This is a genomic window from Micromonospora lupini str. Lupac 08 (assembly GCF_000297395.2).
Lineage (GTDB): Bacteria > Actinomycetota > Actinomycetes > Mycobacteriales > Micromonosporaceae > Micromonospora > Micromonospora lupini.
Map to the genome: position 1 here is coordinate 3213079 of NZ_HF570108.1, position 112074 is coordinate 3325152.

The 112074-nt window shown below is 72.9% G+C and carries 114 protein-coding genes, 2 pseudogenes and 1 riboswitch (1 of these 117 only partly in view); of the genes and pseudogenes, 57 read left to right on the forward strand and 59 right to left on the reverse strand.

The window, feature by feature from the left end; all coding sequences use genetic code 11:
• Together MILUP08_RS15775 and MILUP08_RS15780 are read right to left on the reverse strand one after the other, a co-directional pair.
• A partial coding sequence (locus MILUP08_RS15775; protein ID WP_083915852.1) for a sensor histidine kinase occupies positions 1–1458 on the reverse strand: 1458 nt, incomplete at its 3' end.
• A 13-nt stretch (positions 1459–1471) separates the two neighbouring features.
• Complete coding sequence (locus MILUP08_RS15780; RefSeq protein ID WP_039906078.1) at positions 1472–2152, reverse strand: response regulator transcription factor; 681 nt, start codon at positions 2150–2152, stop codon at positions 1472–1474.
• A 231-nt stretch (positions 2153–2383) separates the two neighbouring features.
• Between MILUP08_RS15780 and MILUP08_RS15785 the strand changes: the two genes are divergently transcribed.
• On the forward strand, positions 2384–2740 hold the full coding sequence (locus MILUP08_RS15785) for an L-rhamnose mutarotase (protein WP_007459350.1): 357 nt from the start codon (positions 2384–2386) through the stop codon (positions 2738–2740).
• A gap of 30 nt (positions 2741–2770) precedes the next feature.
• On the opposite strand, the gene MILUP08_RS15790 is transcribed toward MILUP08_RS15785, so the two are convergent.
• A complete protein-coding gene (locus tag MILUP08_RS15790; protein ID WP_007459353.1) occupies positions 2771–3721 on the reverse strand; it encodes an NADP-dependent oxidoreductase in 951 nt (316 codons plus the stop codon).
• A 97-nt stretch (positions 3722–3818) separates the two neighbouring features.
• Positions 3819–4457, reverse strand: a complete 639-nt coding sequence (locus tag MILUP08_RS15795; RefSeq protein WP_007459355.1) for an HD domain-containing protein — start codon at positions 4455–4457, stop codon at positions 3819–3821.
• A 192-nt stretch (positions 4458–4649) separates the two neighbouring features.
• Between MILUP08_RS15795 and MILUP08_RS15800 the strand changes: the two genes are divergently transcribed.
• Positions 4650–5618: a GlxA family transcriptional regulator gene (locus tag MILUP08_RS15800; RefSeq protein ID WP_144057140.1), complete on the forward strand. Its 969-nt coding sequence runs from the start codon at positions 4650–4652 to the stop codon at positions 5616–5618.
• Positions 5619–5631: 13 nt separating this feature from the next.
• Here MILUP08_RS15800 and MILUP08_RS15805 read toward each other — a convergent pair whose 3' ends face one another.
• Positions 5632–6195: an AMIN-like domain-containing (lipo)protein gene (locus MILUP08_RS15805; RefSeq protein ID WP_007459358.1), complete on the reverse strand. Its 564-nt coding sequence runs from the start codon at positions 6193–6195 to the stop codon at positions 5632–5634.
• Between the two features lie 256 nt (positions 6196–6451).
• Here MILUP08_RS15805 and MILUP08_RS15810 point away from each other — a divergent pair, with 256 nt between their 5' ends.
• On the forward strand, positions 6452–7105 hold the full coding sequence (locus MILUP08_RS15810) for a hypothetical protein (protein ID WP_007459362.1): 654 nt from the start codon (positions 6452–6454) through the stop codon (positions 7103–7105).
• Positions 7106–7129: 24 nt separating this feature from the next.
• Here MILUP08_RS15810 and MILUP08_RS15815 read toward each other — a convergent pair whose 3' ends face one another.
• On the reverse strand, positions 7130–7975 hold the full coding sequence (locus tag MILUP08_RS15815; protein WP_007459364.1) for a DUF3152 domain-containing protein: 846 nt from the start codon (positions 7973–7975) through the stop codon (positions 7130–7132).
• A 140-nt stretch (positions 7976–8115) separates the two neighbouring features.
• On the opposite strand from MILUP08_RS15815, the gene MILUP08_RS15820 reads away from it, so the two are divergent.
• The gene (locus MILUP08_RS15820; RefSeq protein ID WP_007459366.1) at positions 8116–8616 is read left to right on the forward strand and encodes a SigE family RNA polymerase sigma factor; all 501 of its coding nucleotides are present in this window, start codon (positions 8116–8118) and stop codon (positions 8614–8616) included.
• Complete coding sequence (locus MILUP08_RS15825) at positions 8613–9377, forward strand: hypothetical protein (protein ID WP_007459368.1); 765 nt, start codon at positions 8613–8615, stop codon at positions 9375–9377. The genes MILUP08_RS15820 and MILUP08_RS15825 overlap by 4 nt, the downstream gene beginning before the upstream one ends.
• A 9-nt stretch (positions 9378–9386) precedes the next feature.
• On the opposite strand, the gene MILUP08_RS15830 is transcribed toward MILUP08_RS15825, so the two are convergent.
• Entirely contained in the window at positions 9387–12392 is a 3006-nt protein-coding gene (locus MILUP08_RS15830) for an ATP-binding protein (protein ID WP_007459370.1), read from the reverse strand.
• 205 nt (positions 12393–12597) lie between these two features.
• On the opposite strand from MILUP08_RS15830, the gene MILUP08_RS15835 reads away from it, so the two are divergent.
• Together MILUP08_RS15835 and MILUP08_RS15840 are read left to right on the forward strand one after the other, a co-directional pair.
• Entirely contained in the window at positions 12598–14355 is a 1758-nt protein-coding gene (locus MILUP08_RS15835) for a M28 family peptidase (protein ID WP_007459372.1), read from the forward strand.
• 125 nt (positions 14356–14480) lie between these two features.
• The gene (locus MILUP08_RS15840) at positions 14481–14987 is read left to right on the forward strand and encodes a hypothetical protein (protein WP_007459374.1); all 507 of its coding nucleotides are present in this window, start codon (positions 14481–14483) and stop codon (positions 14985–14987) included.
• 107 nt (positions 14988–15094) lie between these two features.
• Here the strand turns inward: MILUP08_RS15840 and MILUP08_RS15845 are convergent, their stop codons facing one another.
• Positions 15095–15793 (reverse strand): SDR family oxidoreductase, encoded by a 699-nt coding sequence (locus tag MILUP08_RS15845; RefSeq protein ID WP_007459376.1) that lies wholly within the window; start codon positions 15791–15793, stop codon positions 15095–15097.
• 207 nt (positions 15794–16000) lie between these two features.
• On the opposite strand from MILUP08_RS15845, the gene htpG reads away from it, so the two are divergent.
• Positions 16001–17917: a molecular chaperone HtpG gene (gene htpG, locus MILUP08_RS15850; RefSeq protein WP_007459377.1), complete on the forward strand. Its 1917-nt coding sequence runs from the start codon at positions 16001–16003 to the stop codon at positions 17915–17917.
• Positions 17918–17974: 57 nt separating this feature from the next.
• Here the strand turns inward: htpG and MILUP08_RS15855 are convergent, their stop codons facing one another.
• Positions 17975–18628 carry a response regulator gene (locus tag MILUP08_RS15855; RefSeq protein ID WP_039908131.1) on the reverse strand — a complete coding sequence of 218 codons (654 nt, stop codon included), beginning with the start codon at positions 18626–18628 and terminating at the stop codon, positions 17975–17977.
• Between the two features lie 55 nt (positions 18629–18683).
• On the reverse strand, positions 18684–19811 hold the full coding sequence (locus MILUP08_RS15860; RefSeq protein ID WP_039906082.1) for a sensor histidine kinase: 1128 nt from the start codon (positions 19809–19811) through the stop codon (positions 18684–18686).
• 109 nt (positions 19812–19920) lie between these two features.
• On the opposite strand from MILUP08_RS15860, the gene MILUP08_RS36695 reads away from it, so the two are divergent.
• Complete coding sequence (locus MILUP08_RS36695; RefSeq protein ID WP_007459382.1) at positions 19921–21531, forward strand: nitrilase-related carbon-nitrogen hydrolase; 1611 nt, start codon at positions 19921–19923, stop codon at positions 21529–21531.
• 1249 nt (positions 21532–22780) lie between these two features.
• Here MILUP08_RS36695 and MILUP08_RS36700 read toward each other — a convergent pair.
• Positions 22781–24232, reverse strand: a pseudogene (locus MILUP08_RS36700) (AfsR/SARP family transcriptional regulator); the annotation flags it as partial.
• 86 nt (positions 24233–24318) lie between these two features.
• Here MILUP08_RS36700 and MILUP08_RS15875 point away from each other — a divergent pair.
• A complete protein-coding gene (locus tag MILUP08_RS15875) occupies positions 24319–24720 on the forward strand; it encodes a peptidase inhibitor family I36 protein (protein WP_007459387.1) in 402 nt (133 codons plus the stop codon).
• Between the two features lie 83 nt (positions 24721–24803).
• On the opposite strand, the gene MILUP08_RS15880 is transcribed toward MILUP08_RS15875, so the two are convergent.
• Complete coding sequence (locus MILUP08_RS15880) at positions 24804–25292, reverse strand: peptidoglycan-binding domain-containing protein (protein WP_007459389.1); 489 nt, start codon at positions 25290–25292, stop codon at positions 24804–24806.
• Between the two features lie 293 nt (positions 25293–25585).
• Positions 25586–25739: riboswitch (cyclic di-AMP (ydaO/yuaA leader) on the forward strand.
• Between the two features lie 6 nt (positions 25740–25745).
• Between MILUP08_RS15880 and MILUP08_RS15885 the strand changes: the two genes are divergently transcribed.
• Complete coding sequence (locus MILUP08_RS15885) at positions 25746–26423, forward strand: LysM peptidoglycan-binding domain-containing protein (RefSeq protein ID WP_007459391.1); 678 nt, start codon at positions 25746–25748, stop codon at positions 26421–26423.
• 86 nt (positions 26424–26509) lie between these two features.
• Here MILUP08_RS15885 and MILUP08_RS33830 read toward each other — a convergent pair whose 3' ends face one another.
• From MILUP08_RS33830 to MILUP08_RS15900, 3 genes are all read right to left on the reverse strand, one after another.
• Positions 26510–26872, reverse strand: a complete 363-nt coding sequence (locus MILUP08_RS33830) for a hypothetical protein (protein WP_007459392.1) — start codon at positions 26870–26872, stop codon at positions 26510–26512.
• A 115-nt stretch (positions 26873–26987) separates the two neighbouring features.
• Positions 26988–28175, reverse strand: a complete 1188-nt coding sequence (dinB, locus tag MILUP08_RS15895; protein WP_083916007.1) for a DNA polymerase IV — start codon at positions 28173–28175, stop codon at positions 26988–26990.
• A 57-nt stretch (positions 28176–28232) separates the two neighbouring features.
• Positions 28233–28670 carry a VOC family protein gene (locus MILUP08_RS15900; RefSeq protein WP_039908140.1) on the reverse strand — a complete coding sequence of 146 codons (438 nt, stop codon included), beginning with the start codon at positions 28668–28670 and terminating at the stop codon, positions 28233–28235.
• Between the two features lie 94 nt (positions 28671–28764).
• On the opposite strand from MILUP08_RS15900, the gene MILUP08_RS15905 reads away from it, so the two are divergent.
• Positions 28765–29739, forward strand: coding sequence for a helix-turn-helix transcriptional regulator (locus tag MILUP08_RS15905; protein ID WP_007459398.1), 975 nt, complete (start codon positions 28765–28767; stop codon positions 29737–29739).
• Here MILUP08_RS15905 and MILUP08_RS34620 read toward each other — a convergent pair.
• The 4 genes from MILUP08_RS34620 to MILUP08_RS15920 form a co-directional block, all read right to left on the reverse strand.
• The gene (locus tag MILUP08_RS34620) at positions 29634–30215 is read right to left on the reverse strand and encodes a GNAT family N-acetyltransferase (protein ID WP_007459399.1); all 582 of its coding nucleotides are present in this window, start codon (positions 30213–30215) and stop codon (positions 29634–29636) included. The genes MILUP08_RS15905 and MILUP08_RS34620 overlap by 106 nt on opposite strands.
• Complete coding sequence (locus tag MILUP08_RS15910) at positions 30212–30796, reverse strand: GNAT family N-acetyltransferase (RefSeq protein ID WP_007459401.1); 585 nt, start codon at positions 30794–30796, stop codon at positions 30212–30214. The genes MILUP08_RS34620 and MILUP08_RS15910 overlap by 4 nt, the downstream gene beginning before the upstream one ends.
• Before the next feature lie 325 nt (positions 30797–31121).
• Positions 31122–32696, reverse strand: coding sequence for an FMN-binding glutamate synthase family protein (locus MILUP08_RS15915; RefSeq protein WP_007459403.1), 1575 nt, complete (start codon positions 32694–32696; stop codon positions 31122–31124).
• 152 nt (positions 32697–32848) lie between these two features.
• Complete coding sequence (locus MILUP08_RS15920; RefSeq protein WP_237747084.1) at positions 32849–33958, reverse strand: peptidoglycan recognition protein family protein; 1110 nt, start codon at positions 33956–33958, stop codon at positions 32849–32851.
• Between the two features lie 207 nt (positions 33959–34165).
• Between MILUP08_RS15920 and MILUP08_RS15925 the strand changes: the two genes are divergently transcribed.
• From MILUP08_RS15925 to MILUP08_RS36710, 4 genes and pseudogenes are all read left to right on the forward strand, one after another.
• Entirely contained in the window at positions 34166–34636 is a 471-nt protein-coding gene (locus MILUP08_RS15925; RefSeq protein WP_007459407.1) for a DIP1984 family protein, read from the forward strand.
• A 359-nt stretch (positions 34637–34995) separates the two neighbouring features.
• Positions 34996–35641, forward strand: a pseudogene (locus MILUP08_RS36705) (membrane protein); the annotation flags it as partial.
• A gap of 838 nt (positions 35642–36479) precedes the next feature.
• Positions 36480–37823, forward strand: a complete 1344-nt coding sequence (locus MILUP08_RS15935) for an MFS transporter (RefSeq protein WP_007459412.1) — start codon at positions 36480–36482, stop codon at positions 37821–37823.
• A gap of 74 nt (positions 37824–37897) precedes the next feature.
• A complete protein-coding gene (locus MILUP08_RS36710) occupies positions 37898–38626 on the forward strand; it encodes a metalloregulator ArsR/SmtB family transcription factor (RefSeq protein WP_007459413.1) in 729 nt (242 codons plus the stop codon).
• A gap of 48 nt (positions 38627–38674) precedes the next feature.
• Here MILUP08_RS36710 and MILUP08_RS15950 read toward each other — a convergent pair whose 3' ends face one another.
• The 7 genes from MILUP08_RS15950 to MILUP08_RS15970 all read right to left on the reverse strand — a co-directional run bounded on the left by MILUP08_RS15950 (position 38675) and on the right by MILUP08_RS15970 (position 42313).
• Positions 38675–39061, reverse strand: coding sequence for a VOC family protein (locus MILUP08_RS15950; RefSeq protein WP_007459415.1), 387 nt, complete (start codon positions 39059–39061; stop codon positions 38675–38677).
• Complete coding sequence (locus MILUP08_RS35940; protein ID WP_007459417.1) at positions 39058–39225, reverse strand: hypothetical protein; 168 nt, start codon at positions 39223–39225, stop codon at positions 39058–39060. Before MILUP08_RS35940 ends, MILUP08_RS15950 begins: the two co-directional genes overlap by 4 nt.
• A gap of 20 nt (positions 39226–39245) precedes the next feature.
• Positions 39246–39665: a YchJ family protein gene (locus tag MILUP08_RS15955; protein ID WP_007459419.1), complete on the reverse strand. Its 420-nt coding sequence runs from the start codon at positions 39663–39665 to the stop codon at positions 39246–39248.
• A gap of 44 nt (positions 39666–39709) precedes the next feature.
• On the reverse strand, positions 39710–40480 hold the full coding sequence (locus MILUP08_RS15960; RefSeq protein ID WP_039906088.1) for an SGNH/GDSL hydrolase family protein: 771 nt from the start codon (positions 40478–40480) through the stop codon (positions 39710–39712).
• Positions 40481–40561: 81 nt separating this feature from the next.
• On the reverse strand, positions 40562–41716 hold the full coding sequence (locus MILUP08_RS15965) for a magnesium and cobalt transport protein CorA (protein WP_051065732.1): 1155 nt from the start codon (positions 41714–41716) through the stop codon (positions 40562–40564).
• Between the two features lie 101 nt (positions 41717–41817).
• The gene (locus tag MILUP08_RS34625) at positions 41818–42060 is read right to left on the reverse strand and encodes a hypothetical protein (protein ID WP_007459422.1); all 243 of its coding nucleotides are present in this window, start codon (positions 42058–42060) and stop codon (positions 41818–41820) included.
• Positions 42053–42313, reverse strand: a complete 261-nt coding sequence (locus tag MILUP08_RS15970) for a hypothetical protein (protein ID WP_039906090.1) — start codon at positions 42311–42313, stop codon at positions 42053–42055. The genes MILUP08_RS34625 and MILUP08_RS15970 overlap by 8 nt, the downstream gene beginning before the upstream one ends.
• Before the next feature lie 494 nt (positions 42314–42807).
• Here MILUP08_RS15970 and MILUP08_RS15975 point away from each other — a divergent pair, with 494 nt between their 5' ends.
• The 3 genes from MILUP08_RS15975 to MILUP08_RS33835 all read left to right on the forward strand — a co-directional run bounded on the left by MILUP08_RS15975 (position 42808) and on the right by MILUP08_RS33835 (position 45016).
• Entirely contained in the window at positions 42808–43572 is a 765-nt protein-coding gene (locus MILUP08_RS15975) for a GntR family transcriptional regulator (RefSeq protein WP_007459425.1), read from the forward strand.
• Between the two features lie 6 nt (positions 43573–43578).
• Positions 43579–44241: a YdcF family protein gene (locus MILUP08_RS15980; protein ID WP_007459427.1), complete on the forward strand. Its 663-nt coding sequence runs from the start codon at positions 43579–43581 to the stop codon at positions 44239–44241.
• A 169-nt stretch (positions 44242–44410) separates the two neighbouring features.
• Positions 44411–45016 (forward strand): SMI1/KNR4 family protein, encoded by a 606-nt coding sequence (locus tag MILUP08_RS33835; protein ID WP_007459430.1) that lies wholly within the window; start codon positions 44411–44413, stop codon positions 45014–45016.
• A gap of 46 nt (positions 45017–45062) precedes the next feature.
• Here the strand turns inward: MILUP08_RS33835 and MILUP08_RS15990 are convergent, their stop codons facing one another.
• Both MILUP08_RS15990 and MILUP08_RS15995 read right to left on the reverse strand, forming a co-directional pair.
• A complete protein-coding gene (locus MILUP08_RS15990) occupies positions 45063–45674 on the reverse strand; it encodes a class F sortase (RefSeq protein WP_007459432.1) in 612 nt (203 codons plus the stop codon).
• 86 nt (positions 45675–45760) lie between these two features.
• On the reverse strand, positions 45761–46255 hold the full coding sequence (locus MILUP08_RS15995; protein ID WP_007459435.1) for a hypothetical protein: 495 nt from the start codon (positions 46253–46255) through the stop codon (positions 45761–45763).
• 354 nt (positions 46256–46609) lie between these two features.
• Here MILUP08_RS15995 and MILUP08_RS16000 point away from each other — a divergent pair, with 354 nt between their 5' ends.
• Together MILUP08_RS16000 and MILUP08_RS16005 are read left to right on the forward strand one after the other, a co-directional pair.
• A complete protein-coding gene (locus MILUP08_RS16000; protein WP_237747085.1) occupies positions 46610–47881 on the forward strand; it encodes an MFS transporter in 1272 nt (423 codons plus the stop codon).
• Positions 47882–47909: 28 nt separating this feature from the next.
• Positions 47910–49181, forward strand: a complete 1272-nt coding sequence (locus tag MILUP08_RS16005) for a lycopene cyclase family protein (RefSeq protein ID WP_007459440.1) — start codon at positions 47910–47912, stop codon at positions 49179–49181.
• Between the two features lie 66 nt (positions 49182–49247).
• On the opposite strand, the gene MILUP08_RS16010 is transcribed toward MILUP08_RS16005, so the two are convergent.
• Together MILUP08_RS16010 and MILUP08_RS16015 are read right to left on the reverse strand one after the other, a co-directional pair.
• On the reverse strand, positions 49248–50354 hold the full coding sequence (locus MILUP08_RS16010; protein ID WP_007459442.1) for an EstA family serine hydrolase: 1107 nt from the start codon (positions 50352–50354) through the stop codon (positions 49248–49250).
• Between the two features lie 73 nt (positions 50355–50427).
• Positions 50428–51156: a tyrosine-protein phosphatase gene (locus MILUP08_RS16015; protein ID WP_007459444.1), complete on the reverse strand. Its 729-nt coding sequence runs from the start codon at positions 51154–51156 to the stop codon at positions 50428–50430.
• Between the two features lie 82 nt (positions 51157–51238).
• Here MILUP08_RS16015 and rnhA point away from each other — a divergent pair, with 82 nt between their 5' ends.
• Positions 51239–51712, forward strand: coding sequence for a ribonuclease HI (gene rnhA / locus MILUP08_RS16020; RefSeq protein ID WP_007459445.1), 474 nt, complete (start codon positions 51239–51241; stop codon positions 51710–51712).
• Between the two features lie 18 nt (positions 51713–51730).
• Here the strand turns inward: rnhA and MILUP08_RS16025 are convergent, their stop codons facing one another.
• The 3 genes from MILUP08_RS16025 to MILUP08_RS16035 all read right to left on the reverse strand — a co-directional run bounded on the left by MILUP08_RS16025 (position 51731) and on the right by MILUP08_RS16035 (position 54245).
• Positions 51731–51967, reverse strand: a complete 237-nt coding sequence (locus MILUP08_RS16025) for a hypothetical protein (RefSeq protein ID WP_007459447.1) — start codon at positions 51965–51967, stop codon at positions 51731–51733.
• 208 nt (positions 51968–52175) lie between these two features.
• Positions 52176–53063, reverse strand: coding sequence for a pentapeptide repeat-containing protein (locus MILUP08_RS16030; RefSeq protein WP_007459449.1), 888 nt, complete (start codon positions 53061–53063; stop codon positions 52176–52178).
• A gap of 75 nt (positions 53064–53138) precedes the next feature.
• Positions 53139–54245 (reverse strand): DUF5919 domain-containing protein, encoded by a 1107-nt coding sequence (locus MILUP08_RS16035; RefSeq protein WP_007459451.1) that lies wholly within the window; start codon positions 54243–54245, stop codon positions 53139–53141.
• A 166-nt stretch (positions 54246–54411) separates the two neighbouring features.
• Between MILUP08_RS16035 and MILUP08_RS16040 the strand changes: the two genes are divergently transcribed.
• Positions 54412–55020 (forward strand): hypothetical protein, encoded by a 609-nt coding sequence (locus tag MILUP08_RS16040; RefSeq protein ID WP_007459453.1) that lies wholly within the window; start codon positions 54412–54414, stop codon positions 55018–55020.
• Positions 55021–55027: 7 nt separating this feature from the next.
• Here the strand turns inward: MILUP08_RS16040 and MILUP08_RS16045 are convergent, their stop codons facing one another.
• Positions 55028–55834, reverse strand: coding sequence for an SDR family oxidoreductase (locus tag MILUP08_RS16045; protein WP_007459455.1), 807 nt, complete (start codon positions 55832–55834; stop codon positions 55028–55030).
• A 43-nt stretch (positions 55835–55877) separates the two neighbouring features.
• On the opposite strand from MILUP08_RS16045, the gene MILUP08_RS16050 reads away from it, so the two are divergent.
• Positions 55878–56480 (forward strand): MBL fold metallo-hydrolase, encoded by a 603-nt coding sequence (locus tag MILUP08_RS16050; protein WP_007459457.1) that lies wholly within the window; start codon positions 55878–55880, stop codon positions 56478–56480.
• Between the two features lie 36 nt (positions 56481–56516).
• Here MILUP08_RS16050 and MILUP08_RS16055 read toward each other — a convergent pair whose 3' ends face one another.
• Positions 56517–57128 (reverse strand): LysE family translocator, encoded by a 612-nt coding sequence (locus tag MILUP08_RS16055; protein WP_007459464.1) that lies wholly within the window; start codon positions 57126–57128, stop codon positions 56517–56519.
• Between the two features lie 63 nt (positions 57129–57191).
• Here MILUP08_RS16055 and pdxR point away from each other — a divergent pair, with 63 nt between their 5' ends.
• The gene (gene pdxR / locus MILUP08_RS16060; RefSeq protein ID WP_007459465.1) at positions 57192–58745 is read left to right on the forward strand and encodes a MocR-like pyridoxine biosynthesis transcription factor PdxR; all 1554 of its coding nucleotides are present in this window, start codon (positions 57192–57194) and stop codon (positions 58743–58745) included.
• On the opposite strand, the gene MILUP08_RS16065 is transcribed toward pdxR, so the two are convergent.
• The 7 genes from MILUP08_RS16065 to MILUP08_RS16095 all read right to left on the reverse strand — a co-directional run bounded on the left by MILUP08_RS16065 (position 58689) and on the right by MILUP08_RS16095 (position 67963).
• A complete protein-coding gene (locus tag MILUP08_RS16065; RefSeq protein ID WP_007459466.1) occupies positions 58689–60119 on the reverse strand; it encodes a DUF6297 family protein in 1431 nt (476 codons plus the stop codon). The genes pdxR and MILUP08_RS16065 overlap by 57 nt on opposite strands.
• A complete protein-coding gene (locus MILUP08_RS16070; protein WP_007459467.1) occupies positions 60116–60739 on the reverse strand; it encodes an ABC transporter ATP-binding protein in 624 nt (207 codons plus the stop codon). Before MILUP08_RS16070 ends, MILUP08_RS16065 begins: the two co-directional genes overlap by 4 nt.
• A gap of 72 nt (positions 60740–60811) precedes the next feature.
• Complete coding sequence (locus tag MILUP08_RS16075; protein WP_007459468.1) at positions 60812–63190, reverse strand: tetratricopeptide repeat protein; 2379 nt, start codon at positions 63188–63190, stop codon at positions 60812–60814.
• Positions 63187–64953 (reverse strand): ABC transporter permease, encoded by a 1767-nt coding sequence (locus MILUP08_RS16080; RefSeq protein WP_007459469.1) that lies wholly within the window; start codon positions 64951–64953, stop codon positions 63187–63189. Before MILUP08_RS16080 ends, MILUP08_RS16075 begins: the two co-directional genes overlap by 4 nt.
• Positions 64950–66227 (reverse strand): type 2 periplasmic-binding domain-containing protein, encoded by a 1278-nt coding sequence (locus tag MILUP08_RS16085; protein ID WP_007459470.1) that lies wholly within the window; start codon positions 66225–66227, stop codon positions 64950–64952. Before MILUP08_RS16085 ends, MILUP08_RS16080 begins: the two co-directional genes overlap by 4 nt.
• Positions 66224–66856, reverse strand: a complete 633-nt coding sequence (locus tag MILUP08_RS16090; protein WP_007459471.1) for an ATP-binding cassette domain-containing protein — start codon at positions 66854–66856, stop codon at positions 66224–66226. The genes MILUP08_RS16085 and MILUP08_RS16090 overlap by 4 nt, the downstream gene beginning before the upstream one ends.
• An 87-nt stretch (positions 66857–66943) precedes the next feature.
• Positions 66944–67963, reverse strand: coding sequence for a helix-turn-helix transcriptional regulator (locus tag MILUP08_RS16095; RefSeq protein WP_039906094.1), 1020 nt, complete (start codon positions 67961–67963; stop codon positions 66944–66946).
• Between the two features lie 44 nt (positions 67964–68007).
• Here MILUP08_RS16095 and MILUP08_RS16100 point away from each other — a divergent pair, with 44 nt between their 5' ends.
• Genes MILUP08_RS16100 through MILUP08_RS16120 form a run of 5 tightly spaced genes read left to right on the forward strand, consistent with a single transcriptional unit; the run spans position 68008 to position 71934 of the window.
• Positions 68008–68487: a hypothetical protein gene (locus MILUP08_RS16100; RefSeq protein ID WP_007459473.1), complete on the forward strand. Its 480-nt coding sequence runs from the start codon at positions 68008–68010 to the stop codon at positions 68485–68487.
• Complete coding sequence (locus MILUP08_RS16105; protein WP_007459474.1) at positions 68487–68948, forward strand: hypothetical protein; 462 nt, start codon at positions 68487–68489, stop codon at positions 68946–68948. Before MILUP08_RS16100 ends, MILUP08_RS16105 begins: the two co-directional genes overlap by 1 nt.
• Positions 68949–68958: 10 nt before the next feature.
• Positions 68959–69495, forward strand: coding sequence for a PH domain-containing protein (locus MILUP08_RS16110; RefSeq protein WP_007459475.1), 537 nt, complete (start codon positions 68959–68961; stop codon positions 69493–69495).
• A 59-nt stretch (positions 69496–69554) separates the two neighbouring features.
• Positions 69555–71072 carry a flavin-containing monooxygenase gene (locus MILUP08_RS16115; protein ID WP_007459476.1) on the forward strand — a complete coding sequence of 506 codons (1518 nt, stop codon included), beginning with the start codon at positions 69555–69557 and terminating at the stop codon, positions 71070–71072.
• Positions 71059–71934 (forward strand): SDR family NAD(P)-dependent oxidoreductase, encoded by an 876-nt coding sequence (locus MILUP08_RS16120; protein WP_007459477.1) that lies wholly within the window; start codon positions 71059–71061, stop codon positions 71932–71934. Before MILUP08_RS16115 ends, MILUP08_RS16120 begins: the two co-directional genes overlap by 14 nt.
• On the opposite strand, the gene MILUP08_RS16125 is transcribed toward MILUP08_RS16120, so the two are convergent.
• The 3 genes from MILUP08_RS16125 to MILUP08_RS16135 all read right to left on the reverse strand — a co-directional run bounded on the left by MILUP08_RS16125 (position 71935) and on the right by MILUP08_RS16135 (position 75145).
• Positions 71935–73404, reverse strand: coding sequence for a cryptochrome/photolyase family protein (locus MILUP08_RS16125; protein ID WP_007459478.1), 1470 nt, complete (start codon positions 73402–73404; stop codon positions 71935–71937).
• A 76-nt stretch (positions 73405–73480) separates the two neighbouring features.
• Positions 73481–74656, reverse strand: coding sequence for a low temperature requirement protein A (locus tag MILUP08_RS16130; protein ID WP_007459480.1), 1176 nt, complete (start codon positions 74654–74656; stop codon positions 73481–73483).
• Positions 74657–74725: 69 nt separating this feature from the next.
• Positions 74726–75145 carry a hypothetical protein gene (locus tag MILUP08_RS16135; protein ID WP_007459482.1) on the reverse strand — a complete coding sequence of 140 codons (420 nt, stop codon included), beginning with the start codon at positions 75143–75145 and terminating at the stop codon, positions 74726–74728.
• A gap of 187 nt (positions 75146–75332) precedes the next feature.
• On the opposite strand from MILUP08_RS16135, the gene MILUP08_RS16140 reads away from it, so the two are divergent.
• Entirely contained in the window at positions 75333–76418 is a 1086-nt protein-coding gene (locus MILUP08_RS16140; protein ID WP_007459489.1) for an S-(hydroxymethyl)mycothiol dehydrogenase, read from the forward strand.
• The gene (locus MILUP08_RS16145) at positions 76418–77047 is read left to right on the forward strand and encodes an MBL fold metallo-hydrolase (RefSeq protein WP_007459491.1); all 630 of its coding nucleotides are present in this window, start codon (positions 76418–76420) and stop codon (positions 77045–77047) included. Before MILUP08_RS16140 ends, MILUP08_RS16145 begins: the two co-directional genes overlap by 1 nt.
• A 2-nt stretch (positions 77048–77049) precedes the next feature.
• Here the strand turns inward: MILUP08_RS16145 and tsaA are convergent, their stop codons facing one another.
• Positions 77050–77478, reverse strand: a complete 429-nt coding sequence (gene tsaA, locus MILUP08_RS16150; protein WP_007459493.1) for a tRNA (N6-threonylcarbamoyladenosine(37)-N6)-methyltransferase TrmO — start codon at positions 77476–77478, stop codon at positions 77050–77052.
• A gap of 54 nt (positions 77479–77532) precedes the next feature.
• Here tsaA and MILUP08_RS16155 point away from each other — a divergent pair, with 54 nt between their 5' ends.
• The 3 genes from MILUP08_RS16155 to MILUP08_RS16165 all read left to right on the forward strand — a co-directional run bounded on the left by MILUP08_RS16155 (position 77533) and on the right by MILUP08_RS16165 (position 80271).
• Entirely contained in the window at positions 77533–77985 is a 453-nt protein-coding gene (locus MILUP08_RS16155) for a VOC family protein (RefSeq protein ID WP_007459495.1), read from the forward strand.
• Complete coding sequence (locus tag MILUP08_RS16160; protein ID WP_007459497.1) at positions 77969–79081, forward strand: DUF3626 domain-containing protein; 1113 nt, start codon at positions 77969–77971, stop codon at positions 79079–79081. Before MILUP08_RS16155 ends, MILUP08_RS16160 begins: the two co-directional genes overlap by 17 nt.
• Positions 79082–79542: 461 nt before the next feature.
• Positions 79543–80271: a hypothetical protein gene (locus tag MILUP08_RS16165; protein WP_007459499.1), complete on the forward strand. Its 729-nt coding sequence runs from the start codon at positions 79543–79545 to the stop codon at positions 80269–80271.
• 75 nt (positions 80272–80346) lie between these two features.
• On the opposite strand, the gene MILUP08_RS16170 is transcribed toward MILUP08_RS16165, so the two are convergent.
• Positions 80347–81774 carry an alpha/beta hydrolase gene (locus tag MILUP08_RS16170; RefSeq protein WP_007459501.1) on the reverse strand — a complete coding sequence of 476 codons (1428 nt, stop codon included), beginning with the start codon at positions 81772–81774 and terminating at the stop codon, positions 80347–80349.
• 361 nt (positions 81775–82135) lie between these two features.
• Between MILUP08_RS16170 and MILUP08_RS16175 the strand changes: the two genes are divergently transcribed.
• The 5 genes from MILUP08_RS16175 (at position 82136) to MILUP08_RS16195 (ending at position 86847) form a co-directional block, all read left to right on the forward strand.
• Positions 82136–82447 carry a MazG-like family protein gene (locus tag MILUP08_RS16175; protein WP_007459503.1) on the forward strand — a complete coding sequence of 104 codons (312 nt, stop codon included), beginning with the start codon at positions 82136–82138 and terminating at the stop codon, positions 82445–82447.
• A 679-nt stretch (positions 82448–83126) separates the two neighbouring features.
• On the forward strand, positions 83127–83687 hold the full coding sequence (locus MILUP08_RS16180) for a hypothetical protein (RefSeq protein ID WP_007456619.1): 561 nt from the start codon (positions 83127–83129) through the stop codon (positions 83685–83687).
• A 348-nt stretch (positions 83688–84035) separates the two neighbouring features.
• Positions 84036–84938, forward strand: a complete 903-nt coding sequence (locus MILUP08_RS16185) for a hypothetical protein (protein ID WP_039906100.1) — start codon at positions 84036–84038, stop codon at positions 84936–84938.
• A 105-nt stretch (positions 84939–85043) separates the two neighbouring features.
• Positions 85044–86015 carry a pirin family protein gene (locus MILUP08_RS16190; RefSeq protein WP_007459510.1) on the forward strand — a complete coding sequence of 324 codons (972 nt, stop codon included), beginning with the start codon at positions 85044–85046 and terminating at the stop codon, positions 86013–86015.
• Positions 86016–86178: 163 nt separating this feature from the next.
• Entirely contained in the window at positions 86179–86847 is a 669-nt protein-coding gene (locus tag MILUP08_RS16195) for a hypothetical protein (RefSeq protein WP_007459511.1), read from the forward strand.
• A 274-nt stretch (positions 86848–87121) separates the two neighbouring features.
• On the opposite strand, the gene MILUP08_RS16200 is transcribed toward MILUP08_RS16195, so the two are convergent.
• Positions 87122–87790 (reverse strand): DUF1345 domain-containing protein, encoded by a 669-nt coding sequence (locus MILUP08_RS16200; RefSeq protein ID WP_007459512.1) that lies wholly within the window; start codon positions 87788–87790, stop codon positions 87122–87124.
• Between the two features lie 33 nt (positions 87791–87823).
• Positions 87824–88096, reverse strand: a complete 273-nt coding sequence (locus tag MILUP08_RS16205; protein WP_007459513.1) for a DUF2795 domain-containing protein — start codon at positions 88094–88096, stop codon at positions 87824–87826.
• 180 nt (positions 88097–88276) lie between these two features.
• On the opposite strand from MILUP08_RS16205, the gene MILUP08_RS16210 reads away from it, so the two are divergent.
• The 9 genes from MILUP08_RS16210 to MILUP08_RS16250 all read left to right on the forward strand — a co-directional run bounded on the left by MILUP08_RS16210 (position 88277) and on the right by MILUP08_RS16250 (position 95589).
• Positions 88277–88687, forward strand: coding sequence for a DUF2267 domain-containing protein (locus MILUP08_RS16210; protein ID WP_007459514.1), 411 nt, complete (start codon positions 88277–88279; stop codon positions 88685–88687).
• 208 nt (positions 88688–88895) lie between these two features.
• Positions 88896–89918 carry a TerC/Alx family metal homeostasis membrane protein gene (locus MILUP08_RS16215; protein WP_007459515.1) on the forward strand — a complete coding sequence of 341 codons (1023 nt, stop codon included), beginning with the start codon at positions 88896–88898 and terminating at the stop codon, positions 89916–89918.
• Positions 89919–89994: 76 nt separating this feature from the next.
• Positions 89995–90594 carry a sulfite oxidase-like oxidoreductase gene (locus MILUP08_RS16220; protein ID WP_007459516.1) on the forward strand — a complete coding sequence of 200 codons (600 nt, stop codon included), beginning with the start codon at positions 89995–89997 and terminating at the stop codon, positions 90592–90594.
• A 7-nt stretch (positions 90595–90601) separates the two neighbouring features.
• On the forward strand, positions 90602–91366 hold the full coding sequence (locus MILUP08_RS16225; protein ID WP_007459517.1) for a ferredoxin reductase: 765 nt from the start codon (positions 90602–90604) through the stop codon (positions 91364–91366).
• Positions 91367–91426: 60 nt separating this feature from the next.
• Positions 91427–91720, forward strand: a complete 294-nt coding sequence (locus MILUP08_RS16230; protein WP_007459518.1) for a DUF6510 family protein — start codon at positions 91427–91429, stop codon at positions 91718–91720.
• A 41-nt stretch (positions 91721–91761) separates the two neighbouring features.
• A complete protein-coding gene (locus tag MILUP08_RS16235) occupies positions 91762–92181 on the forward strand; it encodes a hypothetical protein (RefSeq protein WP_007459519.1) in 420 nt (139 codons plus the stop codon).
• 180 nt (positions 92182–92361) lie between these two features.
• Positions 92362–93309 carry an alpha/beta fold hydrolase gene (locus tag MILUP08_RS16240; protein ID WP_007459520.1) on the forward strand — a complete coding sequence of 316 codons (948 nt, stop codon included), beginning with the start codon at positions 92362–92364 and terminating at the stop codon, positions 93307–93309.
• A 292-nt stretch (positions 93310–93601) separates the two neighbouring features.
• Positions 93602–94957 carry a sensor histidine kinase gene (locus MILUP08_RS16245; RefSeq protein ID WP_007459521.1) on the forward strand — a complete coding sequence of 452 codons (1356 nt, stop codon included), beginning with the start codon at positions 93602–93604 and terminating at the stop codon, positions 94955–94957.
• Positions 94945–95589: a response regulator gene (locus tag MILUP08_RS16250; protein WP_007459523.1), complete on the forward strand. Its 645-nt coding sequence runs from the start codon at positions 94945–94947 to the stop codon at positions 95587–95589. The genes MILUP08_RS16245 and MILUP08_RS16250 overlap by 13 nt, the downstream gene beginning before the upstream one ends.
• Positions 95590–95719: 130 nt before the next feature.
• On the opposite strand, the gene MILUP08_RS36720 is transcribed toward MILUP08_RS16250, so the two are convergent.
• Both MILUP08_RS36720 and MILUP08_RS36725 read right to left on the reverse strand, forming a co-directional pair.
• Entirely contained in the window at positions 95720–96112 is a 393-nt protein-coding gene (locus tag MILUP08_RS36720; protein ID WP_007459525.1) for an LLM class flavin-dependent oxidoreductase, read from the reverse strand.
• The gene (locus MILUP08_RS36725) at positions 96106–96555 is read right to left on the reverse strand and encodes an LLM class flavin-dependent oxidoreductase (protein ID WP_007459527.1); all 450 of its coding nucleotides are present in this window, start codon (positions 96553–96555) and stop codon (positions 96106–96108) included. Before MILUP08_RS36725 ends, MILUP08_RS36720 begins: the two co-directional genes overlap by 7 nt.
• A 343-nt stretch (positions 96556–96898) precedes the next feature.
• On the opposite strand from MILUP08_RS36725, the gene MILUP08_RS16260 reads away from it, so the two are divergent.
• Positions 96899–97615, forward strand: coding sequence for a VOC family protein (locus MILUP08_RS16260; protein WP_007459529.1), 717 nt, complete (start codon positions 96899–96901; stop codon positions 97613–97615).
• A gap of 118 nt (positions 97616–97733) precedes the next feature.
• On the forward strand, positions 97734–98594 hold the full coding sequence (locus MILUP08_RS16265) for a class I SAM-dependent methyltransferase (protein ID WP_007459532.1): 861 nt from the start codon (positions 97734–97736) through the stop codon (positions 98592–98594).
• 24 nt (positions 98595–98618) lie between these two features.
• Here the strand turns inward: MILUP08_RS16265 and MILUP08_RS16270 are convergent, their stop codons facing one another.
• Both MILUP08_RS16270 and MILUP08_RS16275 read right to left on the reverse strand, forming a co-directional pair.
• Complete coding sequence (locus MILUP08_RS16270; protein WP_039906107.1) at positions 98619–99350, reverse strand: VOC family protein; 732 nt, start codon at positions 99348–99350, stop codon at positions 98619–98621.
• Positions 99351–99360: 10 nt separating this feature from the next.
• Complete coding sequence (locus MILUP08_RS16275; protein WP_007459536.1) at positions 99361–99921, reverse strand: CGNR zinc finger domain-containing protein; 561 nt, start codon at positions 99919–99921, stop codon at positions 99361–99363.
• 123 nt (positions 99922–100044) lie between these two features.
• On the opposite strand from MILUP08_RS16275, the gene MILUP08_RS16280 reads away from it, so the two are divergent.
• Positions 100045–101028 (forward strand): LacI family DNA-binding transcriptional regulator, encoded by a 984-nt coding sequence (locus tag MILUP08_RS16280; RefSeq protein WP_007459539.1) that lies wholly within the window; start codon positions 100045–100047, stop codon positions 101026–101028.
• Positions 101029–101077: 49 nt separating this feature from the next.
• Positions 101078–101611, forward strand: coding sequence for a GNAT family N-acetyltransferase (locus MILUP08_RS16285; RefSeq protein ID WP_039908159.1), 534 nt, complete (start codon positions 101078–101080; stop codon positions 101609–101611).
• 61 nt (positions 101612–101672) lie between these two features.
• Here the strand turns inward: MILUP08_RS16285 and MILUP08_RS16290 are convergent, their stop codons facing one another.
• On the reverse strand, positions 101673–103124 hold the full coding sequence (locus MILUP08_RS16290; RefSeq protein WP_007459543.1) for a M20/M25/M40 family metallo-hydrolase: 1452 nt from the start codon (positions 103122–103124) through the stop codon (positions 101673–101675).
• Between the two features lie 118 nt (positions 103125–103242).
• Between MILUP08_RS16290 and MILUP08_RS16295 the strand changes: the two genes are divergently transcribed.
• Positions 103243–105396, forward strand: coding sequence for an amylo-alpha-1,6-glucosidase (locus MILUP08_RS16295; RefSeq protein WP_007459545.1), 2154 nt, complete (start codon positions 103243–103245; stop codon positions 105394–105396).
• A gap of 46 nt (positions 105397–105442) precedes the next feature.
• The gene (locus tag MILUP08_RS16300; protein WP_007459547.1) at positions 105443–106744 is read left to right on the forward strand and encodes an NAD(P)/FAD-dependent oxidoreductase; all 1302 of its coding nucleotides are present in this window, start codon (positions 105443–105445) and stop codon (positions 106742–106744) included.
• A gap of 23 nt (positions 106745–106767) precedes the next feature.
• On the opposite strand, the gene MILUP08_RS16305 is transcribed toward MILUP08_RS16300, so the two are convergent.
• The 3 genes from MILUP08_RS16305 to MILUP08_RS16315 all read right to left on the reverse strand — a co-directional run bounded on the left by MILUP08_RS16305 (position 106768) and on the right by MILUP08_RS16315 (position 109909).
• The gene (locus tag MILUP08_RS16305) at positions 106768–107868 is read right to left on the reverse strand and encodes an AI-2E family transporter (protein WP_039908162.1); all 1101 of its coding nucleotides are present in this window, start codon (positions 107866–107868) and stop codon (positions 106768–106770) included.
• Positions 107869–107929: 61 nt separating this feature from the next.
• The gene (locus tag MILUP08_RS16310; RefSeq protein WP_007459551.1) at positions 107930–108712 is read right to left on the reverse strand and encodes a spermidine synthase; all 783 of its coding nucleotides are present in this window, start codon (positions 108710–108712) and stop codon (positions 107930–107932) included.
• A 222-nt stretch (positions 108713–108934) separates the two neighbouring features.
• Entirely contained in the window at positions 108935–109909 is a 975-nt protein-coding gene (locus MILUP08_RS16315; protein WP_007459553.1) for a DUF2267 domain-containing protein, read from the reverse strand.
• A 201-nt stretch (positions 109910–110110) separates the two neighbouring features.
• Here MILUP08_RS16315 and MILUP08_RS16320 point away from each other — a divergent pair, with 201 nt between their 5' ends.
• On the forward strand, positions 110111–110425 hold the full coding sequence (locus tag MILUP08_RS16320) for a hypothetical protein (protein ID WP_039906111.1): 315 nt from the start codon (positions 110111–110113) through the stop codon (positions 110423–110425).
• A gap of 374 nt (positions 110426–110799) precedes the next feature.
• Here MILUP08_RS16320 and MILUP08_RS16325 read toward each other — a convergent pair whose 3' ends face one another.
• Both MILUP08_RS16325 and MILUP08_RS16330 read right to left on the reverse strand, forming a co-directional pair.
• Positions 110800–111141, reverse strand: a complete 342-nt coding sequence (locus MILUP08_RS16325; protein ID WP_007459555.1) for an STAS domain-containing protein — start codon at positions 111139–111141, stop codon at positions 110800–110802.
• Between the two features lie 58 nt (positions 111142–111199).
• A complete protein-coding gene (locus MILUP08_RS16330) occupies positions 111200–111595 on the reverse strand; it encodes an STAS domain-containing protein (RefSeq protein WP_237747088.1) in 396 nt (131 codons plus the stop codon).
• A 210-nt stretch (positions 111596–111805) separates the two neighbouring features.
• Here MILUP08_RS16330 and MILUP08_RS16335 point away from each other — a divergent pair, with 210 nt between their 5' ends.
• On the forward strand, positions 111806–112074 hold the start of the coding sequence (locus tag MILUP08_RS16335) for a PP2C family protein-serine/threonine phosphatase (protein ID WP_007459559.1). It continues 1498 nt past the right edge of the window; only the first 269 of its 1767 coding nucleotides appear in the window; it begins with the start codon at positions 111806–111808; its stop codon lies beyond the right edge, outside the window.

The window sequence follows — 112074 nt, forward strand, 5'->3', positions numbered from 1 at the left end:
ACCCCCCGAGGGGCCTGCGGCGGCTGCGGCGTCCTGGTCGGGGTGCCCCGCCGGGCGTGGCACGCCGTCGGGCGGCCCGCCCGGGCCGTGCGCGGGCAGTTCCAGGCGGAACCGGGCGCCGGCGCCCGGCGCGCTGCGGACGCTCAGCACCCCGCCGAGCAGGGCGGTGTGTTCCCGGGCGATGGCCAGGCCGAGCCCGCTGCCCGGCGCGGAGCGCGAGGCGTCGACCTTGTGGAACCGGTCGAACACGTGCGGCAGGTGCTCGGCGGGAATGCCCGGCCCCTGGTCGGTGACCTCGACGACGACGAGCGGGCCCACCCCGGTCACTGTCGCCCGGATCTCGCCGCCGCCGTGCTCGACCGCGTTGACGACCAGGTTGGCCAGGACGCGCTCCAGGCGGCGGGGGTCCGTGCGCAGCGCCACCGGGTCGCCGCTGACCAGCACGCGGTCCGACCAGCCGCGCGCCGCGACGATCGCGCGCAGCAGCGCCGGGGCGTCCACCCGCTCGACGCTCGGCCGTTCCCGCCCGGCGTCCAGCCGCGAGATCTCCATCAGGTCCTCGACCAGGCGGCGCAGCCGGACCACGTCGCCCACCAGCAGCCGCGCGGCCGGCCGGGCGTCGTCGGGCAGCCGGTCCAACTGCTCGCCCAGCAGCGAGGCCGCGGCCACCAGGGCGGTCACCGGGGTACGCAGCTCGTGCGCGACATCCGCGGTGAACCGCCGCTCCCGGGCCTGCGCGGCCGACAGGGCGGCGATCTTCGACTCCAGCGCCTCGGCCATCTCGTTGAACGACGCCGCCCAGACGCTGAACTCGTCGCGCCCGCGTACCGGCAGACGGGTGGCGAGCAACCCCTCGGTGAGTGAGCGGGCAGCGCGGCTGGCCCGGCCCACCGGCTCCAGGGTGCGCCGGGCCAGGAGGTGACCCACCCCGGCGGCGACCAGCACGACGAGCACCCAGCCGGCCAGGAACGCGGTGCGCACCTGACCCAGGTCGGCGGCGATGTCGTCCTCCACGGTGATCACGTACAGCTCCGCTGTCGAGCCGGGAATGCGTCCACCGACCACCAGCAGTCGGGGCCGCTGGGCCGGCGCCGAGCGCTGGTAGGCGAGCTGCCCGTCGGCGACCGACGCCCGCAGTCGCGTGCCGAGGGCGGGGGCGTACGCGGGGTCGGAGGGGCGGACCGGACCGTCGACCAGGAGGACGTGCCGGCCGCTGCCCTCGAAGCTGGTGAGCAGCTCGGTGCCGCGCTGCTCGGTCAGGGGCAGGAACTCACCGGCGAGCAGAAGCTGGTAGCGGGCGTCGGCGGCGGCCTCGTGCAGCGAGGCGTCCAACCAGGACTGCCGCAGCAGCAGACCGGCCCCACCGGCGAGCAGGCCGGCGGACACCCCGGCGACCAGCACGAACGCGATCGTCAACCGGCGCCGCAGGCGGCCCGGCGCCACCGCTCGTCCGGCCATCGCCGACCTCCCGTCAGCCCGTGGACAGCTTGTAGCCGACGCCGCGCACCGTGCGGATGCGCCGCGGGTGCGTCGGGTCGTCCTCGACCTTGGCGCGCAGCCGCTGCACCGCCACGTCGACGAGTCGCGAGTCGCCCAGGAAACGGTGGTCCCAGACCAGGTCCAGCAGCAGTTCCCGGGTGAAGACCTGGCCGGGGCGTCGGGCCAGCTCCAGCAGCAGACGGAACTCGGTGGCGGTCACGGTCACCTCCCGGCCGTCGCGGCGTACCACGAAGCCGCCCGGATCGATCTCCAGGTCGCCGACGGTGATGGTGTGCGACCCGACCGGCGCGCTCGCCCGCCGCAGCACCGAGCGGACCCGGGCGACCAGCTCGGGCAGGTCGAAGGGTTTGCGCAGGTAGTCGTCGGCGCCGCACTCGAGGCCGACCACCACGTCGAGCGTGTCGGTGCGGGCGGTCAGCATGAGGATCGGCACCTGGCTCGTCCGCCGGATCTCCCGGCAGACCTCCAGGCCGTCCAGCCCGGGCAGCATGACGTCGAGCACGATCGCGTCGACCGGGTGCGCGCGCCAGGTCAGGAGCGCCTGCCGCCCGTCGACGGCGGTGTCGACCCGAAAACCGGCGCGACGCAGTCCGAGGGCGGTGACCTCCCGGATGGAGGCGTCGTCCTCGACCACCAGCACGCGGCCCTCCACCACCTGAGGGTAGACCCGCCGCGACGCTGCGCAGCCCTGGCGGAACGGTCGGTGTCGGCGGCCGGTCGGCTCCGGATCACGGGACGGCGGCCTCCGACCTCCGGCGGGTGATCCTCGATCTTGGCTACGGCTACCATCGGGTCGCCAACCGCACCAACGCGACGGTCATCGATGGTCAACCTGCCCCGGGCCGCCGCCACCGCGTGACCAGTTCACCTGAGAGGACACGACGTGCAACGTCATGGCTGCGTGATCCGGCTTCGCCCGGAGCACCGGGAGACCTACCTGCGCCTACACGCCGAGGTCTGGCCGAGCGTCGAGAAGACGCTGCGCGAGGCGAACTTCCGCAACTACACCATCTTCCTCCACGACGACCTGCTCTTCGGCTACTACGAGTACGTCGGCGAGGACTACGAGGCCGACCTGCGGTACATCGCCGCCGACCCGCAGACGCAGGAGTGGTGGAAGCTGACCGACCCGTGCCAGGAGTCGGTCGCCGAACCCGGTTCGGGGGACTGGTGGGCCCCGATGCGGGAGATCTGGCACCTGGCCGACGAGGCGGGCGCGGAGGAACCCGAGCGGCCCTGACCGGGTTTCCGCGGGTAGCCCCCCGGTGAGCTACCGGCCCGCGGTCGGGTGCGGCGTGCCGTGCTCCTCCGCGACCCGGATGATCGTCCTGCCGGGGGTGCGGCGGTGTCGGACGAACGCTGAGGCCGCTTCGGAGAGCGGCCGTACGGCGCCGACGACGGGCTTGAGCCGCCCGGTCCGGACGCGGTGGGCGAGGTCGGCCAGCCGGGCGCGATCGGGTTCGACGACGAAGAAGACGGCGCGCCCGTCCCTCGGCTGCACGGTGGGCGGCACGGCGATGGTGACGAGGGTGCCGCCCGGGCGTACCAGTTCGGTCGACCGCCGGAGGATGTCGCCGCCGATGACGTCGAGCACCACGTCCACCTCGCCGACGTGCTCCAGGTCGTCGGCGTCCAGGTCGACGAACGTCTGCGCGCCGAGGGTGAGTGCCAGTTCGCGGTCGTCGGCTCGACCGGTGCCGATCACGTGGGCTCCCACCTCCCGCGCGAGTTGGACGGCGATCGAGCCGACACCGCCCGCGACGCCGTGGACGAGGACGGTCTGGCCGGTCGTGAGGTGGGCGTGGTCGAACAGCGCCTGCCACGCCGTCAGCCCGGAGATGGGCAGCGCGGCGGCCACGGTGTGGTCGATGTCGGCCGCGAGCGGAGCGAGGTTGCGAGCCTCCACCGCGGTGTACTCGGCCAGGGATCCGTTGCGCGCCCAGTCGGTCAGTCCGAACACCCGCTGGCCCACGGTGAGACCTGTGGTTCCGTAGCCCAGCTCGACCACGACTCCGGACACCTCGTGCCCGGGGATGCTGGGTGTCCGGTCGCGGCCGGCGCGATCGGTCCACGTCGCCGGCCAGTCGAGCTCTCCGGGGGTGAACCCCGCGGCGTGAACGCGCACGATGACGTCGTTCTCCGCGGCGTGGGGGTACGGCATGTCGGTGAGGGCGAGCCCGTCGACACCCGCGTCACGGTCGCGCACGGTGATCGCTCGCATGCTCAAGTCCTTCCGAAGGGGTTCGTCGGTGTGGCCCGGCGGTGCGGGTCCGGCGCTTGGCCGACGCGTGACGCCGACCGCGTGGGCCCGTGTCCGGTCAGCTCGGCCAGGGCGAGCCGACGATGCGCTCGACGGTCGTCACGCGATCGAGACCGGGGATGAAGTGTTCGAGGATGTCAGAGTTCACTGTGCCGTTCGTGGTGTCCGGGCGATTCCTCATCCCGTCGAACTGGGTCCGCAGGAACTCGTTCTTGAAGTCCCCCCGCGGATGAACGGAGAGGATCTCGTCCAGTTGATCCTTCTCCAGCCCGTCCAGGCCGAGCCCGAGCACGTCGGTCAGGACGCCGAGGTAGGTGGTGGCGATCTCCGGGCCCATCCGGTCGGGGATGCCCGGTGTGGTGTGCAGCGCGACCGCGGTCCAGACGGTCTCGGCGGCGGCAGTCGAGAAGCCCCGGTCCAGCAGGAACTTGCGGGCGTGGTCGGCGCCGTCGACCTCGAAGCGCTGTTCGACGTCGGAGAACGGAGTCAGGAGACCGCTGTCGTGGAACATCGACGCCAGATAGAGCAGTTCGGGATCCGGTTTTACGCCGAGCCGGTGCGCGTGCGTCAGGCCGAAGAGAAAGACCCGTCGGGAGTGGTGATAGATGAGCGGTCCGGTCGTCTCCCGGATGTGGCGGGTCGCTTCGGCGACCGCCGCCGTGTCGGGAATCTCGAACCCCGCGATGACCTCTGACATGCCCTTCGACCTTCCCGGCGCAATGTGCGAACGTCCTGGTGGCCTCCATGCTGCCCTCCGATCGTCGTACGCTGCCGCCCTCATCCGGCCAGGAACCACTTACATCCGGACGGGGTGATCGCGAGGTGGGCGACGCCTCCACGAGGATCACCGTCATCTCCGGTGACGGCGTGCTACCAATACCCGGTGTCCATGCCGCCCCACCGCGTCGCGATCTTCGTCTATGACGGAGTGACGTTGCTGGATGTCGCAGGTCCGGCGGAGGTGTTCAAGGAGGCGAACCGCTTCGGCGCCGACTACCGGATCGTGCTGCTGTCGCCGACCGGCGCGGACGTCACGTCGAGTCTCGGCGTTCGGATCGCGGTCGACGGCGCCGTCTCCTCCGAGCCGGCCTTCGACACGCTGCTGGTGGCCGGGTCCGACCACTATCCGCGCGCCCATGTCCCCGCCGACCTGGCCGAGGCCGCACGGAGACCGGCGGCGGTGGCCGGAAGGGTCGCCTCGATCTGCACCGGGGCGTTCGTCCTCGCCGCCGCCGGCGTCCTCGACGGCAAGCGCGCCACCACGCACTGGCAGGTCGCGCACGAGCTGGCCGCCCGACACCCGACCTGCCGCGTCGAGCCCGACGCGATCTACGTGCGCGACGGCAGCACGTACACCTCGGCGGGGGTGACGGCCGGTATCGACCTGGCCCTCGCTCTCGTCGAAGAGGACCACGGGCCCGACGTGGCGCGCGACGTCGCACGCGCCCTGGTGGTGTACATGCAGCGGGCGGGCGGCCAGTCCCAGTTCTCCGCGCCGCTGCAGGGCCCGCCGCCCCGCTCGCCGGCGCTGCGGCGGATCGCCGACCTGGTGACCGCGAACCCCCGCGGGGACCACTCGCTCGGTGAACTCGCCAAACACCTCAACGTGAGCACCCGGCACCTCACCCGGCTCTTCCACGACGAGCTGTCCACGACACCGGCCCGCTACGTGGAGAACATCCGATTCGACCTGGCTCGGGCGTTCCTCGACCAGGGCCACACCGCGACGCAGGCCGCGACCCTCGCCGGGTTCCCCAGTTACGAGAGCATGCGGCGGGTCTTCGCGAGAAAGCTGTCGATCAGCCCCGCCGCCTACCAACGACGGTTCAGCACGGCCCGCCGTCCCCACCCGGATTAGTGGGCGGCTCCGCTCACCACTGGTGGGCGACGTCCAGCACGACGCGGCTGTGCGCGCCGGGGCCGGCGAGCGTGAACGTGCGGAACGGCAACCGGGCCCGTACGCCGACCGCGAAGGTGCTGTAGCCCTCGAAGCTGCCGCCGAAGACGACGTCGCGCAGCGTCGAACAGCGCAGAACGTTCGTGACGTGCTCGCCCACCGCGTAGGGCACGGTGCCCTGGTGCTCGTCGTCGTACGCCGGGGCCCGCAGCGAGACCCGCAGCAGCGCGTCCCCGGCGGTGTACGGCGACAGTGCCAGCCCTTCGCCCTCGGTCCACGTCTCGCCGTAGCCGACCGCGTAACCGTCGACCGGGCCGGCGAACTCGAACACCACCCGGTCGTAGCAGTCCTGCCGACCGGTCCGCACGGCGACCAGCGGGGCGTCGCTCAGCGCGCCGGCCGACTTCTCCGCGCTGCCCCAGGTGATCCCGCAGTACGCCGACCCGGTGGTGGTGCCCGCAGCGGTGCTGCTGCCCGCGCTGGCGACCAGACCGGCGACGACGACCGCCAACGCGGTGAGTGTGCTCCTGATCCTCATGGTGATCTCTCCGTTCGATGCCGGGGTCACGTCGCGGCAGCGTCGCCGGTGACCCTCAGCCGTCACGGTCGTCCTCTCGTGGCACGCGCGCTTCGCCGCCGCGTAACCGCCGGGTAACAGTGGCCGACGGTCGCCGGACGACCGCTGGGGAGCGCATGACGTCCGGATACCTCCCCAGCCCCGGCGTGGCTGGGTCACCCACGCCGTCCCACAACGCGGTACTGTGCCGGACAGTCGACACATTCGAGGTGGACCCGTGCCTACCGTCGTCGTCCTCGCGCTGACCCTCGCCCTCGCGCCCGCGCCGTCTCCGTCTCCGTCGCCCACCTCGGGCCCGGTCGGCGACATCCTCGGTGGCGTCGGCCGAGCCGTCGACGATCTGTTCGGCGGCCACGGCGCGCCGAGTGCGACGCCGACGCCGAGCGTCACCCCCACCGCGACGTCCGCGCCGAGCCGGCCGCCAGCGACCGGCCGGCCCCGCCCCGCCGCGCCTGGTGCGACCGCCGCGCCCGCCGGGTCGTCGGCAGGTGTCCGGGCTCCGGCCGCCCCCGAGCGTCCGGCCGGTGGCTCCGGCGTCGACGCGCAGGAGGCGGCAGTGCCCCCGCGCATGGGGGACACCCCGGCCTCCGAGGCCTCGCCGGCGCTCGCCGAGCCCGCCCGTGGTGGCTGGCCGCCGGTGTCCTACCTGCTGGTCGTGGCCCTCCTGGCGGTGCTGGCACTGCTGCTCCTGCGTCGCCGGGCTCCCGACCCTCCCACCGCTCCGGCGTCGGATCCCGGTCCCGCGCCGGATCCCGGCCCGGATCTCGAACCCACGCCGGACAATGTCCGCCGCCTGCCGACCACGCTCAACGGCATCTACGAGTTGGGTCGGCTGGACGAGCGGCTCGAGCAGGAACGCCGCCGCACCTGACGGACGACCTCCGGACCGTCGGGCTCAGTGCGCCGGATAGGCGCCCTCGGGCCGCGGGATCCCGTCGTCGTACGCCCCGACCGGGCCGCTGTAGCGGGTCGTGCCGTTCGGGTACGGCCAGGCCCCGGCGCGGCAGCCGTGCAGGCCCAACGTCTGCTGCTGCATCACCGGCGCCGGCCGGCCCCGCCCCGGGCAGCGTTCGTGACCGAACCCGAGCTTGTGCCCCACCTCGTGGTTGACCATGTACTGCCGATAGGTGGCAAGGTTCGCGCCGTAGTGCGGCACCCCCGAGACCCAGCGCGCCACGTTGAGCACCACCCGGGCGCCGTTGCGGCACGACGTGTAGCCGTCCGGCACGTCCTGGCAGAGGGTGTCGCGGGTGCCGGGGGTCGCCACGTAGATGGTGAAGTCGGCCGGTTCGTCGGCACCGACCCGGCGCAGCCGCCACGTCCCGCCCGCCGTCCACCCGCGGCTGTCGTTCAACGTCGCGGAGATCGCCGTGGCGATGTCGCCCGCCCGCAGCCCCCGGATGTCGCGCTCCACGGCGACCCGGTAGCGCATCAACTGGCCCGCGCTCCCGCCCCCGCCCGTCGTCTCGGCCGCCGCCACCGACCAGCGGTTGCTGCCGGTGGCGGGATAGCTGACCGGCGCGACAGTGGGCGTCACCGGCGCGACACCGCCGCTCCCGGCCACTCCCGCCGGCCGGCCCGTCGCGACCGCCGCGGGCAGGCCGGTGGGGTCCGGTCCGGCGGCGGGGCCACCGGCTGGCCCGTTCCCGGCGGCGGGCAGGCCGCACCCGGTGAGCAGCGCCACGGCCAGCAGCAACGCCGCCGAGAACAGGTACCCCCGACGGGTAGCCTTCGTCGACATGTTTCTCTCCCCTCGCGAGCCGGTCTGCGGCCACGCGGGAGAGAAGACGGGTGAGACGGCCAAAAAGTTCACGTCGCGAGGACTCAACCTTTTGGCGGTCTAGCCCGTCTGAGGCGGTGTGGCACGGGGGAGGGTTCGCGGTGGCGCGGGGTGATGCGGAGTTCGTCGAGTTCGCGCGGGCGGCGTCCGCGCGACTGGTGCACGCCGCGTTCCTGATGACCGGCGACCACCACCAGGCCGAGGACGCCGCGCAGACCGCGCTGGTCCGCACCTACGCGTCATGGTCGCGGATCCACGACGACGACGCGTACGGGTACGCCCGTCGCACCCTCGTCAACCACCTGGTGGATCGATGGCGGCGGCCGATGCGGGAGTACCCGACCGACGAGGTGCCGGAACAGCGGGGTGCCGACGTGGCCGACGACGTGACCACCCGCCGCTGGCTGGTCACCATCCTCGGCGCGCTCAGCCCTCGGGAGCGGGCCATCGTCGTGCTGCGCTACTACTTCGACCTGCCGGAGGCGCAGGTGGCCCGGGAACTCGCCGTATCCGTCGGCACCGTCAAGAGCACCAGCTCGCGCGCCCTGGAGAAGCTGCGCACCGCCGCGCCGCGCACGGTCGACGAGGAGGCGCGCCGATGAGCGAGCTGGATCGGCTCCGCCACGCCATGCGGGCGACGGAGCGCCCCGACGCCATGCTCGACCTGGACACCGTCATGCGTGCGGGACGGCGGCTGCGTATCCGTCGGCGGGTCGCCGGGGGAGGAGCGGCGACGCTCGTGGCGGGGGTGGTCGCCGTCGCCGCGGTGGCGGTCGGCGCGTCCGGGCCGGGCGCTCCGGCGCCCACCGGTTCCGCGCCGCCGGTCGCCGTCGCTCCGCCCTCGGGCGGCCGCATGCCGTCGTCGTTGGCGTCGCCGTCGCGGGAGGCCACGCCACCGCCGACGATCGCCCGTGGTGTACCGGGTCCGAAGCCCCTCGGCCAGGTGGTCGACACGGGGGTGAAGCACGGCACCGATCGGCGGGTCTACTACTTCGTGCGGGTCACCGTGCCCGGCCAGCCGAAGGTGACCATGGGGTTGGCCGCCGGTCGCCGTGCCCCCGACGGCACGGTGGGCACGGACATCCTCGTCAACGACGTCGAGGGCGCCGACCGCAGCCCCGGCTTCCACCAGATCGGCTACGACGAGAGCTCGTCGGCCGCGGCGGCGCCCACCTTCGGCTACTTCGTCGGCCCCGCCGAGCGGATCATCGGCACGGTGGACGGTCGGCAGATCGATGCCCGGCTGTCGCGCTGGAGCATGGACAAGCAGGTGGTGATCTTCTGGTTCGACCCGGCCACGCTCACGCCCGGGGAGCGGCTGGACGGCATCGTCGCCCGTGACCGCGACGGCCGTCGGCTCTGAGGCGCTGGCTCAGGCCGGATCGGTCAGCCGGCGTTCGATGGTCACCGTCGTCCCCTCGCCGGTGGAGACCAGTCGTACGTCGCCGTAGGCGTTCATCAACAGCGCGCCCCGGCCCCGGTCCATGGCCGGCCGACGGTCCCGCCAGGTGCCGAAGTCGCGGACCGAGATCCGGACCCGGTCGTCACCGACCTGGAGCCGGACCCGCACCTCGGGGCGACTGGGTCGTTGTGCGTGCTCGACGGCGTTGTTCATCGCCTCGGACGCGGCGAGCAGCAGATCCTCCAACACGTCCGCGTGGACGTCCACCTCGGTCAACGCCAGCCGGACGTCCCGGCGCATGGCGGCCGCCGAGGTGGGCACGGACGGGTACGTCCATTCCGCGGCCAGGGTGTCGCCGAGCCCGTCGTCGGCCGCGCCGACCGGTGCCGCGCCGACCGGTGCCGCGCCGACCGGTGCCGCGCCGACCGGTGCCGCGCCGGCCGCAGCCGCGCCGGCCGCCGGTTCTCTGTTGGCCGGTTCGCCGCCGGCCGGTTTCCCGTTGGCCGGTGCCGCGTCTACCGGTTCGGCGGCGAAGCGCACGGCGGGCGCGCTCCCGGTGGGCTCCGCCACCGGCGGAGCGGGCGCGACGGCCATGACCCCGGCGGGTCGCGTCGACCCCGGGGCGTCGACCGCGCTCCGGCTGCCGCCGGCGGCAGGTACGGTGGCCTCGTCGCCGGCCGGTACGGCGTCGTCGCCGGTCGGCGCGGTGGTGTCGTCGGCGGCCGGGTCGGTGCGGGCACGGCGGATGGCGGTCCGGATGCGGGCGATCAGCTCCGCGGCGGCGAACGGCTTCACGAGGTAGTCGTCGGCGCCGAGGCTCAGGCCCACCACGCTGGCCTCCTCGCCGGCCCGGGCGGAGAGCACCAGCACCGGCAGCGCCTGGGTCGCCGGGTCCGCGCGCAGTCGACGAACCAGGTCGAAGCCGTCCAGCACCGGCATCATCACGTCGGTGAGCACGAGGTCCGGCGGCTCCTGCCGGATCGCGTCGAGGGCCTGCCGACCGTCGGTCACCGACCGCACCCGCCAGCCCTGACCGGCGAGCAGCCGACTCAGGTACGCGCGCATGTCGCTGTTGTCGTCGGCCACCAGGATCCGGGCGCCGGCCAACTCGTCGGCGGCCGGTCCGGGTGCCGCGGCGGGCTCGGCGACACCGCCGGCCGGGTCGGTCAGCCAACCCACCGCCTCGGAGACGGCGGCGCGGGCCACGTCGCCCCGCCCGTTCGGTGCCGGCGTGGTCGCCGGCGCGCGCCGCGCCGTCGACCACGGCAGGGCCACGGTGAAGGTGGTGCCGACGCCCACCTGGCTGGTCACCCGGACCTCGCCGCCCTCGAGCCGGGCCAGCTCGTGGACCAGGGCCAGGCCGATGCCGGTGCCCTCGTGGCTGCGCGAGCGCCCGCCCTGCACCCGGTGGAAGCGCTCGAAGAGCTTCGGCAGGTCCGCCTCGGAGATCCCGATTCCGGTGTCGGCGACGGTGAGGCGTACCTCGTCGTGGTCGGCGTCCACGGCGATCCGGATGCGGCCGATGAACGTGTACTTCAGGGCGTTGGACAGCAGGTTGGTGACGATGCGTTCCCAGTTGACCGGGTCGAGGGTGACCGGCCGGGGCAGCGGCGGGCAGTCGACCTCCAGAGCCAGGCCGGCCCGTTCGACGGCGGCCCGGAAGACGCTTGCCAACTCGACGGTGAGCGCGGGGAGGTCGACCTCGCGGGCGTCGCTGTGGGCCCGGCCGGCCTCCAGGCTGGAGAAGGTGAGCAGGCTGTTGACAAGGGTCAACAGTCGGGTGGCGTTACGCCAGGCGGTCTCCACCCGCTCCCGCTGCGGCGGCGCCAGCGGCGCGGCGGTGTCGGCGAGCGCGTCGGCGAGCGGCCCGAGCATGAGGGTCAGCGGCGTACGGAACTCGTGGCTGACGTTGGTGAAGAAGGTGGTCTTCACCCGGTCCAGCTCGGCCAGTGTCTCGGCCCGGCGCCGCTCCTGCTCGTACTCCTTCGCGTTGCGGACCGCCATGGAGACCTGTTGGGTCAGCAGTTGGTAGAAGGAGCGGTACGCCTCGTCCAGCTCCCGGTTGGGGCTGACGCCGGCCAGCAGGACGCCGAGCGGCTGGTCCTCGGTGGCCGAGGGCAGCGGCAGCGCCAGCGCGGTGCGGGTGGGATCACCCCACGGGCCGGCGGGCAGGGGCAGTCGGTCCGTGACGCCTGGCACGTCGACGGGTCGGCCCTGCGCGGCGTCCGGCAGGCCCCAGGCGTGGGCCGCCGGGCTCGGGTCCGCCACGTCGACGACGTCCGGCAGCGTCTCGGCCACCGGGCGGTGACCCGGGTCACCGCCCGTGCAGGCCGTCCGGCGCAGCACCGCGCCGTCGCGCAGGTAGATCGCGGCGAACGGGACGTCCAGCGGGTGGCCGCCGATCGCGTCGACCAGCCGGGCGCAGGTGGCGTCGACGTCGACGGTGCGCCCGTCGCCACCCAGGCTCAGGTCGCGCAGCAGCCGCAGTCGCCGTTCGCCGACGACCTGCTCGGTGACCTCGCTGCACACCGTCAGCACGCCGACGGTGCGGCCGTCGTCGTCGCGGGCCGGGGCGTGCGAGACGCTGAAGTACGCCTCCTCGCGGTAGCCGGCGCGCTCCAGCAGGAGTTGCAGAGCGGGCACCCAACTGGCGACCCCGCTCTCCATGGCCTGCCGGATCAGGGGGGCGAGGACGTCCCAGCCCTCGGCCAGGGTCACCCGCACGTCGTCGCCGAGCGCGGCGGGGTGCTTGTCGCCGATCAGGGCGGAGTACGCGTCGTTGTAGAGCTGGGAGAGGCGGTCGCCCCAGAGCAGGAGCATGGGGTAACGGGAGGAGAGCACCACCCGCACGGCGGCGCGCAGGCTCTGCGGCCAGCTCGACACCGCGCCCAGCGGGGTGTCGGCCCAGTTCAGCTCGGCCATCAGCCGTCCGGTGTCACCGCCGTCGGCGAACAGGTCGGTGCGGGGTCGTGTCACGCTCGACCCGGCCTCATCGCAAGCCCCCCGTTCCGGGCCCGACGACCCCTGCTGGTGTTACCTACCCATCCTGGCACCTCTACTCACCTGTGCCGTCGTCGGTACCCATCGTCGAACCGGCGGGGGTTCGGGACGAACGACCGATGCCGAAGACATAGATCTCTGTAAGTGTCTCGGTTATCTCTCCAACCCCCGAGGAGCCCCCATGAGAGGCAGAACGCTGAGCGCGGGAATCGTGCTCGCCGTGTTCACCGGGATGACGGTGACGCTGGCCGCCCAGCCGGTGACCGCGTCACCCTCCGCCGCGACGACAGCGACCCGGCCGATCGCCGCGTCCGCCGCCGTCCTGGCGGCGCCGGACATCTCCGTCACCAACGTCCAGGCGCACCTGACCCAGTTCAACTCGATCGCCAGCAGCAACGGCGGCAACCGGCGGGCCGGCTCGGCCGGCTACACCGCCTCGGTCAGCTACGTGAAGAGCAGGCTCCAGGCCGCCGGCTACACCGTCAGCGAGCAGACCTGCTCCAGCTGCACGTACCCCTCGAACAACCTCATCGCCGAGTGGCCCGGCGGCCCGACCGACCAGGTGGTCATGTTCGGCGCCCACCTGGACAGCGTCTCGGCCGGCCCGGGCATCAACGACAACGCCTCCGGCTCCACCACCCTGCTGGAGAACGCGCTGGTCCTCGCCGCGCAGAACCCGACCATGACGAAGAAGGTCCGGTTCGCCTGGTGGACCGACGAGGAGCAGGGCCTCAACGGCTCCCGGTTCTACGTGAACTCGCTCACCACCACCCAGCGCGGCTACATCAAGGGCTACTACAACTTCGACATGGTCGGCTCGACGAACGGTGGCTACTTCATCAACCGGGTCACCTCCACGACGGCGGCGCCGCTGAAGGCGTACTGGGACTCGCTGGGGCTGCAACCCGAGGAGAACGTCGAGGGTCAGGGCCGCTCCGACGACTACTACTTCCAGCAGGCCGGCATCCCCACCTCCGGGTACGCCGCGGGCGCGAGCGCCCGCAAGACCAGCAGTCAGGCGGCCAAGTGGGGTGGCACGGCCAACGCCGCCTACGACTCGTGCTACCACCGTTCCTGCGACACCACCGCCAACGTCAGCGCCACCGTGCTGAACCGGGCCGCGGACGGCGTCGCGTACGCGCTGTGGCAGCTCGCCGTGGGTGGCGGCACCCCGACCAACGACTTCTCGATCGCGGTCAACCCCACCGCGCTCGCCGTCGCCCGGGGCGCCAGCACCACCGCCACCGTGACCACCGCGACCACCTCGGGCTCGGCGCAGACGGTGAGCCTCACCGCGTCCGGCGCGCCCAGCGGGGTGAGCGTCTCCTTCAGTCCGTCGTCGGTGACCTCCGGCGGGTCGGCCACGCTGACCCTGACCGCGTCGGCCGGCGCCGCCACGGGCACCGTCACCGTCACGGTCACCGGCACCGGATCGGTCACCCGGACGGCGAGCCTCACCCTCACGGTGACCGGCACCGGCGGCTGCGCCGGCGGACAGGTGGTCGGCAACGGGGGCTTCGAGAGCGGCAGCACGCCGTGGACCGCGTCCTCCGGTGTGATCACCAATTCGGGCAGTCAGCCGGCCCGGACCGGGTCGTACAAGGCGTGGCTCGACGGGTACGGCAGCACCCACACCGACACCCTGTCCCAGTCGGTGACCGTGCCGGCCGGCTGCGCCAGCTACACGCTGTCGTTCTGGCTGCACGTCGACACCGCCGAGACCACCTCCTCGACGGCGTACGACAAGCTCGTCGTGCAGGTGGGCTCGACCACGCTTGCGACGTACTCGAACCTCAACGCCGGCTCCGGCTACGCCCAGCGCACGTTCAACGTGGCCGGGTTCGCCGGGCAGACGGTGACAGTGAAGTTCACCGGCACCGAGGACTCGTCGTTGCAGACCAGCTTCGTGATCGACGACGTGACGCTGCAGGCGAGCTGACCGACGTCGGGTGGGGGCACGCGCCCCCACCCGACGTCTAGTCACGGGTGTCTATCTCTGGTAGAAATCTTTCAAGGCCGGCCCCTGATTCGCAGAATTCCGCCCCTCACGCGAACGGGAGTGCCATGTCACCCACCCGATCCACAGTGCGCCGCCGCGTGCTCACACTGCTCGTGGCCACCCTCGCCACGGTCTGCGCCACGTTCGGCCTGGCCGCCCCGGCCTTCGCCATCAGCCACTCCAACGCCACCTCGCAGCTGCGCGCCGCCGGCATCTCCTGGACCTCCAGCGGCAACTGCAGCGACCGCAACGTGGCCACCTGCACCTCGTTCGACGGGGTCCGGCAGGCCACCATCGACGGCATCATCACCTTCAAGCGGGCCAGCGGCTGCGCGGTCACCATCACCGCCGGCACCGAGGTCGGGCACGCCGGGGGCACGTACAGCCACTGGACCGGCTACAAGCTGGACATCGCGTTGAGCGCCTGCATCCAGAACTACATCTCGGCGAACTACACCTACGTCGGCTACATCTCCGGCTTCGGCTATCAGTACCGGGCGGCCTCGGGCAACCTCTACACCAAGGAGGGCAGCCACTGGGACATCCTCTTCTACAGCTGCGGTGGCTGCTGAGCGAGGTGTGCCGGGCCGGGTACGCGGAGGGAGCTGACCGCGTACCCGAAGATCGGGCCGCCGCCGGGAACCCGGCGGCGGCCCGATCACGGCCGTGGTGTCGCGGCTCAGGGGAGCTGCGGGTAGAGCGCGGCGACGCCGCCGGCCAGGCCGGCCTGCACCTGCCGGCTGATCTCGTCGGTGACGATCTCGTACGCGTCGGCCTCGATGCCGTCGATGCCGATCCGGGCGATCACCGCCGGGTCCGACTTGGCGCCGGTGACGGACGCGGCCATCTCGGTGTCCATGTAGCCGACGTGCAGGCCGGCGACCCGGACCCCCCGCTCGGCGAGCTGCACGCGCAGCGCGTTGGTCATCGCCCACTCGGCCGACTTCGCGGCGCCGTACGCCCCGTGCAGGGGGAAATTCACCCAGGACAGCACGGAGAGCACGTTGAGGACGGTTCCGCCGCCGTTGCCGGCGATGACCGGGGCGAAGGACCGGATCATCGACAGGTTGCCGAGGTAGTGCGTCTCCAGCTCCAGCCGGATCAGGTCCAGGTCGCCCTCCAGCAGGTCCGCCCGGCTGTCGATGCCGGCGTTGTTGATCAGCAGGTTCACGTCGCCGGCGAGCTGCGCGGCGGCGGCCACCGAGGCGGGGTCGGTGATGTCGAGGCGCACCGGCGTCACGCCGGGCAGGTCGACGCTGTCGGGATTGCGGGCGCCCGCGTAGACCGTGGCGCCCCGGGCGACGAGTTCGGCGGCCAGGTGTCGGCCGAAGCCCCGGTTGGCGCCGGTGACGAGGGCGGTGCTTCCAGCGATCTTCATGGGAGTGCTCCAGGTTCGTGGTCGGTGCGGCGCGACGACGTTTGCTGGCCGGAACGCTATCCGGCTGACTTCTGCTAAGCAAAGTCAGCTATGTCACGCGCGCACCTCCCTCGGATCGGGAATACGACCCGGACGCGGGCACGACCGCACCGGTGACGACTCGTATCCTTTGCGCGAACCTCCGCACGAGCCGAGAAGGGAGACGGTGTGAGCAACCAGGCCGAGACGTTGGAGTTCCAGGCCGAGGCGCGTCAGCTCCTCCAGTTGGTGGTCCACTCGATCTATTCGAACAAGGACGTCTTCCTGCGGGAACTCATCTCGAACGCGTCCGACGCCCTGGACAAGCTGCGGCTGGCGACGCTCGTCGACAAGGATCTCGTCGCCGACACCGACGACCTGCACGTCGCCATCGAGGTCGACCGGGACGCCCGCACGCTTACCGTCCGGGACAACGGCATCGGGATGACCCGCGACGAGGTGGTCCGGCTGATCGGTACCATCGCCAAGTCCGGCACCGCCGAGCTGCTGCGCCAGCTGCGCGAGTCCGCCGACGCCCGCGCCTCGCAGGACCTGATCGGGCAGTTCGGCGTCGGCTTCTACGCCGCGTTCATGGTCGCCGACCGGGTCACCCTGCTGACCCGCAAGGCCGGCGAGACCGGCGGCACCCGCTGGGAGTCCACCGGCGAGGGCACCTACTCGATCGAGTCGGTCGACGAGGCGCCGCAGGGCACCACGGTGACCCTGCACCTCAAGCCGGTCGACACCGAGGACAACCTGCACGACTACACCGCCGAGTGGACCGTCCGCGAGATCGTCAAGCGATACTCCGACTTCATCGCGTGGCCGATCCGGATGAGCGTCGAGCGGCCCGGCGCCGACGGCGAGGCCGCCACCAGCGAGGTGCAGACCCTCAACTCGATGAAGGCGCTCTGGGCCCGGCCCCGCGACGAGGTCGACGCCGCCGAGTACAACGAGTTCTACAAGCACGTCAGCCACGACTGGGCCGACCCGCTCGAGGTCGTGCACATGAAGGGCGAGGGCACCTTCGAGTACGAGGCGCTGCTGTTCCTGCCCAGCCACGCCCCGCTGGACCTGTTCTCCCCGCAGGGCCGCCGCGGCGTGCAGCTCTACGTCAAGCGCGTGTTCATCATGGACGACTGCGAGGCGCTGGTCCCCACCTACCTGCGCTTCGTCAAGGGCGTCGTCGACGCGCACGACCTGTCGCTGAACATCTCCCGCGAGATCCTCCAGCAGGACCGGCAGATCCAGATCGTCCGTCGCCGCCTGGTCAAGAAGGTCCTCACCACGGTCAAGGACCTCAAGGCCAACCACCCCGAGCGCTACCGCACCTTCTGGACCGAGTTCGGCGCGGTGGTCAAGGAGGGGTTGATCGACGACACCGACAACCGGGACTCCCTGCTGGAGATCCTGTCGGTCGCCTCCACCCACGACGCGGCGGAGCCCACCGACCTGGCCGGCTACGTCTCGCGCATGAAGGACGGCCAGAGCGACATCTGGTACGCCACCGGCGACTCCCGCGCCACGATCGAGAACTCCCCGCACCTGGAGGCGTTCCGGGCGAAGGGTCACGAGGTGCTGTTGCTCACCGACCCGGTCGACGAGGTGTGGGTCGAGCGTGTCGGCGAGTACGACGGCCGACCGCTGCGCTCGATCGCCAAGGGCCAGGTCGACCTGGACACCGACGAGGAGAAGCAGCAGGCCGAGGCCGAGCGCGAGCAGCAGCGGCAGGAGTTCGCGGCGCTCGTGGAGTGGCTGGGCACGACCCTCGCCGACAGCGTTCGGGAGGTCCGGCTGTCGTCGCGGCTGACCACCTCACCGGCCTGCGTCGTGGGCGACGCGCACGACCTCACGCCCACGTTGGAGAAGATGTACCGGGCGATGGGGCACGACGTCCCCTCGGCCAAGCGCATCCTGGAGATCAACCCCGGCCACCCGCTGGTCACCGGGCTGCGCAAGGCCCACGAGCACGGCGACTCCACCGAAACCCTGACCGAGACCGCCGAGCTGCTGTACGGCCTGGCGGTGCTCGCCGAGGGCGGTGAGCTGGCCGACCCGGCCCGGTTCACCCGTACGCTCGCCGACCGGTTGGCGCGCACCCTGTAGCTGACGTACCCCCTGCGGCCGGCGGGTTCCGCACAGCGGACCCGCCGGCCGGTCACGTCACTGGCCCGGAATCACCAGACCGGACTCGTAGGCGACCATCACCACCTGGGCGCGGTCGCGCAGGTTCAGTTTGGCGAGCAGGTTGCCGACGTGCGTCTTCACCGTGTGCTCGCTCAGGTGGTGGTGGGCGGCGATCTCGGCGTTGGACAGACCGGCCGCGATCAGGCGCAGCACGTCCGTCTCGCGAGCGGTGAGCGCGGTCACCGCGGCGGCCCGGGCCGGATCCGGGTGACCGCGCCTGTGCAGTTCGCCGATCACGCGGGCGGTGACGCCGGGGGCGAGCAACGCGTCACCGGCGGCGACCACGCGGACGGCGTTGACCAGGTCGGCTCGGGGGGCGTCCTTGAGGAGGAAGCCGCTGGCCCCGGCGCGCAACGCCGCGTACAGGTAGTCGTCGGTGTCGAACATGGTCAGGGCGAGGACCCGGCTCGGCGTACGGGCGCAGACCTGCCGGGTCGCGGCGACACCGTCGAGGATGGGCATCCGCATGTCCATCAGGACGACGTCGGGTCGGTGTTCGAGGGCGGCACGCACCGCGTTCGCGCCGTCGGCGGCCTCGGCGACCACCTCGATGTCCGGCTCGGCACCGAGGATCGTCGCGAATCCGGCCCGGAACAGGTCCTGATCGTCGGCGAGCACGACGCGCAGCATCAGCACGACACCACAGGCGTCGAAGGCCGCGGGGCGACGACGGCGGCTTTCCCCATCAGGCCACCGCCGGTGCCCGCAGGGGGAGAGTGGCGGTGACGGTGAAGCCGTGGCCGTCCGCGGCGGGACCGGCGCGCAGGGTTCCGCCGCATGCCTGGGCTCGCTCGCGCATGCCGACGATCCCGTATCCGGGCCGGCCCGCGCCGGAGGCCGGATCGCCGTGGCCGTCATCGGTGATCGACACGGTAAGCGCCTCCGCGGTGTGAGCCAGTAGGACGCGGACCGACCCTGCCCCGGCATGCCGGACCACATTGGTCAGGGACTCCTGCACGATCCGGTAGGCGGCGACCCCGACGTCCGCGGGTGGCACCAACGGCGACGGAGAGGCAAGCCCGAACGGCGGCTCGGAGGTGACCTCGAGGACGGCGTCCAGCCCGGTGGCGCGGACGCGTGCGATGAGAGCGGTGAGGTGAGCCAGACCCGGCTGGTCGAGTGGATGGTCGACGGGCTCGCGCAGGCTGCCGACAGCGCGACGGAGTTGGACGACCGCGTCGCGGCCGGTGGCGGCGATCGTGGCGAACGTGGCGTCGGCACGGTCCGGATGGGGGCGGACCAGGAGCGGCCCCGCCTCCGCTTGAACGATCATGACACCGACCGCGTGCGTGAGGATGTCGTGCAGGTCGTGGGCGATGCGGGCGCGCTCACGCAACACGGCCGCCGCCCGCTCACCAGCGACGCGACGGTCGCGTTCGGCGAGGGCTGCGGCCTGGGCACGGCGGGCGCGGGTGCTGGTGCCCAGGGCGTACGAGAAGACGTAGGCGACCGACAGGTACCGCAGCACCTCCACGTCCGGGTGTGGATACAGCAGCGAGAACAGCAGGCCGGCGGCGGTGAGCGTGATGCCGAGCAGGCGGACCACCAGCGAGGACCGTGCCGCGAACGTGTAGAGGCAGACGAGCGGGCCGACCGGCAGCAGCGGAGGTGCGCCGAGCGAGGCCGAGACGGTCGTGGCGACGCCCATGACGACGGCGACCGGGACCAGCGCGCGTTCCCGCCACAGCACCGGGACCGACGACGCGACCGCGAGCGGCAGCACCCACCAGGCACGTGGCCCGCCGGCCACGGCGGGCAGCACGGTCGCGGCGACGGCGACCACGGTGACGGCGAGATTGACGTACCGCTTCACGTCGGCAGTATCGTCCGGCCGGGCCCTTCCCCGCCTCCCTCCACAGGACCAGAAGACCTCCATCCCGTACGGCGATCCGTCCCGGCCACCTCCGCCACACGATCGACGCATGATGACGATCCTCGCCACGCTCCTGAGTGGCCTGCTCTGGCTGGGCGGCTCCGGACTGCACCCCGTTGCCGCGCTGACCTGGCTCGCCCCGATCCCGCTGATCCTCGCCTCGGTGCGGGTACGCCAGAAGACCGCCTGCTGGGCGACCATCCTCGCCTGGTCGATCGGGCAGCTCGGCATGGTCGGGTACTACCTCGGGACCCTGCGCCTACCGGTCCCCGCGGTCGCCGGTGTGCTCGTCCTCGGTCTCGGCCTGGCGGCCGGCACGGTCCTGCTCGCCCGCGCCCTGCTGCTGCGGGGGCGAACCGTGCGCGCCGTCCTCACCGTGCCGGCACTGTGGGTGCTGGGCGAGTACGCCGCGTCGCACCTGTTCCCGCACGGTGCGTGGTGGAGCCTCGCCTACACGCAGGCCGACGTGCGACAGGTCATCCAGCTGACCGCCCTCACCGGCGTCTGGGGCGTCACCTACCTGCTGCTCGCCGTCCCGATCGCCCTCGCCGCCCTGCTCGCCAGCGCACGGCCAACCCACACCGGCCGGCTCGACCGCCCAGGCCCCGCCCTCGCCTGTCTGCTCGCACTCCTGCTCGGCGCCGGGGGGTGGTCGGCCTGGTCGCTGAGTCGTACCCCGGACCCGGCCGAGCCGCTGACCGTGGGCCTTGTCGCCCTGCGGCAGCCCGAGGACGGGCTCCCGATCGACGAACCGCCCGGCCGGGACCTGCTCGCCCGGTACGGCGCGCGGGTCGCGGGCCTGACCGCCCGTGGGGCGCGGATCGTCGTGCTGCCGGAGAAGGTGTTCGCCGTGACGGACACGACGCTGCCCCTGCTCGTGGACGCGCTGCGGCAGGCCGGGGCCCAGGTCGTCGTCGGCGCGGTGCTGTGGCGGGCCGGCACGGCGAGCAACGTGGCGCTGGTGCTGGGCGCGGACGGGAGCGTCACGACGTACCAGAAACAGCATCTGATCCCGGGCCTGGAGGAGTGGCTGACGCCGGGTGACGACGAGGTGGTGGTGGACGGGCGGTTCGGCGTCGCGATCTGTAAGGACCTCGACTATCCCGGCCTGGTCCGGCGGTATCGGGCAAAGGGTGCCTCGGTGCTGCTCGTCCCCGCTCTCGACTTCACCTCCGACGGCTGGCTGCACAGCCGCATCGCCCTGGTCCGGGGCGTGGAGAACGGGCTCACCGTGGTCCGGGCCGCCGTGTCCGGCCGACTGACGGTCAGCGACGCCGGCGGCAGGCTGTTGGGCGAGGCCACCGCCGGTGACGCGGAGGTGCTGGTCACGGGGAGTCCGACGACGGGCTGGGGCACGGTCTACTCGCGTACGGGAGATTGGTTTCCGTTCTTGTGCCTGGGCTTGTCTGTCGTCTCCGTCGCTGGGGCGCGGCGGCGGACGGTCACGGTCCTTCGGCGGCCGCGAGCCGACGTCGGACCTTCTCCGCGTCCGGGTGCCCGAGGCCGTCGAGGAGGCTCAACGCTGTCCGCCAGCTCCGGGTCGCCCCGGCCGGATCGCCCGCGTCGACCTGCGCCTCGGCCAGGTGCCCCAGCGTGTCCGCCTCGTAGTACCGGTCCCGGAACTCCCGGTACAGCTCCGCCGCGTGCCGGTACGCGCTGACCGCCTCCATCGGTCGGCCGGCGCGGTGCTGGGCGTAACCGAGGGTGTCCCAGGTGGCCGCCTGGCCGTGCCGGTCGTCGAACTCGCGCAGCAGCTCCAGCCCCTGCTGGCACGCCTCGACCGCGGCGTCGTGCGCACCGAGCTGGGCGCGGTACCAACCGATCGCGTTCAACGCCATCGCCTGCCCGTACCGATGCCCGGCCGCCCGGTACAACCTGAGTGCCGCCTCGGCGTGTTCGACCACCTCGTCGCGCCGACCCTGCCGGTCGGCCATCTCGGCCAGATCCAGGCAGGTGTGCGCCTGGTTGGCCGGGTCGCCCAGCTCACGGAACAGCTCCAGCGCCCGCTGGAGCTGACCGGGTGCCTCGTCGAGGCGACCCAGCCGGGCCTGTGCCCGGGCCAGACTGCGGTGTGCGTGTGCCTGACCGGCTGAGTCTCCGCCGCGGCGCGCGGCGATCAACGCGGTGTGCTGTACCGCCAGTTGGTCGTGCCAGCCGCCCTGTCGATCCAGGAAACTGGTCAGACTCCAGGCCAGTTGCCAGGCGTGCCGGTCAAACCCGCTGGCGGCGCACCGCTCGACGAGCGCGATGAGGACCTCCCGCTCCCGGGAGAACCACGCCGCTGCCGCGTCGTGGTCGCCGGCCTTCTCCGGTCGGACTCCGGCGACGGCGGGCGGCAGCGCGATGGGGTCCCAGTGCGGATGCAGCAGCACGGCCGCACCGTGCGCGCTGTGCAGGTAGTGGTCGAAGAGCCGGTGCCGCGCCTCGGCCCGGTCGCCGGTCGGGTCCTGCTCACCGGACAGCTCGGCGGCGAAGGCCCGCAGCAGGTCGTGCATCCCGTACCGGTCCGGGCCGCGTTCGAGCATCAGGTGCGCGTCGGTGAGTTCGGTGAACGCCGTTCGGACGTGGCGGCGGTCGACGCCGGCGAGACTGGCTGCGGCCGCCGTGCTGAGCGTCACGTCCGTGCTGCCGCCGACCAGCCGGAAGAGCCGGGCCGTCGGCCCGGCCAGCAGGCGGTACGACCACGACAGCGCGGTCCGTACGCTGCTCGCGTGGTCGCCCGCGTCCAGCCCGTCCAACCCGCCGTCGGTGCGTAACTGCGCGCCCAGCTCGGCCAGGGAGAGCTGAGGCCGGACCACCGCCCGGGCCGCCACCACGACCAGGGCCAGCGGCAACCGGTCGCAGAGCCCGACCAAATCGCCGACGGCGTCCCGTTCCGCCTCGGCCCGCGCCCCGATCCGTGCGTGCAGCAACGCCTCCGCGTCCGCGGCGGTGAGCAGGTCCAGCACCAGCGGCTCCGCTCCATCGGTGGCGACCAGACCGGTCAGGCGATCGCGGCTGGTCACCAGCACCAGACAGCGGGCGGAGCCGGGTAGCAGCGGCCGGACCTGAGCGGCGTCAAGGGCGTTGTCCAGCAGTACCAGCATCCGCCGGCCGGCCAGGAGACTGCGGTACAGCGCGGTCTGCTCCTGCGGGTCGACCGGCAGCTCCCGGGGCGACACCCCGAGCGCCGCGAGGAAGCCGCGTACGACCTGCTCCGCGCTGCGCACCACGCCGCTGTGGCTGTAGCCCTCCAGGTTGGCGTAGAGCTGCCCATCGGGGAAATGGCCTACCACCTGGTGCGCCCAGTGCACGGCCAGCGCGGTCTTGCCCACCCCGGCCAACCCGGACAACACCGCCACCGGTACCGCCCCGGGATGCGCGTCGGCCGTCGCCCGCAGCGCGTCCAGTTGGGCCAGCTCGACCCTCCGTCCGGCGAACCCCCGGACGTCCGACGGCAACTGTGCCGGCACCGGGTGGGTCAGGGCCGGCCGGGTGACGGGGCCGGCCGTGGTGTGCGTCGAGGTGGGTGCCGTGCCGGGCGTCGGTGCGGTGATCTCACCGCGCAGAATGGCCTGGTGCAAGAGGCGAAGCTCGGCGCTCGGGTCCGCGCCCAGTGCGTCGGCCAGCTGCTCCCGTAGCCGGGCGTAGTACGCCAACGCCTGTGCGCTGCGGCCGGCGGCGGCCAGTGCGCGCAGCAACGCGGCGGCGACCGGCTCGTCCAGCGGGTGCTCGTCGGCGAGCCGGGTCAACGGGTCGATCACAGCCTCCGGCTCACCGCTGCGCAGCAGGCCACGGGCCCACTGCAGGACGGTCTCGGTGTGCCGGCGGTGCCAGTCCTGCCGGACCCGGGCCGCCCACTCGCCGGGCAGCCCGGCCAGTGGCTCGCCACGCCACAGCTCCAGCGCCCTGCGCAGCAGCTCCACCCGCTCAGGGTCGTCGTCGGCCAGCCCGTCGGCCCGGTGCCGCAGCGCGTCGAAGTGCGCGCGGTCCACTGTCTCCGGTGGCAGGTCCAACAGGTATCCGCCGGACCGTCGCGCCAGCGCGTCCGGTGCGCCCGCGTCGGCCAGCACACGGCGGAGCCGGGCGAGGTAGACATGCAGGTTGTGACGAACCCTGGGCGGCGACGCCTCGCCCCAGACCCGGTCCACCAGAGTCTCCAGGTGGACCGGTCGGCCCACGTCGACCGCCAGCGCCGCCAGCACGGCGCGCTGGCGGGCCGCTCCGGCATCGACCGGATGGCCATCCGCCCAGACCTCGACCGGCCCGAGGACCCGAATCTCCATGAACCGCCACTCGCTGTGCCGCCGGTCGCCCATCCGGCACCGGGACAGCTGGATTGAGGTTCTGGCAGGAATCTGTCGACCTTCCGCGCCGATCATCGTTGGCACAGCGGCATCGATCAATGCGATGTCGGCAACTCGACTCACGGCCTGTTCCGGTCGTGACGACACCGGAGGTCACCATCGTGCGAAATGCTCTGCGAAGGTTCACGTCCGCCCTGCTCGGCGTGATCGCCGTGGGCGCCGCGATCGGCGTCGCCCCGAGCCCGGCCCAGGCCAACTACGCCTGCCCGTCGGGTCTGCTCTGCCTGTACGCCGGCACCAACTTCAGCGGCGACATCTTCCTGCTCGACGGGCCGTACAACGGATGCAACGACGTTCCGCTGCCCTCGTACTTCCGCAACAAGACCCAGTCGATCATCAACAACCGGCCGTCCGGCACCGTCTCCACCTTCTGGGACAACGTCAACGCCACGGGCCTGCTCGGCTACCAGCACGCCTACGGCTACCGGGCGAACCTGGCGTACGACTCGGCTGCCATCGGGGGGAACTGGAACCAGCGGATCGAGGCGGTCCGGGTCTGCTGATCCGGGGGCCCGAACCGGGCCGGGGGGCACGACGGTGCCGGCCGGAATCCAACGGGGGATTCCGACCGGCGCCGTCGCGCGGGTCAGCCCGGGTAGTAGCACTGGTTCGGGATGACCGGACCGCCGTTGACCCCGAAGATCGCGAAGCCCATCCACGCCCGGGTCTGCGGGCCGTACTCGCCGTCCTCGGCGATGTTCGCCCACTCCCAGGTCTCGTTGATCGTATGTTGCGCGACCCGGACGGCGTTGCGCGTGTTGGTGCCGTACTCGCCGTCGGGACGCAGGGACTGGGAGTAGCAGTTGTTCAGTGCCTCCTGCAACACCTTGACCGCGCTGTTGGAGTTGCCGTACTTCAGGTAGCAGGTCTTGTTGCGGTCCTGCCAGCCGACGGTGGGCACGTGCATCTCGGCGCCACCCGGGTAGCCGCCGACGTTGTAGTAGGTGAGGCTGGTGCAGGTGGTGGCCGCCTGCGCGGCGGTCGGCGCGAGCCCGACGAGTCCGGCGCTGACGAGGACGGTCGCGAGGGTGGCGGCGGCGCTGCGGCGGCCGATGCGGCTCTGGTGGATCGGCATGCTCTCCTCCTGGGATGGGCTGCCGGGTTGACCCGGCATGCACTGGAGCATCGCGAACGCCGATCTATGGAATCCTGCCGGAATGTCAATCGCGCCCCGCAGCGCCCGGTCGGCGGCATCCCGGCCTGATCGGAAACGGTCCATCGTGGTCGCTGCACAGTCGAGGACCGTCCGCAACCGCTGAGCGGGCCGCCTCGCGTGCCCCGGTGAACAACTTCACAAGGGTTGGGCGACCGTCACCGACCGTGCCTACCGTCGGTCGAGTCCACCACCGTGGACGCCACGACCGGCAACGCCAAATCCTGCCCCCGGTCGTCGGAAACAGAACCCGGGCAGGAGCGGGGGACCCAACGTTCCTCGGTGCATGTCACCTCGGGGTGAAGCCGCCACCGCGCGGCCGGGCTCCTCGGCCCGAACCCGACAGCTCACCTCGCCGGCGTGGAGGAACCACACATGACGTCTGTCCACACGCCCCGTCATCGACGGGTCAGCACCCGCCGCGTCGCCGTCGGCACCCTGGCCGTCGGCGCGGTCACCGGCGCTGTCGCCCTCTTCGGTCCCGCGGCGCCGGCCCAGGCCGGTGTCAACTGGGACGCGATCGCCAAGTGCGAGTCCGGCGGCAACTGGAAGATCAACACCGGTAACGGCTACTACGGCGGCCTGCAGTTCTCCCAGGGCACCTGGGCCGGCTACGGCGGCAGGAAGTACGCCGCACGTGCCGACCTGGCCAGCCGCGGCGAGCAGATCGCCATCGCCGAGAAGGTCCTCGACGGGCAGGGCATCGGCGCCTGGCCGACCTGCGGCCGCAAGGGCGGCTCGTCGGGCGGCTCCGCCACGAAGTCCTCGACCAAGTCGACAGCGAAGTCGTCGAAGTCCACCGCGCCGAAGGACCGGTCCACCGCCCCGAAGGAGCGGTCGTCGCGCGGCGACCAGCCGGCGACCCGCAACCACGAGCGCACCGCGCCCGCGGCCAGCGGCGACACGTACGTCGTCAAGCCGGGGGACACCCTGTCGGAGATCGCCGACAGCCACCGCCAGGCGGGCGGTTGGCAGGCCCTGTACGAGCGCAACCGGCAGCTGATCGGCGCCGACCCGGGCCTGATCCTCCCGGGTCAGCGGCTCGCGCTCTGACGTACGACACTCGAACGCTCGGCCGGGTCACCGGCCGAGCGTTCGGTCGTTCGACGGCGCCGGTAGGGGCGCGAATGACGGCGCGGTCACGCCGCGGCGGACGCCCTCGAACCTCGGCGCGACATCACCGCGGTGGCGTCGCGGTCCCAGCGGGGGGCCGGTGCGGCCGCCTCGCCGGGCCAGCCCGTGCCGGCATCTTCGCCGTCACCGTCGACGGTCATCTCGACCGAGTCGGGCGTCCTGCGGGCCAGCCGCAGCGACTGCTCGGCAACCGCGCGGGCCGAGCACGGCCAGGACTGGCCGGCGCACTGCAGGTTGCGGCAGTGACCCTCGTCGTCGGGCTCGTGGGCACTCAGCACGTCGACCGCCAGCTGCCAGAGCAGGGGGTCGGTCACGTCGTCCGGGCGTTCGGCGTGCCGGCTCGGTCGGTTGCTGGTGTCGTCGGACATGGTGGGCCCCCCTCGTCAGGCTGTACCCCTCAAGGGTCACCCGTCAGCCGCCGGCTAAACCGCCGACCTGCTGTGATGTGTCTCCGGTCGCAGCTCAAGCGGCCCCACAACGCCCTCAGTCCGGCAATAGCGGCATCTCGACGCCCGGATCCCGGCCGAGGAGCACCGCCCGGGTGAGCGCCGCCGAGCCGAACCGGTCGCGCACCGCGTCCACCGCGGCGTCCAGGTCGGCCCCGGTGTCGGCGTCGAACGGCAGTTCCGGCTGCACCGGGTTGTCGTCGAGGTTGCCCACCGAGACGCCGATCAGGGTGACGCCCCGCCGGTCGATCTCCGGCAGCGCGGCCCGCAGCAGCGCCCGCGCGGCGGCCAGCAGCGGCGTGGTGTCCGCGGTCGCCTTGCGGACGGTGTGCGAGCGGGTTGCCCGGGTGTAGTCGCCGAAGCGCAACCGCAGCACCACCGTGCGCCCGGACCGCCCGGCCGAGCGCATCCGTCGGGTGACCCGGTCGACCAGGCCGGCCAGGATGGCGTCCAGCTCCGCCGGCGCGTGCGGCGTACGACTCAACGCGTGCTGCGCGCCCATCGAGCCCCGGCGGCGGCCCACCTGCACCGACCGGGGGTCGCGGTTGTGGGCCAGGGCGTGCAGGTGCCGGCCGGCGCCCGCCCCGAGCAGGGACACCAGCGCGGCCTCGCCGAGCCGGGCCACCTCCCCGACGGTACGGATCCGGCGCTCCCGCAGCTTCGCCGCGGTGACCGGGCCGACGCCCCAGAGCCGTTCCACAGGCAGCGGGTGCAGGAACGCCACCTCGGCGTCGGGGGCGACGACCAGCAGCCCGTCCGGCTTCGCCACCCCGCTGGCCACCTTCGCCAGGAACTTCGTCCGGGCCACGCCCACCGTGATCGGCAGGCGGACCCGGTCGCGGACCTCCCGGCGCAGCCTTTCGGCGATCTCGGCCGGCGCGCCGACCAGCCGTCGCAGGCCGCCCACGTCGAGGAACGCCTCGTCGATGGAGAGCCCCTCGACAAGCGGGGTGGTCTGCCGGAAGATCTCGAATACCGCCCGGCTGGCCTGCGTGTACGCCGCCATCCGGGGCGGCACCACTATCGCGTCCGGGCACAGCCGGCGCGCCTGCTGGCCGCCCATCGCGCTGCGCACGCCCCGCGCCTTCGCCTCGTAGCTGGCGGCGAGCACCACGCCACCGCCGACGATCACCGGCCGCCCCCGCAGGCGCGGGTCGTCGCGCTGCTCGACCGACGCGTAGAAGGCGTCCAGGTCGGCGTGCAGGATGTGGGCGCCGGTCGACACGAACACATGTTCGCACGGCGCCCGGTCATCGCGGCAGTGAGCTGGGCGAACATCCAGTCAGTCGAGGCAGAACTCGTTGCCCTCGGGGTCGGCCAGCACGAGGTGGCCGGCGCCGAGCGGGGGAGCGGGCTCGTGCCGTGCGAGGCGGGTGGCGCCGAGGGCGACGAGCCGTTCGGCCTCCGCCTCCAGGGCCGCCATCCGGTCGTCACCGGTGAGCCCGGGGGCGGCCCGCACGTCCAGGTGTACGCGATTCTTGGCCTGCTTGCCCTCCGGTACGCGCTGGAAGAACAGGCGCGGCCCCGCGCCCTTGGGATCGACCACCGCCGACGCGTCGTTGCGGCGCTCCGGCGGTACGCCCATCGCGTCCAGCGCGGCGTCCCACGAGTCGAAGTCCCCCGGTGGACCCTGCAACTCGTAGCCGAGGACGTCGGCCCAGAACGCCGCCAGGCTGGCCGGGTCGGCGGCGTCGAACGTTACCTGCACCTCGCGGGCCATGACAGCTCCCTCGTCTCCGGTCTGGTGGGTCATGCTGCCACCCTCTCGTGGCTGGCGGACAGGATCGTTCCGCTATTCGTGAAACGATCGGCGGGTGACTGTGGAGGCGACGACCGAGCGGGTGCTGCGGATGCTGGCCCTGTTGCAGCGGCGGTCGTCGTGGACGGCCACCGAGCTCGCCGTCGAGGTGGGTGTCACCGACCGCTGCGTGCGCCGCGACGTGCAACGGCTGCGCGCACTCGGCTATCCCATCCACGCCACGGCGGGCGTGGGCGGCGGCTACCAGCTTGGCGCGGGCACCCGGCTGCCGCCGCTGCTCCTCGACGACGAGGAGGCGATAGCCACCGCGGTTTCCCTGCGGCTGGCGTCGGGGGGCACGGTCGCCGGGGCGGGCGAGGCGGCCCTGCGGGCGCTCACGAAACTCGACCAGGTGATGCCGGCGCGGCTGCGGGCCGAGGTGCGAGCGGTGCACGGCTGGACGGACACGCTCATCGGCCCGGTGGTCGAGATCGACGCGGAACTGCTGGTGACACTCGCCCGCGCCTGTCGCGACGCGGTGCGGGTGCGGTTCCGCTACGCCGGCCGTGACGGCGGTGAGCGGGAGCGGACGGTCGAGCCGGTCCGGATGGTCACCACCGGCCGTCGCTGGTATCTGATGGCCTGGGACGTCGATCGCGACGACTGGCGTACGTTCCGCCTGGACCGGATGCGGGCCACGGCGGCGACGACCTGGCGTTTCCGGGCCCGTGACCATCCGGATCCGATCGCCTTCGTGCAGCGGTCCGTGACCGACGCGCCCTACCGCTACCTGGCCCGGGTGCGGGTGCACGCTCCACCCGAGCGCGTGCGGGAGGCGGTCCCACCGCAGGTGGGGCGCGTCGAGGCCGGGCGGGACGGTTGGTGCGTGCTCGTCGTCGGCGGCGACAGCCTGGACTGGCTCGCCGCGCACATCGCCCGCCTGCCCTACGAGGTGGAGGTGGTGGAGCCGGCGGAGCTGCGCGAGGCCGCGGCCCTGCTCGCCCGCCGCCTCGCGGCGATGGCCGGGGTGGCCTCGGAGCGCACGGTGTAACGCCGCAGCGACACCGGGCTGCCGTCCGGGGCGGTCCACGATGCCGTGCCGGTGCCCGTGCACCGCCATCCGGTGCGCTCGTACAGGGCGACGGCCGCGGGACTGTCGGCGACCACCTCGAGCACCAGCCGCAGCCCGCGCGCGTCCGCCCAGTGCCGCGCCCGTCCCAGCAGAGCGCTGCCCAGCGCCGATCCTCGGGCGGCGGGTGCCACGAAGAGGCGAGAGACCTCGGCCGTCGGCCCGGCGAGCGGCTCGTCCGCAGCCTCGGGCAGGCGACGTACCGCGACGTGTCCGACGATCGTTCCGGCGGGGTCGACGGCGACCCAGGCGCGCGTCGGGCGCGGCTCGCGTAGCCAGCGGTGCGGGTCGGCGGGCCAGTTCAACGGATAGCGGTCGACCCGGTGGACGTCGGCGAGCGCCGCGACGCAGCCGTCGAGGTCGGTGGCGCGCCGGCGGCGGATGCGCGGTGTGTTCACAGGTCGTCGAAGGGGCGGGCGTAGCGGAACTCGCCCCGGATCGACTCGCGCCACGCGCTCAGCGGCCGGGCCATGAAGTACCGCGGACCCCACGGCTGTGGCGGGGTGACGCCCAGCTCGACGGCGGGCCGGAACCCGAAGCGGGGGTAGTACTCGGGATGCCCGAGCAGCACCACGAGGGGTTCGTCGCGGGCGTCGGCCGCGCCGAGCACCGCGTGCATCAACGCCGTGCCGACGCCGCGCCGCTGCCAGCCGGGCCGCACGCCGAGCGGACCCAGGCCCAACGCCACCGGCGCACCGCCCACCCGGCCGCGGGTGGCCACCACGTGCCCCACCACCTGGCCGTCGGAATCGGTCGCCACCAGGGAGTACGCGGGCAGCCAGCCCTCATCGGTCCGCAGCGCGTCGACAAGCGTCGCCTCGACGGGCGTCGCCCCGAGCGGTGTTGCCGGGGCGGGCGTCGTTGCCCCGGCCTGCGTTGTCTCGACCTCCGCGCCATCGCCAGTGGTCGTGGCGAAGGCGGCGGCGTGCACCGCCCGGATGGCGTCGACGTCGGCGGGCGTCTCGCGTCTGATCAGCACCGCGCCACGATACGGGTGTCTCCGGCAGCGGCTCTACGCGTTTATCGACGGCGATCGGCCGATGACGCGGCGTCGTCGACTGTCGACGCAGGCGCGCTGCCGGGTGGCCCGGTCCTCGGTCGCGCCGCACGCCTCAGCCGGGAGGGCATGTCGCGGCAACGGCATATACCTGTGAGTCATAGTTATGACTCACAGGTATGTGGCTCGTCGGGTCGATGGCCCCGGGATCGGCCCACGTCGACCGCCGGGCCGAGTGCCGGGCCACCTCTCAGACCAGGCGGGCCAGGTAGGGGCCCTTACCCCGAGCGGCACGTTGCGCTGGGGCTCAGCCGACGGCGGTGGCGGACGGAGGGGCGCTGCTGCCCCGGGGCGCCTCCGGGGTCATCAGCCGGATGATCTCCTTCTGATCGGCCGGCGAGGGCAGGCCCCAGTGCGGTCGGTAGCCGTACACCTCGTGCAGTGGGGTGGAGCCGGTGCGGCCGTCCAGGATCTCCACGGCGTCCGTGCCGATCAGGCCGGGGTGTTCCACGCCGCACGCCTCGGCGACCTTGGTCAGGTCCCGGCGCAGCGTCCCCAGGTAGTTGGCGGCCCGGACGGACTTGAGCGTCGGATCGAGGCCCCGCGCCAGCCACGCGTTCTGCGTCGCCACACCGGTGGGACAGGTGTCGGTGTGGCACTTCTGCGCCTGGATGCAGCCGATCGACAGCATCGCCTCCCGACCCACGTTGACCATGTCGCAGCCCAGAGCGAACGCCACGATGGCGTTGTCCGGCAGGCCGAGCTTGCCGCTGCCGACGAACACCACCTGCTCGTGCAGGTCGTGTTCCGCGAAGACCTTGTAGACCCGGGAGAAGCCCTGTTGGAACGGCAGCGACACCGAGTCGGTGAAGATCAGCGGCGCGGCCCCGGTGCCGCCCTCGCCGCCGTCGACGGTGACGAAGTCGACGCCCCGGCCGGTGTCGCGCATCAGGCCGGCCAGTTCCTGCCAGAAACTCAGGTCGCCCACCGCCGACTTGATGCCGACGGGCAGGCCCGTCTCGGCGGCGAGCAGCTCCACCCAGTCGAGCAGGCTGTCACAGTCGGAGAACTCGGCGTGCCGCGACGGGCTGACGCAGTCCTGACCGGCCGGGATGCCCCGGGTGGCGGCGATCTCGGCGGACACCTTCGCCCCGGGCAGCAGCCCGCCGAGGCTCGGCTTGGCGCCCTGGCTCAGTTTGATCTCCAACGCCTTGACCGGTGCGCCGGCGACCAGGTCCTTCAGGCGGTCGAGGCTGAACCGGCCGTGCTCGTCGCGGCAGCCGAAGTACGCCGTGCCGAGCTGGAAGACCAGGTCACCGCCGTTGCGGTGGTACGGCGACAGGCCGCCCTCGCCGGTGTTCTGCAGGCACCCGGCCAGCGCGGCGCCCTTGTTCAGGGCCGTGATGGCGTTGCCGGACAGCGAACCGAAGCTCATTCCGGAGATGTTGACCACCGACTCCGGACGGAACGCGCGTGCCCGCCCCCGCGCCGCGCCGAGCACCTTCGCGCACGGCAGCCGTACGTCGTGCCCGGCCGTCGGGGACGACGGCGGCACCGCCCGGCCGAACGTGCGGTGCTTGATGATCGGGTAGCCGGGCGTGAACTCGATGTCGTTGTCCGTGCCGAACCCGAAGTAGTTGTTCTCCTGCTTCGCCGACGCGTACACCCAGCGGCGCTGGTCGCGGGTGAACGGGCGTTCCTCGTTGTTGCCGGCCACGATGTACTGCCGCAGCTCCGGACCGATGGCCTCCAGCAGGTAGCGGGCGCGGCCCAGCACCGGGAAGTTGCGCAGCAGCGCGTGGTCGCGCTGGATCAGATCCCGCGCGGCGAGTGCCGCGACGGCGGCGGCGACGGCGGGTACGGCTCGACGGGCCCATGTCATGCCGGGCAACCTTTCCGCCCGCGCCGTCGGCCAAACCGCCGAGCCGGCGACATTGTGCTGCTCAGGGGTGGCGTGTCTGCTGGTGACAAGCGTTCGTCCGTGGCGGAGGCGGCGCGGGATCACCCCGCGCCGCCGCCGCCGTCGACGGAGGGTCAGTGGTGCGTGAAGGACTGGCGGACCGTGCCGCCGACGATCGTGCACCACGTGCTCGTGCTGAGCTTGCCGTTGCGGGGCAGCCCGTGCAGCGCCTGCAGGTCCTGCACAGCCCTGCGGGTGGCGTGGTCGTACGCCCCGGTGACGGTGACCGCGTACCCCTTGGTCGCGAGGATTTCCTGGACGGCCGTGACCGGCGCGCCCACGGCGTGCTGGTCCAGCTCCGGCGCCAGGGTCTCCCAGGTGGGCGTGGTCAGCGTGGCGTCCACGTCCACGGCGATGCCGTTGCGGGCCTGCCAGTCCTGCACGGCGGCCACGGTCGCGGCGTCGAACGTGCCGCTGACCGTCACCGCGTAGCCCCGGTAGGCAAGCAGGTGCTGCACCACCCGGACCGACGGCGAGTTGACGAACCGCCACAGGTCCGGCCAGCGGCGGGCCGGCACGTCACCCAGCTTGGTGCCGAGGGCCGCGTGGACCCGCCGCCGCAGCGCCGGGAACTGCCGATAGAAGGCCGCGCCGGGGCAGTCGGTGGTCCTGAAGTCCCAGTGGCCGAAGATGTCGAAGGCGTGCAGCCCGTACTGTCGGCAGATCGTCACGCAGAGCTTGACCAGCGAGTCGGTGAGCGCCTCCGGCGGCGTCTCGGTGACGTAGGTGCCCTCGTTCTCGATGCCGATGGCCCGGCCGTTCTCGCCCGGGCAGTGCGCCGAGATCATCTGGCGGTCGCCCGCCTCGAGGCGTTCCAGGCTGCCCCGGCGGCCCTCCAGCACGTAGCCGCCGCGGCTCACCGTGAAGTGCTGGCCGGTGTCCGACCAGCCGTTGCCGTCGATGTGCAGGTCCTGGCAGTCGTGGGCCAGCTTGACCGCCTGCTCCCGGGAGTAGTCGGTGACGTTGGGGAACGCCATGTGATGCACGATGATCTTGTTGGTGGCGATGGCGCTCACCGACAGCGGGTCCTTCGGTGGGCGGGCGGCCCACTCGTCGCAGCTGATGATCCAGTCCAGGTCGGTGCCGGGAGCGGCCTGCGCCGCGCCCGAAAAGGCGAGTTCGCTTCCGACGACGGCGACCGTGGCCGCGCCGAGACCGGCCCGCAGCAGCGTTCGGCGGTCCACTTCGGAATGGTCGACGTGCATGACATCTCCTCCTGCGGCCGACGGCGGGGGGATGAAAAGTAGCTCCAGTGGCCGCACGCACTCCGGAGAATATTGCCAAAACTCACCCGTGCGCTAGACCTGTGCCGGCCTGAGTGGCAGCCGGATAAACCGGTCGGCTGGACGATCGACGATCGGCTAGTCTGGCCGCTCACTCGGGGGTGGATGATGAGGCTTGGTGAGGCGCTGACAGAGCGCGCCGAGGCGGTACGGCGGGTCGAGCAGTTGCGGGCTCGCATCACCGGCAGCGCCCGCTACCAGGAGGGCGAGGTCCCTCCGGAGGACGCCGCGGAGCTGCTGACAGAGCTGGATCGGGTTCTCGACGACCTGGAGACGCTGATCCGCAGGATCAACCGGACCAACGCCGCCGTGCTCGTCGGCGACCTCGGCACGCTCACCGACGCGCTCGCTCGACGCGACGTCCTGCGCCTGCGGCACTCCGCGATCACAGCGGCCGCCGACGCCGCTGCGGGCGGTGGGCGTGGCCATGCGGCCCGCCAGCTCCGCTCCGAACTGAAGATGCTCGCCGCGCTGCCGGTCGCCGAGCTGCGCGGCCGTGCCGACGAGTTGGCCCGGGACCTGCGCGAACTCGACGTGCAGATCCAGCGGACGAACTGGGAGGCGGAACTGCTGGACTGACCGGGTCCAGTAACGATGTGGAGCAGGTAGCCGTCGTGGAGGCGTGTACACCCAGCGCCGGGCTGCAATCCCGGCACTTCTTGGCGCGCGGTGGGCAGCGTGGGGGTTCGACTCCCCGAGCACGATGCAGCCCCGCACCGAGGACAGGTAACAGTGCATCACGCACGACACACCACCACGTACAGATCCACGGCGGCGAGGGCGGGCTCGGGGCACTCCACATCGTGGCGACCACCTGGGTCGCCGCAGAAACCCCTGATCGACGGGACAGTCGCGAACCGGTCGGCGTTTCCGCGTGAGCTGGTGGGGGTAGGTCGGTGGCCTATCATCCCGGCTGCTCCGCGTGGAGGAACGACCATATGAGTGACAACGTCAGCGACGCGGTGGGCGACGCCCTTCGCTCGGTGATGCTCTTCCTGCCCAAGGCCGTCGCCTTCCTGGCGATCCTGGTGGCCGGTTGGCTGATCGCCAAGGCCGTACTGAAGATCGTGGAGAAGGTCCTCGAACGTGTGGGCTTCGACCGCGCCGTCGAGCGCGGCGGCATCCGCCGTGCCCTGAGCCGCTCCCGGTACGACGCCAGCGACATCGTCGCGAAGCTCGTCTACTACGGGGTGCTGCTGCTCACCCTGCAACTCGCCTTCGGCATCTGGGGGCCCAACCCGATCTCCGACCTGATCACCGCCGTGGTCGCGTGGTTGCCCCGCGCCTTCGTCGCGATCGTCATCGTCGTGGTCGCCGCCGCCATCGCCAACGCCGTGAAGGACATCATCAGCGGCGCGCTCGGCGGACTGTCGTACGGTCGGGTGCTGGCCGGTATCGCCTCGGTGTTCATCCTCGGCCTGGGCGTCATCGCGGCACTGAACCAGATCGGCGTGGCGACTGCGGTCACCACCCCGGTGCTGATCGCGGTGCTGGCCACCGTGGGCGGCATCCTCGTCGTCGGGGTGGGTGGTGGCCTCATCCGTCCGATGCAGAGTCGCTGGGAGGCGTGGCTGACCCGCGCCGAGCAGGAGTCGGCGCTGATCGCCACGCACGCCCGCGCGTACCAGGCGAGCCGCCGCGAGGCCGAGGCCGAACTGGCCCGCGCGGCGGCCACCCGCCCCGACCCGGTGGCCACTCCGACGCCGACCCGCTCGACGGACCCCGAGGCCACGCAGATGGTGAGCCGCCCGACCGACCCGGACGCCACCCAGGTGACGGCCCGTTCAGTCGACCCGGACGCCACGCAGGTCACGACCCGTTCGTCCGACCCGGAGGCCACGCAGGTGGTGACCCGTCCGGCCGACCCGGACGCCACGCAGGTGGTGCGGTCGTCGACCGACGACACGACGCAGGTGGTTGCTCGGGACGCGCCCGCCGTCGGCGTCCCGGCCCGGGAGAGCGTCGAGGACACGACGCAGGTGGTCGCCCGTCCGGCCGACCCGGACGCGACGCAGGTGGTCGGCCCCGGTCGGGAGGCCGACACGACCCAGGTGATCAGCGGTGGCATCGTTCCCGGGCAGCGCAGCAGCGACGACAGCGACACCACGACTGTCATCCCGCCGGTGGACCCGAACCGGCGCTGAACCGAGGCGCGACGACGGGGCGGGATCCAGGCGGATCCCGCCCCGTTCCCGTCGCACCCCGCACGCCGTGAGCGCGCTGCCCGGCACGCCGTGAGCGCGCTGCCCGGCACGCCGAAAGCGCTGACCGGCACGCCGAAAGCGCTGGCCGGGCACGATGACGCCGGTCTAACATCGCCGACATGACCTGGCGACATTGATCCGACGCCGTAGGCCGCACCCGTGGGCCGCCACGGGCACCGCACGTCCGGTGTCCGTCTCCACTCCCACGGGAAGGCCCCATGACCCACCTTGCCTCGCGCGCGCCCGACCCGGCGGTCCGCCGGCTGTCGGTCACCCTCTACGGGTACGCGTTCCTCAGTGACCTCGTCCTGCTCTATCCGCTGTACGTCGTCCTCTTCGCCGACACCGGCCTGTCGGTGGGGCAGATCTCGTCGCTCTTCGTCATCTGGTCGGCTGCCGGCATCCTGTTCGAGGTGCCGTCCGGCGCGTGGGCCGACGTGGTGCCGCGCCGGCTGCTGCTGTGCCTCGCCCCGCTGGTGACGGCTGCCGGCTACGCGCTCTGGGTGCTGGTGCCGTCGTACCCGGCCTTCGCGGTGGGGTTCCTGCTGTGGGGCGCCGGCGGGGCACTGGTCTCTGGCGCTCTGGAGGCGCTGGTCTGGACCGAGCTGGACCGGCTCGGCGCCGTCGGACGGTACGCCCGGGTGCTCGGTCGAGCCCGGACGGCGGGTGTGCTGGGCGTGGTGGTCACCGGGGTCCTGGCCGGGCCGGTGCTCGCCGTCGGCGGGTACCCGGCGGTCGGCGTGGCCAGCGTGCTCGCCTGCCTGCTCGCCGCCGCCGTCGCGACCCGCTTCCCCGAACACCGTCGACCGCCCGGCACGCCACCGCCGCCCCCCGTGCACGAACCGGCGTCGGCCGTGCACGACCCGGCGTCGGCCGTGCATTCGCCGGCCTCCGCGCACGAACCGGCTCCTGTCGTGTCGCCCGTCGTCGCGCTGGCGGGCGACCGTCCGCCGGGGATCCCGCCGGACGACGACGGCGACCTGACCTGGTGGGACACGCTGCGGGAAGGCGTGACGCAGGTCCGTACACGGCCTCCCGTGCGGGGGGCCGTGCTGCTGGTCGCGGTGGTGGCCGCCGACTGGGGCGCGCTGGACGAGTACACGCCGCTGTTGGCAGTCGACACCGGCGTCGGCGCGCGGGCCGTACCGCTGCTGCTCCTGCTGCTGTGGGCCGGCGTGACCGTCGGTGGGCTGCTCGCCCCGGCGGGGGAGCGGCTGGGCCGCCGGGGTTACGCCGCGCTGCTCGGCCTGGTCGCCGTCGCGCTGGCCGGGGGCGCCCTCGTCCGGCACCCGGCCGGCTTCGTGCTGCTCGCGGTGGCGTTCGGTGCCGCGCAACTGGCCACCGTGCTGGCCGACGCGCGGTTGCAGGCCCGCATCAGCGGCAACACTCGGGCGACCGTCACCTCGCTTGCCGGCATGGCCACCGACCTGCTGATCATCGGGACGTACGCCGGCTACGGCCTCGTCGCCACGGCGGCCGGCAACGCGGTGGCGTTCGCGGCGGCGGCCGGGGCGTACCTCGTCGTGGCGCTGGTGCTGCTGGCCCGCCGGCGAGACGCGTGAACTGGACCACCTGTGCGGAGAGTTACGTCGGAAATTGTTGACGTGTCGGGAAGTTCCGACGCATCATTGCCGACGTGCCCGACGACGACCTCTTCCTCGCCCTGGCGAATCCGGTCCGCCGACGACTGCTGGAAATCCTCACCGACGGGCCCCGGACGGCCGGCGACCTCGCCGCCAGCTTCGCGCTGAGCCGACCGGCCGTCGCCGAACACCTGCAGATCCTGCGGCGGGCCGGGCTGGTCGAGGACCAGCCCGCCGGACGACAACGGCACTACCACCTGACCGCCGAGCCACTCGCCCAGGTGGGCGACTGGCTCCATCCCTTCGAGCGGTTCTGGCGACATCGCCTCCGCACCCTTGCCGATCTGCTCCAGGAGGAACCAGTGACCGAAACCGCCACCATCGCCGTGGATCAATTCATCGCCGCCGCGCCGTCGAAGATCTGGCGCAGCCTCACCGAGCCCGAGTTGCTCGCCCGGTGGTGGGTGCCCGGGGACGTGGCCGCCGTGGTCGGCCACCGCTTCCACCTGCAGATGCCCGGCTGGGGCGCGGTCGCCTGCGAGGTCGTCGAGGTCGAGCCCGAGCGGCGCCTCGTCTACACCTTCAACGGAAACTGGACGCTGACCTGGCGGCTGGTCCCCGAGGGCACCGGCACCCGCCTGTTCCTGGACCATTCAGGATTCGACCTCGACGACCCTCGGAGTCGCGACGCCTTCGCCCGGATGGGACCGGGTTGGCGTGACAAGATCGTGCCCGCACTCGGCCGGGTGGCGGCCGACCTGGCGGACGAGTCGGGCGTGTGACGGCGGGTCCCCGGCGGTGGGCGCAGCGGCCCGCCGCCGGGGGTGCCCTCAGCCGGCGAGGTGCAGGAACGACCACTGGTGGCCGTCGAGGTCGCGAAAGCCGCGCATGTACATCGGCCCGTTGGTGCTTCCCACCCCGAGCGACTCGCCGCCGGCCACCACGGCCCGGTCGACCAACTCGTCGACCCGCTCGCGGCTCTCGGCCGACAACCCCACGATGACCTCCCGGCTGGTCGCCGGGTCCGAGGTGGGCACACCCGTGTACGCCTCGAAGGCCGAGCGGACGTGCAGCAGCAGTCGGGTGTTGTCGGACACGGTGAGGACCATGCTGTCCCCGTCCGGCTCGGTGTGGCCGGTGGTGAAGCCGAGCGCCCGGTAGAACTCGGCGGCGCTGAGCAGGTCGCGCACCGGCAGGTTGATGAACGTGATGGTCATCGGTGGTCTCCGTCCGACTCGAGCAGTGCCTTCGACACGGCGAGCCGCTCCCGCCAGTACGCCGTCAGTTCGGCGGCCTGCTCGGCCCCGACCAGCTTCTCGTGCAGGATGCCGACCCGGGCCTTCGACTCGCCGACCGCGTCGACGCCGACGACCACCCGCATGGGACGCGGCCGCGCAGGAGTCAGGGCTGGTCGCCGTCGAGGTAGACCCATCGGCCGTCCTCGCGGACGAACCGGCTGTGCTCGGTAAGCGTGCCCGGCCGACCCGCCTCGCGGTAGTGGGCGTGGAACGTCACCGTGCCGGTGGCGTCCAGCAGACCGCCGCGCTCGGTCTCGACGACCTCCAGCCGGGTCCACCGCTGCCCCGGGGGCAGCTCCAGCCGAGCGGGCCGGGTCGACGAGTGCCAACTGCGCAGCAGGTAGTCGACGTCGCCGAGCGCGAAGGCGCTGAACCGGGAGCGCATCAGCGCCTCGGCGGTCGACGCCTGGGCGGCGCCGCCGTGGACCGGGGAGCAGCAGTCGGCGTACGCCTGGCCGGAGCCGCACGGGCAGGCCCGTCCGGTCGTCGCGTTCGCCCGCCGGCCACCCGTACCCCTGCCCATCCCGCCATCCTGCCGCACCGGCGGGCGGCCCCGGCGGCCGGCCGTCAGCCCTCCAGCTCGACCGGCAGCGGAACCGGCCGTTTCGCAACCCGGTCGTCCCCGGAGGACCGGCCCCGCAGGTGCCGGGCCACCCAGGGCAGCAGGTGCCGGCGGGCCCAGGCCAGCTCGGCGCCGAGCACCTCGGCGCGACGCCGCAGCGGTGCCGGCGGCAGCGGCGCGGTCCAGGAGTCGTCGAACCCGGGCAGACCAGCGGTGTACGCCAGGGCGGCGGCGATCCGGGCGTGCCCGGCGCTGTTGGCGTGCAGCCGGTCGTCGCTCCACAGCCGCGGATCCGAGGCGACGGGATGCGCCCCCAGGTCGAGCAGCGTGGCCCCGGTCTGCGCGGTGGCCGCCCGCAGGGCCTCGTTGAGCGCCAGCATCCGGCCCCGCAGCGGCCGGGCCAGCGGCATCACCGGCGCCGGGTCCGGCATGGTGAACGTCAGGACGGTGGCCCCCTGCCCGACGAGCGCCCGCTGCATAGCCGCGACGTCCTCGGCGACCTGGTCGGCGTCGAAGGAGGGGCGCAGCACGTCGTTCATGCCGGCGACCACGGTGGCCAGGTCGGGGGCGAGATCGAGGGCCGGCTGGAGCTGCTCGGCGCGGATCAGCGCGGTGGTCCGGCCGCGGATGGCCAGGTTCGCGTACTCCAGGCCGCCCTGGGCGCGCGCCACCGCCAGGGCGAACCGGTCGGCCCAGCCCCGGTAGCCGCCGGCGTCGTCCGGATCGTCGAGCCCCTCGGTGGTGCTGTCACCGATCGCCACGTACCGCTGCCACATCACCCGGGCGAGGTTAGTCCTCGCCCGACACGTGCCGACCGCTGACCCGGCGGACCTCTCCGCAAGATCGCGGGGAAGGGGTCAGAGCCAGCCCGAGCGGCGGAACAGGCGGTACAGGGCCAGCCCGGTCAGCGCCATCAGGGCCAGGGCTGCGGCATAGCCGTAGCGCCAGGTGAGCCCGGGGATGTTGTCGAAGTTCATGCCGTAGACGCCGGCGGTGCCGGTCTGGGTGGCCGCGATGGCCGCCCACGCGGCGATCTTGCGCATGTCGTTGTTCTGCTCGACGGCGAGCTGCGCCAACCGGGACTGCACGATCGAGGTGAGCAGGTCGTCGTACGCGGCCACCCGGTCCACCGCCCGCGCCAACCGGCCGTCCACGTCCACGAACCAGCGGTGCAGGGCACGCGGCGGTCCGTCGGTGCCCGGGTCGAGGAGCATCCGCACGGGCGTCTGCAGGGGAAGCACGGCCCGTTTGAACTCCACCACCTCCCGCTTGAGCTGGTAGATGTGCTGGATGTCGGCCGAGCGGTCGCGGGCGAACACCGCCTCCTCCACCCGCTCCAGGTCCCGCTCCACGTGCCCGGCCACCTCCAGGTACGTGTCGACCATCCGGGCGCAGACCGCGTACGCCACGGTCCAGGGCCCGGCGGCCAGCAGCGCGGGGCGGCGCTCGATGTCGGCGCGGACGTCGCGCAGGGCCCCGGCGGCGCCGTGCCGCACGGTGATGGCGAACCGGTCGCCGAGCAGCACCATCACGTCGCCGGTGTCGATCACCTCGGAGGTGTCGGTCAGCTCGGCGTGCTCCACGTACCCGGCGGTGCGCAGCACCAGCAGGGTGACCGGTCCGTTGCGCTGCATCGTGGGCCGGTGCCCGTCGGCGAGCGCCTGCTCGACGGTCAGCTCGTCGAGGCCGAAGGTGCGGCCCACGGCGGCGAGCACCGCCGGGCCGGGCTCGTGCAGCCCCAGCCAGACGAAGGAGTCACGGCCACGCCGGGCACGGGCGTACGCGTCGGCGTAGTGCGGCCGGCCCGGTTCCCGTCGACCGTTGACGTAGACGGCGCAGTCGACCACGGCGTCCGGATTGGACCGACGGGGCGTGGGGGAGTCGCCGCCGGGGCGGCCGAGCAGTCGGCGGGCCAGGGCGCGTACGCCACGACCGGCCCGGTCCCGTACCGCTCGCTGATCCACGACGCCCCCTCCCGGTGCACCGTCGCGGCCACGGTGCTCGCAGGGCATGGTGCCACCGGATTCTGCCCAGTGGCGTCCGGCTACCGACAGCGGGGTGGGTTGCGCCGCCGCTCGGAGCCGAGCGCGTGCCCGCGGCTGACAGCTAGCGCTCACCGCACCGAGCCTTTCGGCGGAAGCTTGCTCGCGCGTACCAGGATCTGTGTTCGAGGGCCGTGATGACCTGACGGGAAGAGCCTGATGCCCTCGACCCAGATCCACTCGTCTTGGGGAGGGCGGTTGGCTACCAGCCGTACTCCGGTCACCCACAGCCGTACCGGCCCGTCGGACGGCAGAAGGCGATCGACCGCGTCGATATTCAGTACTGCCCCGAGTTGTACTCGAACGTCAAACACCGCGTCTCCTTGTCGTTGACTCCGCCTTGTCGCAGGGCGGCGCGCTGTCAGTCCTGGGTCGCTGGTTCTGGAGACCAGCGATCTCGACGAAGACCTCCCGCCGGGTCAGGGCCCTACCGGTGGCCAGGTCGATGGAGTAGCCGGTCAGCCACACCCAGCCGTGATACGTCGGCTTGTCGCAGACCGAGGTGACGCGAAGCCACAGAGCCCGATCGCCGCCGAACTGCACCGACGCCCTACCGTTGACCAGCACCAGATCACCCGTAACGGGGACACCCGGCCGGCGCGGCGCGGCGGTGCGAGGCACCGGGGCGGGCGGGCCATTGGCGGACTGTCGTTCGGGTCGCGATCCCACGCCAGCACCCACCCCGGGCCAGCCTCAGCGGGCCGCCGCGCGACCGGTACCCGCGCTGTCCAGGCCCGACTGACGCGTGCGCCACTGAGCCCCGGCAGGTCCTTGGTCGATGGGACGAAGGTCAGCCCATTGGGGAACGGACCTCCATGTTTTGCCTGAGCAGAAGACGCCTGCGGTGATGACATGCGGAGGGCTGGCATGTTGAACCGCAGATGGTCCGGACGTCTTCAAAACTTCGGCAGCACCACGCATCACATCTCCCACCTAGAATTAGAGCTGGTTCTATAGCAGCCGACTGCTCGTTGGATGTCAATAGAGCTAGCTCTAATCTTCGAAGGCAGGCATACTTGCTGGTAGAGATGGCGCTACGCAGCGACCGGCCAGGAGGAGCGATGGGCATCGGATACCGGGATTTAGCCGCGCTCCTGCGCGAAGCCGTCCAGCGAGGCGACTACACCGAAGGCAGCACTCTGCCCAAACAGGACCAGATTGCCACCGAGCACGGGGTCAACATCAACACCGTCAGGCAAGCAGTGCGTTTACTCGAATCCGAAGGGCTCGTCACGCCGGTCCGCAGACGCGGCACCGTGGTCCGGCCACGTTTGGCCATGAGGCGGCTCGGTGCCGATCGCTATGCCAAGAGCAAGTGGAAGTCGGGACTCGTCGCGTTCGCCGCCGACCGCGAAGCCGCCGGCCGCACATGGGCACCAGGCGACCAAACCAACGATGTACGCCTGGCTAAGGCAGATGCTGAGACCGCCAACGCGCTCGGACTGGCACCCGGAACACCCGTCTACGAACGCGCCCGCCTGGTCACCGAAGCTGGAGTGCCCACTCATACCCTCACCAGCTACTACCGTCCCGAAGATGTGGAAGGAACACCCCTGGTTGATCCGACGCCAGGGCCAGCCGGACAAGGTGGAGGCTTCGCCATCCTTACTGGCCGAGGGCTGGAACCCGACACGATCACCGAGACCGTGCACGCTCGGATGCCCACCCCGGACGAGACGCGGCTTCTCCGCCTCCCCGCCGGTGAACCGGTCATGGTCCTGCACCGCACGACGTTTACCGATGGCGGCCGACCGATCGAGTTTGCTCGAGGCGTCCACGCCGCATCCCGCTTCACCTGGTCGTACACCTTCAAGATCCCCGAGTGAGATCAGATGCCGACGACTCTTCGGACCATCCCCGCCCAACATCGCGCGGACGTCGAACGCCTGTGGGACTACCACAACATGCACCACGAGATCCGCCCGGTCGACGTCGGGATCGGGCTCGGCAGCCACGACCTCGGAGTCGCCAAAATCGCCACCGAACTCTACCGCCGAGGAATGTATCCGACGCTGGTCTTTACCGGTGCCAACGCCCCGACTACGATCAAGATCTTTCCCCGAGGCGAGGCCGTCCACTACCGCGAGTACGCCACGGCTCACGGCGTTCCATCCGGGGCGATCCTCATCGACACTCGCGCCGAGAACACCGGCCAGAACATCGAGTACGCCCGGGCGCTCCTTGCCGAGCACCAGGTCCAGGCCCGGTCGGTGATCCTAATGTCCCGTCCGTACCAACAACGCCGCGCGTACGCCACCTGCAAGAAACTCTGGCCCGGCGTCGACATAATCTGCGCCTCCGATCCGCTCTCGCTCGACGACTACGCGATCGGCATCGGCGACCCTAAGAAGGTCATCGACATGCTCGTCGGCGACACCCAACGCATCGACAAGTACGCCGAACTCGGCTTCGCCATCCCCCAGCAGATGCCTGACGACGTCCGCGCCGCGTACCGCCGCCTCGTCGACGCTGGCTACACCAGCCGACTCGTCTAGCAACACCAGCAAGCGATCCTGCACACGCCGACCAGCCTCCGCTGCCTCAGGCGACACCACGGCCGCCGCGACTCATCGTCCTTGGTCAGCGGCACCGCGTCCCCCCACCGCCTCGGAAACGCCTTCGGTCCGCATCGGCCCGTGTCAGCCGGCGGCGGATACTCGGGCAATGCGCGAAGAGGAAGTGCTCCGGGGCATCGCCACTCGCGTGGCAGCCCGCGACTACAGCGATCACGTGTTCGTCCGCCCTGGCTACCTCGACCCCACAGGTGTCTGGACGTTGGAACCCGCGCCCGAGGGCATCCGACAGGTGGTTGATCGTGGGTCGCAGGAGCACCTCGCCGCGCTGGCGGCCGACGCCGTCGACCCGCTGCCACCGCTTGAACCGGCCTCTGTGCAGGCGGTAGACGACGCTGAACAGGCGCTGGGGTATCCGCTACCGCCTCTACTCCGACGCGTCTACCTGGAGGTTGCCAACGGCGGTTTCGGGCCTGTACTGGGTGTCGCTGGTGGCTGCACGGATGATCTCGGGCGCACACTGATCGATCTGCTTGACTCCCGACAACGCCCTGGGTTTTTGCCGATTGCCTATTGGGGATGCGCGATCTACTCGTATGTCGACTGCGCTGGCCGGGGCGCGATGATGTGGGGCTTCGACCCGAACTCGGGTATGGCCGAACACTCGTTCTACTCGGAAGGGATCTCTCTTTTGGAGTGGCTTGACCGCTGGCTCAACGGACGTCTTGAGCAGCCGTGTCTTGCCCCCGACTACTGATGGCCGGGGAACTAAGGCGCACTCGCAGCGTGCCATCGTCGTCACCTCAGGCGGTGCGGGTGGCGAAGACGACGATGTTGTCCACGTAGTTGCCTGTCGCGTCGTCGAACGGGCCGCCGCAGGTGATCAGGCGCAGCCCGGCGGCGTCCGCCGGGCCGTAGACCAGGCCGCTGGGGAAGTGGTCCTTCGGGTACGCGTGGACGCCGTCCACTGTGAACGTGGTGACCCGGGCATCGGCGCGGGTGACCTGGATCTCCTGGCCGGCGCGCAGTCGTCCCAGGTCGAAGAAGACCGCGGGGCCGGCCGGGGAGTCGACGTGGCCCACCAAGACGGCGTTGCCGGTCTCGCCGGGGCTGACCCCGTGCCGGTACCAGCCGGCGACTGTCGGCTTGTCCAGCGGCGGGACCTCCAGCACCCCGGCGGCGTCCACGCCGACGGCGACGATCTCGGCGCGTACGCCGATGGCGGGTATCTGCACCCGGACGGGCGCGGCGCGGGCCAGCGGCGCCAGGTCCGGCGCGGGCCGGGAGCGGGTCGGCGCGTCGGCCGGCGGACGTGGAGGGCGGGTCGGCTCGGCGGTGAGGCCGACGGTGATCAGCCCGAGCCCGGACACGGCGAGCAGCGCGACCACCGCCGGAAGGGTCCGCCGCCACCACACGTGCTGACCTCCGTGGGGATCGTCGGGTGCCCGTGCCGGTGTCACCGGCACGGGCACCCGTTCTCAGGGATGGAGCGCGTCGCCGGTCAGGCGACGGTGGACACCGGACGACGCCGGCGGAACAGGACCACCGCGCCCGCGGCGGCGGTGCCGAGCAGGGTGCCTCCGGCGGCGAGGGCGCCCGCGTCGCGGCCGTCGCGGTTGTCGCCGCCCGAGCCGGCCGGGGCGCCACCGATCGGGGTGACGGTGAACGTGGCGCTGCCTGCCGAGCTGCCGTCGCCGCAGGTCGCGGCCACCGTGTACGTGCCGAGGGTGAACCCGGCGGTGAACAGTTCGGCGCTGAGCCCGCCGCCAGCGGCGGCCGTGGTGGATCGGACGTTCTCGTCGCGGTTGGGTCCGGTGACCCGGAAGATGACGTCACCAGACTTCGGGTTGCAGGTAGTCGCGGTGAGCACGACGGTTCCTCCGACCGGTGTGGTGGCCGGTGACACGACGGTGTCGGCCAGTGCGGCGCCCGGCAGCAGGAGCGTGCCGAGGCCCACGCCGAGCGCCGCCGAGCAGAGTGCTGTTGAGACCTTCATACGCGTCTTCCCTCACTTTTCGTCCGCTGACTGCGTGGGACGTCGTTCGGGTGGCCAACTCCGTGACTAGCACCGGTGTGCCCAACACTAGGTGGGTTGGGACCTCGATCAGGTGAAAATGAGAAACCTTCGTTGCCGTCACGTGTCCACCCGAAGGCGGGGGAGAGCAGCGCAAATACCGTCACGGCCCGACCGACGCCGGTGCTCCGGTCGATGTCCGCTCCGGTCGGGCTGTCACCCCTGAGACGATGGCGAGGTATCGGGCGACGACGACGCGATTGCGGCGTCGTCCGGCCCTCCGCCTCTGGAAACCCGGGGGTGGCGGCGGGGGACGCGCTGGTAGGTTCCCTGGCCGTGGCACGGGACGTGGGCGGCGGCATGGGAACGGGGTTCACCCGGCTGTGGGCGGCCAGCACCCTCTCGGCTCTGGGCAGCGGGCTGGCCACCGTGGCCGCGCCGTTGTTCGTCGCCTCGCGTACCGACGACCCGCTCGTGGTGGCCGCGGCGTCCGCCGTGGCCTGGCTGCCCTGGCTGCTCTTCGCCCTGCCCGGCGGGGTGCTGGCGGACCGGATGGACCGCCGCCGCCTGATGATCGTCATCGACCTGGTCCGGGTGGTCGCGCTGGCCGTCCTGGCCACGGCGATCATGACCGGCCGGGCCGGCGTCGCACTGCTGTACGTGGTGCTGTTCGTGATCAACACCGGCGAGATCGTGTTCCGCGCGGCCAGCCAGGCCATGCTGCCGACAGTGGTGCCCCGGCACCGACTGGAGCGCGCCAACGGCTGGCTCGGCGGCGGCGCCACACTCATGAACAGCATGCTCGCCGGCCCACTTGGCGGCTTCCTCTTCGCGCTCGCGGCGGGCAGCCCGTTCCTCGTCAACGCCGTCACGTACGCCCTCAGCGCGGTGCTGGTGGCGTTGATCGGCGGCGACTTCCGGGCCGCCGGCAGCGACCCGTCCGGACCCCGGACCCGCTCCATGCGCGGGGAGATCGTCGAGGGGCTGCGCTGGCTGGCCCACCAGCGGTTGCTGCGCACGATGGCCGTGCTGATCGGCCTGCTCAACGTGACCCTCACGGCGGCCCTCGCCGTGCTGGTGCTGCTGGCCGACGAGCGGCTGGGGCTCGGCTCCGTCGGCTACGGGCTGCTGTTCACCTGCATGGCCTGCGGCGGAGTGCTCGGCGCGCTGCTCGGCGACCGGATCGTCGCCTGGATCACCGCCACCTGGACGGTGCGGATCGGCCTGCTGATCGAGGCGGGACTGCACCTGGCGCTGGCCGCGTCCCGCAGCACCGTCGTGGTGGCGATCGCGCTCTTCGCCTTCGGCGTGCACGGCGGACTGTGGAACCTCGTGGCGAACTCGCTGCGCCAACGACTCACCCCACCGCATCTGCAGGGGCGCGTGGCCAGCACCACCATGTTCGTGGCGGCGGGCGGCAACTGCGTGGGCGCACTGCTCGGCGGGCTGCTGGCCGCCCGCTTCGGCATCACCGCCCCGTACTGGGTCGGGCTGGTCGTGGCGATCGGCGTCTCCGCCGCCACCTGGCGGGTCTTCAACCGCGACGCCGTGGCGCGCGCCTACGCCGACGAGCCCCCGGTCGAGCAGCGACCCGCCCCGGTGTCCTGAGGGACGCGACGCGCGGTCCGGCCCTTCGGTGTGGCAGCGTGGTGCGGTGACCGATTCCGCGCCGCTCGACGTCGATCTCGCGCTGCTCGGCGGCGGCGGCGCCGCGTCGCTGCTGCTCGCCGCGCTGGACCGCCACGGCGTCCGCGACCTGCGGATCGCCGTCGTCGACCCGGTGCGCCGTCGCGGCCAGGACCGCACCTGGGCGTTCTGGGGCCACCCGGCCGGCGACCTGGACCCGCTGCTCAGCGCGAGCTGGCGGCAGGTCGAGGTGGCGACGCCCGCGCGGCGCCGCGTCCTCGACCTGACCCCGCTGCGGTACGCCATGCTGCGCTCCGGCCCGGTCTACGACCGGGCTGCCGAGGCCGAGCGTCGGCTGGACGCCATCCGGATCGCCGCCCCGGCCGAGACGGTGACCGACGACGGCGCCCGGGTGGTCGTCCGCACCGGCGGTGGGCCCACCGTGCGGGCCGGCTGGGTGCTCGACTCCCGCCCCCGGCCACCGGTGCGAGCGGGGCGGACGACCTGGTTGCAGCACTTCCGCGGCTGGTGGCTGGAGGCCGACCGGCCGGCGTTCGACCCCGCGCGGGCGGTGCTCATGGACTTCCGCACCCCACAGCCGGCCCGGGGCGTCTCCTTCGGGTACGTGCTGCCGGTCAGCGACCGCTACGCCCTGGTCGAGTACACCGAGTTCTCGCCCGGCCTGCGCACCGACGCCGGGTACGACACGGCGCTGGCCGGCTACCGCGACCTGCTCGGGCTGGACCCGGCCGGGCTGCGCGTCCGCGAGGTGGAGAACGGGGTGATCCCGATGACCGACGCGCCGTTCCCGGCCCGGCCCTCGCCCCGCGTCGTACGCCTCGGCACGGCCGGCGGCGCGACCCGCCCCTCCACCGGCTTCACCTTCTCCGCCATGTACCGGCAGGCCGACCAGGTGGCCCGGGCGCTCGCCGCCGGTCGTCCGCCGGTGCCGGCGCCCGCGTACCCGGCCCGGCACCGCTGGATGGACGCGGTGGCGCTGCGCGCGCTGGACCGCGGCGGCGTCGGCGGCCCGGACTTCTTCGACCGGCTCTTCGACCGCAACCCGCCCGAGCGGGTCCTGCGCTTCCTCGACGGCGCCACCAGCCCGGCCGAGGAGATCGCGATCATGAACTCCACCCGACTGCTGCCGATGATCGCCGCCACGGCCGGCGACGCGGCGCACCGCGTCCGCGACCGGCTGCGGCCCGCCCGGCCCGTACCGGCCATCCCGGCCGCCGTGGTGGGCGGACCGCCGCGGCCCGTCGCCGACGCGGAAACCTGACCCGCGCCGGTCAGCGCCGGGCGGGCCGCCGCTGCCTGTCGCCGACTCGAAGCCCGACCGGGCCGGTCAGCGCCCGGCCGCCACCGCGTCGCGGATCAGCACCCGCAGGTCCTCCATCGGGTCACCGTCGCCGGCGCCGAGCAGCGTCTTCGTCGCCGCGACAGTCAACCCCAGCTCCGGGTACGCGTACGCGAGGCTGCCGCCGCTGCCGGCCGCGCCGAACGAACCGTCGGCGTCCACCGCGTACCCCAGACCCCAGGTCGCCTCCTGTCCGAACACCCACTCCGGACCCGCCCCGGCGGGCGTCGTGGCGGTGCGCAGCCGGGCCGGCGAGATCAGCTGGACGCCGTCCACCTCGCCGATCAGCGCGGCGAGCATCCGCGCCGCCGCGCGGGCGGTCATGGTGCCGGTGGCCGGCACCTCGGCGGCGAGGACGTCGGCCCGGCCGCCCACCTGGGCGCCCGGCCGGACGCCGGGCGGGGCGACCCGGTCGAAGTTCGGCAGGTTGGCGCTGGCGAAGTCGAACAGCGCGGCCATGTTGCGGTCCTCGACCCGGGCCAGCCGGTCCAGGTCGGCGGCCGGCACCGCGAGGTACAGCTCGTCGGCCACCCCGAGCGGCCCGGCCACGTCCTCGGCGAGCACCGCCGAGACGCGCCGGCCGGTCGCCCGGCGGACCACCTCGCCGACCAGCCAGCCGAAGGTCCACGCGTGGTACGCCTTCAGCTCGCCGGGTGGGGCGATCGGCTCGGCGTCGGCCACGATGGCGCACATCCGGTCCCAGTCGGTGAAGTCCTCCGGCGTCACGTCCGCCGGCAGGGCGGGCACGCCGGCGGTGTGGGTGAGCGCGTGCCGCAGGGTGACGGTGTCCTTGCCGTGCCGGGCGAACTCCGGCCACACCTCGGCGATCCGCTGGTCGTAGTCCACCTCGCCGCGCTCGGCCAGCACGTGCACCACGGTCGCGGTGAGGACCTTGCCGGTGGACACGCTCCAGATCGGCGTGTCGGCGGTCAACGCCCGGCCGGTGGCCCGGTCGGCGCTGCCGGCGTGCACCTCAAGGATCGGCTCGCCGTCGAGGTACGCGGCGACCTGCACCCCGGATTCCCGTCCGCCGGCGATCAGCTCGTCGACCGTCTTGCGTACGTCGGCCCGCAGGCCGTCCCAGTTCCCGTTCACGACGGTCGACTCTGACAGACCGGACCCCGACGGCGCGTCCGATTTTCGGCAGCCCCAACCGGACGGCGGCCGTTCAGTCGGTGAGCAGCCGTTCGCGCAGTCGGGCGGTCAGCGCTTCGTCCACGCCGAGCCGGTCGGTGGCGTAGCCGACCACCGACCCGTACGCGGCGCTCAGGTCGGCCAGGAAGTGCCGGATGATCGCCTCCGGGGCGCGCCCGTACCCCGGCCACACCAGCACGCGGTCCGGGTTGAGGGCCTGCCAGTCGGCGACCAGGCGTGCGGTGGCCAGTTCGGTGAGCGCGAAGTCGGCGGCGATCTGCTCCTCGTCCACTCCGAGCAGTGCCAGCAGCAGCGCGGCGAGCAGCCCGGTGCGGTCCTTGCCGGACGCGCAGTGGAAGACCAGCGGAGCGTCGGCGGCGACGATCACGTCGAGGGCCTCGCGCAGCTCGGCGACGCCGTCCTCGGCGACCTCGGCGTACCGGTCGGCCAGGTGGCGCCACGGGTCCACCGCCGGGTCGATGACCGCCTGGTCGTAGGGGCGGTGCTCGATGCTCAGGTTGTGCCAGGCCAGCCCGTCGATCTCCGGTGCCCGGCCGCGCGCGGCGATCTCCCACGGGTACCGCAGGTCGATCACCGTGCGGACGCCGAGGGCCTGGAAGCGGTCCAGGTCGGCGCCGGACAGCTTGCCGAGCGAATCCGATCGATAGAGCAGGCCCCAGCGCACCGAGCGTCCGTCGTCGGTGCGGTAACCACCGAGGTCGCGGAAGTTGTGCAGGCGGTCGAACGCGAGGTGCCGATCCATCCGGCCGACCCTAGTCGGTCCGGCCCGGCGTGGCTGGCCCCGACCGGGGAGTACGACGTCAGCGCCCGGTAGGTTGCCTGCCATGGTGGATGCGGCGGCCGGCAGGGGCGTACAGATCTGGACCGACGGGGCGTGCAGCGGCAACCCCGGGCCCGGCGGTTGGGGCGCCCTGCTGCGCTACGGCGACCACGAGCGGGAGCTGTGCGGCGGCGAGGCCACGCCGACGACCAACAACCGGATGGAGCTGATGGCGGCCATCCAGGCCCTGGAGAGCCTGAACCGGCCGGTGACCGTCGAGCTGCACACCGACAGCACCTACGTGCGCAACGGCATCACGAGCTGGCTGGCGTCGTGGAAGCGCAACGGCTGGCGGACCGCCGCGAAGCAGCCGGTCAAGAACGCCGACCTGTGGCAGCGGCTGGAGGCGGCCTGCGAGCGTCACGAGGTCACCTGGCTGTGGGTGAAGGGGCACAACGGTCACCCGGAGAACGAGCGCGCCGACGGTCTGGCCAACAAGGGCATGACCGAGGCACGGGCGGCGCTGGCGAGCCGCTAAGCCGGTCGTCCGCCCGGATCAGCGGGTCGCGTCGGGGTGTCCCGGCATGCTCGATCCGCCGCCGCTGCTGCCGGACGAGCCACCGGCGACACCGGAGTTGTCGCCCTCGGTCACGATGTCCGGCCGGTCGTCCGTGTCGGCCGGCGGCGGGACCTCGGTGTCCGCCTCGACCTGCACCAACGGCACCTGACCGGCCTGGTCCTCGCTGTGCTGCGGGTCGCCCGGCTGCTCACCTTGGCGATTTCGGTAGCCCACGCCGTGCCCTCCCGTCGATGCCGGTCCGCGTCGGCCGTGGCTACCCGCGCCGTCACCCACGAAACCTCGCCCGTCGGCAAGTCGCCGGTCCGCTGCGCGGGGCCGCCTCCGACGGGCCGCTCGACGGGCGCAGGGTCCGCCGGCCGGCCGCTCGACGGGCGCAGGGTCCGCCGGCCGGTGCCGCGTACCCCGGCTTGTCGTGCCGCTGTCAGCGGCGGCGGCCCCGGCGGGTCGGGGCGGCGGCCCGGGCCGGGTTGCGCACCGGCGTGAGCGCCAGCGCCGTCCAGTGCGCCGGCCGGGTCAGCGTCGCCGGCAGGCCGGTGCGGACGTCACCCCGGGCGGCGTCCAGTTGGGCCTGATGCAGGAACAGGGTGGCTCGCAGGTCCGCGCCGCGCAGATCGGCCCCACGCAGGTCGGCGCCCGTGACATCGGCCAGAGTCAGGTCGACGCCGCGCAGGTCGGCGCCGACCAGCAGCGCGCCGCGCAGGTTGGCCCGGCGCAGGTCCGTCCGGCGCAGATCCGTCCCGAGGAGCTGTGCGCCCCGCCGATCGATCCCGCCGGGGGAGCGGGCCGCGTCACTGGCGCGCGACAGCAGCGGGTTGACGCGGGCCCGGTGGGCGTCGACGTCGACGGCGCGCAGTCGCGTCGGATCGCTCTCGGTGAGCGCGGTGATCTCGGCGCGGGCGCGGTCCAGCTCGGCGCGCAGCGCGGCCGGTGGGCGCAGCGTCACCGCCTCGGTGAGGTACCAGAGCAGTTCGTGCAGCGGGCGCAGCACCGTGAACGCCTCGGCCATCGCGGGCAGCGTCTCCGGGGCGTCCCGCCAGTCCCGCCCACCGAAGGTGACCTGGGCGACCTGCTGCCCGGCGCCGAAGCAGTCGAAGACCGTGCAGCCGGCGAACCCCCGCTCCCGCAGCTCGGTGTGGATGCCGCAGCGGTGGTCCGGGCGCAGGTTCGGGCAGGCCCGTCCGGCCGGCTTGTCGATGGCGAAGTCGGCCGACGCGGCGAAGGCCGGAACCACGCAGCACAACCCGAAACAGCGCGCGCAGTCGGCGCGCAGCTGCGCCGACCGCGACGGCGGCGCGGAATGGGTCGACACGGGGAACGGTCCTCCTGGCGATCGAGGCGGTGACCCCATTGTCCCGCGCCGCGTCCCGACCCACCGGGCCGGGGGTCACCGTCCGTGTGCGTCGCCGGCCGCCGCGGAGCGGGGAGCGGGCGTACGCGAACCGTCCGGTGGCGGCACCAGCCGGCGGATCTCCCGCGGCCCGTCGCCGCCGCCGTACTTCTGGTCGAAGTGCCTGCGTACGGTGTCGGCCGGTGTGCGGTCCCCGTCGGCGGGCTCGGCCAGGGCGAACACCGCCGGGGCGCCGCCCGGCGCGCGCGGTGGCAGCACGGCCCGCACGGTCAGCGGTCCCCTCGCCTTGAACCCGCTGCAGTCGACGTAGTGCTGCCCCTCCACGCTCACGTAGGGCACCTGCATCTCGATCACGTCGGAGTCGTCGTGGCGCAGCATGACGGCGACCGACCAGTACCGCTCCAGGTTGACTGTCGCCTGCTCGTGCTCCCACAGCTCCTCGAAACGGGCGTGCACGAACCCGCCCCACGGGCTGTCCATGTCGACCTCGAGCTGGGGCACGTTGAACGACAGCTTCCCGATCGGGAAGAACGAGATCAGCGCCCGGCTGTCCCACTGGTAGAGCTGGATCGACGGGGACGCGTCGTAGAGCCGGACCTGCAACCGGTGCCGCAGTCGGGCGTCGAGCGTGTCCTGGAACAGCGCCAGGTGACGCAGGTTCGTACGGATCTGGCGCGGGACGTCCACCCGCTGCCGCTCCAACTCCTCCGAGCGCTGCTGCGCGGCAGTGCAGTCCGGGTCCAGCAGGAGCAACTGCACCTGCGCGCCGTTGGCGAGGGCCGCCCGCATCCCCCGCAGCGCCTCCTCGCGTTGCGTGTCCTCCAGCAGGATCGTCCAGGTGTCGAGGATCCGCACCCGGCGTCCGGAGCGGTGCAGCCGGGTCACGAAGGCGTGCTGGTCGAAGCTCAGGTGCTCCTGCACCCGTGCCCTGCGGGCCTCCTCGAACAGCGGATCGAAGATGACGTACGAGATGGCCGCGAGGACCACGCTGGAGCCGATGTTGAGCAGCAGGTCGCTGAGGAAGCCGCTGCTGCGCCACGCGGCCAGCAGCATCACCAGGGCGATCCCGAGCAGCGCCCCACCGACGCCGAAGGCGCGTCGTTGTCGGCCGCCACGGTCGCCCCGCCCCGCCCACTCGGGCATCCGGTCCCCTTCCGTCCTGGCCCACCGATCATCGAGATGCGGAGGATACGTGCCGGCTTTGCCGCTCGCTGTCCCGTTCGCGACCGCCGGGTTCGCCGACCGGACCGTCTCCACCGCTTCTAAGGTGACGGTAACGGGGCGGGGCGACTGCGGAGAGTAGGGGTCGATGGATGACGACGAACGCGAGAAGGCCCTGCTCGCCGCCCTGACCACCGAGCACTACGCCCTGCAGACGTCCCGCTCCGGCACGATCGCCGAGGCGACGGGCCGCGCCACGATCTTCCTGTCGGTGCTGTCGGCCTCCCTGATCGGGCTCGGCTTCGTCGCCGGCAACGACGCCGTGGTCCGGCCGTACCTGGGGGCGGTCCTGCCGACCCTGGTGATCATCGGCGTGTTGACGTTCCTGCGGCTGGTGGAGACCACCGTGGAGAACTCGCTGGACCTGCGGCGGATCCAGCGCATCCGCGCGTACTACCAGCACCGGTTCGCCAGCGAGCACGACTTCTTCGCCGACGCCGTGGTCGACGAGGGCAGCATGCGGACGGCCTGGACGCTCGTCGGCACCCAGCCGGGACGCTGGGAGTTCCTGCTCACCACCGCCGCGCTGGTGGGAGCGGTGAACGCGCTGCTGCTCGGGGTCGGCGTCGCCCTGGTCACGGACACCGTCGGTCTCGGTCGCGGGCTCGCGGTCCTGGTCGGAGCGCTGGTCGCCCTGGTGGCGTTCGCCGTGCAGTTCGCGTACATCGTCCGCACGTCGAACGGGCGACTGAGCTGACGATCCGTCAGACCCGTCGCCAGTCGTCGGTGGTCAGCGCGGCTGCCTGCGGGCCCATCAGCAGCATGCCGCCGTCGACGGGCCAGGACGCCCCGGTGACGTAGCCGGCGGCGGGGGAGGCCAGCAGCGCGACAACGGCCGCCACCTCGCGGGCGTCGCCGGGCCGCCCCACCGGCACGCCGGGCCGCTCCTGGGTGAACGGGTCGACGTCCTCCTGACCGGTCATCGGTGTGGCGATCTCGCCCGGAGCGACGGCGTTGACGGTGATCCCGTCGGCGGCCAACTCCTGGGCCATCACCCGGGTCAGCAGTCCCAGGCCACCCTTCGCGGCGCAGTACGCGGCGGAACCCACCCGGGGCGCGTGCTCGTGCACGCTGGTGATGCTGATGATCCGTCCGCCCGCGCCCGCGGCCCGCATCCGTCGCGCGGCCCGCTGCGCGCACAGGAAGGGCGCGTCGAGGTCCACGGCGAGCACCTCGCGCCACTGCTCCCAGCCGGTGTCGACGAACGGCGTCGAGGCGCCGGTGCCGGCGTTGTTGACCAGTACGCCGATGCCGCCGAGCCGGTCGGCCAACTCGTCGATCACCGCCGCGGCGTCCGGCAGGCGGGTGAAATCCGCCTCGGCGACCTCGCACCGCCGCCCGGTGGCGCGGACCTCGGTCGCAGTCCGCTCGGCGCCGTCGGGGTCGCCGTACCAGGTGATGCCGACGTCGAAGCCGGCCTCGGCCAGGGCGACCGCGCCGGCCTTGCCGATGCCGGAGTCCGCGCCGGTGACCACGGCGATCCTCGGATAGTTCTCGTATCGCTGGGGCATGTGGTGCGCAGTACCCCGACCCGTCGCGGCGTACCGTCGCCGGATGCGGATCACCCGATTCACACACTCCTGCGTCCGCGTCGAGCACGACGGTGGGGTGCTGGTCGTCGATCCGGGCACCTGGAGCGAGCCGCGGGCGCTCGTCGGCGCGGACGCCGTCCTGGTCACCCACGAACACACCGACCACGTGGACGTGCTGCGCCTGGCCGGGCTGGGCGTCCCGGTGTACGCCCCGGAGGGCGCCCGGCTGCCCGACCTCGCCCCGCTGCCGGTGACGCCTGTGCGAGCGGGACAGCGCTTCACCGCCGCCGGCATCACGGTCAGCGCGCACGGTGGCCGGCACGCCCTCATCCACGAGGGGCAGCCGGACTGCGCCAACCTCGGCTACCTGATCGGCGACGGGCTCTACCACCCGGGCGACTCGGTGCACGTGCCGGACGAGCCGGTGCGCACCCTGCTCGTTCCCGCCCAGGGGTCGTGGCTGCGCCTGGACGAGGCGATCCGCTTCGCCCGCGCCGTGGGCGCCGCCGCCACGTACCCCATCCACGACGCGCAGCTCAACGAGCGTGGCCTGGCCAGCGTCGCCGGCTGGTTCGCCGAGACCGTCCCCGGCTACCGCCACCTCACCCCCGGCGACACCGCCTGACCGGGCGTGCCGGCGGTCGCCGGCACGCCGGACTTCCTATCGTTCGGCGAGGGCGAGCGTCACGCCGAGCGCGACGAACGTGCCGGCGACGGACCGGCGCAGCCAGTCGATGACGCGGGGGCGAGTCAGCACCCGGTCCCGCAGGTGGGCGGCGAAGACGCCGTAGCCGCTGAACACCACGAAGGTGAGCAGCATGAACACCGCGCCGCAGGCGAGCATCGCCCGGGTCGAGCCCGGGGCGGTGGTGTCCACGAACTGCGGCAGGAACGCGACGAAGAACAGCGTCGGCTTCGGGTTGAGCAGGTTCACCAGCACACCGGAGACGATCACCCGGGCCGCCGAGCGGGGTGGGCGGTCGCTCGTCGCCGCGAAGGCGCTGCGGTCGCGGATCGTCGACCAGCCCAGGTAGAGCAGGTAGCCGACGCCCAGGTACCGGACGGCCTCGAACGCCGTGGCGCTGGTCTGCAACAGCGCCGCCAGCCCGGTCAGCGCCGCCAGCAGGTGCGGCACCACGCCCAGCGTGCAGGCGAACGCGGCAAGCACGCCGGCCCGGGCGCCCCGGGACAGTCCGGCGGAGAGGGTGAAGAACACCCCGGTGCCGGGGGTGATCACCACGATCAGGGCGGTGATCAGAAAGGGGATGCTCACTGTCGTCCTCCGGTGGAGTCGGGCGGGGCTGTCTCCGACCCACTCTGCTGCCAAGATGGTCCGGTGAGCAGGGCCAAACCGAATGACTCCGAGAGGTCCATAACGGCCGGGTCGGATTTCCTGCACCTCACCGTCGCCGACGCGCCCCCCGGAGGACGTGCCGACTGGCTCGCCGGCCGACTGCGCCAGGCGATCGCCGACGGGCGGGTGCCGATCGGCGCCCGGCTCCCCGCCACCCGGGTGCTCGCCGCCGACCTCGGCGTCTCCCGGGGCGTGGTCACCGAGGCGTACCAGCGGCTCACCGAGGAGGGGCACCTTACCGGCCGGGGCCGGGCCGGCACGGTGGTCGTCGGCGCCCCGGCGGCGCCGCCCACGCCGCCGCCCGCCCCGGCCGCGCCAGCGAAACCGGCCGCGCTCTTCCCGCCGACCCCCGGCAGCGACATCTTCGACGCGGTACGCGCGGCCCGCGCGACGATCGACCTGACCCCCGGCGTACCCGACCTGACCGCCTTTCCCCGCGCGGACTGGCTGCGGTCGGAGCGGACCGTGCTCCGCCGTCTCGCCGCGGCGGACCTCGGCTACGGCGACCCCTGCGGCGCGCCCGTGCTGCGCGGGGCCGTCGCCGCCTGGCTGGCCCGCAACCGGGGCATCACCGTCGACCCCGTCGACGTGATCATCGTGGCCGGGGTGTCGCAGGCTGTCGGGCTCCTCGCCCAGGCGCTCCGCCCGGTCGGCATCGACCGCATCGCGGTCGAGGAGCCGGGCTCCCTCGGCGTACGGCAGCATTTGAACAACTGGCAGGTCGTCACCCCGCCGGTAAGCGTGGACGACGCCGGGCTGCGCGTCGACGAACTGGTCGCCAGCGGCCTGCCCGCGGTGTTGCTCACGCCCGCGCACCAGTTCCCGACCGGCGTGGTGCTCGACGGTGACCGCCGCCGCCAACTCGTCGACTGGGCACGGGCCGGCGGTCTGATCATCGAGGACGACTACGACGCCGAGCACCGCTACGACCGGCCCCCGGTGCCCGCGCTGCGGGGCCTGCTGCCCGAGCAGGTGTGCTACGCCGGAAGCGTGTCCAAACTGCTCGCCCCGGCACTGCGGGTCGGCTGGCTGCTCGTGCCGTCGCGACTGCGAGCGGCGGTGGTGGCCGCCAAACGCAACGCCGACCTGGGCAACGCGGCGCTGCCGCAGCTGGTCCTGGCGGAGCTGATGACCTCCGGCGCGCTGGAGCGGCACCTGCGGCTGCTGCGCCGCCGGCACACCCGCCGCCGGGACGCGATGGTCGCCGCCCTGGCCCGGCACCTGCCGACCGCCACGGTGCACGGCGCTGCGGCCGGGCTGCACCTGACGATCACCCTGGACGACCCCACCGTGGCGGACACGGAGGTGGCGGCGGCGACACTGGCACGCGGGGTGAAGGTGCAGCCCCTGTCCTGGCACTGCCAGCGGCCGCACCGGCCCGGCCTGGTGCTCGGCTACGCGGCCCGGACGGCAACGGAGATCGACGAGGGCGTCGCCGCCATCGCCGCCGTGCTGCGGCCGGGCGGTCGGCCGGCGCGCTCAGCCCAGGAAGAGCTGGACGAGCACCAGCACGGCCAGCAGCGCCGGCCCGCGTGAGCCCTGGCGCAGCAGGTCGACCGGGATCATCCCGAACGGCGTGTTGACGGTCGCGCCGCCGTAGTTGATCGGCGGGCGGGTGCCGGCGCGCCAGGCGGCGGCCACCACGCCGACCGCAAGCGTGGGCGCCAGCCAGGTCGGTCCGGCGTCGAGGGTCGGCAGGCTCGGCAGGGTCAGCAGCCACCACAGGGCCGCGCCGACCGCCGGCACCACCACGTGGATCCCGCGCAGCGCCGCGTCGCTGCCACCGAGGGCCCGGCGCAGCCCGGGTGACCGGCTGACCGCGCGCAGGCCGCCGGTGAGCCGGTCGGTGGCGAAGTAGGCGAACACGACCTGCGTCGCGCCGGCGAGCCCCGGCAGGGCGAGCGCGGCAGCGTACTGGACGCCGATCAGCCCGGCCCAGATCAGCAGGGCGCTGGGGTGGCGGCGCAGCCGGCGTACGTCGGCCTGCAGCAGCGCCCACCACGCCGGGCCGGGCAGGAAGCGGCGACTGCGGACCCGGCCGATGCGCCGCCACCGCCGGCTCTCCACCAGGCTGGTGAGCATGCTCGGGTCGAGCAGGATCGTGGCCGTCGCGGCGGCGTTGGCGAACTGTGCGCCGGTGGTCAGCGTGGCCCGGTCCACCCGGGGCAGCGCCCGCACGGCGAGGACCGTGCCGAGGACCGCGAGGGGCACCCCGACGGCGACAAGCGCGCCGGTCGGCAGCGCCGCCGGCCGGGGCGGCGCGTCACCGAGGCGACCGGCGATCACCACCACTGTCGCGACGACGGCGGCCGCCACCATCGGCGCCGCCCCGACCACAGTCGGCCAGCGGCGGCCCGACCGGCTGCTCTGGGCGACGACGCTCAGGGCGAGCGCGGCGGCGCCCCACCCGGCGCCGGCCGCCGCGGCCCAGCCCACGGCGCCCAGGTCGGTGACGCCGCTCAGCACGGCCACGGCCACCGCGAGCAGCGCCGTGCCGGCCGCCGCGCCGGCCAGCAGGACGCCCAGGCGCGGCGTCAGCCAGGCCCGCCTGTCGACCGGGGCGCTTGTCACCCAGCTCTGGGTGGCCGGGGTGACGAGCAGCGGGCCGAGCGCGCGCAGACCCCGCCAGGCGAGCCCGGCGCCGGCCAGCAGCGCGGCCACCGCAAGCCACCAGCGCACCCCCGGGTCGGCCCGGCCGACGGTGGGGGAGACCAGCACATCCCGGCTGGCGCTGACCGCGAACCAGCCGTACATGCCCACGAAGAGCACGACGACGTACGCGTCGCCCAGCACGTCGCCGAGGGAGTGGTCGTGGTGGCGGCGGCGGGCCCGGCGCAGGTGGGTGCGCACCTGCCGGGCGGTGGGCAGCCCGGGGGGCGCCTCGGCGATGGTGGCCGGCGCGGCGCTCACCGGCCGATCTCGATCCGCTCGTCGACCACCGCGTCGATCAGCTCCGGGTCGTGCGAGGCCAGCAGCACGGCGGTGCCGGCGTCCCGTTCCCGGCGCAGCCGGTCGGCCAGCCACTGCCGGCCGCGGACGTCCAACCGCTGCTCGGGCTCGTCCAGGATCAGCACCCGTCGGGGGCGTACGAAGCACGACGCCAGCGCCAGACGGCGGCGCTGCCCACTGGACAGGGTCACCGGCAGTTGGTCGCGGGCCGGTTCCAGACCCAGCTCGGCGAGCACCTCCTCGACCGGCTCGGCGTCGCCCCCGTGGGCGTACGCGACAAGCTCCAGGTGCTCGACCACCGACAGGTCGGGGAAGAAGTCGATGTCGTCCAGGGCGGCCGCGACAAGCGCCCGCACCTGCGGATCGGTCTCGTCGGCCCGGCGGCCCTGCACCAGCACCTCACCGGCGTCCGGACGGTCGGCGCCGACCACACACCGCAGCAGGGTGGTCTTGCCGCTGCCGTTGGGGCCCAGCACCACCGCGATCCGGCCCGCCGCCAGCGTGAAGCTCACGTCGTCGAGCACGACCAGGTTGCCGAAGTTGCGGCTGAGTCCCCGCACCGAGAGAGCGTCCACGGTCACACACTCTCCCAGACCCGCGCCACCGGCCAACGTGAGCGATGGACATCACGCCGGCCCGGCGGGGCCCACCGCTCAGGGGCCGGTCGGCGGCGGGTTGGCGTCGCGCTCCAGGCGGTCGTCCGCGGCGGCCAGCGCCCGGTCGTCGTCGACCTCCTCGGCCACCGTCGCCGCGTCCGCCCAGAGCCGCCGCGCCTCGGCCCCGTCGCCCAGGGCGGCGGCGGCGTCGCCCAGGTACAGCAGGGTGCGGCCCAGCCCCGCCGTGGGCCGGGTCTCGGCCCGCAGCCGCCGGCTCTCGGCCAGCAGCTCGTACGCCGCCCGCGCCTGCCCCGGCGTGCTGGTCAGCAGCGTCGCGCCGGCGTTGAGCAGCGCCGCGGCGCGGCTGGTCGGGTCGTTCACCGACTCGTACTCGCGCAGGGCGGCCCGCCACGCCTGCGCCGCGTCCAGGTGCTCGCCGAGGGTCGCGTGCACCAGCACCAGGTTGGTCAGCGCCGCCGCGTAGCCGCGCGCGTCGCCCACCGAGCGGAACGTGTTCGCCGCCCGCACCAGGTGGTGGTGCGCGGTGTCCAGCTCACCCCGGGCCAGTTGCGCGGCACCCAGGCCCAGGTCGGTGAGGGCGTGCCCGGCGCGGTCCGCGGACGAGCGGTGCCGGCGGGACAGCTCCAGGTGCTCCACCGCGTCGTCGAGCTGCCCGAGGTCGAGCAGGGCCAGGCCGAGGTTCATCCGCGCCTGGGCGGTGCCGCGTCGCCCGCGTTCGGCCACCGCGAGGGTGAGGGCAGCCGCCGCGCCCTGCGGGTCGTGCCGACGCCGGCGCAGCACGCCGAGCTCGTTGTGCGCCCACCCGGCGATCTCCGGCCGGTCGTCGGCGGTCGGGGTGGCCAGGACCGTGCGGCAGACCTGCTCCCACTCGTCGAGCCGCTCGACGTGCGCGAGCCACCCGCACAGCGCCACGGCCAGCCGGAACCACCACCGGCGGACCCGCCGGGGCAGCGTCTCGGCCGCTCCGGCCGGCACCCGGACCACCGCCAGCAGCAGCTCCTGGTGCAGGTCGAACCAGCCGTACGGGTCGTCGTCGAGCGGCAGCGACCATTCCCGGTCCGGTGGGGAGCCGAGCACGGCCAGGTTGGCCGCGTGTCGTTCGGCCCGGCGGGCCAGGTGCCGGGTCAGCCGGGCCTGCGCGGCGACCCGGGAGCGGGCCGGCTCGGCGTCGCGCAGGTGCAGCCGGGCGTTCGCGGCGAGCAGCGGGCGGACCTCGTACCTGTCGCCGGGCGCCCCGATGACGAACGCGGCGGCGGCCAACTGGTCGAGGAGCGCGCTCACCCGCTCGGGGTGGCGGCGGGCCAGCGCGGCGATGGTCGGCCGGTCCACCGGGGCCGGGGCCAGCGACATCAGTCGGTACAACCGGCGGGCCTCGCGGGTCAGCGCCCGGTACGCGGTGTCCCGCTCGGTGACGAGCTGGGCCGCCGGCGAGACGGCGACGCGCTGGTGCGGCGGGGTGCGCACCGCACGGCGCAGGGCGTCCAGTACGTCGGAGTGGCGCCACCCGTGCTGGGCGGTGCGGTAGCCGAGCGCCCGCACGGTGCGGGGCTGTCGCCCGCACAGGTCGACGATCTCGCGTACCGCCGGGTCGGTGCGCGGGTCGGCGCGGCGGATCCGGGCCGCGGGCGCGGCCCCACCGGCCGCCGCGAACAGCTCGACCGCCTCGTCCGGGCCGGGCTCGGCGAGCCAGTGCTCCACGACCCCGTTGAGACCGCTGAGCGCGGGGCCGCCGGCCAGCAGCAGTCGGCAGGTGCGGGCGGTCGGCGGCAGCAGCGCGCGGACCTGCTCGGGACGGTCGACGTTGTCCAGCACCAGCAGGATCTTGCGACCGTCGAGCTTGCGGCGCAGCGCGGCGGCGGCGGCCGCGAGGGCGTCCGGGCGGCCCGACGTCGGTGGCGCGGTGCCCAGGACACCCGCCAGCGCGGTGAGCACCTGCCGCGCGGAGCGGGGACGGCCACCGCGGCGCAGGTCGAAGTGGTACTGCCCGTCCGGGAACTCGTCCCGGAGCAGGTTCGCCGCCTGGACGGCGCAGGCGGACGTGCCCACCGCCCGCCGGCCCAGCACCGCCACCGCGTGCTCGCGGGCGAGCAGGTCGAGCACCGCCTGGACGTGCTCCTCGCGGCCCGCGAACCCGGCCGTGTACGGCAGGGTGGGCACGTCGGCCGGCGGTGCGGTGACGACGTCGGTGGGCTCCGGGCCGGGCTCCCGGGCGGCACGACGTCGACGCAGCTCGAACACCACGAAACCCACGCCGCCGAGGACCGCCACCACGATGCTGGCCGGGCCGAGCACGCTTGCCGCGACCTCGGACAGCAGGTTGCTGGCCAGGTTGCCGAACACCCCGCTGAGCAGCGTGCCGATCGTCACGAGCACCGGCCAGCGCGGCGTCCGGCCGTTACCGGTGGGGCCGGTCACCGGACGCCCCCGGAGACCAGCCCGGCGACGAGCTGCCGTCGGGCGAGCACCATCAGCACCACCGGAAGCACCGAGGCGAGCACCGACCCGGCGGCCAGGACGCCACTGTTGGAGACGAAGCCGCGGCTCTGCCCGGCCAGGAACAGCCCGACCGGGGTGGCCTCCGGCCCGCTGAACAGCAGGCCCACCGCCAGGTCGTTCCAGACCTGGACGAACTCCAGCACGGAGACGGCGACCACGGCCGGCAGGTTGTGCCGGGCCAGCCGGTGCAGGGTGCCCCACCAGCGCCGACCGCCCAGCCGGGCGCCCCGTACCTGCTCGGCCGGCAGGTCGGCGAACGCGTTGCGCAGCACCAGCACCGCGAACGGCACCCCCAGCGCCACGTGCACCAGCGCCAGTCCGCGGGCCGTGCCGGAGGAGAGCACCACGCCGAGCACCTCGTTGACCGGCCCGGCGATCACCTGCACCGGGACGACGGTGGCGGCCATCAGCAGCAGCCCGGTCGCCTGCGCGGCCGGCCCGGTCAGCCACGCCAGCGGATACGCGGCCAGCAGCGCGACCACCAGCACCGTGGCGGTGACGACTGTCGCCAACAGCAGGGTGAAGCCCAGCGCCCGCCACAGCTCGTCACCGCCGAGCAGTGCCGCATAGGAGCCCGTCCCGGGCGGGGCCGACCACCAGCCGCGTGCGGCGGCGTCCACCTGTCCGTGCGCGGAGGTTGCCACGAGCACGACGAGCGGGATCAGCCAGACCACCGCGCCGCCCGCGGCGAGCAGCCGGAACAGTCGTCGCGGCGGCGTCGTCGGTGCGGGCCCGGGTGTCGCCTCGACGCGGGGCGGCGGCCACGCCTGGCGGACGAAGAACGCCGCCACCAGCATCCCGGCGACCACCGCCACCAGCCAGACGACGCCGAGCGCGGCGCCCTGCCCGGTGGTGGTGCCGCCCGAGGTCTGCCAGACCCGCAGCGCGAGCACCGCCGCGTCGTCGCGGACCGACCCGGGCGTCATGACGAGGATCAGGTCGAAGGTACGGCTGGTGCCGAGCGCCACAAGCGCGAAGACCACCGCGACGGTCCGCAGCAGCAGCGGTCGCCACTGCGCGTCCCACAGGACGTGTCGTCGACCGCCGCCGTAGGCGCGGACCGCGTCGGCCAGGCTCGGCGGCAGACGGTCCAGCGCGGCCCGGAAGACCAGCACGGCCAGACCGACCCACGCCCAGACGAACGCCGACATCAGCGCCACCGTGACCAGGCCCGGCCCGAGCAGCTGCGGCGCGTCGTCGGCCGAGCGGCCGGTCAGTCGTGCGGCGAGCAGGGTGGCCAGGCCCCGGGTCGGGTCGGGGTCGTACATGAGGCGGAAGGTGACGCCGGTGACGACAAGCGGCAACGCCACCGGCACCAGCAGGATCAGGCGGACCAGCCCGCCCTCCTCGGAGCGGCGGGACGCCACGGCGAACAGGTAGCCCAGCGCCGTCACCACCGCCGGCACCAGGACCGCCCACAGCACCGTGCGGCCGACCACCGCGCCGGTGCCGGGCGCGGCGAGCGCGGCGCGGAAGTGCTCCGCGCCGACCCAGCGGCCGTCGCTGGTGACGCTGGCGTGCAGCGTGCGCAGCACCGGCCACAGCACGAGCGCGCCGAGCAGCAGCGCCGCCGGCAGCAGCAGCGCGGACGTCGCCCCGGCCGCCGGGTAGGCACGGCCGCGCCGGGGCGGGCCCACGTCGTCGAGCACCGTCAGCTCGCCGAGCACCTTGACCTCGTTCATCGACCACCGCCCGCGTCGCGGGCCGCCGCCGCGAGCTGCCCGGTGGCCCGGCGAACCGCCTCAGCGGCGGAGACACCGTCGGTGACGTCGGCGAAGAAGTCCTGCATGATCCGCCAGATGCCCACCCCGTCGGAGCCGGTGAACGCGCCGGGCAGCTGGTCGGAGAGGTCGAAGTGCAGGGTGTCGGGGCCGCGCATCTCGCGGGCCAGTTGGCGACGGACCGGGTCGGCGTAGTCGGTGAGCGCAATTGTGGTGTTCGGCGACAGGTAGCCGCCGGCGCGCAACCAGGGCCGGAACGAGTCGGCCCTGGTCAGCCACTCGACCAGCTCCACCCCACCCCGGGCGTCGGCGAACACCACCGCCACGTCCCCGCCCACGATCAACGCGCCGCCGCCCGTGCCGGCGCTCGGGAACCGGAAGGTGACCGGCTCCTCCGGGCCGCGCCGGAACCGGCCGACCACCTCGGCGGTGAAGTCGGCCTCGAAGACCATCACCGCCCGTCGGGAGCGCACCACCTGGATCACCGACTCCTCGTACTGGGTGAGCAGCGCGCGCCGGCCGCCGCCGGGGAAGGCGCCGTCGATGCTCCACAGCTCGGCGAGCCGGTCCAGGGTGTCGCGCACCGGCCGGCCCTGCCAGTCGGCGTCCGGCCCGGCGAGGGCGTCGTAGGCGGTCGGCGCGAGGTCGGCAAGCACGTTCTCGAACCAGTCGGTGAGCACCCATCCGTCGGCCGCGCCGATCGCCAGCGGTGCCGGGCCGCCGTCGCGCCGGGCGAGCGCTCCGAGGCGGCGGGTCAACGAGACCAGCTCGTCCCAGCTGGTCGGCTGCTCGGGCAGCATCGAGGGCAGGTGCCAGACCAGGGACTTGTGCGCGGCCTTCACCCAGACGCCGTAGCGCTGCCCGCCGGCCAGCAGCAGGTCGCTGAGCCCGATGGGCACCGCGTACTCCGTCGAGGGGCGCACCGGGCGCAGCCAGCCCCGCGCGGCGTACTCCGTCACCAGGCCGGGACGCGACAGGATCGCCACGTCCGGCGAGGTGCCCGCGAGGTGCCGGGCGCGCAGGAACGCGTCGATGTCGTTGCCGGCGCTGACCACGCGCACCGGGTCGGGATAGGTGGCCACGACCTCGCGGAAGCGGTCCAGCTCGCTGCCGCTCCACACCACCGCCACCTGCACCGAGGGGCCGCCGCCGGCACACCCGGCCGCGGTCGCCGCAGCGCCGGCCGCGGCGGCGCGCAGCAGCGTACGCCGGCTGAGCCGGCCGGCCGGCGTCACCGCAGCGCCTCGTCGGGCTCGGTGACCAGCTCGTGGTGGCGGGGGATCTCGGCGAGCGTGGCCGGGTCGGCGGTGCAGACGAGCACTGCCACTCCGGGCGCGTCCGGCGGCGCCAGTCGGGGCAGCAGGTCACCGAGGCGACTGCCGCCGGACGGGTCGACGGGCAGGTCGACCACGAGCACCTCGGGCAGGCAGACCGCCGCCCGGGCCAGCGCCACCCGGAACCGTTGGGCGTCGGAGAGCAGGTGTGGCAGCAGAGCCAGCGTCGGCGCCAGCTCCAGCCGGTCCACCACCGTCGCCGTCCAGTCGTCGGCCACCTCGTGCACCCGCTCGCGTTTACGCTGGCCGTACTCGATGTTGCGGCGCACGGTGAGCTGCGGCAGCAGCGCGCCGCCGGCGGGCACGTAGCCGATCTGCCGACGCGGGGGCGCGAGTGTCGTGACGTCCCGGTCGCCGACCATGATCCGCCCGGTGACCGGTGCCGCGAGCCCAGCGAGGACCCGCGCCACGGCCGTGCCGACCCGGGGCGGTGCGACCAGGGCGACAGTCGCACCGGACGGGACGTCGAGGGTCACCGGCCCGGTGCCGGGGACGGCGACCAGTGCGCGTAGTCGTAACGTGACCCTCACCTCCGGTGACCGCTGATGCCCGTCCCAGGGTGGCACACCCTGCCGACAGTGGATGTCCCGCCGACCTTCCACTCTGGAAGGTGGCGGCTACCGGGTCGACGGGCCGTCGGGGGCGTGCAGCGCGGGCGGGCCGCCGGGGGCGTAGAGCGCGGCCAGCCCGGCGGCGGTGGCGGCCAGCCGCTCGCGGAGCGCGACCGGGGTCAGCACCTCCACGTCGGCGCCGAGGCGCAGCAGATCGCCGTGGGCGTGGGTGAGCGACTCGATCGGCAGCACGGCGGTCACCCAGCCGCGCGCATCGGGAGGCCCGGCGCTGGCGTCCACCGCGGACACCACCGGGTCACTGCCGATCTCGCGCAGCCGCTCCCGGCCGGCGGGGGACAGCCGTACGGTGGCCTCGTCGCGGTGCAGCCGGGCCCGGAACCGCACCACGTGCTCCCGCCACCAGGCCGGCAGGTCGAAGTCGGCCGGTCGGTCGAACTCCTCGGCCAGTGGGGTCAGCGCGAGGATCTGGTTGACCCGGTAGGTCGCCGGCTCGGCCCGGCCGGGTCGCGTGGCCACCACGTACCACCTGCCGCCCTTGAGCACCAGGCCGTACGGCTCCAGCACCCGGGTCACCTCGCCGCGCCAGCCGCGGTAGCGCACCTCGACGCGCTGCTGCCGCCAGACGGCCTCGGCGGTGCGGGCCAGCTCGGGGGAGGCGTCGCCGTCGGCGTACCAACCGGGTGTGTCCAGGTGGAAGCGTTGCGACAGCTGGGTCGCCCGGTCGCGCAGCGGCTCGGGGAGCGCGGCGTGCAGCTTGCGTTGCAGCGCGGCCACCACGTCGCCGTCGCCCAGCTCGTCGGCGGGACCGGGCAGCCCGGCCAGGAAGAGGCGATCGGCCTCGTCGGCGGTCAGGCCGGTCAGCCGGGTCCGCCAGCCGTCGACGAGCTGGTAGCCGCCGGCGTGCCCGGCCTCCCCGTAGAGCGGGATGCCCGCGGCGTGCAGCGACTCCACGTCCCGGTAGATGGTGCGCGGGGAGACCGACAGCCGTTCGGCGAGCTGCGCGGCGGTCAGCCGGCCGTGCGACTGCAGGAGCAGCAGGACGGAGAGAAGTCGACTGGCCCGCACTTCACTGACACTAGCTGTCAGGGGAGTGGTCCTACCGTCCCGGCATGGCATTTCGCGACAAGGATCTACGAACGCCGGGACCGGTCACCGTGGACGGCTGGCAGCTCAAGCGCTACCACATCGACCAGCCGGAGGGGCCTATCGAACCGGAGGTGGAGAAGGCCGCGTACGACCAGGTGCCCCTACTGTTGGTCGACATCATCGACGACGGCACCCCGGCCGCCGGGTGGGTGGTGCTGCACCGGGGCGCGGACACCGGCGCCTACCTGCTGGCGTACACCTGGGTGTGGGACAACGCGGTGGAGGTTCGTGTCGCCGCGGCCGGGCAGCCGGCGCTGGACTGCCCGGACGACGATCCGACCCACTTCGTCGAGGTACGTCGGCCCGCCGTCGGCTGCGTGTGGGAGCTGGCGGTGCTGGAACACGAACGGGCGGCCTGGGTCCGGCACATGCTGGCGCCGGAGGCTCCCGACCTGACCAGTTATCTGTGTGACACGCGAGCGGAAGGGCCGGTGGGCCGCTGATGGGCGACTTCGACTTCTACGTGGGCACCTGGAACGTGGTCAACCGGCGGCTGCGCGAGCGGTTGACCGGCTGCGACGAGTGGGACGAGTTTCCCGCGGTGTCGGTCGCGCACAGCTTCTTCGGCGGCGGCGGCAACTTCGACGAGATCACCTTTCCGACCAAGGGTTTCTCCGGCGCCACGATCAGGATCTTCGACCCGGCGCGCGAACAGTGGTCGATCTACTGGATGAACAGCGGTCGCGGCGAGGTGGAGCAGCCGCCGATGGTGGGGCGTTTCGTGGACGGGGTGGGCCGCTTCTACGCCGACGACAAGCACGAGGGGCGCCCGGTGCGGTGCCGGTTCATCTGGTCGGGCATCACCGCGACCACCGCCCGTTGGGAGCAGGCGTTCTCGGTCGACGGCGAACGCACCTGGGAGACCAACTGGATCATGGAGTCCACCCGAGCGTCCACCGGCTAATCTCCGAGCCATGCGGAGATGGCGGCGGATCAGCCCCTGGGGCGCGGCGCAGGCGGTCACCGGGTTCATGGCGCTGGTCGGGTCGACGATGACCGTCACCGTGCTGGTCGCCGCCAGCCGCGGACTCGCCGAGGGCAGGATCGACGCAGCGGCGGCCCTCGGTCTGACCGGCGCGTTGCTGTTCCTCGGGCTGTGGCTGACCGGCGTTCTCCGGATGTACCTGGCCGGAATCTACGTCAACGACGAGGGCGTACGGCTGCGGCACGTCTTTCGCACGCGGACGTTCCCGTGGTCCGAGGTGACCGGGTTCGAGGCCCGGCCCGCGCTGTTCCTCGGCGGGCCCACCGTGCGGGACGCCTGCTGGGTCCGCACGACCGGGGGTGCGTTCGAGTCGGCGGTGCAGCGCCGTTCCCGGGACATGGGCTGGCGCAAGAACAACGGCCCGGTGCTCTCCGCCGACGACTTCGACCGGATGCTCGCCCGGCTCGACGCCGAGCGGGCCTCCCGCCGCCACGGCCAGCTCGGCGGGGCGGTGGTCTCGCGCTAGGTGCCGGGTGTCCGGGGCGGTGTTAGTGTCCGTCCACCGCCCCGGAACCGAGGAACGCCATGCCCTCCGACCACGTCGACGTGCTCATCATCGGCGCCGGCCTGTCCGGCATCGGCGCCGCCTGCCACCTGCGCCGGGACTGCCCCGACAAGACGTACGCGGTGCTGGAGGCACGCGACGCCGTCGGCGGCACCTGGGACCTGTTCCGCTACCCGGGCGTCCGGTCCGACTCGGACATGTTCACCCTCGGCTACTCGTTCCGGCCGTGGACCGACGCCACGGCCATCGCCGACGGCGCGGCGATCCGCGCCTACGTGCGGGAGACCGCCCGGGAGTACGACGTGCAGCGGCACATCCGTTTCTCGCACCGGGTGACGCGCGCCGAGTGGGACAGCGACACCGCCCGCTGGACGGTGCACGCCCGACGCACCGACACGTCCGCGAGCGACACCGCCGGAAGCGACACCGCCCAGACCGTGGTGCTGACCTGCTCGTTCCTGTTCGCCTGCACCGGCTACTACCGCTACGACGAGGGCTACACGCCGACCCTGCCCGGCGTCGGCGCGTACGCCGGGCGGCTGGTGCACCCGCAGCACTGGCCCGACGACCTCGACCACACCGGCAGGCGGGTGGTGGTGATCGGCAGCGGCGCCACCGCAGTGACCCTGGTGCCGGCCATGGCGCGGCGGGCCGCGCACGTGACGATGCTGCAACGCTCACCCACGTACGTCATCGCCCTGCCCTCGCGCGACCGGCTGGCCGGCGCGCTGCGACGCTGGCTGCCGGCGAACGCCGCGTATCCCGTGGTGCGGTGGAAGAACGTGCTGCTCTCCACGGTCACCTTCCAGCTCAGCCGACGCGCGCCCGGCCTCGTCAGGCGGCTGCTGCGGCGGGGCGCGAAGCGTCGGCTGCCGGTCGGGTACGACGTGGACCGGCACTTCTCGCCCCGCTACGACCCGTGGGACCAGCGGCTCTGCGTGGTACCCGACGGCGACCTGTTCACCGCCGTGCGGGAGGGCCGGGCCTCGGTGGTGACCGACACCATCGACACGTTCACCACGCACGGCGTCCGGCTGGCCTCCGGCGACGAGCTGCGCGCCGACATCGTGGTCACCGCCACCGGGCTCAACCTGCTCGCCCTCGGTGGCCTGACACTGCGCGTGGACGGCGTCGACGTCGACCTGCCCGGCACCGTGGCCTACAAGGGCATGATGCTCTCCGGCGTGCCGAACTTCGCGCTGACCATCGGCTACACCAACGCGTCGTGGACCCTCAAGGCCGACCTGGTCGCCGATTACGTCTGCCGGCTGCTGCGCCACCTGGACCGCACCGGCCAGCAGGTCGTCACCCCGCTCCCGCCGCCCGACGCGCGGCGGGTGCCGCTCATCGACCTGCGCTCGGGCTACGTGCTGCGCGGCGTTGACGCGTTGCCCAGGCAGGGCGCGCGGGCGCCCTGGCGGCTGCACCAGAACTACGCCCGGGACGTGCTGCTGATGCGGCACGGCCGGCTCACCGACGAGGGTGTGCGGTTCTCCCACGCCACCCGGGAGAGGAGCACCGATCATGCGCAGGTTTGAGTTCGCCGGGGCGACGGCGGTGGTGACCGGCGCCGCCAGTGGCATCGGCGCGGCGTTGGCGCACGGCCTGGCCGGCCGGGGCAGTGACCTGGTCCTGCTGGACCGCGACGCCGAACGCCTGGACGGCGTCGCCGCCGCCATCCGCGCCGAGCACCCCGACCGGCAGGTGCACACGTACCGGGTGGACCTCGCCGACGCGGCGGCCACCGCCCGGGTCGCGGTGGAGATCGGCCAGCGGCATCCGCGCGTACGGCTGCTGGTGAACAACGCAGGCGTAGGCCTCGGCGGTCGGTTCGACCAGGTGACGTTCGACGAGTTCAGTTGGGTGATCGACATCAACTTCCGGGCGGTGGCGCAGCTGACCCATGCGCTGCTGCCCGCCCTGAAGGCCGAGCCGGGCGCGCACCTGGTTAACGTCTCCAGCCTGTTCGGGCTGATCGCGCCCGCCGGGCAGACCGCGTACGCGGCGAGCAAGTTCGCCGTCCGCGGCCTCACCGAGGCGCTGCGCCACGAGCTCGTCGACGACGGCATCGGCGTGACGTCGGTGCACCCCGGCGGGATCCGCACCCGGATCACCGAGAACGCCCGGGTCGGCAGCGGCGTGTCGATCGAGGAGTACACCGCCGGCCGGGCCCAGTTCGAGAAGCTGCTCACCATCGCGCCGGAGCGGGCCGCCGAGGTGATCCTGAGAGGCGTCGAGCGGCGTCGGGGCCGGGTGCTGATCGGCTGGTCGGCGAAGCTGCCCGACCTGCTGGCCCGGCTCCTACCGGCCTCGTACAACAGGCTGTTGGTCGTCGGCCTCAACCGGGGCGTCGCCCGGCCCGCCCCGCAGCCCCCGGCGACTGTCGTCGACCCCGCCTGATCACGGCGCGGTGCTGCCCCGCTTCTCCTCCTGCGCGAGCACCGCCTCGCGGTGCTCCGGCTCGTCGCGGCGGGCCAGCTCCGCGGCGAGCCGCGGGTCGGCCACCAGCCGCTCCCGGTTGCGGTGCAGGAAGCTCTCGAAACCCCCGGTGTACGGGCAGGCCAGCTCGCCGAGTGCCCGCTCCGGCGTGTAGCGGCAGCCGGCGCAGTAGTCGCTGATCTCGTCGATGTCGGTGCCGTCCACCGCGTACGGGCGGGTGTCCACCCGGGCCAGGTCGGCGTACTGGCTCATGCCGATGACCGTCGCGTTCATGACCCAGTCGGTGCCGTCGACGAAGCAGCGCTGGAACCAGTCCGCCACCTCGACGGGACGCCAGCCGCGCTGCAACGCGTAGTTGCCCAGCACCAGCAGCCGGGGGCTGTGGTGCGTCCACGCCCGGTCCCGGACGGCGGCGAGCACGTCGGCCAGGCAGCGCGCCTCCACCGCGTCGGCGTCCAACTCGGCGAACCACTGCGGAATCGGCTCGGTCGCGGCCAGCCAGTTGGCGCCCCGGAACTGTGGCTCGTGGTACCAGTACAACTGCCAGAGGAACTCCCGCCAACCGAGCAGCCCTCGGATGAACGGCTCCACAGCCGTGCGGGGCGCGGCGCCGGACCGCCACGCCTGCTCGGCGGCGCGTACGGCCGGCTCGGGGTGCAGCAACCCCAGGTTGAACGACGACGACAGCGCCGAGTGCGCGAACAGGGGGTCGTCGGCGCTCATCACGTCGGCGTAGCGGCCGTAGTCGGGCAGCCGGTACGTCAGGAAGTGCGTCAGCCGGGCCTGCGCCTCGGCGTGCGTGGCAGGGTACTGCCGGGGGCCGTCGCGGCCGACGAACCGCACCCCGTCGGCCTCCCACCGGTCCAGATCGCGGCGGACCTGCGCGTCGATGTCGTCCTCGACGATCGGCGGCGGAGGCGGTGGCGTCGCCGGCACGGCCGCCGCCTCCGCGCGGGGTCGACGCGGCGCCGGGGCGCCACCGGACCCACGGGCCGGCCCGCTCAGCACGTGGTGCCAGCGACGGGCCTGCCGGTAGAAGTCGGCCATCCGCAGCGGGCCCCGGCGGGTGCGGTCCGCCCAGGCCACGAAGTCGGCCTGGCCGGTGATGAAGCCGCGCGGCGGCAGCACCGTCAACCCGGGCACCGAGCGGGCGAAACCCAACGCGGCCCGGGAGTGCGGGTGGCACACCTCCACCGGCTCGGGGACCTGGGCGAGGGCCTCGCGGAACGTGTCGGTACGCAGCAGCAGCGCCCGGTCGCCCAACTCGGCGGCGCGGTGTCGCACTCCGGAGAGGATCAGGTGCGCCTTCTGCCGGTGCATCGGCCGACGGCGAAAGAGCTCCCGGACCTCCACCAGCAGGGCCGGTTGATCGGGGTCGTCGAGGAAATGTGGCCCGAGTTGATCGGCCAGCAACCATCGGCGGCGAAGCATGCCGCAATTCTGCCCACTTTCGGGCCGTATCGCGCGCCGGCAGGCCGGTTGGTCGATGTCTGATCCAGATCGGGGATCAGGACGTGAGCGTCGCGGACGCCCCGGCGTCGCGTCCGCGCAGCAGCACCGTCAGCGTCACGAGGGCGACAAGCAACAGCGCGAGCACCTGCACCGGTGCCGGACCCAGCGGCACGAGCAGCGCCAGTCCGGCGACGACCGGGTAGGCGACGACCACCGCGCCGTGCTGCTGGCGGCGGACGAGCAGCACCCAGACGGTCAGCAGGTAGACCGCGATCGGCACGGCCACCGCGTAGGCGGCGGTCGTCGCGGAGACGTGCGCGAGGTGCCGCTCGTGGTCCACCGCCACGGGCAGGCCGGCCCCGACCGCGGCGATCGCCCCGAAGATCAGGTAGTGGCCGTAGCCCCAGATCAGCGAGTACGGCAACCGGTCCGGCGCCTCGACCGGGCGGTCGAAGTAGAGCCACCAGAGCGCGAACACGATGAGCGTGCCGGCCGCCGCGAGCGCCCAGAGACCGTGGTCGCCCGCGTCGAGCCCGGTCTGGATCGCCACCGAGATCGCCAGCACCGCCTCGCCGAGCACGATCAGCGTGAACAGCCCGTACCGCTCGCCGATGTGCCCGGGGTGCCACGGGGTCATCCCGGGACGCTCGGCCACCGCCGGCACCAGCAGGTCGGCGAGCGCCAGCAGCACGAATGCCGCGACGCCCCAGCCGTCGGGCAGCGCCAACCGCAGCAGCCAGCCGAGCTGCACCACTGTCACGCCGACCGCGTAGCGGCGTGCCGCCGCGCGGTGCGCCGGATCGCCGGCGGCCGCTCGGATCCACTGTGCGACGGCGGCCAGTCGCATCACCACGTACCCGTAGGTGATGACGCTGAAGTCGCCGTCGGTGAAGGCTCGCGGCACCCCGGCGGCCAGGATCAACGCCCCGGTGATCTGCACCAGCGTGGTGATCCGGTAGACGTCGTCGTCGGTGTCGTACGCCGAGGCGAACCAGGTGAAGTTCATCCACGACCACCAGATCGCGAAGAACACCATCAGGTAGCTGGGCAGCGCGTGGGCGAGGTGGCCCTCGGCCACGTCGTGGTGCAGGCTGGACGCGGCCTGCGCCACGGCCACCACGAAACACAGGTCGAAGAAGAGCTCCAGCGGTGTGGCGGCGCGGTGCTGCTCGTCGCGGCGGCGGGGCCGCATCGGCCGGTAGAACGGCCGTACCGAACGACTGTGGGTCACCGCAGCTCCTCAGGCCGACCGCCGGGTCGCCCACACGATAACGGGTGCCGCCGACGCGATTCGCCCAGGTCAGCCGCGCCGACGGCCGTGGCTGAAACCCTCCAGCAGCAGGGTCAGGCCGGCGCCGACCAGCCAGACGTCCTTGGCCAGCCCCGCGCCCTGCTGGGTCGGCCGGATGCTGCCCGGCTCGCGCATCCCCGGCGTCTTCAGGTAGAGCTGCACGAGGCCGGCGCCGAACGCGGTCAGGCCCAGCCCCACCAGGGGCGCCGGGACGAACGGCGCGAGCAGCGCCGCCCCCAGGGCGATCTCGGAGTACGACAGCAGCTTGGCGAACCGCGGCGGCTCCAACTGGCCGAGCTGCGGCATGGCCGCCACCGCCATCCCGTGCATGGCCTGCGCGGCCTCGCCCTCCAGGTTCCGCTTGCCCAGACCCGAGTTGAGGAAGTACGCGCCGATGCTGACCCGCAGCGGCAGGTGCGCGAATTTCATGATCACTCCTGGTGGCCGTGGTCCGAATTGTGGCCCGCGTACCCCGCGTGCCAGCCGATAACCCGCCGCCCGGCCGACTGGGCCGGCCGTGATGATCGCGGTAGGTTCGCCGGGGGCCCACCGCCGAGCCCGGTTCACCCGCCTGCCCGGCGTCCGGTCCCGCCGCACACCACCAGCAGGAGGCGAAGTGAGCCAGGAAGTCCGGGGAGTCATCTCCCGCAGCAAGGGCGCACCGGTCGAGGTCACCACCATCGTGGTGCCCGATCCCGGCCCCGGTGAGGCGATCGTCCGGATCCAGTCCTGCGGGGTCTGCCACACCGACCTGCACTACCGCGAGGGTGGCATCAACGACGACTACCCGTTCCTGCTCGGGCACGAGGCGGCGGGCGTCGTCGAGCAGGTGGGGGAGGGCGTCACCGACGTCGCCCCGGGCGATTTCGTGGTGCTCAACTGGCGGGCCGTCTGTGGCGTCTGCCGGGCCTGCCGCCGGGGCCGGCCCTGGTACTGCTTCAACACCCACAACGCCGCGCAGCGGATGACCCTCACCGACGGCACGGAACTCGCCCCGGCGCTGGGCATCGGCGCGTTCGCCGAGAAGACGCTCGTGCACGCCGGCCAGTGCACCAAGGTGAACCCGGCCGCCCGACCGGCCGCCGTGGGCCTGCTCGGCTGCGGCGTGATGGCCGGGCTGGGCGCGGCGATGAACACCGGCAACGTGACCCGCGGCGACTCGGTCGCGGTGATCGGCTGCGGCGGTGTCGGGGACGCGGCGGTCGTCGGCGCGGCCCTCGCCGGCGCCACCACGATCGTCGCAGTGGACACCGACAGCCGCAAGCTGGACTGGGCCCGCCAGTTCGGCGCCACCCACACCGTGAACGCCTCCGAGACCGACCCGGTCGAGGCGATCCGTGCCGCCACCGGCGGTTTCGGCGCCGACGTGGTGATCGACGCGGTGGGCCGACCGGAGACGTGGAAGCAGGCGTTCTACGCCCGGGACCTGGCCGGCACTGTCGTGCTGGTCGGCGTGCCGACCCCGCAGATGCAGATCGAGCTGCCGCTGCTGGACGTCTTCGGTCGCGGCGGCGCCCTCAAGTCCAGCTGGTACGGCGACTGCCTGCCCAGCCGGGACTTCCCGATGCTCACCGACCTGTACCTGCAGGGTCGTCTCGACCTGGACGCCTTCGTCACCGAGGAGATCGCCCTCGACCAGGTCGAGAACGCCTTCGACCGGATGCACCACGGGGACGTGCTCCGCTCGGTGGTGGTGTTCTGATGACCGTCCGCATCGACCGCGCGGTCACCTCCGGCACGTTCTCCCTGGACGGCCAGACGTTCGAGGTGGACAACAACGTCTGGGTGATCGGCGACGACGCCGAGTGCGTCATCCTCGACGCGCCACACGACGTGGCCGCGATCCTCGCGCTGGTGGGCGATCGTCGGGTCCGGGCCATCCTGGCCACCCACGCCCACGACGACCACGTGCGGGTGGCCCCCGAGTTGGCCGAGGCCACCGGCGCTCCGGTGCTGCTGCACGCCGCCGACCGGGTGCTCTGGGACCTGGTCCACCCCCACCTGCCGCCGCACGGCGAGTTGCAGGACGGGCAGAGCATCGAGGTGGCCGGCACCGAGCTGCGGGTGCTGCACACCCCCGGGCACAGTCCCGGCGCGTGCAGCTTCCACGCCCCGGACCTGGGAGCGGTGTTCACCGGCGACACCCTGTTCCAGGGCGGGCCGGGCGCGACCGGGCGCTCGTACAGCGACTTCGACACCATCGTGCAGTCGATCCGTACCCGGCTGCTGACCCTGCCCGCGGAGACGGTCGTGCACACCGGTCACGGCGACGACACCACGATCGGCGCGGAGGCCCCGCACCTGCCGGAGTGGTTGGCACGCGGGCACTGACCTCAGCGTTCGTCGGCGGCGCCCAGCACCGGCTTGACGTCCAGGACGGGGGTGCCGTCCAGGGCCTCCAGGTCGGCCACCTCGACGCGCAGCCCGTCCACCGCCAGCACCCGTACCCGGTGCAGGCCGATCGGGTTGGGCCGGTGCGGGGAGCGGGTGCTGAACACGCCCGTGCGGGGGCGGGTCTCGTCACCGCGCGGGTGCACGGCCAGCACGTCGCGCCGGGCGCGGTCCAGCCAGGTCAGCACCAGCAGCTCCGCGCCGGCCGACAGGTCGCTCAGGGCCTGCTCGACCCGCGGGTCGAAGATCAACCAGGCCGTCGGGGCGCCCTCGTCGCCCTGCCGGGGCGCGCTCGCCGCGTCGGTGAGCGGCGAGGCGACCCGACCGACCGGGCGCAGCAGGTACGCGTCGTCGCCGTACGTCTCGACCATCGTCGCTCCCTTCCGGACAATGTGTCAGCCTAGGGCGTTGTTAGGATCCGGCGCATGGCCGCCGAGCACCCCGTACCCGCCGTCCGTCAGCTGCGCCTCGTCGTGGAGGCAGCCGACCACGAGGCAGCGGTGGCGTTCTACCGGGACGCCCTCGGCCTGCCCGAGGAGGCGGCGTTCACCGGCGACGGGGACGCCCGGGTGGTGATCCTGGACGCCGGTCGGGCCACCCTGGAGATCGCCAACCCGGCGCAGAAGCGCATGATCGACGAGGTCGAGGTGGGCCGGCAGGTCGCCCCGCGCATCCGGGTGGCCTTCGAGGTGGACGACGCGCGGGCGACCACGGCCCGTCTGGTCGCCGCCGGGGCGAGCGAGATCGCGCCGCCGACGCGTACACCGTGGCAGTCGCTGAACTCCCGCCTGGACGCCCCGGCGGACCTGCAGATCACCGTCTTCGAGGAGCTGGCCGCGCCGGCAGCCGTGGACCCCGGCCATGACGGCGACGTCTGAGCGGGGTGGGCTCCGCGCCGCCGCTCTCACCCCGGCGCAGGCGGCGGCCCTCGCGCACGTGCGGTCGTCGGCCGTGGCCGAGCGTCGCTCGGCGCTCGCCGCTGTCGAACGGGAACTCGCCGCCGCCGACGTCGACCACCGGCCGGAACAGTTGCTCGCCGCGGCAGCCGACCGTGGCTGGCTCACCGTCAACTTCCACCCCGATCGCCTGTGCGCCGACGGGCGGGCCGTCGCGTCCGCGCTGGCGCAGGACGGGGTGTACCGCAGTCAGTTCGTCACGGGGATCTCCAACGGCGGGCTCACCGCGTACCCCGGTGGTGACCGCGACCGGTGGGAGCACCGGATGTTCGGCGGCGCGTACCAGCAGCCCGGGGTGGCGCCGGCGGACCGACCCACGTACGGCGGCCTGAACCTGCTCGACCACGCGGACGGCGCCTGTCCCCGCTTCGGCTCCTGTCACCTGCGGCTGCGCCCGGCGGTGCTGGCCCGGGCGACCTTCTGCCTCGGCGACAGCCACCTCGACCCCGGCGTGGTGGGCACGGCCGACGCCTTCGAGGCGGTGCTCGCCGGGCTGCTGGCCGGCGTCGCCGGCACGGGTGAGTGCCTGGGCCGGACCGGGACGGACGTCGCCACCCTGGCGCGGACGCTGCTGGAGGCGCCGAGCGCGCGGGCCACGGTCGGGCGCGCGCTCGACGACTACGTGGAGGCCCAGATCCACGGCCCTCTCGACCTCGCGCGCGACGTCGAGGAGCTGGTGGTGGATCCGTCCTTCGCCGGCACCCCGACCGGGGCGACGCTGGAATCGATCGCCCGGCGGTACGGTTTTCCGCTGCGGTGGCACCCCGGCTTCGCGCTGGCCGTCGACGGGGTCGACGCCGAGTTCCGGGGCCCCGCGATCCCGGTGCTGGCGGCGCGCCTGCACCGCGAGTTCGCCCGACCGGGCGCCCCGGTGGACGCGGCGTTGATCGGTCGGGGCGCGGTGTCGGTGGTCACCGAACCGGAGCGGTGGGCGGACCGGGGCCCGATCGTCGACACCCTTCAGCACCTGAAGCAGCTCTGGCACGTCCTCGTCTGGTCCGGCGAGCCATCTCACTGACAGTCCGCATCACTGACAGTCAACGGACAGCCGCTCGACAGTCCCGGCACGCGCAGGCCCGGCCACCTCGCTCGGGCCCTTTGCTCTGCTTCAACAGACGCAACACGTGCCCTGAGCTGCGGACAGGGGATTTCGCGCGGTGGGTGAGGGCTGCAGTCCTTCGTCACTTTTCGTGACTGGTGCGCGGGTTGAAGCAGAGCAAAGGGCGCTGGGTGCCTGTCGACCGCAGCTCCCGCGGGGACTCTCCGTCACGTCGTGGGCGCCTCGTCGGCGAAGGGTCGGCCTGTCCCGTTTCCCGGGGTGACCGGGACCGCAGCCCGCCGAGCGCCCGGCATTTCCGGAATGACCGACAGGTCAACCCGGTTGTGTCCCCCGTACCGCCGGAGCCCAAACCCCTTTCCGCGGTCATCTCCCGAGGAGCGCTCACCCCGGAGCGCCCCGCACGATCGAAAGGAACCATCGTGAAGGTCGACTTCACTCGATGGCTCCCCGCCATCGCTAAGGACTCGTACCGCAAGACCGCGCTGAGCGTGGTGGGTGTGGCTGCCCTCGGCGGTCTGGCGCTCGCGCCGACCGCGGCCGCCGCCCCGGTCACCTCCGGGCCGCACCAGGGCGCGGTAGCCGCCATCGACCTCGCCACCGGCAAGGCCACCACGGGTAAGGCCGCCACGGCGGCGCACCAGGAGGAGCAGCCCGTCGAGTCCGGGCTGACCACCGGCTCCGCCACCGGCAAGCCGCCGGCCGGCAAGCCGAGCCGCGACGAGTTGATCCCGCACGGCATCGAGGGCGCCCAGTCGCGCATCCCGCTCGACGACGCGCAGCTCGACAACGCCCGCAAGATCGTGGACGCGGCCAAGAAGACAGGCGTCGGCGACCGTGGCGCGGTGATCGGCGTCGCCACCTCGTTGCAGGAGTCGAAGCTCTACAACCTCGGCCACCTCGGCGCGTACAACGACCACGACTCGCAGGGCCTGTTCCAGCAGCGTCCGTCGTCCGGTTGGGGCACGCCCGAGCAGATCACCGACCCGGAGTACGCCGCCACGGCGTTCTTCAGCGCCCTCAAGAATGTGGGCGGCTGGCAGGACCTCCCGCTGACCGCCGCCGCGCAGACCGTGCAGGTCTCCGCCTTCCCGTACGCGTACGCGCAGTGGGAGGAGCAGGCTGCGGACGTCGTCCAGCAGCTCTGGTGACACGACACGCACGCACACGCCGGCCGGCTCCCCACTCGGGAGCCGGCCGGCGTCGTCGTGCCCGAAGGCGCTGCCTCAGCAGGCCGCGTACAGGCGGCGGGTGCCCACCCCGGCGGCGTACGCGGCCCGGTCGCTGAACCGGCAGCCGTACTCGGGTCGGGCCACCACCGCCGGATCGGTCACCGTGTCGCCGGCCGGGCGCTTGCCGGTGCGTACCCAGGACACCAGGTCGTTCCAGGCGGCGCCGGCCTCGGCCGGGCTGAACTCGCAGTGCTGCGCGGCCCGGATGGCCCGCTGCACCACCAGCCGGCTGCGACCGTTGCGTGCCACGTCGGTGGCGTACGCCTGCTCCATGCTGAACGGCACGAACATGTCACCCAGGTCGTGCAGGCTGACCACGGGCGCGCCCGGACGACCGGCGATCTTCGGCACCTCGGTCAGCGTCGGCAGGAGCCGCTGCACGACGTTCTCCGGAGCCACCCGCTGCACCGTTGAGTTGACGTTGACCGGGCTGTTCGGGGTGTAGCGGGTCAGCAGGTTGGTGGAGATCTGGCCGGGCCGCTGGGCGGGGGAGTCGCCCCCGTCGGTCACCGAGATGGAGAACAGGAAATCCTTCCAGACCGCGAAGGCCGCCTCCGCGCCGGGCCGTGGGCCGCCCGACCGGTTCACGGTGATGGCCCGCAACTGCTTGCCCCGATCGGTCGTGGTGTCCGGCCCGGTCGGCGTGAGCCCCGCCAGCCCGAGCGCCACCTGGATGCGGGGCACCGCGTTGCTCAGGTAGTCGGCCGGCGTCGGGTAGGCCGGCACTCCCGCGAGGGCCTGCGCGACCAGGTTGTAGTCGAGATAGAAGTCCAACAGCGTCTGGTCACCCAGTACGCCGCACATGGGCAGCGCCCCGTCGTAGTAGCCGGGATACTGCTCGAGCGAGCGCCCGATGACGTACCCGCCCATCGACACCCCGGCCAGGTAGGTGCGGTGGGGTCTGCGCACCGTCCGCCCGAAGTGGTCGGCGAGGTCCTTCGTGCTCAGCACTCCGGAGCGGATGTCGAAGCCGTTGCGGTCGTACGACGACGACGCCCACGCGTACCCCTGGGCCAGCAGCCGCTGACGCAGCTCGAAGGCCGGCGGCTCCGGCGAGAGCACCGTGCCCTGGCCCCGGTAGCCGTGCGCCCACACCACCAGGTCACCGTTCCACCGGGCGGGAACCTCGATGATGTACGCGGCGTGCCGGTGCACGCCCTGGCGTACCGTCGTCGGTCTGCCGGCCACCACCAGCGGCGCCAGCGGCGGATTCTGGAAGGTGTAGCCGGGCAGCGGCTGGTCGCCGGAGGGGTCGTGACCGGCGCTGCTGGCTGCGGCGGCAGTGGACCCGGTGACGGTGGATCCGGTGGCGGTGGATGTGGCGGCGGTGCTGGGTGCGGCGCCGAGCAGCCCGACGGTGAGGGTCAGTGTCGCGGTGGTGGCGACCAGGCGGCGCAGGGTACGAATGGGTACGGACAGCATCGATGCTCCCCATCGGACGGATGTCGCCTGTGGGGCGACCAGGCGGGACGGTTGCCTACCGGCCGGTAGCGTCCTGAACCTAGGACCGCCGTCGACCGGAGTCAATGCCTGAGCTGACCGACCGGTCAGAGCTGCCTGTCCAGCCGATCAGGCCGGGTCCGCCGCCCTCGGCCCCGGACGGTCTGGGCGAGTACCGCGCCGCCCGGACCGGGCCGCCCAAGCCGCACTGTCCAGGTCCCGAGGCGTGCCGCGGATGCGGTGAACGGCCTGGACAGTGCCTTCCGGGCAGCGACGCGGTGCGAACCGCGACCGAGTGGGCCGGGTGTGTGGTCGGTCGAGGCGGTCGGGTTGACTGGTCGCCGTGGACGACTCGATCTGGGCGGCGGCCCGGGCTGCGCGGAGCTGGCTGGACGCGGCGAACGGAACCGGGCAGACGGAACTGACCTGCCGCATCCTCAAGCTCACCGAGGAGGCGGGGGAGGCGTCGGCCGCCTGGATCGGGCTGCTCGGGCAGAATCCGCGCAAGGGCGTCACCCACACCCGCGAGGACGTGGCAGCCGAGTTGGCCGACGTGGTGTTCACCGCGCTCGTGGCCATCGAGAGTCTGGGACTCGACGCACAGACCGTTGTGGGGGCCTGTGCCGGAAAGGTCCGCTCTCGCCTGGACGGGTGACACCCGTCCGCTCTCCATGATCCACTCGATTTCGCTGAAATCGCGGTGTCAGCCCGCCCCGGATGCCCCGGTTTCGGCGAACCCGAGTCGATCACCCCGAGGGCGCGCCGTGCCGCCCGCGTCGGAGGTGCCGGCTGGGCGGGATGTCCGTTTCTGGGGGTTGCCCGGGTGTGACCGGGTGCATCCGTGGGCCGGAATCGTGGCGGGCCGGGGGTCGTTACATACCCTGACGATCGCAGGACCACGGCCACCCGCCGCCCCCGTCGTGAGGGTGGGAATGGCAGGCCAGGTCGGGTCGTTGCAGACTCCCCGAACACGGCCGCTGGCCCCGCCGACGACCGGCTCGATCCGGTAACCGCAGGCAGGGTCGGCCCGTCGGGAATCAGCCCGGTCCGACGGTCGTTACAGACGGTCCCGGCGCGACGAGCAACCCGTTGTTCTGCGCCCCGCAGGTCCCGCGGCCGACTGGTCGGAAGCTGGCACGAGCCGGCCACCCCGGGAATGACCCCGGCCCGACGGTCGTTACACACGGTCCCGGCGCCGCGAGCCCCCCGCTCGCAGGCCGCCGACCCGAAGACTTTCCCCCGCTTTGTGCAGCGCCGGACGAGGTGCTCACACCCGCGCCACCGCTTCCCCCGAGGTGATGCGGGTGTTCCTACCCCCGAAGGAGCTACCCCTGATGAACACGATCTTCCGTAAGAGCATGCTGTCGGTTGCTGGTCTCGCGTTCGCCGGTGGTGTCTTCGCCGGCCCGATCGCCGCCCACGCCAACCCCGTTGACGCCAAGCCGGTCGCGGTGGCCGTGCAGAGCGCGGCGCCGAAGCCGCAGGGCGACCAGTCGCACATCACCCTCAACGACGAGCAGACCGCCAACGTCAAGGCGATCATCGCCGCCACGAAGAAGGCCGGCCTGCCCGAACGCGCCGCTGTCATCTCCATCGCCACCAGCCTGCAGGAGTCGAAGCTGGAGAACCTGGGTCACCTCGGCGACGCCAACGACCACGACTCGCTGGGCCTGTTCCAGCAGCGCCCGACCAGTGGTTGGGGCACGCCGGAGCAGATCACCAACCCGGAGTACTCCACCACCGCGTTCCTCAAGGGCCTCAAGCAGGTCGACGGGTGGCAGGACATGCCCCTGACCGAGGCCGCGCAGACCGTCCAGGTCTCCGCCTACCCGGACGCGTACGCCCAGTGGGAGCAGCAGGCCACCGACCTGGTCGGCCAGCACTGGAACAGCTGACCCACCGCACGACCCGACCGACTGGCCGGCATCCCGAACCCGGGATGCCGGCCAGCGGCATGCCCGGCCACCGGTCACAAACCGCCTGCCCCCAGATCCTGGACAGTTTCCGTTAGCGGCGAACGGAAACTGTCCGAGATTCACTGGTGAGGCGTGCCGGAGCGGCGTGGTTGGCGCGGAGTGATCCGATCGGCGGGCGGGTACGTACCCTCCGGCGGGGACCGGCGGAAGGGCAGACGCATGGCCGCAGTGGGTGACGGCACCGAAGACGAAGCAGAACGTGAATCGGGGCGGCAACCGACTCATCCGGCGGCGACCCGTCCAGTGTCGGAGACGGAGCCGCGACAAATGGGTGCCGAAGCGGCACCGGGACGTTGGTCGGTCGGCGCTCGTCTGCTGTTGGCCGCCGCGGCGGTCGTGCTGGTTCTCGGTGCCGCGGCGGTGGCGGTCATTGTCGCGGACCCCTACCGCCTCGGCCAGGCATACTCCGGCGCCCCCGACGGCGTCCACCCCGACGGCGTCCACCCCGACGGCGTCCACCCTGACGACGTTCAACCGAACGGCACCCGGCCCGACGGCACCCGGCCCGACGGCGTCCACCCCGACGGCACCCGGCCGGGTGCAGCTGCGGCTGCCGAGCAGACGATGACCACGCCGCTGGCAGGGCGGCAGAAGGCCACCTTCGTGCTGGCGGACGGGTTGTCCTCGTTCGACCTTCGGGTGGCCGACCTGGGCGACGACCTCTACCGGATCAGCAGCCCGGCCGGCTCGGGTGTGGCCGTCCGTCCCGTGGTGCAGGGTGAGACCGTCCGGCTCGGCGTGGTGGCCACCGGCACGTCCGAGGGGCGGGCCGCGCGGGTGCTGCTCAACGAGCGGGTCGCCTGGCTTCTGCACCTGGAGGGCGGCGTGGGCGAACAGGTGCTCGACCTGGCGCAGGCGCGCCTTCTCGGCGTGGACCTCGTCGGCGGCTCCGCCCGTACCGATCTCATCCTGCCGGCGGTGAACGGCGGCACGACGACGGTGCGGCTGACCGGTGGAGCCCACCAGCTCGACATTCGGGTGCCGGGCACGCCACCGGTACGGGTGCGGGCGGGAGCCGGGGCCGGCTCGGTCGTGGTCCGCGGCGAGCGGTGGGCCGGGGTCGCCGCCGGTGCGCTGCTGAGTACGCCGGGGTGGGACCGCTCGACCGACCGACTCTTCCTCGACCTGGTGGCAGGCGCCGGCACCGTGACGGTGACCGAGTCCCGGTGACCGCCCCACGGACGCCGACCGGGCTGCCCGTGACGTGCTGCGTCGGCGGTCACCCCGGACGGGAAGCGCCGCAGCCCGGGGAGGGCGCGAGCGTACAGTCGGGCGGTGGAGCGTACCGAATCGATGCTGGCAGAGACCCGACCGCCCGGCGTGGCCGACGTCGATCCCGGCAGCGTGCTGCTGCCGGGCCACGACGTGCCGCTGGGGCGGTACACGACGGTCCGGCGGTTGTTGCCGCAGCGGCCTCGGCGGATGGTCGGCGCGTGGTGTTTCGTGGACCATTTTGGCCCCGACGACGTGGCGCAGCGGCCGGGCATGGAGGTCCCGCCGCACCCGCACACGGGTCTGCAGACGGTGACCTGGCTGCTCGACGGCGAGATCATTCACCGGGACAGCCTGGGCAACGTCCAGGCGATCCGGCCCGGCCAGTTGAACGTGATGACCTCCGGGCACGGCATCGCCCACTCGGAGCGGTCGCCGGCCACGCACCCGCCGGTCATGCACGGCGTGCAGCTCTGGGTGGCGCTGCCGGACCCGGCACGGGCCGGCGCCGCGGACTTCGCCCACCACGCCGACCTGCCCCGCTGGCGGGACGGCGACGTGGACGCGACCCTGCTGGTCGGCGAGTTCGCCGGCCAGCGGTCCCCGGCGGTGGTGCACACCCCGCTGGTGGGCGTGCAGCTCGAGCTGGGCGGGGCGGCGCCGACCACGCTGCCGTTGCGGCCCGATTTCGAGTACGCCGTGCTGGCGATGTCCGGCTCCGCGGAGGCCGCCGGGGTGGGTTTCGAGCCGGGCGCGCTGCTGTACCTGGGCTCTGGTCGACGTGAGGTGACCGTGCGCGGTGGGGCGGGGGCCCGGCTGTTGCTGCTGGGCGGTACGCCGTTCGAGGAGCCGCTGGTCATGTGGTGGAACTTCGTGGGCCGCTCGCATGAGGAGGTCGCCGCCGCCCGGGAGGACTGGATGGCCGGCCGACGTTTCGGAGTGGTGGCCGACGACGCTGCGTCGCCGCTGCCGGCGCCCGCCCTGCCCACCACCCGGCTCAAGGCCCGCGACCGCAACGGCGGCCTGCACGGCTGACCGGACCACGGTGCACCGGTTCGGAACACGCCGGGCCAGGGCGCACGGGGCCAAGAGCGCGGCCCGGACGGGCTGGTCAACGCGCCCCGGGCCAACAGCGCCCAGGGCCGGGGCGGCAGCCCGGGGTGGCGTGTGCACGACTGTGGCGCGGGTAGTCGCCGGCATGGCGACCACTCTCAGCACGCCAGTGGAGGACCGCAAACGCCTGGCCCGTCGGCTGGCCGGCAGCGGACGGGGCTTCGCCGAGCAGTACGGCTTTCGGGTGACCAACAATCCGGCGAGCCTGTTCCAGGTGCTCTACCTGGCGGTGCTGCTCGCCCGCCGGGGTGACTTCCGGCGGGCGTTGGACGGCGCGCGGGCGCTGCGGGACGAGGGGTGGGACAGCGCCGCCCGGCTGGCCCGGTCGCTGCACCAGGACCGGGTGCGGGTGCTGCGCGACAGTGGTCAGCGCGGTGACGTCGACGCGTTGGCGGACGTGTTGGGCGATCTGGCGCGGACGGTCGTTGAGCGGTACCGGGGAGACCTGCGCCGGTTGCGCGCGGTGGCGCACCACGATCCTGCTGCCGAGCGGGCGCTCCTCGCCGAGCTGCCCGGGGTGGGCGAGCAGGTCGTCGACCTGTTTCTGCGCGAAGCGCAGGCGCTGTGGCGGGAGGTGGCCCCCGTCGCGGACCGGCGGGCGCTGGTGGCGGCCCGGCGGCTCGGGCTGGGCCGCTCGGCGGATGACCTCGCCGGGTTGGCCAGCGGCGAGTCGGAACAGCTGGCGTGGCTGGTGGGGGCCCTGGCCCGGGTGGATCTGGAGCACCGGTACGCGGAGCTGACCGGTCACTCCTGACGTGCCCTGGCCCACACTTCGGCAAAAATCAACCGTACGGGGGATGGTCTGTCGTATGGTTGTACCCGGCAGTGCTGGCCGCTCGGTTCGAGCGGTCGTCCACCGCCTGGTGACCGCGGCCGGTTCGGGCGCGGTTCACCGCCTGGGCAGGTTTGCGTGGCGTCCCCGGTCGCGGTTCGTGGCCAAGGGGCGCCCGCCTGTCCCGGCGAGCAGCCGCCCGTGACGCTGCCGGGCAGCAGACGCCGCCGCCCGTGACGCAGCCGGGTAGGACCGCTCAGTGGGCCAGCCCCGCCAGCAGGTTCACCGTGACGGCGATGATGAACGCGCCGAACAGGTACGACACCATCGAGTGCCGCAGCACCGTGCGACGCATCTCGTTGCTGGTCAGGTTGGTGTCGGAGACCTGGAACGTCGCCCCGATGGTGAACGCCACGTACGCGAAGTCCGTGTACCGGGGCGGTTCGGGCTGGTTGAAGTTCACCCCGCCGTCGGGGCCGGTGTAGTAGATCCGGGCGTAGCGTGCCGCGAACACGGTGTGCACCACCAGCCAGGACAGCAGCACGCTGAAGACGCCGAGCCCGCCGTACAGGTCCCGGTGCAGGCCGGGTGGCGCCGAGTGGGCGCTTGCCACGACGAGGCCGACGGCCAGCAGGCTGGCGAGGCAGGCGATCAGGAGCACCACGTCCCGGGTGGCCCGGTTGGGGTCCTCGTGCACGGCGAGTCGGGCGGTGCGGGCGGCGTCCATCGGCCAGAGCTTGCGCCACACCAGCACCAGCCAGCTCAGCGCGGCGGCGTCCCAGCCGGCCAGTGGGGCGAGCGACGGCGACAGCGTCAGGGCGAAGACCCCGCCGGCGATGACGCCGGCCACCGCCACGACGACGAGTTGCGTCGCCGCCGGGGTGTGCCCGTCCGGGGGGCGGGACAGCGGACCCGTGCCGGTCATGGGCGGCTCACGGCTGGGTCCGCCACCGCCGGATCAGATGCCGCGCAGATGCTGCGACACCCGGTTGTGCTTCTTGTCCCGGGCCTGCGCGGCGCGTTGTGCGGGGCCCACCTCGGGGGCGGCCTCGATGCCGGCGGACCGGGCCACCTCGTTGCCGTTGGCGTAGTCGACGGGCGGCAGGGCGCGCAGCGCCTTGAGCACGTCCGGCGGGGCGCCCTCCCGTTCGGCCTCGCGGACCACGTCGTCCTTCTCGGCCGGGTAGTCCAGGCTCGACAGGTACTGCAGGACGTCCGCGTAGCTCGCCATGTCTGGGGCTCCCTCGGGGCATCGATGTGGTCACGACCGGCGGCGGTTACCCGCCCGCCGCCTGCTCACGCCCGGGTCGCCGGAGGAAATCGCCCGGCCCGAGCGAGGAAATCGGCGTCGTTTCCACCGCACGGCCGCGGGTACCCGCAGGCGCCGTCGACAAGCCCGAGGGAGTACGCGATGAACTACGACACCTTCGTCGATCAGGTTTCCCAGCGCACCCGCACGCCGTCCGAGCAGGCGGTCGAGCTGACCCGGGCGGTGTTGGAGACGTTCGCCGAGCGGCTGACCGGCGGCGAGGTGCTGGACCTGGCCGCGCAGCTTCCGCAGCCGCTGCAACTGGTGCTGAAGCCGAGCCCGAGCACCGAGCAGGCGGACCGGTTCGGGGCCGCCGAGTTCGTGGCGCGCGTCGCGCTGCGTGCCCGGGTGCAGGAGCCGGCCGCGCGCGACGCGGTCCGGGCGGTGTTCACCACCCTGCGCGAGGCGATCACGGGCGGGGAGTTCGACGACGTGGCGACCCAGTTGCCGCGTGACTACCGGGGTCTCGTGGAGCAGGCGATGGCGCCGGGCGCGACGTTGCGCCGCACCTGACAGGTACGGGCACACAGCGGTTGGCCAGGGCAACCATCGACGTCCGGCTTGGCGTGTCGATCCGGCCTGGCCTAACCTTGTCGTGCGAGGGGAGTACTTCCCACGAACCATTCCGGTCAGTACGGCACGCCCGGCGTGCCTCGGGTGGTTGCCCATCTCCGATGGGTGAAGGAGACCTCGAACATGACACGGTGTTCGAGGAGACCCCATGACCGAATTGTCATACCTGGCCGCGGCGAGTGACCTGTCGTCGGTGGGTACGCCCACGCTCTGGGCGCTGACCATCGCCGGCGTGGTGCTCCTGCTGGTGCTGGACTTCCTGGTGACGCGCAAGCCGCACGAGGTGTCCATGCGGGAGGCGATCGGCTGGTCGGCGTTCTACGTCGCGCTGCCGCTCGCGTTCGGCGGTTGGGTCTGGTCCCGCTACGGCTCCGAGCAGGGCGTGCAGTACCTGACCGGTTACCTGGTGGAGAAGTCCCTCTCGGTCGACAACCTCTTCGTCTTCATGCTGCTGCTGGCCGCGTTCGCGGTGCCGGCCGTGCTCGCCCAGCGGGTGCTGCTCTACGGCATCGCCGGCGCGCTGGTGCTGCGGGCGGTCTTCATCGCCCTCGGCGCGGCGGCGCTGCAGACCCTCGACTTCGCGTTCCTGCTCTTCGCGATCATCCTCATCGCCACCGCGGTGAAGCTGCTGCGCGACGCCCTCGCCGGGCACCAGCAGGAAGTCGACATCAACACGATGCGCTCGGTGAAGCTGCTGCGCAAAATCATGCCGGTGGTCGACGAGTACCACGGCGCGCGGATGACCGTGCGGCAGGGCGCGAAGCGGGCACTCACCCCGTTCGCCCTGGTGGTGGTCGCGGTGCTGGCCACCGACGTGGTCTTCGCCGTCGACTCGGTGCCGGCCGTCTACGGCATCACCGAGGACCCGTACCTGGTCTTCGCCACCAACGCGTTCGCCCTGCTCGGCCTGCGGGCGCTCTACTTCGTCCTGCACGCGGCGCTGAGCCGGCTGGTGCACCTCAGCTACGGCCTGGCGATCATCCTGGCGTTCATCGGTCTCAAGCTGGGCCTGCACTGGGCGCACGGCATCTGGCCGAGCGTGCCGCAGATCCCCACCCTGGCCTCGCTCGGCGTGATCATCGGCGTGCTGGCAGTGGTGACCCTGACCAGCCTGCGCGCCACCCGGGGCGACACACCCGAGCAGCGAGAGGTCGTGACCGAACGGCACTGACCGCGCCGCGCCGGGCCGACGAGGGGGTACGCGGGAAAGCTCCCGCCCTGGCCGGCCCGGGTGGTACGACTGTGCCATGGGAATCGTGTCACCGGGCTTCTCGGGTCGGCCCCGCTCACAGGAGCCGGCCCTGCCACCCGGTCAGTACCTGACCGAGGACTTTCCGGTGCTCTCGGCCGGCCCGACACCCCGGGTCTCCCTGGACACCTGGGAGTTCGTCATCTCCGCCGAGAACGGCACCGAGTACCGGTGGTCGTGGCAGGAGCTGATGGCGCTCCCGCAGGAGACCCCGATGGTCGACATCCACTGCGTCACCCACTGGTCGAAGCTCGGCACCACCTGGCAGGGCGTCTCCCTGGACACGCTGCTCGACGGCGTGGACACCGGCGCGCACTTCGCGCTCGCCCACTCGTACGGCGGGTACACCACCAACCTGCCGCTTGACGACCTGCGCGGCGGCCGGGCCTGGGTGGCGCACACGTTCGACGGGGCGCCGCTGCCGGCCGAGCACGGCGGGCCGGCGCGGCTGCTGGTGCCGCACCTGTACTTCTGGAAGTCCGCCAAGTGGGTGCGCGGCATCCGGCTCAAGACGATGGACGAGCCGGGATTCTGGGAGACGGCCGGCTACCACGACTACGGCGACCCGTGGCGCGAACAGCGGTACCAGGGTGACTGAGCGGGCCGTGGCGACGGGCACCCCGGCCCGCGCGCCGATCAAGTGGCAGGTGGCGCGGCTGGTCGAGCGCCGGGTGGAGACGCCGACCGCGCAGACGCTCGTGCTGGAGGTGCCGGACTGGCCGGGACACCTGCCCGGACAGCACGTGGACGTGCGGTTGACCGCGCCGGACGGCTACCAGGCCGCCCGGTCGTACTCGGTCGCCGGTCCGGCAGTGGACGGCCCCGACGGCCCGCGCATCGAGGTGACGGTCCAGCGGGTGCCCGACGGCGAGGTGTCGCCGTACCTCATCGATGTCTTCGGCGCCGGCGACCCGGTGGAGGTCCGCGGACCGCTCGGTGGCTGGTTCATCTGGCGGTCGGAGGACACCGCGCCGGTGCAGCTGGTCGCGGGTGGCTCCGGCATCGTGCCGCTGATGGCGATGATCCGGGCGCGGCGGGCGGTCGGCAGCAAGGTGCCGTTCCGGCTGATCTACTCGGTGCGCACCGCGCAGGACGTGATCTACGCCGACGAGCTGCGCCGCCGGGGCCGCGACGACTTCGGCCTCGATGTGGCGTACGTGTACACCCGAGAGGCGCCCGACGGCTGGCGCGGCGAGCCGCACCGGGTCGGGCTGGCGGATGTGAACACCCATGGCTGGCCGCCGGACCTGGAACCGCTCACCTACGTGTGCGGCCCGACCGGGTTCGTGGAGGCCGTGGCCGATCTGCTGGTGGGCCTGGGCCACTCGTCGCGGCGGATCAGGACCGAACGCTTCGGCCCCACCGGCTGAGAGCCCTGGCGGCCCGCCCGCCGACTGCCCCGCCCGCCGACGCAACGTCGAGGAGACCCGATGACCGAGATGTCGTACCTGGACGGCAACATGCTCGACGGCCCGATGCGCGAGCTGTTCACCGTCGACCTGAGCACCGCGATGGGCCGCTGCGAGAACTGCGGGATGACCGGCTCGATGGCCAGCCTGCACGTCTACTCGCACGCCCCGGGTCTGGTCGCGCGCTGTCCGTCCTGCGAGTCGGTGATGGTGCGGCTGGTCCGCGCGCCGGACCGGGCCTGGCTGGACATGCGCGGCGTCACCTACCTCCAGGTGCCGATGCCGATGGAGCAGACGCTTCCCGAGCCGCTCTGACCGGTCGCTTGGCGCTCGCACCGCTGCGACAGACTGGCCGGATGAGCACCGGTCGGTGGCGGGGCGTACCAGTGCGGGTCCGGCTGGTCGTGTCGGCGGCCGTGCTGGTCCTCGCCTACGGCGCCGTCGTGCACGTCCTCCAGTTGTTCGTCCCCGGGCTGCGACCGCAGGTCGCCCTGCCCGGGTGGCTTGCGGTCTACTTCGCGTCCCTGACCCTGTGGGATCCGTTGGCGGCGCTGCTGCTGGCGGCTCGCCGCCCGGCGGGGCTCGCCCTGGGCTGCGCCGTGCTGGTGACGGACGCCGCCGCGAACGGGTACGCCAACTACGTGCTCGACCCCGCCGGTGGCGTCACCCCGGGCCGGATCGGGCAGGCCGTGATCACCGCCCTCGCCGTCGCCCTGGTCGCGCTCACCCCGTCGCTGGCCCGGTGGTACGCCCGCCGGGTCACTCCGGGACGATGAGAGGTTCCACCAGCAGCCACCTGCTGACCGGCCCACCGGCGGGCGCTGGTGCGCCCGACCCGGACCGGGCACCTGCCGCACGGGTTCTGATGTGCCCCTGGCGAGGGTAGGGGTAACTCCCAACCCGACTGGGGGCTGGCAGGATCGAGCAAGATCTGGAAACCGTGGAAGCTCGTTTCCATGACCACGCAGAGGATCTCCCGGTTCCATCGGGCCGCCCTGGCCCTCGTCCTTCCCGTCGCCGTGACAGCGGCAGTCGCCGGGTGTGATGACTCGGCGGCGCCGAAGGCCGCGCCCACGGCCAGTTCGGTAGCCGCGGCTCCCTCGACCTCGGCAAGCGCGGCCGGCCCGGCAAGCGCGGCCCCGGCCGCGGGCTTGCATATGATCGCCAACAACGGGCATCAGCTTGCCTTCCACGTCACGCCGGGAAGTTCTCCCACCATCGTGCTGGACGCCGGCGGTGGCGAGGACTCCTCGTACTGGGATGCCCTGGTGCCGCAGCTGTCAAAGGCCACCGGATCGCAGATCATCACCTACGATCGGGCCGGCCTGGGCGCCAGCGAGGAGGTTAAGGGCCCATGGGACCCCAAGGCCGCCGCCTCCGACCTGCAGGCCGGTCTGCGTGAACTCGGCGTCACCCAGAACGTCGTCCTCGCGGGCCACTCGCAGGCAGGAGAGGTGGCCCACTACTTCGTCCTCGCGAACCCCGGCGTTGTCTCCGGCGCGGTGCTCATCGATGCCAACGTGCCGCAATTCTTCACCGACACCCAGATCCAACGCCTCGTCGCGCTGACCGCGCCGCAGATCGAGGAGCTCAAGAAGGCGCCGTCGACGAAGGCGAACCGCCAGCTCATCGCCACGGCCGACAACTTCGGGCCCACGCACCAGGCGTACCACAAGGTCTCCTGGCCCGACGGCGTTCCCGTCATCTATGTCGTGTCGGACAAGACGCCCTTCGATGGATCTCCGCAGGACGCTCAGGCCTGGCGCGACGCGGCAGCGGCGTTCACCAAGGCGGGGCCCGACCGCACACTCGTCGTCGCCGAGGGAAGCTCGCACGACGTTCCCCAGGACAAGCCCGCCCTGGTGCTCAAGGACATCGAACAGATGACCGCCACCGTCAAGTAAAGCGCCGTAGGCGAGCGCGACAAGCCACCCGGTCCGGATCCCGATGACGGCGAGGTGGTGGTCGAGATTCGGGGAGCGGGCCGGAACTGCTTACGCGATGGGTAGCGTGTGTGCGGGTGTCGATCGATCGAGCCGCCGATCGCGATGCGAGCCTCCGTGGACCACGGACGGACACCATGGTCGCTGGATCCCACGCGACGTGGGGGGACACCGACCGTGGGGAAGTGCGGATCGCCGGCCAACATGAATCACCAGCCCTGCGGTTCGGCACGATGCGCAATGGTGGAGTGAGATGACCGATAACAGCGGAACCGCCCGGTCCGGCGGCTCCTCGTCCTCGCGGGAGGGCTCCGGGCCGGGTCGCGTCGCTCGCAGCGGTCCGATTCCGCGCTCCGCGCTGGCCCAGCGGATGAGCCTGCTGGGCTGGTCGCTGGTGCTGCTGCCGGGCGCGGTCCTAGGTGCCGTGCTCGCCACACTCTGGATCACCTCGATATCGATCGTCGCGCTTGGTGCCGGAATCCCACTGACCCTGCTCGCGACCGTACTGGTGCGCTGGTTTGCCGACCTGCATCGCCGGTGGGCCGCCGACCGGCTCGGCGAACCGGTGCCCGCCCGGCCCTATCAGCCGACGCCGGACGCCGGGTGGCCCGTGCGGCTCTGGACGATCCTGCGCGACCCGGCGACGTGGCGGGACTGGATCTGGTTGGTGGTCAACTCGATCACCATTTGGTTGAGCTGCGGACTGTCGCTGCTGTTCTTCGTCTTCGGAGTCGCATACCTGTCCTATCCACTCATCTATCAGCTGACGCCGTCTCAGGTATTCCGCACTCCGATGGGGGAGGGCTTCCGGCTGCACAGCGTCGCGCAGTCGTTCGGGCTCGTACCGCTCGGTCTGGTTTTCCTTCTGCTCTGGTACGTCACTGCGGTGCGCCTCGCGAACCTCAACGCTCGGGTGATCCGCGCTCTGCTCGGTCCCACCGAACAGGCGCGCCTGCGGGCCCGCGTCCAACAGTTGGCGACCTCGCGAGCTGAGACCGTCGACACCCAGGCCGGTGAACTGCGCCGAATCGAACGCGACCTGCACGACGGCGCGCAGGCCCGGCTGGTGTCGCTGGGTATGAGCCTGGGCTTGGCCGAACAGTTGCTGCCCAACGATCCGCAGGCCGTCCAGCAGTTGCTGGCCGAGGCCCGCGAGTCGACCTCCAGCGCCCTCACCGAGCTGCGCGATTTGGTACGAGGCATCCATCCGCCGGTATTGGCCGACCGTGGCCTGGACGGCGCACTCAAGGCCTTGGCCCTGGTCAATCCGATCCCGATCACGGTGGTGACCCGCCTACCCGGACGGCTGCCAGCCCCGATCGAGTCCGCGGCCTACTTCGCCGTCGCCGAGGCCTTGTCGAACGCCATCAAGCACGCCCAGGCCCAGCAGATCCGGATCACCGTGGAGTTCGCACCCCACCGGGGCGGCGCTGCCGGGGAACTGACAATGCTGGTGTCCGACGACGGCCGTGGGGGTGCTTCGATCGATGCCGGCACGGGCCTGCGTGGCATCGTCCGTCGCCTGGCGCCCTTCGACGGCACGCTGACCGTTGACAGCCCGCCGGGCGGGCCTACCGAGGTGAGGATGTCGCTGCCGTGCGTATCGTGATAGCCGAGGACCTCGCCCTGCTCCGCGAGGGCCTGATCAGGATCCTGCGGGCCAATTCATTCGAGGTCGTGGAAGCCGTTGACAACGGCCCCGCGCTGATCCGGTCGCTGACGACGCACCGCCCCGACGTCGCCATCGTCGACGTGCGGTTGCCGCCGACCTTCACCGACGAGGGGCTGCGTTCCGCGATCGAGGCCCGCCGCCAGATTCCAGGGCTGCCCATCATGGTGCTGTCGCAGTATGTCGAGCAGATCTACGCCAGGGAGCTGATGTCAGATCGCGCGGGCGCGGTGGGCTACCTGTTGAAGGACCGGGTTACGGACGTCGACCAATTCGTCGCCAGTGTCCGGCAGGTCGCTACCGGCAGCACCGTTATGGACCCCGACGTGGTGAGTGCGCTACTCACCCACCGCTCCACCGACCCCAAGCTCCTGGAGCTGAGCCCACGCGAGCATGAGGTCCTCACCCTGATGGCCGAGGGCCGCTCGAACGCTGCGATCGCCGCCCGGATGTTCGTCACCGAGAAAACCGTCAGCAAACACAGCAACAGCATCTTCACCAAGCTCGGTCTCAAGCCCTCCGAGGACGACAACCGCCGCATCCTGGCGGTCCTCGCCTACCTGGAAGGCTGAGTCCTTGGCCTCTGCCCCACGATGTGTGCGACCTGATCACGGATGAGGAACGCCACGGGCGGCGCGTGGCCGCCGCGTCGAGGCAGCACGTGCTGCCTCTTCCCGGCGGCCCCGATCCGGTGTCCCGGACTCAGCGCACGATCTCCGCGAGCACGTCGACCTGCCCGGGGTCGGCGCCGTAGCAGTACAACACCAGTTCGTCCGCGCCGAACTCCCGGTACGCGGCCACGGTGTCGGCGATCTGGGCCGGGTCGCTCAACGGCTCACCCCACCCCGGCCGGCCGGTGAACGCGTAGTAGGCGGCGATGGCGACACGCGCCTCGTCGATCGTGGCGGCCGAGCCGACCGCGACGTTGACCTGGCACACCAGGCGCGGCCGGCCGGGACGGCCCGCCGCCTCCCACCCCTCCTGCACGGTACGGACCAGGGGGCCGGCCCAGGTCAGGGGTGCCGCGCAGACGAACCCGTCGGCGTAGCGCCCGACGCGTCGCAGTGCCGGCGCGGCGAACCCTCCGATCAGCATCGGTGGCCCTCCGGGCGTGGTGGGGCGGGGTCCGATCGTCGTCCCGCGGTACGGCTGGCCCGCCAGATCTCGCGCAGGGCGGTGAGTTGCGCGTCGAGCAGCCGACCCCGCTGCCCGATCGGGGTGCCGGCGGCAACGTGGTCGTCGTCGCGACCACCGACGCCGATGCCGAGGACGAACCGGCCGGCGGACATCCGGTCGAGGGTGGCGACCTGCTTGGCCAGCAGGGCGGTCTCGCGCAGCGGGCCCAGCAGGACCTCCGTCTGGAGGCGGATGCGCGTCGTGGCGCCGGCGAGGACCGCCAGGGCGGTCAACGGTTCGGGATTGTCGAACGTGAGGCGGTCCAGCAGGGCGAGGCTGTCGAAGCCGCGTGCTTCGGCGGCGGTGGCCCAGTCGAGCAGGCGGGCCGGTGCGCTGATGGGCAGGCCGAGGCCGATGTCCATGTCGATCTCCGTACGGTAGGCAGCGTGAACTGAAGCCGCCACCTCCTCCTCGCCCACGGCGAGGTCCCGAGTTCATCTGCGACGTGTTTCTCGAACCAGGGATACGAAGTTCCGCGCCAACTGTACGCGGCATCCGCCGGGGCATCGCGGCGCGCGATGATCGACTCCGTTTCACCGAAATCGGGGTGTCCGAGCGCCCGGGACACCCCGACTTCGAGGATGTCGAGTCGATCAACCGCCGCCGTGGCGAAAACTCGGGTGCGGGTGGCACGGGGGGATCCGTAGGCTCCGATCTCCGGCCCGTCCGGGCTGCCCCGTCCACGGATCGGAGATGAGCGCAGCGATGGCCAGTCACCTCTTCGCGGTGTGTTTCGGCGCGAACGAACCCCTGCGTGTCGCGCGGTTCTGGTCCGAGATCCTGGGTCGGGAGCTGGTCGACGACCCCCGCGACGGTGCCCTCGTGCTGCCCGACGACAAGAGCGGCTTCCGGCTGCGGTTTCCGCAGATCCCGGAGCCGAAGCTTCTGCAGAACCGGGCGCACCTCGAACTGACAAGCGACTCGCCGGAACACCAGCGGCAGACGGTGGCCAGGGCGCTGGAGCTGGGCGCGCGGCACACCGATGTCGGTCAACTCCCGGAGGAGAGCCACGTCGTGCTCGCCGACCCCGAGGGCAACGAGTTCTGCGTCCTCGGGCCGGGCAACACGTTCCTCGCCGGCTGCGGTTTCCTCGGTGATGTGGCCTGCGACGGAACGCAGGCCGTCGGCTACTTCTGGAGCGAGGCGCTCGGGTGGCCGCTGGTCTGGGACCAGGACGAGGAGACCGCCATCCAGTCACCCCTGGGTGGCCCGAAGCTCGCCTGGGGCGGGCCGCCGTTGATGCCCAAGGGGAGTAGGGACCGGGTGACGTTCGACCTCGCCGTGGACGACGGCGACGACCAGCAGGCCGAGGTCGACCGTCTGGTCTCCCTCGGCGCCACACTGATCGCCGCCGACGGGGAGGGCGCGGTGGTGCTGGCCGACCCCGACGGCACCGAGTTCCGCCTGCTGACGCGCCGCTAGGCCTCACCGCCGCCGTCGTCGCTGCCACCCGACGAGCCCGTGCTGCGCTGAGCGCCGGGTTCGGGGCGCGCGAACGTGCACGATGTGGGGTGCCAGAGAGCCTGGCTAGGCTGGACGCGTGACTGATGCGGCGGGGCCGATCGAGCCGTCCGGGGTGTGGTCCACAGCCGTCGGCGTGGCCCGGGTGCGGGCGATGGAGACGGCACGCGAGCAGCCGCTGTTCCGGGATCCGCTGGCGCTGGCCTTCGCCACGGCCGGCGGGAGAGGCCCCGCGACGCCGCCGCCCTCGCACGCGGACGAGGCGGCGCGACGCCGCTGGCTCGGTGTGGCCTTCTCGATCGTCATCCGGACGAAGTTTCTGGACGACCTGCTGGATCGGGCGGTCGCGTCCGGCATCCGGCAGGTCGTGCTGCTCGGCGCCGGGATGGACAGCAGGGCCTTCCGGATGGACTGGCCCGCGGGCACCCGATTGTTCGAGGTCGACACGGCCGAACCGCTCGGCTTCAAGGCCGCGGTGCTGCGTCAGGAGCGTGCCGTTGCGCGCTGCGAGCGGATCACCGTCCCCGTCGACCTCCGCGAGGACTGGCCCGGCGCCCTGGCCGCGGCCGGGCACGATCCGGCGCAGCCGACGGTGTGGATCGCCGAGGGGCTGTTGATCTATCTACCCGAGGAGGCGGTGGAGTCGCTGCTCGAACGGGTCGGCGCGCTGTCCGCCCGGGGCAGCAGGATGGGCCTCACCCTGGGTTCGCGCGGTGTGGTCGACCGCTTTCGCGAGGGCGCCGCCTCGGGATCGGCGGCGTCGATGTGGCTCTCGGAGATGCCAGAGGACCCGGTCGGCTGGCTGGCCGGCCTCGGCTGGGAGGCGGAAACCTTCACCCTGCGCGAGCGCGCCGCTGCCTACGGGCGTCCGGTGCTCACCCCGCCGCAGCAGGACGAGGGCGTGGGCGGGCTCGTCTCGGCGGTTCGCGCCGCGCACTGAGCACGACGAGGGCCGGGGTGTGGGTCAGGCCGGCGTGAGGAGGCAGAACTCGTTGCCCTCCGGGTCGGCCAGGACGGTCCACGGGACGCTGCCCCCGCCCAGGTCCGCGTCGGTGGCGCCGAGAGACCGCAGTCGGGCCGCCTCGCCCTCCAGGTCGTCGCCCGGGTAGGGGCGGACGTCGAGATGGACGCGGTTCCACACCGTCTTCACGTCGGGCGTGCGGAGAAACTGCAGGTACGGGCCGACGCCCTGAGCCGAGCGCAGCACCGCGCTGTGGTCGGTCACCTTGTGCACGGTCCAGTCCGTGGCCTCGCCCCAGAAGCGGGCCATGAGACGCGGATCCGCGCAGTCGACCACCACCGACGCGATCGGTCCCGTTTCCTCGTAGAGCGAGTCCAGCACGCAGAACTCGTTGCCCTCCGGGTCGGCCATCACCGTCCACGGCACGTCGCCCTGGCCCACGTCCGCGAGGGTCGCGCCGAGACCCTTCAGCCGCGCCACCACCTCCGCCTGGTGTTCCGCCGAGGTGGTCGCCAGGTCGACGTGCACGCGGTTCTTCACCGTCTTGGGTTCCGCGGAGACGACGAGGTCGATGCAGACGGCGACGGGATCGGGGTAGACGAAGCCCTCGGGTTCGAGGTTGGTGACACCCGGTCCCTCGCTGGAGATGCCCCAGCCGAGCGCCTTCGCCCAGAAACCGCCCAGGGCGGCGTCGTCGCGAGCCTTCATGTTGATCTGCACAAGCCGCGTTGCCATGCCCACGATCCTAAACAGGGGCGCGGCCGGTGCGAACGGCGTACGCCCGCCTCATCTTGATGTAGTTTCCGCAGCCGGCCATCGAGCACCAGCGGCGGGCCTGGTTGCGCGACGCGTCGTAGTACGCCCAGCGGCACGTGTCGCGGGCGCAGACCTTGAGTCGCCGCCACGAGCCGTCCACGTCGCACTGCCGGATGGCGTCGATGAGCCCGGCCACCGCCTCATCGAGCGGCGCGCCGCCGACGGCGACCAGGCGGTGGCCGTCGGCGGTGAAGCGCGGCGCGACGGGCGTCGCCGCCAGGACCCGGTTGAGGCCATCGAGCGCGGCGGGGTCGCCGTGGTGGCCGGCGTGCCCGAGCAGCACGGCACGCAGGCCCTCCCGGATCGTCACGGCCGCGTCGAGGTCGGCCGGCCCGAGGCGTACGCGGGCCGGCAGCAGCCGCCGCTCGACGAACCAGTCGCGCAGCCGCTCCGGGCTGGTAAGCGTTTCGTCGTCGATCTGCGGCTCGACGGTGTTCACGAAGTCCCGCAGCAGCCGGGCGGCGGCCGGCACCGCGCTGTCGTCGTCCACCGCTCACCCCTTTCGCGTCACACCACCGTAGCGCCTTGACAGGTGTGAAAACGCCTGCGAGGGTCGGAACCACACCGGCAAAGCGGTTTTGCCGGTGTGAGAACTGACCGGGGGAGGGCGGCTGTGGCTTCCACGCTCAAGGACGTGGCCCGGCTCGCCGGGGTGTCGGTGAAGACCGTCTCCAACGTGGTCAACGACTATCCCCACGTGAGCGCCGACGTCCGGCGTCGGGTCGAGGCCGCCGTCGCCCACCTGCGCTACCGGCCGAACGCGTTCGCCCGGACCCTGCGCACCGGCCGCACCGGCGTCCTCGCCCTGGTCCTGCCCGACGCCGACCTGCCGTACGCCGACGACCTCGCCCGCGAGGTCGTGCATGCCGCCGCGCGTCGGGGCTACCGGGTCGTCATCGAACACGAGCGCGCCTCGCCCGACCCGGACGAGGGCCGGTCGATGCCCGTGGACGGCGTGCTGGTCGGTGCGCCGGGCTACCTGGCCGAGACGCTCGCCGCCGCGGGTCGACCCGTCGTGCTGGTCGGGGGCGCTGCCCGCGACCCGCGGTGCGACCAGATCCGCGTCGACCTCGCCGGCGCGGCCGAGGACGCGACCAGCCATCTGCTGCGCACCGGCCGTCGGCGGATCGCCGCGATCGGCGCGTACCCCCCGGGGTATGTCGGGACGTCGCAGCCGGGCACGGCCGGTTACCACCGGGCGCTGCGCGGCGCCGGGTTGACGCCCGTGCCCGGTCACCTGCTGCCCGCCCGGCACCACCGCCGGTCGGACGGCTATCACGCGGCCCGCGACCTGTTCGCGGGCCCGGACCGCCCGGACGCGATCTTCTGCTTCTCCGACCGCCTCGCGATCGGCGCGATGCGGGCCGCCTTCGACGCCGGGCTGCGCGTCCCCGCCGACGTCGCCGTGATCGGTGTCGGCGACGTCGAGGAGGGGCGTTACTCCCGGCCCACGCTCAGCACCGTCGCCGTGGACACCGGCTTTCTCGCCCGGGAGGCCGTGGCCCGTCTCACGGCACGGATCGGCCAGCCCGACGCCGCGACCGCCGAGGTCGTCGCGCCGCACACTGTGCTACCCCGGGAGAGCACGGGGGTGTGACGGAGGCCGGTTGGACAACGGCCGGGCCGGTCGGTCAGAGTGGTCGGCCGTGAGATACCTGCGCAGCGGTGGTCCCGCCGCGATCCGGCGACCCCGGCCCACCGACGTCGACGAGTTCGTGGCGGCCGCGCGGCGCAGCCGGGACCTGCACCATCCGTGGCTGGCCGCGCCGACGAGCCCGCAGGAGTACGACAACTACCTGCGTCGCATCCGCCGCCGGGACAGCGCCGGCTACCTGATCTGCGACCGGGCCAGCGGCGCCATCGCCGGCTACGTGAACATCAGCGGCATCGTGCTGGGCGCGCTGCGCGGCGGTTACCTGGGGTACGCGGCGTTCGAGCCGTACAGCGGCACCGGGCACGCCTCGGCGGGCATCGCGCTGGTGATCGACCACGCGTTCACGACGGCCGGGCTGCACCGCCTGGAGGCGAACATCCAGCCGGGAAACGAACCGTCGCGGCGGGTGGCCCGTAAGCTCGGCTTCCGCCTGGAGGGCTTCTCCCCGGACTACCTGTTCATCGACGGCGCGTGGCGCGACCACGAACGCTGGGCGATAACCGCCCCCACCCCACCTCCCGCGTGATCAAGAGGTTTGCGTCACCGCCGTCGGCGTGTCGCGACGCAAACCTCTTGATCAAGACGGGTCAGGCGCCGGGGCGGGGGAAGGCCACCGGGCTTCTGCGGCCTTCCCGGTCCACGGCGCGGATGCCGAAGAAGACGTTGTCCTTGGACAGGTCGATGCTGACCTCGGTGACGTCACCCACCGCGATCACCCGCTGCCATTCGGCGGCAGTGGTCTCCCGCCACACCACCTCGTAGCCGGCCAGGCCCGGCTCGTCGCCGCGCTGCCAGCGCAGCGTCGTGTTGTTGGTCAGGTCGGTGGTCACGATGACGGCGCCCTTGGGCGTGCCGGGCGCCTGGGCCAGCGACCACAGCGCCGCGCCGTTGACCCGGGCCACCCGGGCGATGTACGGGAAGTCGCAGAACTCGGGCAGGTCACCGAACTGCTGGCCGTCCTGCACGCGGACGTCCTGGTGCTGGTGGGCGAAGTCCTCGTTCGGCTCGGTGAACCGCGCCGCCGGCCAGCCCTCGCGCAGGAACGAGATGTGGTCGCTGCCGCGCAGGTAGCGGTCCCGCCGGTAGATCACCCGCACCCGCATGCCCGTCGCGTCGTTCTCCGCGACGTCCCGGACGAACCGGGCGAGCTGCCGCGACGGTGAGTCGTTCTCGCCGCCGACGGACTGCCGGGTGGTGGCCTCCGCCGGGGTCTCGGCGGTCGGCACCCCCTCGGCGAAGAGTCGCACCGCGTACGGGTCGCGGGTGCCGTCGTCGGCGGTGCTGCTGCCCACGATGTCGTCGCTGAACATGCCCTGCACGTCCGCGCCGGCCGCCTTGAACTGCGCGGCCAGGTACGCCGAGCCGTACAGGCCCTGCTCCTCCGCGGCGACCGCGGCGAAGACCACGGTGGCGGCGGTCGGCCGGGTGGCCATCAGCCGGGCCAGCTCCAGCACCACTGCCACGCCGGACGCGTCGTCGTCGGCGCCGGGCGCGTCGCTGACCGCGTCCATCACGTCGGTGACCCGGGAGTCGTAGTGGCCGGTCACCACGTAGGTGCGGTTCGGCGCGCTCTGGCCGCGCAGGGTGGCCACCACGTTGGTGATCCGGGTGGCGGTGGGGATCCGCGACGCCGGCTGCTGGACGTACGACTGGAGTTCGACTGTCATCCGGCCGCCGGAGGTGGCCGCGTACGCCTGCAATTGCGCGTGGGTCCAGTCCCGGGCGGCGCCGATGCCCCGCTGGGGGTCGTCCTGGCTGGAGAGGGTGTGCCGGGTGCCGAACGCGGCGAGGCGGCGCACGATCGCCTCGATCCGGCGTGGGTCGACCTGGCGTAGCAGCTCACGCAACTCGCGCTCGGGCCGCTGGGCGTGGATCGGGCGGCCGGGGCCGGCCGGAACGGCGTCGGTGGCGGCGGCGGGCGCGGTGAGGGCGGGCGCCGCGACGGTGGCGGCGGTCGCCGCGGTGGCGGCGGCCGAGGCGGACAGGAAGGTGCGGCGGGTGGACCTCGTGGGCCCCGCGCCGGTGTCGTCTGATCCCATTCCGGCATCCTGCCCATCGATGGTGGTGTCTGTCCATATCGTGCGGCGTCGATGAGTGCGGAGTTTTCACCCGGACCGGGTGATGACACTTAGTGACGATCTTCCTACGGTGGGTGTCATGGCTGCCGTGCGCGCGACCCCCGCAGACCCCACTCCCGGCCTGATGAGCGAGGCCGGGCAGAGCGGCGACCAGCGGGCCATGCCGCCCGAGCTGGGCCCCGACTCCCTCGCCGTCCTCAGCGGCCCCACCTTCATGTACTCGAATTCGAGCGGCGACGTCCCGCCGGGCAGCATCGGCGGCCTCGTGCACCTGGACACCCGGCTGGTCAGCGACTGGACCCTGACCGTCAACGGTGGCGCGCTGCTGGTGTTGCGGGCCCAGACGATCGAGCACTACTCCGCGCAGTACGTGCTCACCAACTCCGCGCTGCCCGCGTTGCCGCCGAACAGCCTGGGCCTGCGGCGGCTGCGCTACGTCGGCGACGGCTTCCACGAGCGGGTCGAGCTGCTTTCGTTCCAGCCGGAGCCGGTCCGGTTGGAGGTGCGCCTCGCCGTCGGCGCGGATTTCGCCGACCTGTTCGAGGTCAAGTCGGTGGTCCGGGACCGCTCGGCGGAGATCACCCGGGACCACGCCGCCGACGGCTCCGAGCTGTGCTTCTCCTACCGCAACGGGGACTTCTCCGCCCAGACCCGGGTGTGCTGCGTCCCGCCGGCGGACCGGATCGAGGGTGACGAGCTGGTCTGGGATCTGGACCTGCGCCCGCGCGAGCAGTGGAAGGTGGACCTGCACGTTCCGCTGCCACCCGGCATGGGAGTGGTCGAGCCGGTGCGTGGCGACATCGCCGACGTCGTCCACGGCCGGGTCGACGACCCGCTGCGCCGGTGGGTCGAGGACCGGGCCCTGCTGCGCAGCGACAACCAGGCGCTGGAACGCACCGTGCGGCAGTCCCGCGACGACCTGGCGGCGCTGCGGCTCGACCTGGAGGTCAAGGGCCAGAAGATCCTGTTGCCCGGCGCGGGGCTGCCCTGGTTCCTCAGCGTCTTCGGGCGGGACACGCTGATCAGCGCGTACCAGACCCTGGTGGCCGGGCCGTTGCTGGCCAAGGGAGCGCTGCTCGCGCTGGCCCGCCTCCAGGGCGAGACGTGCGACGACTTCACCGACGAGGAGCCCGGCAAGATCCTGCACGAGGTCCGCAGCGGCGAGCTGACCCGTACCGGCCAGAAGCCGTACGGACCGTACTACGGCACCGCCGACGCCACCCAGCTCTGGCTGATCCTGCTGTCGGAGTACTGGCGCTGGACCGGCGACGACGAGACCGTCCGGCACCTGGCCGACAACGCGATGGCCGCGCTGCGTTGGATCGACGAGTACGGCGACCGCGACGGCGACGGCTACGTCGAGTACGCCACCCGCTCCCCGGAGGGCCTGGGCAACCAGTGTTGGCGGGACTCGCCGGACGGGATCTGCTTCGCCGACGGGCGCATCCCGGTGCTGCCGCTTGCCACCGCCGACATTCAGGGCTACACCTACGACGCGAAGCTGCGGCTGGCCGAGCTGTTCGACGGACCGTTGGCCAACCCGTCCCTGGCCCGGCGCCTACGCGACGAGGCCGGCACCCTGTACGAGCGGTTCAACCAGGACTTCTGGATCGACGAACGGGGTGGCTACTACGCGGTCGCTCTCGACGGTGACAAGAACCTGGTCGACGCGAAGACGTCCAGCATGGGTCACCTGCTGTGGAGCGGGATCGTGCCGCCCGAGCGGGCCGAGGCGGTGGTCCGGCAGCTCATGTCCCCCGACATGTTCTCCGGCTGGGGCATCCGGACGCTGTCGCGCGAGGAGCGGCTCTACAACGCCCTCGGCTATCACCTCGGCACGGTCTGGCCGCACGACAACTCCATCGCCGTGCTGGGCCTGGCCCGCTACGGCTACCGGGCGGAGGCCAACCGGATCAGCCTCGCCATGTTCGACGCGGCCGAGCAGTTCGACCACCGGCTGCCCGAGGCGCTCAGCGGGTACGACCGCGAACGGCTGTTGTTCGCCGTGCCCTACCCGACGGCGTGCAGCCCGCAGGCGTGGGCCGCGGGCACTCCGCTGGCGCTGGTCCGCGCGCTGCTGGGGCTCAACCCGGTCGGCGGACGCCTCGTGATCGACCCGGACATCCCAGCGGAGCTGGGCCGGATCACCGCCGACCGGGTGCGCGCCTTCGGGCAGGAGTGGAGGGTGGAGGCGCTGGGCACCAGCGGTAACGTCCGGCTCCAGGCGAGCTGACCGTACGCCGACGTTTGTCCCGGGCTGCGACGGGAAACGGCCCGCAATGACGAAACCTCGTGTGGTGATCGTGGGGGCCGGGTTCGCCGGTTACCACGCGGCGAAGACGTTGAGCCGGATCGCCCGGGACCGGGCCGAGATCGTGGTGCTGAACTCCACCGACTACTTCCTGTACCTGCCGCTGCTGCCCGAGGTCGCGGCCGGGGTGGTCGAGCCCAAGCGGATCGCCGTGCCGCTGACCGGCACCCTCAAGGGCGTCCGGGTGGTGATCGGCGAGGCGGACCACGTCGACCTGCAGAACCGCTGGGTCGGCTTCACCCAGGCCGAGGGGGAGAAGAACCGCCTGGCGTACGACCGGCTGGTGCTCGCCGTGGGCAGCGTCAACAAGCTGCTGCCCATCCCGGGTGTCACCGAGTACGCGCACGGCTTCCGCGGCCTGCCCGAGGCCGTCTACCTGCACGACCACATCGTCCGCCAGATCGAGCTGGCCGAGCAGGCCGAGGACCCGGCGGAGCAGAAGGCGCGCTCGACCTTCGTGGTCGTGGGGGCGGGCTACACCGGCACCGAGGTGGCCGCGCACGGGCAGTTGTTCACCGACGCGCTGCACGCGCAGCGACCCCGGCTCACCGTCCGGCCCCGCTGGATGCTGCTCGACGTCGCACCCCGGGTGCTGCCCGAGCTGGACAAGCGGATGTCCGAGACCTCGCACAAGGTGCTCAACCGGCGTGGCGTGGACGTGCGGATGGGCACGTCGGTGGCCGAGGCGACCTGCGACGGGGTCAAGCTCACCGACGGCGAGTACGTGCCGACCTGCACGCTGGTCTGGTGCGTGGGGGTGCGGCCCGACCCGTTCGTCAACGAGCTGGGCCTGCGCACCGACCGGGGCCGGCTGGTCACCGACGAGTTCCTCAACGTCCCCGGCTACCCGGAGGTCTTCGCCTGCGGCGACGCCGCCGCCGTGCCCGACCTGGTCAACCCGGGCCAGATCTGCGGCATGACGGCCCAGCACGCGCAGCGGCAGGGCAAGCGGGTGGCGCACAACATCGCCGCGTCGTACGGCTTCGGCCAGCGCAAGCCGTACAAGCACCACGATCTGGGGTGGGTGGTCGACCTGGGGGGCAAGGACGCCGCCGCGAACCCGTTGCACGTCAACCTGGCCGGGCTGCCGGCCAAGGCGGTCACCCGGGCGTACCACCTGATGGCGATGCCGGGCAACCGCACCCGCGTGGGGGCCGACTGGGTGCTCGACGCCGCGCTGACCCGCTCGGCCGTGCAGTTGGGGCTGGTCCCGGCGAACGCGGTTCCGCTGGAGAGCACCTCACCGGAGGTCGCGGTGCACGGCCGCTGAGCGGAACCCGTCGGCCCGGTCGGTCAGCCCAGCGAAGGGGCGGGACCGGCCGGCGGACGTGGTTCGCCCGGGTCGGCCGGTGGCGGCGGGTTCAGCCGTCGTGGCCCGTACTCCCGCAGCAGGGTCTGGACGATGCCGGCGGCGGGGATGGCCAGCAGCGCGCCGAGCAGCCCGGCCAGCTCCGCCGCGAGCAGCACGCTCAGCAGCACTGTCAGCGGGTTGAGCCGAACCGCGCGCGCCAGGATCAGCGGCTGGAGCAGATGGTTCTCGACCTGCTGGTAGACCACGAAGAAGACGAGCACGACGACCCCGGCGGTGGGGGAGTGCAGGAATCCGGCCCCGGCGGCGATCACCGCGCCGATCGTCGCGCCGACAAGCGGTATCAGGTCGGCCACCGCCACCAGCAGCGCGATCACGCCCGCGAACGGCACCCCGGTCAGGGCCAGCACCACGAACGTCAACGCCCCGCAGATCACGCTGATCAGCAGGTTGCCGGTGAGATAGCCGGTCACCGTCCGCGACACCTCCCGGCCGACCCGGCGCAGACGCTCGCCCCGACCGTCCCCGGCCGCCGCGAGCACGCCGCGGGTGATCCGCGGCGATTCCAACACCATGAGGTACGCCAGCACGACGACGGTGACCAGCCCCGCGACCGTCTCCACCACGCCGCGCAGCACACCGACGGCGGGTTGTCGCAGCCGGCTGCCGAAGTCGCGCAACTGGTCGGAGTGCTCGCCCACGTAGCGCCGTGCTCCGGTGCGTTCCACGAGCTGGCCCACCGGGCCCCGTCCGGCGCGCGCGTCGCGCAGCAGTTCCGGCCCCCGCTCGGCGAACCGGCCCAGCTCGTCCAGCAGCGGCACCAGGATGACCGTGGCGAGGACCGCCACCACCACGAACGCGGCGAGGAACACGAGCAGCGTGGCTACGGCCCGCCTCCGGACGAACCGACGTTGCAGCCAGTCCACGGACGGCTTGAGCGCGACCGCGAAGAAGGCGGCCACCACCGCCCAGACCAGCACCCGGCGGGTCGCGTACACGAAGGCCAGCGCGAGCGCGGTCGCCAGCACCAGACCGATCACGATCAGGGCCCGGCGGGCGGTGGCCCGATCGTCGGCGTTGCTCACCCACCGCGCCTTCCCCGCCCACATCACCGGAAACCCGGCAATGCGGACGAGTCGCCCCGTCCTAGGCGTCGGCGTCGCTGAGCGGGTGGGCGCCGGCGACGAACGTGTCGAGCGCGGCGGCGTGCAGCAGCCCGCCGGGGACCGGATCGCGCAGGGCTGCCGCCGCGAGCCGGCCGACCGGCAGCCCGCCGGGACGGTGCGTCGCGGCGAGCACCAGGTTGCCGTAGCGCCGCCCGCGCAGCATCCGGCGGTCCCCGAACACGCAGACGTCCCCGAAGACGGCCCGCAACGTCGCCACCTGCACGCGGGTGCCCACCAGCGGCGGCAGGTCCGTCACGTTCACCAGAAACAGTCCACCGGGGCGCAGGGCGCGGGCCACCTCGGCCGCGAACTCCACGGTGCGGACGTGCGGGGGCATCCGGGCCGCCCGGTAGATGTCGGCGATCACCAGGTCGTACGCGCCGTCCGGGGCGGCCTTCACCGCGTCCCGGGCGTCGGTGACCTCGACGCGCACCTCGGGCGGCAGCGGCGGCAGTTCCCGGGCTACCAGCTCGACCACCGCACGGTCCCGCTCGACGACCCGCTGCGCGGAGCCCGGCCGCGTCGCGGCGAGCCAGCGCGGCAGCGTCAACGCGCCGCCGCCGAGGTGCAGCACGCTCAGCGGTACGCCCGCCGGGGCCGCCAGCTCCACCGCCGACGCGATCCGGCGGACGTACTCGAAGTGCAGGTGCCGCGGATCCTCGACATCCACGTACGACTGCTCGACGCCGGCGGAGAGCAGCGTCCGTCCGGTTCGGCGGACCGGATCGGCGACCAGCTCCAACCGGTCGGCGGCACGGTTCATGACGGCACGCTAACCGAGCCGGTGCCGGGTAATGCCGACGGGCCCGCGCCCGACCCCCCGACGTGCGCGCCCGCCGGTCCGACGCCGCTTGTCCGACGGGCGCGGGCCGACGTGTGCGGGCCGTCGAGGCGACGGGCGCGGGCCGAGGTGCACGGGCCGACGGGCCGACGGACGCGGGGGCGTACCCCGCGTCCGTCGGCCCGCGTGTGCCGTTGCGGCCGGTCAGCCGCTGGCCATCCCGGCGCCCACCTCGTCGATGGCGTCGTCGATCGCGTGGGCGAGGTCCACGTCGAGTGCGGTCACCCCGTCCGCCTGGTTGGTGCGGACGGTCAGCACGGCGGCCGTGCCGCCCGGTCGCCCGATGCTCGGGGCGCGTCCGGTGTCCTGGCGCAGCCGGTCCAGCCGGGCGAGCACCCGGTCCAGGTTGTCCGGCGGCAGCGCGATCACGCGGTACAGCCCGGCGCTGTCACCGGCCCAGTACGGCAGGTCGTCCAGCGCCGCCCGGAGCTGGGCCTCGTCCAGGGTGGGCGTGGTGGTGGAGGCGCCCACGATGCCGCCGCCGGCCGCCGGCGGGTTGAGCAGCTCCCGCAGGCCGTCGGGGACGTGCAGGGACTCGACCAGATCGCCGTCCTGTTCGGCAAGCGCGGCGAGTGTCGCCTCCACCTGGTAGCGGGCCTGTTCCGGCGTACGCCCGCTGATCCGGCCCACCTCGGCGAGGAAGCCGGGCAGGTCCCGGTGCCGCTCGATGCCGTCGACGGGCACGACGTCGTGCAGCGAGTTCGGCACGGCGGCGAGCAGCCGTTGCCGCTCCGCAACGTCCAGTGCGAAGGCCAGCACCAGCACGGTCGCCTCGGCGCCCACCTTGGCCGTCCGGAAGTCGACGCCGGAGCGGCGTCGGACGTCGTCGACCAGGTCGTGGTAGCCCACGCTGTTCACCCCGGCCGCACCGCCGGGAGGAGGCTGCGGTCGCGGATTGTCCGCGGTGCCCCGCGACGGCGGCGCCGGACCACCTCGCGTGGTGTCCGACTTGTGCCGTCCGGCCGGTGGCGGACCGGCCCGCTTGCCCTGGTCCAGGCTGGTGAGCTGCTTGGAGGCGCTCAGGCTGGCGCCGAACTGACTGGGCTGGCTGCCCTGTTCGCGGGCCTGCCGGGCCAGCGCCCGGCGCCGCTGGTTGTCGCCCTCCATCTGCTTGCGCATGGTGACGCCCCTTTCGCTGGGGATCGATCCTGCTCCCGTCGCCTTCCCGCCGTCCCGGGAGCCGAAACGGACGCTGCCGGCCGGGTAGCGCCGAGCGCGGACCAGGCTTCATCCGGCACGGGTGAGGGGTGCTCACCCGTGCGGCCCGCAGGATCGGGGCAGGACCGCAGTTCTTCCGAGGTACGCGGAAGGAAGGTCGTCATGAAACGGATCGTCGAGATCGTTCCCGCTCGACCCGGCTGGTACGCCCGCTGGCAGCTCGCGCCCGACGCCACCCGGTGCTATCCGGTAAGCCTGTGGGCCCTGCTGGAGGAGGCCGACGGAACCGGCCGGGAAGTGGTCGGAATGGACTGCATCGGCCAGTGGCCGGGTGCGGACGACAACGAGGCCGGTGGGGAGTTTGTCCGCTACCTGTACCAGACGCCCGACTCGGGGAAACCCGACGACATCGAACCCCCGACGACCGTCGAGCTGCGCGACGGCGCGCCCCGGCTCCAGCCGATGACCGCGCCCTAGACATTCCTCCGGCCCCCGACCCCAGGTCCCAGGGTCGGGGGCCACCCCGACGCGCCTCGGTCGACCGGCACCCCAGACCTGCCCGATCGCCCAACGGCCCGCGGCGGCGCAAGACGGCAGCCATGCCCCACCCGCGTCCTTTGCTCTGCTTCAACCCACGCAACGGCCGATCGGTGCCGGCGTTGCGTGGAGTGAAGCAGAGCAAAGGCGGCGAAGTAGGGGCGCGGCGGGACGGCAGCGCGGCAGCGCGGAGGGGCGGCAGCGCGAGGGGACGGCAGCGCGGCGGGGCGGCAGCGCGGCGGGGCGGCAGCGCGGCGGGGCGGCAGCGCGCCAGTAACTGCCCCGGCAGGCGCACTGCGCGGCGACGCGGTGGGTCAGCCGATGGCGCGCAGATCGCCGTCGTCGGCGACTGTGTTGTCCACGGCCAGCAGCTCGGTGAGCCCGGTGCGGTCCAGCATCTGCCGGAGTCGGGCGCTGACCCCGGTCAGCCGGATCGCGCCGGCGCCCCGGTGCACCATGAGCAGGGCACTGAGCCCGGACGAGTCGCAGAGGCCGACCCCGGCCAGGTCGATAGTCACGTGCTGCTCGCCGTGCAGCTCAGCAGCGGCGGCGACCAGGTCGGGCGCGGTGTCGTAGTCCAGCTCGCCGGTCAGCCGCAGCCGGACGTGAGCGGCGTCGAGCCGGGTCACCTCGATGGTCAACAGCTGGTGGGACATTCCACCATGTTCCCAGTCCAGCGGCGGAACGCAAACCCTGGGGCCGGGAGCAGCCGGGTCACGCGGTGGCGGAGGACTGCGGCGAGCCGGGGCCGACCGCGCGGGTGGCCGGCAGCGGCCGGCCGAGCAGCGCCGCCACCCCGGTGATGTCCAGGATCGTCGCCAGGAAGCGGGGAACCGCCCGCAGCCGCAGGGTCGTGCCGACCGACTGGCCCTCCCGCCACGCGTGCACGATCACGGCGAGCCCGGTGCTGTCGATGAAGGTCAGGTCGGCGAAGTCCAGCACGAGGGCGCGCGGCGCGTCGGCCAGGACCCGATCGACCTCGGCGCGCAGGGGCGCCGCCGTGGCGTACGCCAACTCGCCGCCCACACGGATCAGGGGCCTGTCGGGATCGGACCGGTCGACGGACACGCTCAGCGGCGTCGCCTCCGGAGCCCGCCCAACAGATGCCACGATCACGCCTTTCCGCACCCCGCCGTTCTGGCCGGTGCGAGGGGATCGTAACAACCGCCGAGCAGGTCCGCCCGGTACGCGAGCGAGGGCCCGCGACCTGCCGTGGGATGCCGGTCGGGGCGTACCGGCGTAGGGTGGTCGGAGAGATTTGACCACAGACGCCGGTTCCGGTGCGGGTTCGGGTGGACGACAAGGAGTGAGGCTCAGCTGGTGACTGCTTCCGACGTCAGGGACACCGACCCGGGCGACGGACGGATCTCCACGCCGAGTACCACACGGGCCCCGGCGTGGTCCTCCGGCGCACCGTCCTGGCCCCCGTCCGCGCTGCCGCCGCTGGCCCCCGACCGCGATCAGGCCACACCGGACTGGTCCGAGGTCGTCGAGCATTTCCGCGAGGGCCTGGTGGTCTGCGACGCCGACGGCGTCGTCCGACACGTCAGCCCGGTGGCCGAGCGGCTGCTGCCCGAGGTCGTCCCCGG

Bases quoted from the DNA above. Each gene is read 5' to 3' on its own strand.
- MILUP08_RS15790 (WP_007459353.1), bottom strand. From the start codon at position 3,721: ATGCGAGCGATCACCGTGCGCGACCGTGACGCGGGTGTCGACGGGCTC.
- MILUP08_RS15795 (WP_007459355.1), bottom strand. From the start codon at position 4,457: ATGTCAGAGGTCATCGCGGGGTTCGAGATTCCCGACACGGCGGCGGTC.
- MILUP08_RS15800 (WP_144057140.1), top strand. From the start codon at position 4,650: ATGCCGCCCCACCGCGTCGCGATCTTCGTCTATGACGGAGTGACGTTG.
- MILUP08_RS15805 (WP_007459358.1), bottom strand. From the start codon at position 6,195: ATGAGGATCAGGAGCACACTCACCGCGTTGGCGGTCGTCGTCGCCGGT.
- MILUP08_RS15815 (WP_007459364.1), bottom strand. From the start codon at position 7,975: ATGTCGACGAAGGCTACCCGTCGGGGGTACCTGTTCTCGGCGGCGTTG.
- MILUP08_RS15825 (WP_007459368.1), top strand. From the start codon at position 8,613: ATGAGCGAGCTGGATCGGCTCCGCCACGCCATGCGGGCGACGGAGCGC.
- MILUP08_RS15835 (WP_007459372.1), top strand. From the start codon at position 12,598: ATGAGAGGCAGAACGCTGAGCGCGGGAATCGTGCTCGCCGTGTTCACC.
- MILUP08_RS15840 (WP_007459374.1), top strand. From the start codon at position 14,481: ATGTCACCCACCCGATCCACAGTGCGCCGCCGCGTGCTCACACTGCTC.
- MILUP08_RS15845 (WP_007459376.1), bottom strand. From the start codon at position 15,793: ATGAAGATCGCTGGAAGCACCGCCCTCGTCACCGGCGCCAACCGGGGC.
- MILUP08_RS15855 (WP_039908131.1), bottom strand. From the start codon at position 18,628: ATGCTGCGCGTCGTGCTCGCCGACGATCAGGACCTGTTCCGGGCCGGA.
- MILUP08_RS36695 (WP_007459382.1), top strand. From the start codon at position 19,921: ATGATGACGATCCTCGCCACGCTCCTGAGTGGCCTGCTCTGGCTGGGC.
- MILUP08_RS15880 (WP_007459389.1), bottom strand. From the start codon at position 25,292: ATGCCGATCCACCAGAGCCGCATCGGCCGCCGCAGCGCCGCCGCCACC.
- MILUP08_RS15885 (WP_007459391.1), top strand. From the start codon at position 25,746: ATGACGTCTGTCCACACGCCCCGTCATCGACGGGTCAGCACCCGCCGC.
- MILUP08_RS33830 (WP_007459392.1), bottom strand. From the start codon at position 26,872: ATGTCCGACGACACCAGCAACCGACCGAGCCGGCACGCCGAACGCCCG.
- MILUP08_RS15900 (WP_039908140.1), bottom strand. From the start codon at position 28,670: ATGGCCCGCGAGGTGCAGGTAACGTTCGACGCCGCCGACCCGGCCAGC.
- MILUP08_RS15915 (WP_007459403.1), bottom strand. From the start codon at position 32,696: ATGACATGGGCCCGTCGAGCCGTACCCGCCGTCGCCGCCGCCGTCGCG.
- MILUP08_RS15925 (WP_007459407.1), top strand. From the start codon at position 34,166: ATGAGGCTTGGTGAGGCGCTGACAGAGCGCGCCGAGGCGGTACGGCGG.
- MILUP08_RS15935 (WP_007459412.1), top strand. From the start codon at position 36,480: ATGACCCACCTTGCCTCGCGCGCGCCCGACCCGGCGGTCCGCCGGCTG.
- MILUP08_RS15950 (WP_007459415.1), bottom strand. From the start codon at position 39,061: ATGACCATCACGTTCATCAACCTGCCGGTGCGCGACCTGCTCAGCGCC.
- MILUP08_RS35940 (WP_007459417.1), bottom strand. From the start codon at position 39,225: ATGCGGGTGGTCGTCGGCGTCGACGCGGTCGGCGAGTCGAAGGCCCGG.
- MILUP08_RS15955 (WP_007459419.1), bottom strand. From the start codon at position 39,665: ATGGGCAGGGGTACGGGTGGCCGGCGGGCGAACGCGACGACCGGACGG.
- MILUP08_RS15960 (WP_039906088.1), bottom strand. From the start codon at position 40,480: ATGTGGCAGCGGTACGTGGCGATCGGTGACAGCACCACCGAGGGGCTC.
- MILUP08_RS15965 (WP_051065732.1), bottom strand. From the start codon at position 41,716: ATGCCCTGCGAGCACCGTGGCCGCGACGGTGCACCGGGAGGGGGCGTC.
- MILUP08_RS15975 (WP_007459425.1), top strand. From the start codon at position 42,808: ATGGGCATCGGATACCGGGATTTAGCCGCGCTCCTGCGCGAAGCCGTC.
- MILUP08_RS15980 (WP_007459427.1), top strand. From the start codon at position 43,579: ATGCCGACGACTCTTCGGACCATCCCCGCCCAACATCGCGCGGACGTC.
- MILUP08_RS33835 (WP_007459430.1), top strand. From the start codon at position 44,411: ATGCGCGAAGAGGAAGTGCTCCGGGGCATCGCCACTCGCGTGGCAGCC.
- MILUP08_RS15995 (WP_007459435.1), bottom strand. From the start codon at position 46,255: ATGAAGGTCTCAACAGCACTCTGCTCGGCGGCGCTCGGCGTGGGCCTC.
- MILUP08_RS16015 (WP_007459444.1), bottom strand. From the start codon at position 51,156: ATGGATCGGCACCTCGCGTTCGACCGCCTGCACAACTTCCGCGACCTC.
- rnhA (WP_007459445.1), top strand. From the start codon at position 51,239: ATGGTGGATGCGGCGGCCGGCAGGGGCGTACAGATCTGGACCGACGGG.
- MILUP08_RS16035 (WP_007459451.1), bottom strand. From the start codon at position 54,245: ATGCCCGAGTGGGCGGGGCGGGGCGACCGTGGCGGCCGACAACGACGC.
- MILUP08_RS16040 (WP_007459453.1), top strand. From the start codon at position 54,412: ATGGATGACGACGAACGCGAGAAGGCCCTGCTCGCCGCCCTGACCACC.
- MILUP08_RS16045 (WP_007459455.1), bottom strand. From the start codon at position 55,834: ATGCCCCAGCGATACGAGAACTATCCGAGGATCGCCGTGGTCACCGGC.
- MILUP08_RS16050 (WP_007459457.1), top strand. From the start codon at position 55,878: ATGCGGATCACCCGATTCACACACTCCTGCGTCCGCGTCGAGCACGAC.
- MILUP08_RS16080 (WP_007459469.1), bottom strand. From the start codon at position 64,953: ATGAACGAGGTCAAGGTGCTCGGCGAGCTGACGGTGCTCGACGACGTG.
- MILUP08_RS16100 (WP_007459473.1), top strand. From the start codon at position 68,008: ATGGCATTTCGCGACAAGGATCTACGAACGCCGGGACCGGTCACCGTG.
- MILUP08_RS16105 (WP_007459474.1), top strand. From the start codon at position 68,487: ATGGGCGACTTCGACTTCTACGTGGGCACCTGGAACGTGGTCAACCGG.
- MILUP08_RS16110 (WP_007459475.1), top strand. From the start codon at position 68,959: ATGCGGAGATGGCGGCGGATCAGCCCCTGGGGCGCGGCGCAGGCGGTC.
- MILUP08_RS16115 (WP_007459476.1), top strand. From the start codon at position 69,555: ATGCCCTCCGACCACGTCGACGTGCTCATCATCGGCGCCGGCCTGTCC.
- MILUP08_RS16120 (WP_007459477.1), top strand. From the start codon at position 71,059: ATGCGCAGGTTTGAGTTCGCCGGGGCGACGGCGGTGGTGACCGGCGCC.
- MILUP08_RS16125 (WP_007459478.1), bottom strand. From the start codon at position 73,404: ATGCTTCGCCGCCGATGGTTGCTGGCCGATCAACTCGGGCCACATTTC.
- MILUP08_RS16135 (WP_007459482.1), bottom strand. From the start codon at position 75,145: ATGAAATTCGCGCACCTGCCGCTGCGGGTCAGCATCGGCGCGTACTTC.
- MILUP08_RS16145 (WP_007459491.1), top strand. From the start codon at position 76,418: ATGACCGTCCGCATCGACCGCGCGGTCACCTCCGGCACGTTCTCCCTG.
- tsaA (WP_007459493.1), bottom strand. From the start codon at position 77,478: ATGGTCGAGACGTACGGCGACGACGCGTACCTGCTGCGCCCGGTCGGT.
- MILUP08_RS16155 (WP_007459495.1), top strand. From the start codon at position 77,533: ATGGCCGCCGAGCACCCCGTACCCGCCGTCCGTCAGCTGCGCCTCGTC.
- MILUP08_RS16160 (WP_007459497.1), top strand. From the start codon at position 77,969: ATGACGGCGACGTCTGAGCGGGGTGGGCTCCGCGCCGCCGCTCTCACC.
- MILUP08_RS16170 (WP_007459501.1), bottom strand. From the start codon at position 81,774: ATGCTGTCCGTACCCATTCGTACCCTGCGCCGCCTGGTCGCCACCACC.
- MILUP08_RS16180 (WP_007456619.1), top strand. From the start codon at position 83,127: ATGAACACGATCTTCCGTAAGAGCATGCTGTCGGTTGCTGGTCTCGCG.
- MILUP08_RS16185 (WP_039906100.1), top strand. From the start codon at position 84,036: ATGGGTGCCGAAGCGGCACCGGGACGTTGGTCGGTCGGCGCTCGTCTG.
- MILUP08_RS16195 (WP_007459511.1), top strand. From the start codon at position 86,179: ATGGCGACCACTCTCAGCACGCCAGTGGAGGACCGCAAACGCCTGGCC.
- MILUP08_RS16200 (WP_007459512.1), bottom strand. From the start codon at position 87,790: ATGACCGGCACGGGTCCGCTGTCCCGCCCCCCGGACGGGCACACCCCG.
- MILUP08_RS16205 (WP_007459513.1), bottom strand. From the start codon at position 88,096: ATGGCGAGCTACGCGGACGTCCTGCAGTACCTGTCGAGCCTGGACTAC.
- MILUP08_RS16210 (WP_007459514.1), top strand. From the start codon at position 88,277: ATGAACTACGACACCTTCGTCGATCAGGTTTCCCAGCGCACCCGCACG.
- MILUP08_RS16215 (WP_007459515.1), top strand. From the start codon at position 88,896: ATGACCGAATTGTCATACCTGGCCGCGGCGAGTGACCTGTCGTCGGTG.
- MILUP08_RS16220 (WP_007459516.1), top strand. From the start codon at position 89,995: ATGGGAATCGTGTCACCGGGCTTCTCGGGTCGGCCCCGCTCACAGGAG.
- MILUP08_RS16230 (WP_007459518.1), top strand. From the start codon at position 91,427: ATGACCGAGATGTCGTACCTGGACGGCAACATGCTCGACGGCCCGATG.
- MILUP08_RS16235 (WP_007459519.1), top strand. From the start codon at position 91,762: ATGAGCACCGGTCGGTGGCGGGGCGTACCAGTGCGGGTCCGGCTGGTC.
- MILUP08_RS16240 (WP_007459520.1), top strand. From the start codon at position 92,362: ATGACCACGCAGAGGATCTCCCGGTTCCATCGGGCCGCCCTGGCCCTC.
- MILUP08_RS16245 (WP_007459521.1), top strand. From the start codon at position 93,602: ATGACCGATAACAGCGGAACCGCCCGGTCCGGCGGCTCCTCGTCCTCG.
- MILUP08_RS36720 (WP_007459525.1), bottom strand. From the start codon at position 96,112: ATGCTGATCGGAGGGTTCGCCGCGCCGGCACTGCGACGCGTCGGGCGC.
- MILUP08_RS36725 (WP_007459527.1), bottom strand. From the start codon at position 96,555: ATGGACATCGGCCTCGGCCTGCCCATCAGCGCACCGGCCCGCCTGCTC.
- MILUP08_RS16260 (WP_007459529.1), top strand. From the start codon at position 96,899: ATGGCCAGTCACCTCTTCGCGGTGTGTTTCGGCGCGAACGAACCCCTG.
- MILUP08_RS16270 (WP_039906107.1), bottom strand. From the start codon at position 99,350: ATGGCAACGCGGCTTGTGCAGATCAACATGAAGGCTCGCGACGACGCC.
- MILUP08_RS16290 (WP_007459543.1), bottom strand. From the start codon at position 103,124: ATGGGATCAGACGACACCGGCGCGGGGCCCACGAGGTCCACCCGCCGC.
- MILUP08_RS16295 (WP_007459545.1), top strand. From the start codon at position 103,243: ATGGCTGCCGTGCGCGCGACCCCCGCAGACCCCACTCCCGGCCTGATG.
- MILUP08_RS16300 (WP_007459547.1), top strand. From the start codon at position 105,443: ATGACGAAACCTCGTGTGGTGATCGTGGGGGCCGGGTTCGCCGGTTAC.
- MILUP08_RS16310 (WP_007459551.1), bottom strand. From the start codon at position 108,712: ATGAACCGTGCCGCCGACCGGTTGGAGCTGGTCGCCGATCCGGTCCGC.
- MILUP08_RS16315 (WP_007459553.1), bottom strand. From the start codon at position 109,909: ATGCGCAAGCAGATGGAGGGCGACAACCAGCGGCGCCGGGCGCTGGCC.
- MILUP08_RS16320 (WP_039906111.1), top strand. From the start codon at position 110,111: ATGAAACGGATCGTCGAGATCGTTCCCGCTCGACCCGGCTGGTACGCC.
- MILUP08_RS16325 (WP_007459555.1), bottom strand. From the start codon at position 111,141: ATGTCCCACCAGCTGTTGACCATCGAGGTGACCCGGCTCGACGCCGCT.